Origin of the sequence: Pseudomonas sp. LAM2023, assembly GCF_016620375.1 — a bacterium.
GTDB lineage: Bacteria > Pseudomonadota > Gammaproteobacteria > Pseudomonadales > Pseudomonadaceae > Aquipseudomonas > Aquipseudomonas anuradhapurensis.
In genome coordinates, this window is the sequence record NZ_JAENHV010000037.1 from 1 (window position 1) to 109,454 (window position 109,454).

The following is a 109,454-nucleotide window of genomic DNA, read 5'->3' on the forward strand; positions in this document are numbered from 1 at the left end:
CCGGTTGCTGGGTTGTCTAAAGTAGAAAGGAGGCTGTAATGATTAATGATTATCCGGTTTGGGATATTGATGTATTAGTGGCTTCGTATGAAAGTGCTCCGGATTGGCAGGAGAGTATTAAAATTGCAATGGAAAACCTATTTGTCTTCCTTGAGAGTAATGAGCTTATAAAGTGTCGTGTTACTGACGGAAATGGACATGTAGTGAAGCGCGTCATAATGAAAAGTGAGCTTGCCGAAGAAGGAAATAAGCTTGTCGAAGGGCCTAAGAGTGCAGTGCATAGATGGGCTAGGTCAAAAAAAATTATTAATGATCCTACCAATCTCAGTTTGCTAGAAAAAGGATTAGCTGAGATAAGAAAAGTGTAATGATTGAGAGTGGCGCGCAGCTAGGTACGACACCCGTCTTGGTCACTTGGCTTATCGGTTCGGCCCGGTTGGCCGCTTGCTGCAAGCCACCAGTCGCCTCGCGTCGAGACCTTTGCCTTCGACCCGGCCGGCAACCTGCTGGACGACAAGGCCCAGGAGCTGAATCGCCCGCTGGAAAGCGACCCGCGGCGCAACAAGCTGATGGACAACCTGCTGCGTGAACACGCCGGGACCCACTACCAGTACGACGAACCCGGCAACCTGATCCATCGCCTATTCCGCCGGATATGAAAATTTTCGAGAAGGCATTGGTAGAAATCAGCGCCTGAGTGCCCTCACGCTCTGCTACCGACGCAGCCCTCGCGCCTGAGCAATTCGAGGTCCTTCGGCTTTACTGACGCCTGGTTCAGTTCATCGCCGCTGAACCAGCGGCATTCCACGATCTCGTGCGAGGGATGCGGCGTCATCCCGGGCGACACCGTCATTCGATAAAGCCAGTGTTCTTCGGCCTCGAATACGTGGTGGCCGAGGAACTGCGCATCGAGCATTTCCAGGCTCGTTTCTTGGTGCAATTCCCGCCGCGCTGCGTCGAGCTGGGTTTCCCCGGGATCGATCTTGCCCCCAGGCAATGACCATTCACCGGTCGCCTTGCGCACCAGCAGGACCTTGCCGGCTTGCAAGCAAATGAGGGTCGAGTGTCGTTCCTTGCTGGTCATCTGCAGTACCTCCTGCAGAGAAGGCCGCAAACGGGCAGGCAAAGTTCCGACGCAACGCCAGAAGGGCACGGCAGCGCAGTGGCCGCGCGCTGCCAACCGCTACAGCGCCCGTACCATCTCCCAGAACGATGCGCCTACCCCGGTGATGCTTTCCCCGGCAATCAGCCCGGCTGCGGCGGTGATCGCAAACCGCTCGGTAACGCTCGGCCACCGGCAACCGACCAGCCAGGTGAGCAGCGCGCCGAGCCCCATCATCATGCTGATCGACGCCGGCAGTATGAACGCCAGCCCCAGCGCGGCGGTACTCGGCAGCCAGCGCGCTGCCCGATGCGGCAGCAGGCTGTCGAGGGCACCCAGCAGCACGCCTGCCGCGCTACCGGCCAGGATTGCCCAACGCAGCGCCGGCGACAGCGCCCCCAGCCCCTGCGTCAAGGTCTGGGCCACGGCCTTCCAGGTTGCCACGGCGGGTGCAGGCCATTGCTCGCTGAGCAGTTGTGCCTGCGGATCGGGAATCAGCATTCGATACACCAGCACGGCCACCACGCTGCCGATGACGATGCCGAGACACTGCGCAATGAGTTGCCGATGCGGTGTTGCGCCGATCGCCTGGCCAACCTTGAAGTCGTTCATCAGGTCGGTGGATTGCCCGGCCGCGCCGCCGGCCGTATTGGCGCTCATCAGGTTGATCGCCACCTGGCCCGGGGCGACCAGGCCGAAGCCGAGCTGCGACAGCTTGCCGATGGCACCGATCGGCGCAATGCCAGTGGCACCCACCACGCGCGCGGCGACCACGGCAAGGCACACTGCCAGGGGGATGCTCAGCAACGCCATCCACCAGTCGATGCCAAACAGCAACGCTTGTAGCGCTACCACCAGGACAATGGACAACAGCAGCCCGGCAGCCGGCGTCAGGGAAAACCCCGTTTGCGTGCGCGATGCCCGGGCCGGCCGGTCGGCGGGCCTGTGCCGGGGCATTTGCAACAGGCGAACCGCCAGCGATGTCAGGGTCGCGCACACCATCAGGCTGACCCCCGGCCACAGCAGCCATTCCACCAGCGCCGCGAACTGCGGGCCGCTGGCGTTCGGCGCCAGCACCACCCGCGCATGCTCGATCAGCCACGGTGCCAGCCCGCCCCAGGCCAGTGCGGCACCGAGCAGCAACGTCAGGCCCACGCGGATGCCGATGATGCCACCGAAACCGACCAGCATCAGCGAAGGGTCGAGGGTGAAGGTCAGGCGCTCGAGCACTGGCGTGGGGGCCCAGCGCGGTATCGTCCAGACGAAGCCGTCGATCCACTTCACCAGCCCCGACAGCAACGCGGCACTGCAGAGTACCTTGATCCGCAGCATGGCTTCGTGGCCTTGCTGGTAGATCTGTTGCAGGGTCTCCAGCGTCGCCATGCCCTCCGGGAATTTCAGGCCATGGTCAGCGAGCAAGGTGGGGCGCAGGTACCAGGCGATCCAGATGCCGAGGAAACTTACCGAGAACACCCAGGCCATCATCGGCAGCGGGTCCAACTGGTGACCGGTGAGCAGGGTATAGGCAGGGATCGGCGCCACCAGCCCGCCGGAAACGATGGACGCGGCGGCCGAGGCCACGGTCTGGTTGATGTTGCTTTCGTGCAGCGTCCACGCCGGCCGGCCCTTGCCGCGCCCTGGCAGGCTCTGCCACACGGCGAAGCCGACCAGCAAGGCGATGATCGACATGTTGAATGACCAGCCGATCCTGAGGCCCGCGTACACATTCGAGGGCGTGAGCAGGATGCCCAGCGCGATGCCGGTGAGTACCGCGCGCAGGCTCAGTTCACGCTCGACGCGCGCCAGGGGCAGGGCAGTGGAGGGGGCATGTCCCATGGCAATCCTTTGTCGGTGAGGCGAGCGCGCTTTGCACAACTGAGCCCCGCTTGCCGCAAAGGTTCACTGGCGCTTGCGGTTGCGCCAGCGCCAGCCTTCGCTCACCACTCGATGCGCTGGCCATCCCAGCCCCAGAAGCTGCCACTCTCGGCCGGCCCAAGCCGCCCCACCAGCTCGATCAGGCACTGTGCGGCAAACGCCGGGCTAAACAGTTTGCCCGCCGGCACGTTGCCTTGAAACGGCCGCGACAGCCGGGTATCGGTGGTGCCCGGATGCACGGCCAGTACGGTAGCGTCCGGGTTCAGGCGTTTCAGCTCGATGCTGGCCGTGTGCAGCAACTGGTTCAATGCTGCCTTGCTGGCGCGGTAGCTGTACCAGCCACCCAGCCGGTTGTCGCTGATCGAGCCGACCCGCGCCGACAGTGCCGCGAACGTGGCGGGCTGCCGGCGCAGCAGCGGCAGCAGGTGCTTGAGCAACAGCACCGGCGCGAACGCGTTGGTGGCGAAGCTGGCCTGCAGGCCGGCCAGGTCCAGTTGCGCCAGTGACTTTTCTGCCTTGCTGCCTTCCTGATGGAGAATGCCCAGGGTACTGATCACCAGGTGCAGGTGCTCGCAGCCGTGGCCCACCTGGCGTGCCAGGGCCGCAAGCGCCTGCTCGTCGCGGGCATCGCAATCCACCAGCGCCACTCGCCCAGCGTGCTGCCTGGCCAGGGCCAGCAGCGCATCATTGCTGCTGGCCTGACGCGACACGGCCCAGACCTGGCGCACATCGTCGCGCGCCAGCAACGCCGTGCACAGGGCCAGGCCGATGCCTTGGCTGGCGCCGCACAGCAGTACATTGGCCTGGCCCGCCAGCCCGGGGATGAGCTTCATGCAACACCTTCCGGCGGCGCGACTGGCGCGGAAAGTACCTTGTTCGCCACGCCGAACGGCACATGCACCATCGGCAGATTGCCTGCCGACGACTGCAGGTGGCTGCGCTGGTCATCGAAGAACACATGCGGCTTGAGGATCGACAACACCCGGGGTTTCTCCATTCCGCCGAGGAAGAAACATTCATCCGGCGATACGCCCCAATTCTTCAAGGTGGTCACCACCCGCTCATGCGAAGGTGCGTTGCGTGCCGTGACGATGGCAATGCGCAAGATCCGTTTGTAGCTTGGGTCTTCGGCCAGTTTCCGGTCTTCCAGCATACGTATCAGCGAAAGCTTGCGGTACAGGTCGGCCAGCGGCCCCGGCGCGTGCGGGGTGGCCATGTGCAGGCGCTCATGCTGCTGGAAGTCGTCCAGGCTGTTGTCACGCTTGTACACGCTCTCCGCTTCATCGTCGGCGATCACCCCGTCGAAGTCGAAGGCCACCCGCAACTCGGTGTCGATCTCGTCATCGTAGATGCGCGTCGGCAGCACCCGCCCGGCGGGGTAGTTGGCATCGATCGCCTTCTGCACGTCTTCCTCGTTGGCGCTGAGAAACAGTGAGGCATTGAACGCCGGAATGTATTCGTAAGGCGAGCGGCCAGACATGAACGCCGCGCGGGTGATGTCCAACTGGTAGTGGTCGATCGAGCGAAACACCCGCAGGCCGGTTTCCGGCGAATTGCGCGACAGCAGCACCACTTCCACCGGCAACTGCTCGGGGAACGCCTGGTTGATGCTGAGGAAGCGCCGGATGAACGGGAACGCCACGCCCTTGGGCAAGGGTTCGTCCAGGTTCTGCTGCTGGTGCTGGCGGTAGGCCTCGACGCCCTGGGCCTGGTAGATGTCGTCCGAGACGCTGAGGTCGAACAGCGCACTCGAAGCCACGCCGATGACCAGCTTCTGTTCGATGGGGTAGGGCATGAAGCGACTCCTGAGCCTGTGCTGAAGGCAAGTGTACCCTGTGGGCGCGGATTCACCCGCCAAGGATCCTTTTGCGAGGTGCGCGCGAGGCTGCTAGCCAAGCCTGGCGATGTCGGCAGGCCCAGTGTTGTGAAGCTGTTCGACCAGAAAGTCGACGAACACCCGCACCCGCGCCGGCATTGCCGGGCCACCGACGAATACGGCATGGATCGGCTCGCGGTCACCCGGATTGTAGGCTTCCAGCAACGGTACCAGGCGCCCGCTGGCGAGGTCGTCGGCGACGGTGAAGGTACCGATGCGGGCAATCCCGGCGCCGAGCGTGGCCAATTGCGCCAGGGCTTCGCCACTGCTGCATTCGAGGTTGCCGCTGACCTTCAGCGCAAAGACCTGGCCGTCACGCTGGAACGGCCAGTCCGGCGCGGCACGGCGGAAGTTGAAACGCAGGCAGTTGTGCCGGGCCAGGTCCTCCGGCACCAGGGGCGTGCCACAGCGTTGCAGGTAGTCAGGGGAGGCCACGATGACCTGGCCGGTTTCGCCGATGGCACGGGCGCTCAACGAGCTGTCCGGCAGCGGGCCGAAGCGTAGCGCCACGTCGGCTTGGCCGCCGGTGATGTCGGCTATTTCGTCGCTGAGGGTAAGGTCGACCAGCACCTGCGGGTAGCGCGCGCTGAACGCTGCCAGCAGCGGGACCACGGTCAGCCGGCCATGCCCTAGCGCAGCGCTGACCCGCAAGCGCCCGCGTGGCACGCCCTGGTCGGTAATGGCTTGTTCCACTTCGTCCAGGTCGGCCAGCACCCGCCGTGCGCCGCGCAGGTACGCCTCGCCTTCAGGGGTGAGGGTGATCGCCCGGGTGGTGCGCAGCAGCAGGCGGGTGCCCAGGCGCTGTTCGGTACGGGCCAGGATGCGGCTGACCGCCGAAGGCGTCAGGCCCAGCGCCCGCGCGGCGGCGGACAGGCTGCCCGCATGCGCCACCTTGGCGAATATTTCCATCTCTCCGGATCGTCCGCTGAAATCCATTTGTGCCTCATCAGCAAAGGTGGTTCGCAAAAATGCAGTCTAGTGCAGCGTGATGGTGGATCGTAGCATTTGCGGCACAGATAAGGAGTTTGCCATGCGTATCAATCCACCTCTTGTCGCGCTCGCCATCGGTGCCTTCGGCATTGGCGTCACCGAGTTCGCGCCCATGGGCATGTTGCCCAGTATCGCCACCGACCTTGGCGTCTCGATCCCGGCTGCGGGGCTGCTGGTCAGTGCCTATGCCATCGGTGTGCTGATCGGCGCACCGCTGATGACCCTGGCCACGGTGAAAGTCCCGCGGCGTTACCTGCTGATCGGGCTGATGGCGATCTTCACCCTCGGCAACCTGCTGTCAGCCCTGGCCGACGACTACGCCAGCCTGCTGGTCGCGCGGGTGGTTACCTCGCTCAACCACGGCGCCTTCTTTGGCATCGGCTCGATCGTTGCAGCCAGCGTGGTGCCGCCCGACAAGCGCGCTGGGGCGGTGGCGGCAATGTTCATGGGCCTGACCCTGGCCACCATCGGTGGCGTGCCGCTGGCGACCTGGTTCGGTGAACTGCTCGGTTGGCGTACGGCATTCTGGGGCATCGCCGGGCTCGGCCTGGTGGCCATGACCAGCCTCTGGTACGCGCTGCCCAACGTGCCGTCGCCCAAGGGTGACGGGGCCATGGCCGAGCTTCGCGTGCTCGGGCGCGGGCCGGTGCTGGCGGCGTTGCTGCTGACCGTGGTGGGTTCCAGTGCGATGTTCACGGTGTTCACCTACATCGCGCCGATCCTGCAGCGCGAGGCGGCCGCGTCTACCACGTTCGTGACAGCCATGCTGGTGCTGTTCGGCGTTGGCCTGACCTTGGGCAATGTGTGGGGCGGCAAGGCGGCGGACCGTTCGGTCGATCGCACCTTGATCGTGTCACTGGCCACCCTGATCGCGGTACTGCTGGTGTTTCCGCTGGTGCTGGGCTGGTCGCTGCCGACGGCATTGGCGATCCTGGTCTGGGGCGCAGCCAGCTTCGCCCTGGTGCCACCGCTGCAGATGCGTGTGATGGAAGCGGCCAAGGATGCGCCCAACCTGGCCTCGGCGGTGAACATCGGTGCGTTCAACCTGGGCAATGCGATTGGCGCGGCGCTGGGTGGGGCGGTCATCAATGCCGGGCTGGGCTATCCGGCGATTGCCCTGGCGGGGGCTGCGACGGCAGCGCTCGGGTTGTTGATGGTGCTGATGTTTGCCTGGCGTGGGCGGGTGCAGGCGTTGGCGGGGCAGGCAGCCGCGTAAGGCGTCGGGGCCGCTTTGCGGCCCTTCGCGGGCATCAACCGGTGATTGTCATGGCGTACCGTTGCGGCCATGCAGGTGATAGGCCGGGCGCTCGCTCAGGCGCTCGTAGTAATCGCGCACGGCCGGCAGGTGGGGGTGCTCCAATGGCGTTTCAAACCAGCGGTTCACCGACAGGCCGATGGGGATGTCGGCCAGGGTGAACTGGCTGCCGGCCACATAGGCACCGGTACTGGCCAGCTGGCCGTCGAGGATGCGCATGTAGCGCGCCCAGTCCGCGCAACCGGCGGCCAGGGCCTGCGGGTCCTGGTGGGCCGGCGAGTGTCTGACCAGCGACATGAACGCGTAGCTCCAGGATCGGTTGAGGTCCGAGGCCTGCCAGTCGATCCACTGGTCGATCCTGGCTCGGGCCTGCGCCTCGCTGGGGTAGAACGCCGTAGCGCCGTAGCGGGTGGCCAGGTAGCGGATGATGCTGTTGGATTCCCACAGGGTGAAGTCGCCATCCTGGATCACCGGGACCATGGCGTTGGGGTTCAGCGCGAGGAACTCGGCACTGTCGGTGGGCTGGAAGCCGGTACCCCAGTCTTCGCGCTCGTACGCCACCTCGAACTCGGCGCACGCCCACAGGACTTTTCGTACATTGATCGATGAGGCTCTGCCCAATATCCGCAACATGCTATTCGTCCTTGTGTGGGGAAGTTTGATCGTCCGCCACTGCCGTGGCCTGGTCAAGCGGCAGGCACAGGCAACCGGGTCAGGCTTGCCTGAGGGGCGCGAACTTGGCACCCTTGGCCGGTTTGCATCGTTGGTATCACCACAGAAGGAAGTACGCATTGAGCTGGGACAAGGTGGGGAAACTCCTCGTGGCCGTGCTGATCGGCCTGATGGTCCTGTTGGCCGCTTATGGGTTGCTCCGCGGCAGCCCGCGCCTGGAGGCCTCGCTGACCTACGCCTACCTCACTTATCCCAGCCAGTTCAGCGAGCGCATCAGCAAGGCCAGCGAGCAGCTCAAGTACGAGCAATTGCAAGGCCGTATCAATACCATCAGCGAAGGCGGGCTGAGCCACGACCAGGTCGAGCGGCTGGTCGAGATGGCCCAGGCACCCTATACCCAGCTGTTTGCCAAACCTTTCGAGGCCGGGCTGGTCGACCACCGTACCGGCTTGCTCATCGAGCTGCGCAATAGCGGTGACGCGCCGGTGCGCCAGGTGAAAATTCGTCTGCCGGCCAAGGGCCTGGTGCAGGTGCGCGACGCGGCTGGCAACGACACCATCGTCGAGGCCGCTACTGCCCAGGTGGAAATCCCGGCCATAGAGCCTGCTGGCGCGTGCAAGGTATGGGTGTATTTCGATGCGGACTACACGCAGATCCGCCAGGGCGGGATCAGCATCAGCCATGCCGACGGCGAGGCTGACGTGCAGGTCTACCGTGAAGTCATCGGCTTCCCGGCCTGGGTGGCGCGCTACAGCCGCGAACTGATGGCGCTACTGGGCGTGCTGGCCCTCAGTGTGCTGGGCCTGGGGTATGCCTGCCTGGCGCGTCGTAACCTGCGTCAGGCGCAACCTCTCTAGACACTGGTGGTGGGCTGATGACGGTTGCCTGCCGCTCAACCACCGCTGTCGTGCAGCACCAGGCTTTGCCGCAACTGCTCGAGCATGGCCAGGCGCAGAGCCTGCGGCGCTTGTACGCGGATAGAGCCAGCCTGGGACAACAGCCAGCCCATCAGGGCGCGGCTGTCGTCGACCGTGGCCACCAGTGTGGCGCCGCCATCCGCGTGCGCGGTCAGTTGCATGTCCGTGGCCAGTGGCTGCGCTTGCAGGCGCCGGGCCAGCCCGTCGTCGACCCAGGCGTGCAGTTCGATCTGTTCCGGGGGCGCCAGCACGTCAGGTTGCAGTTGCTGTGCTTCGCCCAGGCTCAGGCCGGGTTGCCAATACCAGCCGTACGGCATGCCTTTGCTGTTGCAGCGCAGCGGGAACAGTGCCGCAAGCTCGACCAGGTCGCGCTCGACGGTGCGTTTGCTGGTGCTATAGCCCACGGTTTTCAAGGCGGCCTGCAACTGGGTGGAGCTCATCCCCGGGTGGCGGCCGGGTAGCAGCTTGAGCAGTTGCCACTGGCGGGCGATGGTGTGGCGGGTCGGGTGGCTGGGCAAAAGGTTCGTCCTTGAAAGCAGGTTTGCAGCTTGCCTGGGTGGTGGCGTTTAGCTATCGCCAGCATACCTTTTCAGAGGATAGGATCCAAGTTTGGCGCGTCAGGCGGTCGGGGATCACCACCTGGGGGCCTTGCATGCGCGCGCCAAGCGGCGGTTGATTTGCGCGTCCGGCTAATCCACCAAGAGCAACGCGTTGGCGTATTTTTCCTGATCCGGTGTAAAGGTGGTCAGCATTCCGGTATGACGACAGGTGAGGGTCAGCTCGGTTCGCGTATCGATGTACAGGTCTTCGCCACGGAGGCCCTGCCATTGCGCCAGGTATTTGAAAGAGCCATATTTCATCGGCTTTTTCAGCACCCGATCATGCCCGCCTTTCCAACCAAGCACCGGCAGCGCGCCATCGATACAGCACCGGGCAATTTCTGGCTGGTTCACAGCCCGCTCACGGCCAATTTCCCAACAGCGGATCAAGCCTTCATCGGGGCCTTTCCAGGCCTGTTCCCAGGTAATCGAAGGGCGGATGGGATGATGTATCGGGCGGTGAATGACGCCGGTGGTGCGATCCATGACCTGAGGTTGTCCGTAATATCCAGTTGGGCTGGATGCTACTAATTGGCCACTATTGTGTCCAGTGTCTCCCAGGCTCCCTACATCCCACCCCGCCGCACGTGCTTCACCAACACCTTCTCCAACAACTCCCACATCGCAGGATCGGTACTGAACGCCACGTTGAAGCGCATCCACCCGGTGGCCTTGGCATCGACCATGAACAGCTGCCCAGGCCCGAGCATGATGCCTTTCTCCAGCGCGTCATCCAGCAACGCCGCACTGTCCGGAATCGCCGGGTGCCGGGTCCAGATGTACATGCCCTCATCCGATTCGATGAACAACTCGAAGCCCAACCGGTGCAGATGCCGGCCAACTTCCTGGTGCGCCTCGGCCAGGCGCTGGCGCAGGCGCTTGAGGTGCTTGCGCCAGCGCCCGTCGATGATGGCGGCGTAGACCACGCGTTCCATCACCTGCGAGGTGGTCAGGCCCGAGCGCATCTTCAGGTGCAGCAGCTTCTGCATCAGTTCGGGGTTGGCCAACAGGTAGCCGACCCGCACGTTCGGCGAAATGCTCTTCGAGTAGCTGCCCACGTAGACCACCTGCTGCAGGTGATCGAGGCTGGCCAGGCAGGGCTGTGGTTCGGCGATCATGTCGGCGTACAGGTTGTTTTCCACAAGGCGGAAGCCGTGCTGGCTGGCCAGTTGCAGCAGGCGGTGCAGTTGCGGCAGCGGGGTACGCGAGCAGGTCGGGCTGTGCAGGTGTGGCTGGGTGAAGAAGGCCGTCGGGCGGTGGTGGGTGAGCAACTGCTCCAGGTGGTTCAGGTCGTAGCCGGCCGGTGTGCGTGGCACGCCGACCAGGGTCGCGCCCTGGGTGCGCAGGATGCTCATCAGGTTGGGGTAGCCAGGGTCGTCCACCAGCACCACGTCACCCGGGCGCACCAGCGTGCGCGCTGCCAGGTCCAGGGCCTGGCTGGCACCATGGGTGAGCATCAGTTGCGCCGGGTTGGCGACGATCGACAGTTCCTGCTGCAGGTTCTGCGCGGTCAACGCGCGCAGTTCCAGCAGGCCCATGGGGTCGCCATAGCCCGACAGCTCCAGCGGGCTGCCGGCCACCTGGCGCAGGCCGCGGCGCAGGCCGTCTTCGTACATCCAGTCGTTGGGCAGCCAGCCGCACCCCGGTTTGTACGGCAACTGGCGGATTTCGAAGATCTGCTGCAGGTACCACTCGGAGTTGAACGTTGGTCGACTTGTGTCAGCCTCGGCGTTATGCGGGTCCAGCAGCTCGCCCGCCGCACGGTTGACAAAAAACCCGGCATTGCCCCGGCTCACCAGCAAACCTTGGGCGACCAGGCGATCGTAGGCTTCGACCACGGTGAAGGTACTAACCGAGTAGGTCGCGGCAAAGGCGCGAATGGACGGGACCTTGGCGCCTGGCTTGAGGGTCTGGTTGTCGATCAACTCGCGCAGCCCGTCGATGATCTGGTTGACCAGCGGCGTGGAGGAGTCTGGATGTAATTGCAGCATTCGGGACCTTCAGGGTGTGAAACGCCAGGCGCTTGCGCGGTGTACTGCATTGGCGGCCTGTACAGTGCAGTGCGAGTTTCATGCCACTGTGCATGGTTCTCTGCGCCGGACATTTTTACATTAGGTGTCAGATATCGCCACATAAAGCATGTTCAGTTCGCCCCAGGCGTCAGCCCTGGGGCGCGTCAGCAGGCCGCCATGGAAGGCCTGCGTGTGTTCGTCGCACACCATCCTGCCCGCATTAGCACTGATGTACAGGTGAAACCGCCAGCCATCGGGGTTTCACAGTTTTCCTTGGATAAAAAGAAGCACGGGGTACACAACTGATGGACGCAACATCTACAACCACCACCGCGAAAAGCGGGCACGAGAGCAAACTCAGTGCCTCGCTCAAGTCGCGCCACCTGACGATGATGTCGATCGCCGGGGTTATCGGCGGCGCCTTGTTCGTCGGCTCCGGCAGCGTGATCCACAGCGCCGGCCCAGCCGCTGTCCTGGCCTACCTGGCAGGCGGCATCCTGGTGGTACTGATCATGCGCATGCTGGGTGAAATGGCGACGTCCTCGCCGGACACCGGTTCGTTCTCCACCTACGCCGACCGCGCCATCGGCCGTTGGGCCGGTTTCACCATCGGCTGGCTGTACTGGTGGTACTGGGTCATCCTCATGGCCTGGGAAGCCTATGTGGCGGGCAAGATCCTGCATGGTTTCTTCCCCGACGTCAGCGTCAACGTGTTCGTGCTGGCCACGACCCTGTTGCTGATCACCGTCAACTTCTTCAACGTCAAGCACTACGGTGAGTTCGAGTTCTGGTTCGCCCTGATCAAGGTGATCGCGATCGTCTGCTTCCTGATCGTGTGTACCGCGGCGGTGCTGAACATCTGGCAGTTTGGTGAAGTGCGCGGCATCAGCCACCTCACTGCCGAAGGCTTCATGCCCAATGGCATCACCACCGTGATTGGTGCCTTGCTCGGGGTGATGTTCGCCTTCCTCGGCGCGGAAATCGTCACCATCGCCGCAGCCGAAGCCAAGGACCCGGCTACGCAGATCGTCAAGGCGACCAACTCGGTGGTCTGGCGGGTGTGCCTGTTCTATGTCGGCTCGATCTTCCTGATCGTCTGCCTGGTACCGTGGAACGACCCGCAGCTGGGCGTTTCCGGTTATGGTGCCTATCGCCGTACCCTGGAACTGCTGGGCGTGCCGTACGCCGAGCTGCTGATGAACTTCGTCGTGCTGACCTCGGTGAGCAGCTGCCTGATCTCGGGCCACTACACCGCTTCGCGCATGCTGTTCTCCCTGGCCCAGCGTGGCGACGCGCCGTCGTTCTTCAAAATTACCCGCGCCGGTACCGGTGTACCGGTGTACGCGATCATGGGTTCGTGCGCGGTGGCCATCGTCTGCGCGCTGATCAACTTCAGCGAGACCCTGCGCCCGAAGGACGTGCTGGAAACCCTGATGAACACCACCGGCATGATCGCCCTTTTGGTGTACCTGGTGATTGCCTTCTCGCAACTGCGCATGCGCCGCAAGCTGATCGCCGAAGGCAAGGAAGTACGCCTGAAGATGTGGTTGTTCCCATGGCTGACCTACCTGGTGATCGCCTTCATCGTCGCCGCCCTGGTGACCATGGCCTTCATGCCTGACTACCAGATCCTGGTCATCTCCACCGGCATCGCTGCGGCGATCGTGGTGGCGATGGGCGTGGTGCACCAGATTCGTTCTGGCAAACAACACTAAGCGTCATTCGTTGCGCGAAACGGCCGGCTCCCTTGGGGACCCGGCCGTTTCGCGTTGTTGGCCATGGTGTTTTTCCGCTGGCATGTGAAAACGCTGGTTCATCCACGGTGAGCCGAGCAGGGCGGCGGTGGCGATCAGGGCCAGGATGGCAAGGGCCAGATAAGTCTTCATGCGCATGCAAGGAATGACCTGCAACCAGGTCAGCCGGTTCCGCTCGCCCGCAGATCGCAATATGCTGCCTCCATTACTCGCCAGAAGGAGTTGCCCATGGCCTGGTCTGCCAACCAGTATTCGCTGTTCGAAGACGAGCGCACCCGCGCCGTGCGCGACCTGCTCGGTGCCGTGCCGCCACGCCCGGTGCGCCACGCTACCGACCTGGGCTGCGGCCCCGGCAATTCCACCGAGGTGCTGCTGCAACGTTACCCGGACGCCCAGGTGACCGCGCTGGACAGCGACCCGGACATGATCGACAAGGCCCGCGAACGCAAGCGGCTGTGTATCCCCAGGGTGCGCACGCTGGTTGCCGACATCGCCGGCTGGTCCGCCGCCGAACCCCAGGACTTGATCCTGGCCAATGCCTCGCTGCAATGGCTCCCAGACCATGCCTCACTGTACCCGCACCTGGTGCGCCAGCTGAGCGAAGGCGCCAGCCTGGCGGTGCAGACCCCGGACAACCTGGACGAACCGGCCCACCGGCAATTGCGCGAGATCGCCAGCCAAGGCCCCTGGGCAGCCAAATTTGCCGATTTCCAGCTGCCGCCGCGGCACAACGCGGCGTTCTACTACGACCTGCTCAGCCCGTTGTGCGCGCGCGTGGATGTGTGGCGCACCACCTATCACCACCCATTGATGGGCGGTGCCGAAGCGGTGGTGGAATGGTTCAAGGGCTCGGCGCTCAGGCCTTATCTGGCCAAGCTCGATGAACAGGAGCAGGCCGACTTCCTGCAGATGTACCTGCAGGCCATGCAGCGCGACTACCCGCCGGCCAGCGATGGCAAGGTGCTGTTGCCGTTCCCGCGCCTGTTCGTGGTTGCTACCCGCTAGGGTGGCGCCAGCGCCAAGCCACGCAAGCGTAGACGCCGAGGTTGAGCAGCAGCGCGACACTGCCCAGCACCAGCTGGGCGGTCGGCGTCAGGCCGGCGGGATAGATCAGCGGCCAGAGGTAATGGTCGATGAAGCCGCCCGGATAACCTGCGTCACCGGCGGCATTGCGCAGCCGGTTTTCCCAGGTGGTCAACGGGCAGCCCAGGTGCAGGTATTCCACCGCCAGGCCCCAGGCCAGGGCCGGCAGGTGCAGCAGCAAAGCGGGGCGCCAGCGCAGCACCAGCAGGCCACCGAACAGCACCAGCAGGATGAAGGCGAGGTGCAGCAGCACCAGGGTGTCGGCGGCGAGGCGCAAGAGCATGGGGTGAGTGCCGAAGGAGGGGGTTATCCCAGCATAGTCGGGTCGCCAGTGCAGCTTACAGCGCTTGTTCAACCATCTGCAGGAAGGTCGCCACCACCCGCCGCGTGCGTTGCTCGCTCAGGCACACCAAGGTCTCGGTCAGGTACCGCTGGCAATCGACGATCGGCAACGCACACACGCGCGCATCCGCGCCAAACTCCGCCGCCGACACCACCCCCACGCCAATCCCCACCACCACCGCTTCACGGGCGGCTTCCCGGCCCTCCACCTGGATCGCCGGGCGAATCCGCAAGCCGGCTCGCTGCATCTCTTCTTCCAGCGTCTGCCGCGTCACCGAGCCGGGTTCGCGCAGTACCAGCGGCATATCGTCCAGGTCCGCCAGCCTGATCGAGCCACGGCTGGCCCACGGGTGCTGGTGCGCGACGAACGCCACCATCGGGTCGCGGCGCAGCGGCAGGCAATGCAGGCGCTCGTCGTCGACGTCCCGGCCCAGCAAGGCCAGGTCGGCCTGGTAACTGAACAGCCGGGCCAGCGATTCATCGGTGTTGCCGGTCTCGATCTTCACCTGGATACCCGGGTAGCGCTGGCAGAAGCGGGCGATCTGCGGCAGCACGTGCACCGGCGCATCCACCGCCAGCACCAGGCTGCCGGTGTGCAGGGCGCGCGAGTCCTGCAGCAGTTCATGCGCCTCGGCCTCGCAGGCGAACAGGCGCTGGCTGATGCCCAGCAGGCGCTCACCCAGGTCGGTGAGTTGCACCGAGCGCTTGTTGCGGTGGAACAGCAGCACGCCAAAGCGTTCCTCCAGCTTGCGCACCTGGTCGGATACTGCCGGCTGGGTAAGAAACAGCTTTTCTGCCGCGCGGGTGAAGCTGCCGTGCATGGCTACGGCGTGGAAAGCCTTGAGTTGCGCGTGGGAAACCGACATGACTACCTCAGTAACAAGCCTGGCTTATGTGTGTAATACGATAAATCGATTTTATTTATCAGTCAGCAGCTGTTTCCATACGTTTCAGCCCGACGCAGGTACCACAAGTGCCGCCAGGGCCATGGCCCCCACACGGCGCCATCTGACCCGATGACAGACTCGTCATCGCTGTGCGCAACACAACAACAAGACAGGCGTTTCTTCACATTCTGCCGGCACACTTGAGCAAGAGGTCAGACTTAAATGAACCAGTCCCTAGCCACGTTGAAACGCTGGCGCATCCAGATCTTCGCCATCACCTGGCTGGCCTACGCCGCCTTCTACTTCACCCGCAAGGCCTTCTCGGTGGCCAAGCTGGGCATCGCCGAAGACCCGAATTTCATGCTCGACAAGGCCGCCATGGCCAACCTCGACGCGATCTACCTGGCCGCCTATGCCGTGGGCCAGTTCACCTGGGGCATGCTTGCCGACCGCTTCGGCCCGCGCGTGGTGGTGCTCGGCGGCCTGCTGATTTCGGCAGGCGCTGCCGTGGTGATGGGCAGTTACGCCACCTTCCCGATCTTTGCCACCTGCATGCTGGTGCAAGGCCTGGCGCAATCCACCGGCTGGGCCGGGTTGTGCAAGAACATCGGCAGTTTCTTCCCCGCCGTGCAGCGCGGACGGGTGCTGGGCTTGTGGAGCTCCTGCTATGCCTTCGGCGGCCTGGTGGCCTCGCCGTTCGCCGGTTGGTGGGCCTACACCTTGGTCGGCACCTGGCACGCGGCGTTCTTCTCCAGCGCCGCCGTGGTTGCGCTGGTGGCGCTGCTGTTCTTCTTGCTGCAGCGCAACAAGCCTGAAGACGTCGGCCTGCTGGCGGTCGAGCCCGAGCCACAGAGCATGGCCCCGGGCGGCAACCTGTGCAGCCTGTGGGCACCGCTGAAGGAAATCCTGCGCAACCGAACGGTGCTGACCCTGGGGCTGGCCTACTTCCTGTTGAAACCGGCGCGCTACGCCATCCTGCTGTGGGGGCCGGTGATCGTCTTCGAGCAGATGCCCTCGGTGGGCAAGGTGGGCGCGGCGATCATCCCCACGGCCTTCGAACTGGCCGGGTTGCTCGGGCCGATCCTGATCGGCCTGGCTTCGGACAAACTGTTCGGCGCCCGGCGCATGCCGGCCTGCGTGATCAGCCTGGTACTGCTGACCGTGACCCTGGCGGCGTTCATGGCGGCCATGCACACCGGCAGCGTGGTGCTGGTGGTGGCCCTGCTGTTCATCATGGGCCTTACCCTGTACGGGCCGGACTCGATGATCAGTGGCGCTGCGGCGATCGACTTCGGTACCGCCAAGGCCGGCGCCACCGCGGCAGGCTTCGTCAACGGCTGTGGCTCGGTGGGGGCGGTGCTGGGCGGGCTGCTACCGGGCTACTTCGACGGCGTCACGGTGTTCATCGTGTTCGCCGGCTGTGCGCTGTTCTCGGCACTGGTATTGCTGCCGCACTGGAACAGCCGCCCGGCCAGCGCCGCGCAGAGCGCCGACCTGGCACCGAACACCAGCATGGCAATCAAGCCATTGCGTACCTGAAAGGAAAGCGAGCGAATGAGACCCTTCTGGCTGCAACAGGCCCTGGATTCGGCGCAAGAGGCGGTGTGCCCGCCATTGCCTGGCGATGCCCGTTGCGATGTGTGCATCGTTGGTGGCGGCTACACCGGGCTGTGGACTGCGCTGATGCTCAAGGAGGCACAGCCGGCCCTGGACATCGTGCTGATCGAAGCCGATATCTGCGGTGCCGGCGCCAGTGGGCGCAACGGTGGTTGCGCGTTGTCCTGGTCGGCCAAGTACTTCACCCTGGAGCGCCTGTTCGGCGTGGCCGAGGCGGTGCGTCTGGTGCGCGAGTCGGAGCGCAGCATCGGTGAAATCGGTGCGTTCTGTGCAGCCAATGGCATCGACTGTGACTACCGCCTGGACGGCACGCTGTACACCGCCACCAACGCGGCCCAGGTGGGTGCTACTGACGCGGTGATCGCCGCGCTGCAGCGCCAGGGCATCAATTCGTTCCGCCGCCTGCCGCTGGACCAGGTGCAGCGCCTGGCAGGCTCGGCGCGGCACCTGGAGGGCTGGTTCTCGCCGGCCGCCGCCACGGTGCAACCGGGCAAGCTGGTGCGCGGCCTGCGCCGGGTGGCCTTGCAGCGCGGCGTGCGCATTCATGAAGGCACGGCCATGACCGGCCTGGAGCATGGCACCCCGGTGCAGGTGCGCACCCCCCATGGCACGCTGCGCGCCGAACGCGTGGTGCTCGGCCTGAATGCCTGGATGGCGCGGGCCTTCCCGCAGTTCGAGCGCAGCGTGGCGATTGTTTCCAGCGACATGGTCATCACCGAACCGTGCCCCGACCTGCTGCACCAAGTCGGTCTGGACAGCGGTATCAGCGTGCTCGACTCGCGCATCTTCGTGCATTACTACCACAACACCTCCGATGGCCGGCTGATGCTTGGCAAGGGCGGCAATACCTTTGCCTATGGCGGGCGCATGTTGCCGGTGTTCGACCAGCCGTCGCCATACCGGCCACTGCTGCGCGAAAGCCTGGGCGGGTTTTTCCCGGCGCTGGCCGAGGTGCCGCTGGCGGCCAGCTGGAACGGGCCGTCGGACCGCTCGGTAACCGGTTTGCCGTTCTTTGGCCGGCTGGACGGGCAGGGCAACGTGTTCTACGGCTTTGGTTATTCGGGCAGCGGGGTCGGCCCGTGCCACATGGGCGGGCAGATCCTCTCGTCGCTGGCCTTGGGGTTGGACAACCCATGGACCCGCTCGCCGCTGGTCAAGGGGCCGCTGGGGTGGTTCCCGCCTGAGCCGATCCGCTACCTCGGCTCGTTGCTGGTGCGCAATGCCATCCGCCGCAAGGAACGCGCCGAAGACCACGGTTTGCGCCCGCGTCGGTTGGACGTACGCCTGGCACGCTTTGCCGCGGCAGCGGGCAAGGCCGATAAAGGCTGACGAGATTTCTTGTCGATCGCATGCCTGAGGGCGTATAAACTGCACCCACTTTTGGCCGGTCGCTTCCTGAACCGGCCGCTGAAACAAGAGAGTCGACATGGGCGCACAGTGGAAAGCCAAACATAAAGAAGCCGCGGCCAACGCCAAAGGCAAGATCATGGGCAAGCTGTCCAAAGAGATCCAGATCGCCGCCAAGTCCGGCGCCGACCCTGACATGAACCCGCGCCTGCGCCTGGCCATCGAGCAGGCCAAGAAGGCCTCGATGACCCGCGAAACCCTGGAACGCGCTATCCGCAAGGGCGCGGGCCTGGACGGCGATGCCGTGCAGTACTCGGCGGTCAGCTACGAAGGCTTCGCCCCGCACCAGGTGCCGCTGATCGTCGAGTGCCTGACCGACAACGTCAACCGCACCGTCGCGCAGATCCGCGTGCTGTTCCGCAAGGGCCAGCTGGGCGCCAGCGGCTCGGTGGCCTGGGACTTCAACCACGTCGGCCTGATCGAAGCCACCGCCAACGGTGACGCCGACCCAGAGATGGCGGCCATCGAGGCCGGTGCCCAGGACTTCGAGGAAGGTGACGAAGAGGGTTCGACCCTGTTCATCACCGACACCACCGACCTGGATGCCGTGCAGAAGGCCTTGCCGGAGCATGGCTTCACCGTGACCTCGGCGAAGATCGGCTACACCCCGAAGAACCCGGTGAGTGCCGCCAGCCTGAGTGCCGAGGCGCTGGCCGAGGTGGAAGCGTTCCTCGAGGCGATCGACGAGAACGATGATGTGCAGAACGTGTACGTCGGCTTGACTGACTGATCCATGTAATCGGGGCCGCTTTGCGGCCCATCGCGACGCAAGGCCGCTCCTACAGGGTTTGGCGCATCACTGAATGGCGGTGATCCCTGCAGCGGCGGCCTTGTGTCGCGAAACGAGGGCAAAGCCCTCGCCCGCGGTCTGGAGCCGAGCCCGATGAACCCCACCTTCGCCTCCCTCAGCCTCGCCCACCTGCGTACCCTCGACCACCTGCTGCAGCTGAAGAACCTCAGCCACGCCGCCGAGCGCCTCGGCGTCAGCCAGTCCGCCCTGAGCCGCCAGCTGGCCCACCTGCGCGAAGCCTTCGACGACCTGCTACTGGTGCGCCAGGGCCGGGGTTATGTGCTCAGCGAGCACGCCGAAGCGCTGGTCGAACCCCTGCGCCAGGTCCTCGAAGAACTGCACGCCCTGCGCCAACCCGCAGTGTTCGACCCGGCACGTTGCGAGCGGCGTTTCTGCCTGGCCGCTTCGGACTACGTGGCCGAGCACATGCTGCCGCTGCTGGTGGCGGCGCTGGAGCGCGAAGCACCTGGAGTATCGCTGGAGTATCGCACCTGGCAGGCCGGCCAGTACGCCTTGCTGGCCAGTGGCGAGATCGACCTGGCCACCACCTTGTTCGACGAGTCGCCGCCCAACCTGCACGGCCGCCTGCTGGGTGAGGACCGCGCGGTGTGCCTGATGCGCCACGACCACCCGCTGGCCACCCACGGTGCGCTCAGCCAGGCCGACTACCTGGCGCACAAGCATGTGCGGATTTCCGGCGGCGGCGACAAGGACAGCTTCATCGACCGCCACCTGCGCGCCCAGGGCCTGCAACGGCGGGTCAGCCTGGAAGTGCCGTTCTTCTCCGCCACCGTGCAGGTAATCGCCAACAGCCAGGCGCTGGCCACCGTGCCCGAGCACATCGCCCGCCAATTGTGCCGCCTGCATCAGCTGGCCTGGCGGCCGCTGGGCTTCATCGACCACCGCCAGCGCTATTGGGTGGTATGGCACCAGCGCCTGCAAGCCTCGGCCGAGCACCGCTGGTTGCGTAACCGGGTGTTCGAGTTGTGGCGCCAGTCGCAGTTCGGTGTACAGGGCGGGCATGCGGGTTTGCCATAGCAGGTATGCGCGAGGCGGGGTTATTCGCAGCAGCGTAGGTGCCTAGACTGGGGGCAGCAGATAACCCACAGGAGCCCCACGTGACCCCCGAACAATTCCGCCAGTACGGCCATCAGCTGATCGACCTGATCGCCGACTACCGCCAGAGCGTCGGCGAACGCCCGGTCATGGCCCAGGTCGAGCCCGGCTACCTCAAGGCCGCCTTGCCCGGCAGCGCCCCGCAGCAGGGCGAACCTTTCGCCGCGATCATCGACGACGTCAACCAGCTGCTCATGCCCGGCCTGTCCCACTGGCAACACCCGGATTTCTACGGCTACTTCCCCTCCAACGGCACCCTGTCATCGGTGCTTGGCGACTTTCTCAGCACCGGCCTCGGCGTACTCGGCCTGTCGTGGCAATCCAGCCCGGCCCTGAGCGAGCTGGAGGAGACCACCCTCGATTGGCTGCGCCAGCTGCTCGGCCTGTCTGACCAGTGGAGCGGGGTGATCCAGGACACCGCGTCGACCAGCACCCTGGTGGCGCTGATCTGTGCCCGTGAACGCGCCAGCGACTACGCCCTGGTGCGCGGTGGCCTGCAAGCCCAGGCCAGGCCGCTGATCGTCTACGTCAGTGCCCATGCCCACAGCTCGGTGGACAAGGCGGCGCTGCTGGCTGGTTTTGGCCGCGACAACATCCGCCTGATTCCGACCGACGAACACTACGCCCTGCGTCCGCAGGCACTGCAGGCGGCCATCGAACAGGACCTGGCTGCCGGCAACCAGCCCTGCGCTGTGGTCGCTACCACCGGCACCACGGCCACCACGGCCCTCGACCCGCTGCGCCCGATCGGCGAGATCGCCCAGGCCCATGGCCTGTGGTTGCACGTGGATTCGGCCATGGCCGGCTCGGCGATGATCCTGCCGGAATGTCGCTGGATGTGGGACGGCATCGAGCTGGCCGACTCGGTAGTGGTCAATGCGCACAAGTGGCTGGGCGTGGCCTTCGACTGCTCGATCTACTACGTGCGCGACCCGCAGCACCTGATTCGGGTGATGAGCACCAACCCCAGCTACCTGCAGTCGGCGGTGGATGGCGAGGTGAAGAACCTGCGTGACTGGGGCATCCCGCTGGGCCGGCGGTTCCGCGCGCTGAAGCTGTGGTTCATGTTGCGTAGCGAGGGCGTCGAGGCCTTGCAGGCGCGCCTGCGGCGTGACCTGGACAATGCCCAGTGGCTGGCCGCGCAGGTCAATGCGGCGGTGGATTGGGAGGTACTGGCACCGGTGCCGTTGCAGACCTTGTGCATTCGCCATCGGCCGGCGGGGCTGGAGGGCGAAGCGCTGGATGCGCATACCAAGGGCTGGGCCGAGCGGCTGAATGCTTCCGGGGATGCCTATGTGACACCGGCAACGCTGGATGGGCTGTGGATGGTGCGGGTGTCGATCGGGGCGTTGCCGACCGAGCGAGGGGATGTCGAGCGGTTGTGGCAGCGGCTGCAGGGTGTGGTCAAAGGTTGAAATGGCCGGGGGCGCAAAGCGCCCCCGGCAAGCCATCAATGGCTCACTGCCTGGAAGCTGCCTTTGCGGCTGGCTTCATAGGCTTCTTTTTCCATCGGCTTGGCCTGCGGGTTACCCAGGTCATCCATCGACAAACGATGGGTTTCCGGGGCGATGTAGGCCGCCAGGGCGCACACGCAAGTGATGAAGAACGCCAGCCCACCGATCACCAGCGGGATGTTGTCCGAGCCGGGCGGGGCGACCAGGGCGAACAGTGCCGGCAGCATGGCGGTCAGCATGGTGCCGATGTTCTGGGCGATGGCCATGGCCGACACGCGGTAGCGGGTCTGGAACAGCTCTGGGTAGAAGCTGGGGAACACCGCGTTGTAACCCTGGTAGACCATGCCCCACATGACGATCGAGGTGGCGAACGCCAGCGGTACGTTGTGCATGCTGATCGCATACAGGTAGACGAAGGCCAGCAGGCCCGAACCCAGGCAGCCTGTGATCATGGTCGGGCGCCGGCCGATCTTGTCGGAGAGGTTGCCGACGAACGGAATCACCAGCACCGCGACGATGTTGCCAACGACCGGGATCCACAAGTACACGCTCTTGTCGAAGCCGATGCCATAGGCCGGTTGTACCGCGTAGGCGGCACCGAAGATGGTGGCCACCACCGGGATCACGTTCATCAGGGCCATGAACATCACCAGCACCATGTGCTTCCAGCTGTGGCGGAAGGCCTCGCGGATCGGTGACTTGGCGACTTTGTCCTGCTTCTCTTCCTTCACGAACGCCGGGGTTTCGTGCACTTCCTTGCGGATGATGAAGCCGGCCACCAGTACGAAGGCGCTCATCAGGAACGGAATGCGCCAGCCCCAGTCGCTGAAGGCTTCGCTCGGCATGAAGTAGGCCAATGGCAGGAATACCGCTGCCGCCAGCACCTGGCCGGCCTGCACCCCTTGCAAGGTGAAGCTGGCGAAGTAGCCCCTGCGGCCGAACGGCGCATGCTCCATGATCATGGAGCTGGCGCCGGAAATTTCGCCGGCCACTGCAAAGCCCTGGATCAGGCGCAGTACCACCAGCAAGGCGGGGGCGAGGTAACCGATGTCGTGGTAGGTAGGCAGCAGGCCCACGGCCATGGTCGACAGGCCCATCAGGAACATGCACAGCAGCAGGACATTCTTGCGCCCGCGGGTGTCACCCCAGTGGCCCAGCACGAAGGCGCCGACCGGGCGCGCCAGGTAGCCCACGCCGTAGGTGGCCAGCGAGGCGATGATGGCCATCTTCGGGTCGGTGTTGGGGAAGAATATCTGCGGGAAAATCAGCGCCGCGGCCTGGGCGTAGATGAAAAAGTCGTAGTACTCGAGTGCCGAGCCTATCCATCCACTGGCGGTCGCTTTCTTGGCTTGCGAGCTGGAGTGAGCCATCGTTGTCTCCGTTGTTATTGTTGTTTGCGCAGGGTCGGCCATCGCTTTCGCAAGGGCAGGGGGCAGCGGTCGGTGGGCCTGCGTTGTGGTTCATGTTGACCACGGGCCAGCGGTCTAGCAATTCGTCAAAACGGGTTTTGTGCGGTAATCGAACGCAAAACTAACCATTCCGTACAAAGATATTGAAGCGTCGACTTTACCTGCGAATAATCGATCGTGCCAGAAACGGTGACCGGGGTTTTCCTGCGCCTGGCACCGTCAGCCTCTAACAACAAGGAACTCCCGCCATGCAGCGTTCGATCGCCACTGTGTCCTTGAGCGGTACCCTGCCGGAAAAGCTTGAAGCCATCGCCGCCGCCGGGTTTGACGGCGTCGAGATCTTCGAGAACGACCTGCTCTATTACGCCGGCAGCCCGCGCCAGGTACGTCAGATGTGTGCCGATGCAGGGCTTGCCATCACCCTGTTCCAGCCGTTTCGTGACTTTGAAGGCTGCCGCCGCGACCGTTTGCAGAAGAACCTCGACCGCGCCGAGCGCAAGTTCGACCTGATGCAGGAACTGGGCACCGACCTGGTGCTGGTGTGCAGCAACGTCCAGGCCGATGCCCTGGGCGAAGAGCAACTGCTGGTCGACGACCTGCGCCTGCTGGCCGAGCACGCCGGCAAACGCGGCCTGCGCATTGGCTACGAAGCCCTGGCCTGGGGCCGCCACGTCAATACCTACCAGCAAGTCTGGAACCTGGTGCGCCAGGCCGACCACCCGGCGCTCGGGGTGATCCTCGACAGTTTCCACACGCTGTCACTGAAAGGCGACCCGCAGGCGATCCGCGAAATTCCCGGCGACAAGATTTTCTTCGTGCAGATGGCCGACGCACCGATCCTGGCCATGGACGTGCTGGAGTGGAGCCGCCACTTCCGCTGTTTCCCGGGGCAGGGCGAAATGGACATGGCCGGGTTCCTGGCGCCGATCCTTGCCACCGGCTACCGTGGCCCGCTGTCGCTGGAAATATTCAACGACGGCTTCCGTGCCGCACCGCCGCGGCAGAATGCCGCCGACGGCCTGCGCTCGTTGCTGTACCTCGAAGAGCAGACGCGCCTGCGCCTGGAGCAGGAGGGTACGCCGATCGAACCCGGCGTGCTGTTCAGCCCACCGGCCGCCAGCACCTATGATGGTGTCGAGTTCCTCGAATTCGCGGTCGACGAAGCCGTTGGCGCACGCCTGGGCGGCTGGCTGAAACGCCTGGGCTTCGCCGAAGCCGGCAAGCACCGCAGCAAAGAGGTGCAACTGCTGCGCCAGGGCGATATCAATATCGTCCTCAATGCCGAACCCTATTCCTTCGGCCACAACTTCTTCGAGGCCCACGGCCCGTCGCTGTGCGCCACTGCGCTGCGGGTCAAGGACCAGCAAGCGGCGCTGAAGCGCGCCACCGCCTTCCGTGGCCAACCGTTCCGTGGCCTGGTCGGCCCCAACGAGTGCGAAGTGCCGGCAGTACGTGCACCGGATGGCAGCCTGCTGTACCTGGTGGAGCAGGGCACGGCCGGCCAGACCCTGTATGACACTGACTTCAGTCTGGACAAAAACGCCACCGCCACCGGTGGCCTGCGCCGCATCGACCACATGGCGCTGGCCCTGCCGGCTGAATCGCTGGACAGCTGGGTGCTGTTCTACAAGACCCTGTTCGACTTCGCCGCCGACGATGAAGTGGTGTTGCCCGACCCTTACGGTCTGGTCAAGAGCCGCGCCCTGCGCAGCCAGTGCGGTACCTTGCGCCTGCCCCTGAATATCTCGGAAAACCGCAACACCGCCATCGCCCATGCGCTGTCCAGCTACCGGGGTTCAGGCGTGCACCACATCGCCTTCGACTGTGACGACATCTTCCGTGAAGTGGCGCGTGCCAAGCTGGCTGGGGTGCCGCTGCTGGAAATTCCGCTGAACTACTACGACGACCTGGCGGCGCGCTTTGATTTCGATGACGAATTCCTCAGCGAACTGGCGTACTACAACGTGCTGTACGACCGTGATGCGCAGGGCGGCGAGTTGTTCCACGTGTACACCGAACCGTTCGAGGAGCGCTTTTTCTTCGAGATCATCCAGCGCAAGGGCGGCTATGCCGGTTACGGTGCGGCCAACGTGGCGGTACGCCTGGCAGCCATGGCCAAGGCCCGTAGTGGCGCAGCGCGCAAGCCAGTGCTCTGAACGCTGTCCGTGCAGGAGCGGCCTTGCGTCGCGATGGGCCGCTCCTACAAGGCCCCATGTTTAGCTCAGGGGCGCTCAGCTACCAGCAACAGTGACTGCGGCACCGCGCTCTGCGGGTGCTGCGGCTCCTGCAGGCTGGCCAGCCGCAACCCCGCCAGGTCCAGCGCATTGAACCAACTGGCGAGGGTGCGGAAGTACCAGGGCATCACCTGCCAATCCCCGTCCAGGCCGGTAAACGATTCCTCCCGCCAACCGTCGTGGTATTGCCCATTGGCCACACTCCACGGGTGCAGGGTCTGGACCACCAGCGCGCCACCGGGCAACAGCAAGCCGCGCATGGCCGCCAGCAACGGAATGATGTCCTGCTGCAACAGGGCGAAGTTGGCGCAGATCAGGTCGTAGCCCTGGCCTACCTGCGCTTGCCCATTGGCCAGCTGGGCAAAGCGGGCCAGGTGCACTTGTGCGCTGCCCGCAGCGAGCGCGGCTTGCACCAGTGCCGGGTCTGCGTCGACCCCCACTGCCTGGATGCCACGCTCGCCCAGTGCGCGCAGCAACCAGCCCTCGCCACAGCCCAGGTCCAGCACGCGTTGCGGCTGACGGCCCAGGATGGCCAACAGGATGGCCTGGTCAGTGACCTGGCGGCGGCTCGCGATAGCGCCGCTGCGCACGGCTGCGATCCAAGCCTGGGCATTGTGCTGCCAGCTGGCGAGCAAGGCCTCTTCCGGGTCGTGCATGGGCGGTCTCCTCGCGGTCAACCGGCCGCTGCGCGCTGACGTTTGATCTGGTACATGTGCCCGTCGGCATGGCGCAGCAGTGTGTCGGCGTCGTTGCCATCCTCCGGGAAACAGGCCACGCCGATGCTGCAGGTGGGGGTGGCGATACCGGCGAATTCGGCGCCGAGCGGCTCGGCCATGGTCGCCAGAATCTGCGTCACCCGCTCGGCGATAAGCTCTGGCGAGGGGCAATTGGGCAGCAGCACGGTGAACTCGTCACCGCCCATCCGCGCTACCGTTTCGCCAGCGCCCACGCAGCTTTCCAGGCGCCGGGCCAGGGCGCACAGCACCCGGTCGCCCATGCTGTGCCCGTGGTTGTCGTTGATCTGCTTGAAATCATTGATATCGAGAAACAGCAGGGCCAGTGGCCGATCCTGGCGGCGGGCTGCGGCAAGGGCGGATTCCAGCTGTTCATTGAACCGGGTGCGGTTGGCCAGCCGGGTCAGCGGGTCATGGTGAGCCAGAAAGCGCAGTTCCTCTTCGGCCAGATGCAGGGCAGTCACATCCCGCGCCACGCCGATGCGCGCATCCGCCTCGTCGGACCAGCATGCCGCCCACAGGATGTGCACCACACCGCCATCCTTGCGGATATAGCGGTTGCGAAAGTCGTAGTGAGGGTGGCCGCTCATGACCCGCACGATCGAGGCGCGGGTCATCGCCAGGTCGTCAGGGTGCATGTAGTCGGTGATCGGGGTGCCGATCAGTTCGCTGGCCTGGTAGCCCAGCAACGCCTCGCAGGCATCGCTGACGAAGACGATCTGGTTGTCGCGATCGACCACGAATACCGTGTCCAGCATCAGGTGGATCAGCCTGGGGTACAACGTTTGCAGGTCTACGGGCATGGGTCAGGACGTCCGCGGCAGGGTGACCGATCATAGCCTGAATCCGGCAACCTGCGGCAAGCGCGGTTGCCGCGGGCGTAGCGCGCGACACTCAATTGCTGACCACCAGTTCTGGCCCGAGGTAGTCGTTGATCTGCTGGATGTCGTCGTCGCCCAGGCTACCGACCGACGAGGCGAGGCGCAGCCGCGACAACAGGTAGTTCAACTTCGCCTCGAACAGGTCGTGGCGGGCGTCATACAGCAGCTCCTCGGCATTGAGCACGTCCGAGTTGGTGCTGGTGCCGCCTTCCTTGAAGCCCTTGCGGGTCGAGAGCAGCGAGCGCTCGTTGGAGGCCACGGCCTTTTCCAGTGCCTGGACCCGCAAGGCGCCACTCTGCACGCCATTGAACTCGCGGGTGGTTTCCGAAATTACCTGCTGGCGGGCGGCGTCCAGCTCATCCAGGGCCTTGGAGCTGTTGGCGCCGGCCTGGCGGGTGAGGGCGCTGGTACCGCCGCCGCTGTACAGCGGAATGTTCAGCTCCAGCCCGACCGAGCTGTAATGGTTGCGCTGGTTCAGTTCGGAAATCGACTGGCTGCTGCTGGCGGTATAGCCGGCGACGAAGTCCAGGGTCGGCCAGTGCCCGGCGCGGGCGCGTTTCACTTCTTCTTCGGCCAGCTCGTAGTTGTGCCGGCGGGCGTGAATCAGCGGGCTGTCGGCCTGCGCCTTGACCAGCCAGTCCTGCAGGTTGCCCGGCAGCAGCGGCGGGGTGTTGAAGCTTGGCTGCAAGGTGGTCAGCGACTCTGGGGTTTCACCGATGAATTCCTCCAGCTTGCGGCGGGCATTGACCAGGTTGTCCCGGGCTTCGATCAGGTCGGCTTCGGCCAGGTCGCGGCGGGCAACCGACTCGTCGATGTCGGTGATGGTGCCGTCACCCAGTTCCATGCGCCGCTTGGCCGACGCCAGTTGCTCTTCGAAGGCGTTAAGCTTGGCCTTGGCCAGGGTGATGGTTTCGCTGGCCAGCAGTACGTCGAAGTAGGCTTCGGCCAGGCTTACCGCAGCGTCCTGGCTCTTGGCGTCGAACACCGCCACGCTGTACTCGGCACGTTGCTGGCCCTGGCGGTACTCGGCCATCTTCTGCTTGTTGAACAATGGCTGGCGCAGGCGCACGCTGGCGCCTTTGGAGTCGTAATCCAGGTCCCGGTCCAGGCCATACTGGCTCTGGCTGCCGTTGATCTTGTTGAAATAGCCCACGGCATTGATCTGCGGCAGCAACCCGGCCTGGCCGATGGCGCGATTCTCGCTGCCGGCTTGTTTTTCGTGCACGGCGGCCTGGTAGATCGGGCCTTGGTACTGCAACAGGTCCCAGGCTTGCTTGAGGTCCATGGCACTGGCCTGCATGGCCACCCCCCACAGGCACAGCATCAGGCACGGGCGGTTCATGTCATTGCTCCTTGAATGCAGCATCCACGCGTTCGAGCATCGGTTTGAGCAGGTAGCTGAGCAGGTTGCGTTCACCGGTCTTGATGGTGACGGTGGCCGGCATGCCGGGGCGGATGTGGTTGCTGCCGAGCAGGCCCATGCCGGCCGGGGTCACTTCCACCTGGGCCAGGTAGAACGGCTGCTTGCTTTCCTCGTCGATCAGGCGGTCGGCGGACACTGTCTTGACCCGCCCCGGGATATTCGGCGTGCGTGCATGGTTGAAGGCCGGGAAGGCAATGTCCACGTCCAGTCCAGGGACCATCTTGTCGATGGCCTGCACCGGGATCATCGCGTCGACCTGCAACGGTTGGTCGAGCGGTACCACCTCCATGATCTTCGCCCCAGGCTGGATAATGCCGCCGACCGTGGCGATGCTCAGGGCCTGGACCATGCCGTCGATCGGCGAGCGGATCACCGTGTGGGTCACCTCATAGTCCAGCGCGCGCAGGCGGTCGGCCAGGGTAGTGTTCTCCTTGGCGGTGTCGGTCAGTTGCGACTCCACTTCCTTCAGGTAGTCGTGCTGGCGCTGGAGGATACGCAGCTTGATCTCGGTGGCCTGGCTGCGGGCCCGGGCGATATTGTTGAGGTTCTCGGCCTGGCCGGCGGACAGGTCGGCGTTGTTGCGTTCCAGCTCCAGCAGGCGGTTGCGCGGCACATAACCTTCGGCCGCCAGCACGCGGGTGCCCTGCAGTTCCTGGTTGAGGAAGCCGATCTGCGAGGCGCGGGCCCCATACACCTGCTGCAGGCCCTTGAGCTGCACCGCCGTGGCGGCCAGGTTTTCCTTGAGGATGCTCAGCTCGCCGGCCAGGCCGGCGCGGCGGGTTTCCAGCAGGCGTTGTTGCAGGTCCATGGCCGCCAGCAGGCGCGGGTCGTTAGCGTAGCGCTTGAGCAGGGCGGGGTCGAAGGTAACGCTGTCACGGCCGTCGCGCTCGGCTTCCAGGCGGTTTTCCACAGTCTTGCCGACGATGTACTGGGCACTGACCGCGCCCTGTTCGGCCACTGCCCGTAGCGCGTCGAGGCGTACCACCTCCTGGTCTTTCTTCACCACATCGCCTTCGCGCACCAGGATCGCCTCGACCGTGCCGCCAGTCAGGTGCTGCACCGCCTTGCGGTTGCTGGTGACCTTGACCGTACCGGTGGCGACCACCCCGGCGTCCAGCGGCGCCAGGCCCGACCACAGCAGGAAGCCGCCAAAGCCGGCGATGACCAGCCACAGCCCCCAGCGTGCCGGTCGGCCGGCGTCCAGGTCGATCAGGTGCTGGGTTTCGGCGGGAATCAACTCGGTGTGGTGGGGCATCGGCATGAGCGGTCACTCCCGTGCTTTCACCGAAGCCAGCGGCGCCGTGCTCGCCGCCGGGATCACGCTGGCCTTGCGCAGCGCCGTGAACACTTCGTCGCGGCTGCCGAGCATTTGCACGACGCCGTCGCGCAGCATCAGCACCTTGTCGACCGCGCACAGCACGTTGGGCCGGTGGGAAATGAGGATCACGGTTGCCCCGCGTGCCTTGAGTTCGGCCAGCGCATCGACCAGAGCCTTTTCGCCAACGTCGTCGAGGTTGGCGTTGGGCTCGTCAAGCACCACCAGGTTGGGCTCGCCATAGAGCGCACGGGCCAAGGCAATGCGTTGTTTCTGGCCACCGGACAGCGGCGAGCCATCGGCTGCCAGGCGGGTGTCATAGCCCTGCGGGAAGCGCAGGATCATGTCGTGCACGCCGCTGCTGCGGGCCGCACGGATCACCGCTTCGCTGTCCACTTCGGCAAAGCGGGCAATGTTCTCGGCGATGGTGCCCTCCAGCAGCTCGACGTCCTGTGGCAGATAGCCAAGCCAGGGCCCCAGTTCGGCCTTGTTCCAGTTGAAGATGTCCGCGCCGTCCAGGCGTACCTTGCCGACCTGAGCCGGCCATACGCCGACCAGCAGGCGGGCGAGGGTGGACTTGCCCGAGGCCGATGGGCCGATGATCCCCAGGCTTTCGCCCGGAGTCAGGCTGAAGCTCACCCCACGCACGATGGGCGTGTTGCTGCCGGGTGCGCTGGCGATCACGTTTTCCACGGCCAGCATGCCCAATGGGCGTTGCAGCGGCATGCCCGCTGGCCGCTGCGGGTAGTCCTGCAGCAGCTCGTTCAACCGGCCCCAGGCCGAACGGCAACCCAGCAACTGCTTCCACGAGGCAATCACCTGTTCTACCGGGGCCAGGGCGCGGCCGGCCAGGATCGAGCAGGCGATCATCATGCCCGGGGTGATCTTGCCTTCGATCGCCAGCAGGGCGCCGGTACCGAGGATGACTGACTGCAAGGTAATGCGCACGAAACGCCCGGTGCTGCTGATCAGCGCGGCACGGTCGGACGCCAGCGTCTGCATCTGCAGGATGCGCAGGTGGCCTTGGTACCAGCGCTTGCCGATCGCCGGCAGCATGCCCATGGCCTCGATCACTTCGGCATTGCGCAGGTTGTTGTTGGCATAGCTGGCTGACGACAGGGCGGCCTGGTTGGCTTCGGCCAAGGGTTTTTGCGTGGCTTTTTCGGTGAGGTAGGCCAGGGCCACCAGGATCAGCGAGCCGATCAGCGTGACCAGCCCCAGCAGCGGATGGATCAGGTAGCTGACCAGCAGGTAGATCGGTGTCCAGGGGGCATCGAAGAAGGCGAACAGGCCGCTACCGGTAACGAACTGCCGCACCTGTGCCAGGTCATGCAGGGCCTGGGCCGGGTTGCCGCCGGCACGGCTCAGGTTGCGCTCGAAGGCGGCGCTGAAGATGCGCCGGTTGAGGTCCATGTCCAGGTAGTTGCCGACCCGGATCAGTACCCGGGTGCGAATCGTCTCCAGTGCCGACATCATCAAGTACAGGCCGATGACCAGCAAGGTGAGCATGCCCAGGGTGGTGAGGTTGCGGCTGACCAGCGCACGGTCGTACACCTGCAGCATGTAGATGGCTGGCGTCAACATCATGGCGTTGATCACGCCGCTGAAGGCACCCAGGGCGAGAAAGCTGCGGCGCAGGCTGAACAACACTTCGGCCAGTTCGGAACGGGTGCGTGGCGGCTTGTGCATCAGTGGCCCCCTTTCTCACAAAACGGGGGTTGCCGTTGCGGCGCCCCGTACAGCGGTAGTCGTGGCTTCTGGTCGGCTCGCAGGCGGGGCGCTTGAAGGGCGAATGGGTCAACGCGCCGCGTTGCTTTCATATGTTGGAGCGTAGGTTGCAGCGAAACGACCGATAATATCGATTTGCTCTAGCGATACTTTGAACCTTTTATAAGTACCGGGAAAACATCTGCTTGCAACGCATTCTCATTATTTTGCAAGGCTTTTTGACGAGATATTGACAGGGCATGCGATGACTTTGACCTGATCACGTTATACTCCGCGCCTTTTGCCAGTGCCGGAAGCCGCCCATGCGCCAGGTTTTGCTCATCGTCGATGTCCAGTCCACCTTCAGCCCGCCAGAGTGGCTGGTCGATGGCCTGCGCCGGTTATCAGCAAACATTCCCACCATTGCCTCGGTCGAACTGCACGACGAACAGGTCACGCCTTTCGAACGCCAGCTTGGCTGGCACCCGGCTGCCGAGGACGAAAACCTGGTCGAGGCCGACCGAGTTTTTGTCAAGCATGGCTATGGGCAGAGCACCGAGGCTATCGCGTACATCCGTGAGCTGGGCGTGGAGCGGGTGCTGGTGTGTGGGCTACAGACCGAGACCTGTGTACTGGCGGCTGGCTTTGCCCTGTTCGATGCCGGGTTGATGCCCACCTTGGTCACCGACATGACAGTCGGCTCCTCGCTGGATCGATCGGGCAAGCTGGGCATCGACCTGTGGAAGCATCACTTCCGCCAGGTCACCACCTCCGTCGAGGTGCTCGGCGAACTGGCCGAGCCAGGCTAGTACAGGATCATCGCTGGCCTGCGCGGGGTACAACATCAACTGTAGGAGCGGATTTATCCGCGAAGCAGGCGACACGGTGGATGACACCGGCCGAAACCGCTCCCCAGGCCGAGGAGCGGTCGCGTCAACCGGTCAGCGGTGGGCGCTTCAGGCCACGTCGACCAGTACGATCTCGCTGTCCTCGATGGCGGTCACCCGCAACACCTCCTCCTGCTCGATCGCCACGCCATCGCGCGCCTTGGCCCGCAGCCCATTGACCTCCACCAGCCCCTTGGCCGGCACCAGGTAGCCGCGACGTGCAGCATCGAAGCGGTACTCGGCGGTTTCACCTGCGCGCAGGGTGGCAGCCACCAGGCGGGCATCGGTACGGATCTGCAGGCTGTCCTCGTCACCTGCACGGCCGCTGGCCAGGGTAACGAAGCCTTCGCCTCGTTCACCTTTGGGGAACGGCCGGGTGCCCCACTGCGGTGCTTCACCGGTGCGCTCCGGCACTATCCAGATCTGGAAAATGCGCGTATCGACGTCTTCCAGGTTGTACTCGCTGTGCACGATGCCGGTACCGGCGCTCATCACCTGCACGTCACCGGCTTCGGTACGGCCCTTGTTACCCAGGCTGTCCTGGTGGCTGATCGCGCCTTCACGCACATAGGTGATGATTTCCATGTCGCGGTGCGGGTGCGGTGGGAAGCCGCTGCCGGCAGCGATCAGGTCGTCGTTCCAGACCCGCAGGTTGCCCCAGTGCATGCGCGCCGGGTCGTAGTACTCGGCGAAGGAAAAATGATGGTGGGCATCCAGCCAGCCGTGGTTGGCGTGGCCGAGGCTTTCGAAGGGTCGCAGTTGCAGCATGGTCGTGCTCCTTGAATCAGTGGAATGGGGCCATGATGCGCCAAATAAAGATCGAAAATAAGCGTAAATATCGACTTAAAACAATCAATAAAATAGATTATTAAATGTGCAGCATTCCATTCGCTTCATCGCCTAATCCACTGATCTGCAAGCATTCGCTGGCGATTTTCTGCCGATGCGGCGAACATGCTCGCTGATTTTGCTTTTCACCGGAGTGACCGTGGCCCCCGAGCAAACCCAGGCCCCAGCCGACCTTACCCCACCTGCCCAGTTACCCTGGTTTCGCCGCCTGGCGGCGCGCCTGCTGGGGCGCGGCCTGACCCGCCTGCGTGCCCAGCACCGCGACTCGTGGTTCCTCGGCCATGTCAGCGGCCAGCGCAGTGGCCATGCCGAGGGCATGCGCGAGGGCTTCGAGCGCGGCCGGGTAGAGGGCTACGAGGCCGGGCGCCAGGTACTGGTGATCCGCGATACCCGCCCCGACGTTGGCGCCGTACCGGGGCAGGACGGCAACCTGTTCGAGGACTGGCGCCTGCCATTGACTGCCGAGTTGAAAAAACGCTTCAAGGCCGATGTCGCCCAGCGCCTGCCTGCCGAGGCCCAGCCCAGTGCCGCGCAGTGGAAGCTGATCTTCAGCGATACGCCCTCCACCTGCGTGGTTGCCGGGGCCGGGGCAGGCAAGTCGACCTCGCTGGTCTTGCGCATCCTGTTGTTGCGCCATTACCTGGGCTACGAGCTGGATGCGATGACCGTGGTCACCTTCACCCGCGAGTCGCGCAAGGACTTCATCAAGCGCCTGATGCAGGTGTTCGCCCTGTGGCAGAGCGACTTGCAGGCGGCACAAGCCCGCGAGCTGGTGCGCACCTTCCATTCGCGCATCCTGCCGCTGGTGCGCAGCCTGCCGGGCTTTGCCCAGGTACGAGCGTTCGAAACGCTGGGCAACGAGATGCCCGCCGGGCGTGAAGCCGACGCCGAGAGCAACCCGTTCGACCTGCGCCTGAACGACGCCCAGCGCCAGCAACTGAACCAGTGCTACAGCGTCTTGTTGGGGACCAGCGCGCGTTTCGCCGAACTGGTTGGCCTGTTGCGCAGCGAAGCCCTGCAACTGAAGCCGCTGGACCCCAACAACCCCGAAGTGCAGAAACGCGCACAGGTGACCCAGCTGGCCGCCCAGCGTGACGAAGAACTGTGTGACGTGATCGAGGACCTGTGGTTCGCCGCCGGCGCCTGGCCGATCAAAGGTATCGAGCCCTGTCGCGAGACGGTCGAGATCCGCGGCAGCCGCTTCCATGTACATGGTCGCCTGGGCGCCGACGGGCCACTGGTCGTGCTGGGCTTCGACCCGGCAGAAAGCGCCCAGTACCAGCGCCCCGGCGCCAAGCTGGCGGTGCGCGCCGAGTGGGCGGTCAAACGTACCCTGTTGCAGGCATTCTGCGACAAGCCGCTGATCTGGCTCGACAACTATGCCATGGCCCGGCGCCTGGCCGCTTCGCTGGCCGGTGATGCGGTGGCCGGCCCCGGCTTCGAATACAAGGTCAAGGGTGAGCTGGCCCCGGCGCCGCTGCTGGACGCCTTTGTCGGCGCCGCCAACTTCATCGAGAACCTCGGCCTGGAGGTCAACCCTGCCGTGGCGGCGATGAGCTTCCCGCCAGGCGACAGCGACGCCTTGTTCTTCGAGGCCCTGGCCCTGTACTGGAAGGCCCTCGAGGCGCACCTGCTGGAGCAGTCGCCACCGGTCATGAGCTACAACCGCATGTTCGCCCTGTTCGGCGAGAACAACCCGGAGAACCTGCGGTTGCTGCCTGACCCATTGCTGCGCCCGCTGGCGCACCTGATGATCGACGAGTTCCAGGACGTGTCGCCACAGATCGTCAGCTGGCTGCGCGCCAGCCTTGCGGAGATCCGCCGGCGCGGCCCGGCCATGCACACTGGGCGCAATGCCCGGTATTCATCGCTGCTGTGCGTGGGCGACGACTGGCAGTCGATCTACGGATGGCGCGGCAGCTCGCCCAAATACTTCATGGAATTCACCAAGGCGTTCCCGTCGCCAGCCAACACACGGGTGATGCTGGTCGACAACTACCGCTGCCAGCAACAGGTGATCGATGCGGCCGAGCACCTGGTCAAGGGCACCCCGGCGATCGCTGGCAAGAAAGCCAGGGCCAGTGGCCCGGCGGCGCAGTTGCCGGGCTCGCCGGTCAAGGTGTTCGACCGTGACGAGGCCGCCTTGGGGCAAACCTTGATCGAGCACTACCAGCGTGGCGAGACGGTCATGATGTTGTACCGCAAGGGCAGCGACAGGGCGCTGATGAACGAGCACCTGCACAGCGTGCTGCAGGTCGAGGCGGCGCTGCCGGCCGAGCAACGCCGGCTGCGCCAGCTGACCTACCACAGCGCCAAGGGCTTGCAGGCCGACGCCGTGTTCATGCTGGGCGACTGTCAGTACCTGACCAGCTCGCCCTACAAGAACCAGGTGTATCGCCAGGCCGGGCTGGGCAAGCCCGGCGATGCGCAACCGTTCGATACCGCGCAGCAGGAAGAGGTGCAGCGCCTGGCCTACGTGGCGGTGACCCGTGCGGTGCAGCATTGTTACTGGCATGTCGAAGCGGCCAACGGTGAAGCCGCAGCGCTGCCGCGGGCATCCAGCCAGGTGGACGGCAGGCAGGCGTACTTCGAGGACCTGCGCGGGCAGTGAGTCGGTGACGGTTAAGTCACGGTCGGTGACGGGCCAGTGGTGGGCATGACGATGCGCCAAGGTGACACGTCGGAGCCCTGCGTGGCCCGACGCAAGGGTTGCCGCTGGCGACAGGACTCGAAGGGGCCAGCGGCATATTCGGCCTGGTGTGGTCGTGCCAGGCTTCAAGTCAGGAAGCGTACCCATGCGTTCTTCATCGACACCCAAGGATCACCTGCTGGACCTCAACGGCATTGAAATTGCCGTACGTTGCTGGGGGCCTGAAGACGGCATCCCGGTGCTGGCCCTGCATGGCTGGCTGGACAACGCCGCCTCGTTCGAGCGCCTGGCACCGATGCTCGATGGTTGCTTCGTGGTGGCCCCCGACCTGGTCGGCCACGGCCGCTCCGATCATCGCCGCCACGACAGTGGTTATTACCTGTGGGAGCATGCCGAGGACATGCTGGCGGTGACCGAAAGCCTGGGCCTTGGGCAGTTTCATGTGCTGGCCCATGGCATGGGCAGCGGCGTGGCATCGCTGCTGGCAGCCATGACCAGCGGCATCGCCAGCATGACCTTCCTCGACGGCATGGGCGCACCGTTCACGGTGGCCGAGGATGACCGCGTCGAGCACCTGGCCCGCGCCTACCGGCTCAAGCGCATGGTCCAGCGTAGCCAGCTGCAGGGCTTCGCCGAGCCCGACCTGTGCCGTTTCGAAGATTTGGACACCGCGCTGGAGCAACGTCGCGAACGCCTGGACACCGAACTGTCGGAAGCGGCGGCGCGGCTGCTGGCGCTGCGCGACCTGCTGCAGTTGGGCGATGGTTATTGCTGGCGCCACGACCCGCGCCTGGTGCTGCCCGAACCCATGCCGCTGACCGAGCGCGAAGCCTGCGAGCTGCTCAGCCAGATCCGCTGCCCGTTGTACCTGCTGTTCGGCCGTCAGGGGGCATTCACCGGTGAGGCCTTCAGCCGGCGCCAGGCGGCCTTGCCCAGCCAGGCAAAGGTGTCGTGGCACCCGGGCGGGCACCACTTCCACCTGGATGCACCAGACCGGGCCCTGGTCGACCAACTGCTGCGTATCCTGGCCCGCCATGAAGGCGGCGTACTGCAACGCCTGGTGAACGAATAGCGGGATATGGTGGTGGCATGCGCCCGTGGGCTATTGTGGTGGGGTTACCCCCCTGGAAACCGACCGCCACAAGGAGCCCGGCATGCGCCCATTCGCCATCAAGCACATCGACCATCTGGTACTGCGGGTCAGCGACCTGCCGCGTAGCATTGCCTTCTACACCGAGCTGCTCGGCTGCACGGTCAGCCGTGTGCGCGAAGACCTGGGCATGGTCCACCTGGCCACCGGCACGGCGATGATCGACCTGGTCACCCTCGACGGCCCGCTGGGCCAGCCTGGCGGTGCGGCACCGGGGGCCGAGGGGCGCAACCTGCACCATTTCTGCCTGCGCATCGAGCCGTTCGACGAACCGGCACTGAGGGCGTACCTGCAAGCCGCGGGGGTGCAGGTGGCGCCGGCCGAAAAACGCTACGGCGCCGAAGGCGAAGGGCCGTCGTTGTACTGCTACGACCCGGATGGCAACCAGGTAGAGCTGAAAGGGCCCGTGCTGTAGCAGCGGCCCACAGTGGATATCCCGTCAAAGCCTATTATGCTTCAGTAACCTTGCTGCGATCCGAGGCGGCCTGCCTCGTCGTGCTTCGCATAACCAAAGCAAGCCCCCAGGGCCTGGGTGCGACGGTGAAACAGCGGATGAGGTGCTCCCGGCCTGCATAACGACAAGACGGAGGCACCCCATGGCGGTTCTCGACAGCACATCCACGGGCAGTAGTGCGCCCCAACGCGGCATCACGCGGGAGGAGCGCAAGGTCATCTTCGCCTCGTCCCTGGGCACGGTGTTCGAATGGTACGACTTCTACCTGTACGGCTCACTGGCGGCGATCATTGCCAAGCATTTCTTCGCCGGCGTCAATGAAACCACCTCGTTCATCTTTGCCCTGTTGGCCTTTGCCGCGGGCTTTGCCGTGCGCCCGTTCGGCGCCATCGTGTTCGGCCGCCTGGGCGACCTGATCGGGCGCAAGTACACCTTCCTCATCACCATCGTGATCATGGGCCTGTCCACCGCGGTGGTCGGCCTGCTACCCGGCTACGCGACCATCGGCGTCGCGGCACCGATCATCCTGATCACCCTGCGCCTGCTGCAGGGGCTGGCGCTTGGCGGCGAGTACGGCGGCGCGGCCACCTATGTGGCCGAGCACGCGCCCAAGGGCCGACGCGGCTTCTTCACCGCCTGGATCCAGACCACTGCCACCCTGGGGCTGTTCCTGTCGCTGCTGGTGATCATGGCCTGTCGTACCGCCATGGGCACCGAGGCGTTCGAGGCCTGGGGCTGGCGCGTGCCGTTCCTGCTGTCGATCCTGCTGTTGGCCATTTCGGTGTACATCCGCATGCAGCTCAACGAGTCGCCGGTGTTCATGAAGATGAAGGCCGAGGGCAAGGCGTCCAAGGCCCCGCTGACCGAATCGTTCGCCCGCTGGGACAACCTGCGGGTGGTGATCATGGCGCTGCTGGGCGGCACTGCCGGACAGGCGGTGGTGTGGTACACCGGGCAGTTCTATGCGTTGTTCTTCCTGTTGCAGATGCTCAAGATAGAGCCACAGACCGCCAACCTGCTGATTGCCGGCTCGCTGCTCATCGGCACGCCATTCTTCATCTTCTTCGGTAGCCTGTCCGACCGCATTGGCCGCAAGAAGATCATCATGGCCGGGTGCATCATCGCCGCGCTGACCTACTTCCCGATCTTCAAGGCCCTGACCCAGTACGGCAACCCGGACGTGTTTGTCGCTCAGGAGCAGAACCCGGTGGTAGTGGTGGCCGACCCTGGGCAGTGCGCGTTCCAGTTCGACCCGGTGGGCAAGGCCAGATTCACCAGCTCGTGCGATATTGCCAAGAGCCTGCTGGCCAAGCGGGCCATCCCCTATACCAACGAAGCGGCCGAGCCTGGCAGCGTGGCGCAGATCCGCATCGGTCAACGGGTACTGCCAAGCTTTGACGGCAGCCGCCTGGCAGCGGCCGACTTCAAGGCGCAGAGCGAGGCCTTTACCGCCACCCTGAGCGGCGCATTGAAGGAAGCGGGCTATCCGGAGAAGGCCGACCCGGCGAAGATCCATTACCCGATGGTGCTGTTGCTGCTGACCCTGCTGGTGATCTACGTGACCATGGTCTACGGGCCGATCGCGGCCTGGCTGGTAGAGCTGTTCCCGGCGCGTATCCGCTACACCTCGATGTCCCTGCCTTACCACATCGGCAACGGCTGGTTCGGCGGTTTCCTGCCGACCGTGGCGTTCGCCATGGTGGCGGCGACCGGTGATATCTACTATGGCTTGTGGTACCCGATCGTGATCGCGTTGATGACGGCGGTGCTGGGCATCTTGTTCCTGCCGGAGACCAAGGACCGGGATATCCATCACGCCTGAAGGTTGAGGCTACCCGTAGCGGCCTCTTCGCGGGCTTGCCCGCTCCCACAGGGATACCACTGTGCCTGAGGGCAGTGAGTTACCTGTGGGGGCGGGCAAGCCCGCGAAGAGGCCGGCATAGCCAACCCATCAGTCGAAATAGCCACGCAACCCAAAGGCATACCCGGTATCCACCCCGGCAGCCTCGCCCCGGCTCCAGCGCTTCTTCAGCACGAACTCGAACGCCGGCTCATAGAGCCCGTCACGCACCAGCGCGCCCGCCAGCACCTCCACGTCATACCAGCCATTGTCCAGTTCGATGATCGGGCGCCCCGGCACCTGGTAACGTGCCAGCAGGTCGCCGAGTGTCTTCGCGGTGAAGTGTTGCAGGATGCGCCAGGTGTACAGCATCAGTACACCGTGTTCGACCCGCAGCACATAGCCGCTGCGGCGGTGCTTGAGGCGGCTGCCGGGTTCACGCAAGGCCGGGGTGTGGTGGCCCAGGGTGAACACAATGCGGTAGGGCAGGTTGTCGACCCCTGCCAGCGGCAGCACAATGCCTTCGCGTACCGCCTGGTCGCCGCTGTCGCCGTGGGTGAAGGCGTGGGCCAGGTCGTCGGGCAGGTCATGTTGCAGCTTGAAGCGCTCGAGCAGCTGGATATCGCCAAGCAGAAAATAGTCGACCAGGTCGTTGAGCACTTCGCTGAATTCGTGGCGCATCTTTCTATTGTTCCTTGTGAGTGCGCTTGCGGACCCTGGCAAATGTAGCACTTCAGATTGGCTTCAGATTCGCCGCCGATACTCCCCCTCGACACCTACTTGAAGGGGGACAGCTATGACCCAGGCAGACAGCCCCAGCCTGTTTCCGCTGGCGATCGGTAGCCACGGCGACCGGCTCGCCCATTTGAGCCTGAAACTCCCGGGTGAGCCAGGGCGCGACGAGCTGGAGCAGTTCATTCACGCCCGCTTTGCCTGCGCCCACCATGCCGATGTGCAGCATTACCTGCCCGAACTGCTCGGCCTGCACGACAGCCACGGGCGCTTGATGGCCGCCGTGGGTATCCGCCTGGCCAGCACCGGCCCGACCTTTATCGAGCGTTACCTGGATGAGCCGCTGGAGGTCGCCGTGACCCGGCTGGCGGCCAACCCGGTGAGCCGTGCGCAGTTGGTCGAAGTGGGGAACCTGGCGGCGCTCAGCGCCGGCAGCGCGCGGATCATGATCATCGCCGTGACCTGGTTGCTGGCCACCCGCGGCCTGCAATGGGTGGCCTTTACCGGCGCCGCGACCCTGGTCAACAGCTTTCATCGCCTGGGCCTGGTGCCTACGGCATTGGCCATGGCCGATCCTGGTCGGCTGAATGGCGACGCCGACAGCTGGGGCAGTTACTACGCGCAGCACCCGCAAGTGTTCGTCGGCAGCATCGGCTATGGTCATGCAGCCCTGGCCCGCGGCGGTGTGTACGAACGACTGGGGTTGCCCAGCAGCGTGCCGGAGGCTGGCCATGCCGCATGAATGCCAGCTGTTCAAGGAAGTGCTGCAACTGCATGCCCGCCACCGGGGGGCGCAACCGGCGCTGCTGGGGGCTGCCGAGCGCTTCACCTATGGCCAGTTGCTGGATGAGGTCGAACAACGCCAGGCCTGGCTGAGCGCGCAGCCGCCGGGCACTTTCGTCCTGGCCCTGGAAAACGGGCCACAAGCGCTGCTCTGGGACTTGGCTGCGCTGTTCGCGGCGCGCCCCATCGTCATCCTGCCGGCGTTCTTCAGCAGTGCCCAGCGCCGCCATTGCCTGGCGCAGAGTGGCGCGGTGCTGGCGCTGGCCGACGAGGCTTTCGCAGACGATCTGCACGCCTGCGGCTTCAGTGCCGGCGAGCGCTTCTGGAGCCGCCCGCCGAGCGCGGGCGTGGACTTGCCAGCGGGCACTGCAAAGATTACCTACACCTCCGGCAGTACCGGGGCACCCAAGGGGGTCTGCCTGAGTGCCGAGGCCATGCTGCGGGTTGCGCGCGAACTCGAGGCCGCCAGCCGACCGACAGCGCCGACCAGGTACCTGGCGGTGTTGCCGCTGGCGGTACTGCTGGAAAACCTCGGCCTGTATGCGGCCCTGCTGGCCGGGGCGAGCATTGTCCTGTACCCGCAGGCGCAGCTGGGTTTGCGTGGCGCCAGCCAGGTCGACTTCAAGCAACTGCTGGGTGCCATTGCCTTGAGCGGCGCCGAGAGCCTGATCATGGTGCCACAACTGCTGCTCGGCCTGGTCACGGCCATCGAGCGTGGCCTGCTGCGGGTAGGCCCGTTGCGCTTCGTGGCGGTAGGCGGGGCACGGGTGGCGCCGAGCCTGCTGGCCCGTGCCGAGGCGGTCGGGCTACCGGTATTCGAAGGCTACGGCTTGTCCGAATGTGCCTCGGTAGTGTGCCTCAACCGCCCCGGCGCCAGGCGCCCGGGCAGTGTCGGCCGGCCGCTGCCGCATGTGCAGGTACGCATTGCCGAGGATGGCGAGGTGCAGGTGGCCGGCTCGGCGTTGCTCGGCTACCTGGGTGAGCCAGCGTTCAACGCACCCTGGTTGTCGACCGGTGATCTCGGGCACTTCGACAACGACGGTTTCCTCTACCTGGCCGGGCGCAAGAAGCACCAGTACAGCACCAGCTTCGGGCGCAACGTCAACCCCGAGTGGGTCGAGGCAGAGCTGACCCAGGGCGGGGTGATTGCCCAGGCCTTCGTCTACGGCGAAGGCCTGGCGCACAACCTGGCGCTGCTCTGGCCGCTGGACCCGCACGCCGATGACCACATGCTCGAGCAAGCCGTGCGCCAGGCCAACGCCGGGCTGCCGGACTACGCCCGGGTGCATGCCTGGCGGCGCCTGCCCGAACCGCTGAGCGCCGCCGGGCAAACCCTGACCGCCAACGGCCGGCCACGCCGCGAACAGATCCTGCGGTGTTACCACAGCTTGTTAACCGACCTTCAATGACCCACGAGGTTTTGCCATGCTTTTTTTCGATAGGCTGCAACAGCAAACCGCCGACGAGCGTACGGCATTGTTCAATGTCCCGGTCATCCGCGACGCGCTGGCCGGCAAGGCCAGCCTCGAGGCCTATGTGGCGTTTCTGACCCAGGCCTACCACCATGTGCGGCATACCGTGCCGCTGATGATGGCCTGCGGAGCGCGTTTGCCGACGCGGCTGGAGTGGCTGCGCGGCGCAGTGTGCGAGTACATCGAGGAGGAGTACGGCCATGAGCGCTGGATTCTTGATGACATCGCCGCCTGTGGTGGCGACCCGCTGCAGGTGGTGAGTAGCCGTCCGGCATTGCCGATCGAACTGATGGTGGCGTTTCTCTACGATCAGATCGCCCGTGGCAACCCGGTCGGGCTGTTCGGCATGGTCAACGTCCTCGAAGGCACCAGCATTGCCCTCGCGACCCAGGCCGCCGGGACCCTGCAGGGAAGCCTCGGCTTGCCGGACCGGGCGTTCAGCTACCTCAGTTCTCACGGCGCGCTGGACCAGGACCATATGGCCACCTACCGTGGCCTGATGAACCGCCTGGAGGACCCTGAGGATCATCAGGCAGTGATCCACGCCGCCAAAGTGGTGTATCGCCTGTACACCGCCATGTTCGAAGGGCTGCCGCATGCTGCGCAGCAGGAGGCCCAGCATGCGCCTGCCTGATTGCGTGGCGGTGCTCACCGGTGCCAGCGGTGGTATCGGCCTGGAACTGGCAGACCAGTTGTGCAGCGCCGGTGCGCGGGTGCTGGCGGTCAGCCGGCAGAAGGGCAAGCTGGCCGAGCTGATGGCACGCTACCCGCAGCAGTTGTACTGGCAGCAAGCCGATCTGCGCAGTGCCGAAGGCCGTCGCGATGTGCTGGAGGCGGCCCGGGCGCTGGGCTACTGCAACCTGCTGATCAACGCTGCCGGAGTCAACCGCTTCGCCTTGCTCGAACAGCTGGACGAAGCCGCCCTGGACGAGCTGTTCGATCTCAACGTCAAGGCCGCCATCCAGCTGACCCGCCTGTTCCTGCCGCTGCTGCGCGAGCAGCCCAGTGCGCTGGTGGTGAACGTGGGGTCGATCTATGGCTCGATCGGTTACCCCGGCTATGCCACCTACTGCGCCAGCAAGTTCGCCTTGCGCGGTTTCTCCGAGGCGCTGCGCCGCGAGCTGGCCGACACCTCGGTCAACGTGCTGTATGCGGCACCGCGCACCACCCGCACGGCGATGAACAGCAGTGCCGCGCAGGCGCTCAACCAGGCCTTGAAGGTCGGCGTCGACGACCCGCAGGACGTTGCCCGCGCGGTGCTCGACGCGGTGCAGGCCGAGCGCAGCGAACTGTATCTGGGCTGGCCGGAAAAACTCTTCGTGCGCCTCAACGGCATGTTGCCGGGCGTGGTCGACCGCGCCCTGCGCAAGCAACTGCCGCTGATTCGCCGCTACAGCACCTGGCACAACAAGGAGTCGAGCAAATGAAACGTCTGTTACTGGCCAGCCTGCTGGCCATCGCCCCATTCACCTGGGCCCTTGACCAGAATGGTACCCAGCAGCTCGCTGCCATTCAGCAGCGCTGGGCGGTGATTCGCTATGAATTGCCCGAAGCCCAGCGTGCCGGGGCGTTCGAGGCCCTGGCGGTACAGTCGGCAGCGCTGGTGCGTCAGCACCCGGGCGCGGCCGAGCCACTGATCTGGGATGGCATCGTCAACAGCAGCTGGGCGGGTGCCACAGGCGGGCTGGGGGCCCTGGGCAAGGTCAAGGCCGCCCGCGCCAGCCTGGAACAGGCCCTGGCCGCGGACCCCAAGGCGTTGCAGGGCTCGGCCTACACCAGCCTGGGCGCGCTGTATGACCAGGTGCCGGGCTGGCCGCTGAGCTTCGGCGACCAGGCCAAGGCCGAGGGCCTGCTGCGCCAGGCACTGGCGATCAACCCCGACGGTATCGACAGCAATTACTTCTGGGCTGACCACCTGTACCGGCTCAAGCGCTATGATGAAGCCCGCGCGGCCCTGCAGAAGGCCCTGCAGGCACCGCCCCGGCCAGGCCGGGAACTGGCTGACCAGGGCCGGCGCGGTGAAATCGATGCTTTACTCAAAGCGATCAAGGACAAACAGGATTGAGCATGCGCCTGCTGCTGGTGGAAGATGACGTTGCATTGGGGGAGGGGATCTGTGACGGCCTGCGCCGCGAGGGCTATACCCTCGACTGGCTGCAGGATGGCGCCAGCGCCTTGCACGCGCTGTGTCACGAGGCGTTCGACCTGGCCATCCTCGACCTGGGTTTGCCACGCCTGGATGGCATCGAGCTGTTGCGGCGCCTGCGCGCCGCCGGCAACAGCCTGCCGGTGCTGGTGTTGACTGCGCGTGATGCCACCGACGACCGTATCGCCGGGTTGGACGCCGGCGCCGATGACTACCTGGTAAAGCCCTTCGACCTCAACGAACTCAAGGCCCGCTTGCGGGCCTTGCTGCGCCGCAGCAGCGGCCGCGCGCGGTTACTCATCGAGCACGCCGGGGTGTGCCTGGACCCGGCCACCCAACAGGTGCACTACCAGGGCCAGCAGGTGGTCCTCACGCCCAAGGAATACCTGCTGTTGCACGAGCTGCTGGCGCAGCCGGGCAAGGTATTCACCCGCGAGCGCCTTACCCAGTTGCTGTATGGCTGGGATGAAGAGCCCGAGAGCAACACCCTGGAAGTGAACATCTACCATTTGCGCAAGAAGCTCTTCAACGGGCTGATCCGTACCGTGCGCGGCATCGGTTACCTGGTGGAAGGCAAGGCATGACCTCGTTGCGCCAACGCACCCTGTGGCGGGTGATGCTGCTATTGCTGCTCGGCAGCGGCCTGCTGGCGTTGTACAACTACCACGACAGCCGCCACGAAATCGCCGAGGTGTACGACGCCCACCTGGCACAGAATGCCCGGCTGCTGCAGGGCATCATGAGCCTGCCGGTGCAGGAGCAGAGCCGTGGCGAGTTGTACCGCGCCTTCGACGAGGCGTTGAGCAAGGCCGGGCGGCACCGGGTCGGGCATCCCTACGAGAGCAAGCTGGCCTTCCAGGTATGGGCCGACGACGGCACCTTGCTGGTACATACGCCCAGTGCCCCGCAGCTGCAGCAACCGCCCCGGGCACCAGGGTTCGCCGATGTGGTAGCGGGTACGCAACGCTGGCGCAGCTTCGTCCTGCCGGTCCCGGAAAAGCGCTGGGTGATCTGGGTGGGCGAACGCAGCGACGTGCGTATCGACCTGGTCGAGCGCATCGTGCGGCATACGCTGCTGCCATTCCTGTTCGGCAGCCTGGCCCTGGCCTTGCTGGTGTGGGCGGCTATCGGCTGGGGGCTGCGGCCGCTGCAGAACATGGCCAGGGTCATCCGCGCCCGCCACGCCGACTCACTCGAACCGCTGCAACTGGTGCCACTGCCCAAGGAACTGGAACCGATGCAGGCCGCAATCAACCGCCTGCTCGGGCAGATCGGCGACCTGCTGAGCCGCGAGCATCGCTTTATTGCCGATGCCGCCCACGAGATGCGCACGCCGTTGGCGGTCCTGCGCCTGCATGCGCAGAACGCCCTCAATGCAGCCAGCAGTGCCGAGCGGGACAAGGCGCTGGGCTTCCTCATGGGCGGTGTCGACCGCCTTGCCCGGGTGGTCAACCAGCTGTTGACCCTGGCCCGCCTGGAGCCGCGACCCGGTCGGCGTGACTGGCCGCAGGTCGACCTGCAGGCGCTGGTTGCCGAGACCCTGGCCGACCTGACCCCGTGGATACTGGAACGTGGGCTCGAGCCGTCGCTGGATATCGCGGCTGGCGACTACCAGCTGCATACCGACGCCGGTGCGCTGGGCATCGCCTTGCAGAACCTGGTGACCAATGCCGTGGATCATTCCCCGCCGGGCGGGCGCATCACCGTGACCCTGCAACGTGAAGGGCAGGCGCTATTGGTCAGCGTCGACGACGAAGGGCCAGGCATCGCCGTGGCCGACCAACAGCGCGTGTTCGAGCGTTTCTACAGCAAGGGCTCGGCCAATGGCGCCGGCCTGGGGCTGTCGATCGTCAGTACCATCATGACGCGTCTGGGCGGCAGCGTGCAGTTGCGCAACCAGCTGCCGCACGGGCTGCGTGCGACCCTGCGGCTGCCGGTAGCGCCTGGCTAGCCGCTAGTGCTTCTGGGCAATCTGGATCAGGTTGCCGCAGGTGTCATCGAACACCGCCACGGTCACCGGCCCCACGGCGGTAGGTGGCTGGGTGAACTGCACACCCGCTGCACACAGCCGGGTGTACTCGGCCTGGATGTCGCGCACGCCGAACGAGGTGGCAGGGATACCGTCCTGCTTGAGCGCCGCCTTGTAGGCCTTGGCAGCCGGGTGCGCGTCGGGTTCCAGCAGCAGTTCGACGCCGTTGGGGTCGTTGGGGGAGGTAAGGGTCAGCCAGCGGTGCCGGCCCATGGGGATGTCGTGCTTGGGTTCGAAGCCGAGTACGTAGTGATAGAAGGCCAAGGCCTTGGCCTGGTCGTCGACAAGAATGCTGGTGACCACGATCTTCATAGACACACACCGTATGCTTGGGGCCGATGAATACCAGTAAAGACGGTTGAGGGTAATTGACCAGTGGCGCCCTTACCAAAAACCTGTTCAAGCCATAGGTAAATCCTTCACCTCCCGGCCCCCACGTGGCGGCTGCCGAGGGTAAAGTGGCAAGCATGATTCCAGCGCCCGGAGCGGCGCCAGCGAGGTGCCCGTGGCTGCCTATACCCTGCGACAACTCAAGTACTTCGTCACCACCGTGGAGGCCGGCAGTGTCGCCGAGGCTTCGCGCCAGCTGTACATTGCCCAGCCGTCCATCTCCACGGCGATCAAGAGCCTGGAGGAGAGCTTCGGCGTGCAGCTGTTCATCCGCCACCACGCCCAGGGCGTGTCGCTGACGCCCAGTGGCAAACGCTTTTACGCCAAGACCAAGTCGCTGCTGCAGATGGCCCACGAGTTCGAGCAGAACGCCCTGGCCGATAACGACACCGTGGCCGGGCAGATTGACATCGGCTGTTTCGAAACCGTGGCCCCGCTGTACCTGCCGCGGCTGATTGCCGGCTTTCGCCAACGCTACCCGGGGGTGGACATCCGCTTGCGCGATGGCGAACAGCAGGACCTGATCCAGGGCCTGACTGCCGGCACCTTCGACCTGGCATTTCTCTACGATCACGACCTGGACGGCACCATCGAAGCCGAACCGCTGATGCCAGCGCAGAAGCCCTATGTGTTGCTGCCCGAGCAGCACCGCTTTGCCGGCCAGGCCCAGGTGTCGCTGCGCGACCTGTGCCCCGAGCCGATGATCCTGCTGGACGTGGCCCCGAGCCGCACCTACTTCGTCAGCCTGTTCAACGAAATGGGCCTGACGCCGAACATCGTCTTCAGCTCGCCATCGATCGAGATGGTGCGCGGCATGGTTGGGCAGGGCTTCGGTTTTTCCTTGCTGGTGACGCGCCCGCATTCGCCGTACACCTACGACGGCCAGCGCCTGGTGATGGTGGATATTGCCGAGCCGGTCGCGTTGTCCGGGCTGGCGGCGGCATGGTTGAAACGGGTGCACCTGACCAAGCCGGCTCAGTTGTTCGTCGAATTCTGCCGGGAACAGCTGGCGACATTCTGACCCGGGCGCGCCATGCCGGCTATTGCCGGGGCAGGGCGTGCCGGCTGCTCAGGGGTTGACCTGATAGCCGCGCCCCTGCAGGCAACCGGCGTAGGCACTGGCATGGGCCTGCGCCTGCGCTTCGTCCTGGCCACGGCGGTCCTGGCGGCGCTCCTGGCGCTGGCGCATGCCGCCGACGGCGGCACCGGCGGCAGCCACCTCGCCGGCACGGTTCTGCCGGTACGCCTGCTTGGCATCGTCACTGGCCCGGTCATACAGCGCGTCATGCTGGTTACCGCGCACCTGTGCGCCCGCCGCACCGGCAACCGCGCCGGCGGCGGCACCACGCACGCGGCCACCGACATGCGGGTCGTTGGACGTCGCGGCGCTGTTCGCGGCATTGGTCGCCACGGTATTGCAGTCGTTGATATCCAGTTGCATCTGCTGGCTGCTCTGGCCCTTGAGCGGCACCACCGACTGCGCCAGGGCGGCCGGGGCCGCGCACAGCAGCACCACCAGGTAACTCCACGTCGACCTACGCATGCTACACCTCCAGCGGGCGGGATCCCGACTCTCAGAATAGTTCGCCCTGGCCGAGCGGATGGCAGTTTTGCCCAGATGGGCTAAACCGGATATCAAGCGTTGTTCGCCGGCGCATCTCGGCCTGAACCGGGCCAATTGTGGAAGCACCATGAGCCAGACCCAGCACCTGATCATCTGCGAATACTGCGACTCGGTGTACTACCGGGCGCCGCTGCTAAAGCATCAGCGTGCCCTGTGCCAGCGCTGTGGCGGCGTGCTGTACCGGTACACCTCGCTGACCGTGCAGCAACGGCTGGCACTGAGCGTGACGGGCGGCATCCTGCTGGTGTTCGCCAATTTCTACCCGGTGATGACCATCGGCATGCAGGGGCTGACCCATTCGGCGACATTGTGGGACTCGGTGCAGATCCTCAGCCACGGCAGCATCACCTTTATCGCCCTGGTCATGGCCTTGTCCATCATCGTCGCGCCGGTGCTGCAGATCGGGCTGTTGTGCTGGTTGCTGGGTTTTGCCCTGGCTGGCCAGCGTGCGCCGGGTTTTGCCGTGTGCATGCGCAGCCTGGAAGGCCTGCGGCCCTGGAGCATGCTGGAGGTCTGCCTGCTGGGGGCGCTGGTGGCGGTGATCAAGCTGGCCGGCTTGCTCGAAGTGATCCCCGGCATCGGCCTGTTGGCCCTGGCTGCGCTGAGCATGCTGATCATTCATGTCGCCGGCAAGGACATCCGCGACCTGTGGGAACAGCCATGAACACCCCGGCCAGCGCCGATGACCTGGGCTTGTGCCTGTGCCATGGCTGTGGCCAGGCCTGCCCGCTGGGCAGTGGCGCCCACACCTGCAGCCGCTGCGGTGCGCCCATTCACCGGCGCAAGACCAACGCCATCAGCCGCGGCTGGGCCTTTCTGCTGGCCGCGCTGATTTTCTATATCCCCGCCAACCTGCTGCCCGTGATGCACACCGAGATGCTCGGCAGCGGCAGCGAAAGCACCATTGGCGGTGGGGTACTGGAGTTCTGGGAGGCCGGGGCCTGGGACATCGCCCTGATCATCTTCATCGCCAGCGTCGGTGTGCCGGCCATCAAGTTCTTCTCGCTCGGCCTGTTGCTGTACACCGCCCAGCGCGGTTCTACCTGGGCCTGCCGGCAACGCTCGCAGCTGTACCGCTTCGTCGAGTTGATCGGTTACTGGTCGATGCTCGATGTGATGGTGGTAGCACTGGTGGCGGCGTTGGTGCAGCTGCGTGGCTTGGGCACCATCGAGCCGCGGGTGGGCATCCTGTTCTTCGGCATGGTGGTGGTGCTTACCATGTTGTCTGCGATGAGCTTCGATCCACGCCTGATCTGGGATCGCCATGCCAACGAGGGGAGGCCGCATTGATGGGGCAGCAGACTGACAACCACGATGGCGCCGGGCAGGTCGAGGTACGCACCCGGCGCTGGAACGTGTCGCTGGTATGGATCGTGCCGATCGTGGCGATCCTGATCGGCGCCTCGCTGGTAGTGCGTAACTGGATGCAGCAGGGGCCGGTGATTGCCATTGCCTTCCACACCGGGGAGGGGCTGGTGGCCCACAAGACCCAGGTCAAGTACCGCAGCGTGGTGATTGGTGAAGTCACCACGGTGGAGTTGGCCGACGACAAGAAGAGCGTGGTCGCCAAGGTGCAGTTGTCCAACGATGCCCGCGCCTTCGCCACCCAGGGGGCGCGCTTCTGGGTGGTGCGGCCACGCATCGGGGTCGGCGGCGTTTCCGGGGTGGATACACTGTTTTCGGGCAGTTTCATCGGCGCGGATGCCGGCGAGTCCAAGGTGCCGGAGAAGTCGTTTGTCGGCCTGGAACTGCCACCGCCAATTACCTATGACGAAAAAGGCAAGCGCTTTGTACTCACCGCCAGCGACCTCGGCTCGCTGGATGTCGGCTCGTCGATCTACTACCGCAAGATCCCGGTGGGCGAGGTGGTGTCGTTTGCCCTGCAGGGCGATGGCAAGGGTGTGGAGATCGGCGTGTTCGTACAGGCCCCCTACGACAGCTTCGTCACCGCCGATACGCGTTTCTGGAATGCCAGTGGGGTCGACATGCAGATCGGTGCCAACGGCCTCAAGGTCGATACCGAGTCACTGTCGTCCATCCTGGTGGGCGGGCTGGCCTTTGGCTCGCCCGACTTCGCCCCGCAAGCCGATCCCGCTGCCGACCAGGCGCGCTTCCAGCTGTTTGCCGACCGGGATACCGCTCTGGCACCGCCCAGTGGCCAGGCGCAGTACCTGCAGTTGCGCTTCGACCAGGCCATGCGCGGCCTGTCGGTGGGCGCGCCGGTGGAGTTCAAGGGCGTGGAATTTGGCCGGGTGACCTCCATCAAGCTCGATTACGATGCTGCCCGGCAGGCGTTTCCGGTAGTGGTCGATGCGGTGATCTACCCGCAGCGGCTGGGGCCGGTGCACCGCAAGATGCTCGCTGCGTTCAAGCATAGCGAGGGTGACATGGACGGCGCCCGGCGCCTGATTGGCACCTTCGTCGAGCATGGGCTGCGGGCCCAGGCCCGCAGTGGCAACCTGATCACCGGGCAGATGTTCATTTCCCTGGACTTCTACCCGGACGCGCCCAAGGTCGCGTTCGACAGGACGGCCGACCCGATCACCATTCCCACGCTGCCCGGCAGCCTGGAACAGTTGCAGGAACAGCTGCAACGGGTGGTCGAGCGCATCAGCAAACTGCCCTTGGAGAGCATCGCCAGCAACCTCGATGGCAGCCTGCGTGAGCTGCGTGCCAGCCTCAAGCAGTTCAATGGCCAGACATTGCCGGAGGTGCAAGTGGCGCTGGACGAGATGCACAAGACCCTGCGCACGGCCAACTCGGCGATTGCCGAAGACTCGCCGCAGCGCGAGCGGATGGGGGAGACCCTGGACGAACTGGAACGCATGTCGCGTTCGCTGCGTGACCTTGCCGATTACCTGGGCCGCCACCCCGAATCGCTGATTCGCGGTCGGCCGAAGGCGGCCGGGGCCGCAGGCCTGGAACCCTGAGGAGAACGCCGATGCAACGACTGCGCAATGTATGTGGGGCCGGGCTGCTGGCACTGCTGTGGGGCTGCAGCACGCCAAACAACTATCACACCTTGGTGCCCAGCGAGCCGCCGCGTGACGGCGGCCAACGCATCCAGGTGGCCAGGGTGGCAGTGCCGCCGCAGGTGGACCGCCCGCAATTGGTGGTACGGCAAGGGCAGAGCGGCCTGGCCATTCTCGAGACGGAGTGGTGGGGGGCCAACCTGGTGGACGAATTCCGCAGTGCCCTGCAAGACCAGCTGGGTGGGCCGGTGGGTAGCAGCAAGACGCTGCTGCGCGTGGACGTGCAGCGCTTCGACATGGTGCCGGGGCGCTACGCCTCGCTGGAAGCCTTGTGGCGTCTGAGCCAGCCGGGGCGGGCCGAACTGACCTGCCGCACCTCGCTGCAAACGCCAGCGGACAACAGCATCGCCAGCCTGGTCAATGCCCACCAGGCCAACCTGCGCAAGCTGGCCGAGGCCGTGCGAAGCAGCGCCCGTCAGGGGCGTTGTAGCCAGCCGGCCTGACTGAAGCGAGGTTGAGCTTGTGCAGGCTTCTGTTTTGCTCAGGATCTAGCGGCTTGCCCGATTGTGTGGGAGCGGGCATGCCCGCGAACACCGGCACAGCCGGTGCCATCTAACGTGCCGCCTGCTTCGCGGATAAATCCGCTCCTACAGGGGCTGCGTTAGCCGGTACAGGCGTGGCCTTGTGTCGCGAAAGGGCGCAATTACCCACCGTCAGTCCGGGCCTGCACCGTTCTGCGCCTGGCTGTTGCTGACCGTCTGCTGCACCCGCTCGGCCTTGTCCTGCGGCAGGCGGTCGAACTCGCGCAGGCCATCCTTGCGGTACGGGTCGCCAATCCAGCGCGGTGCCACCACGAACTGCGGGCTCACCAGGCTCTTCGCCGGCTCGTAGCGGTCGTAGCTCAACCCGGCGAGGTCGGACAGGGTGTGAATCAGGTGCGAGCTGCTGTAAGGGCGGTCGGCCATCGCCTGCAAGTCGCGCGGGTGCTCGGCACGCCAGCTTGGCGAGGTCCACAGCAGGAACGGGATGGTATACATCGGCCGGGTCGGCGCGCCTTCATTACGCCCCAGGCGGTCGTGGTTGCCGGAGCTGTACACGTCCTCGCCATGGTCGGACAGGTACAGCAGGAAGCCATTGGGGGTAGTGGCCGAATAACGCTTGATCAGGCTCGAGACCACGTAGTCGTTGTAGCGCACCGCATTGTCGTAGAAATTGTAGGTTTCCACCTGCTCGGGCGTCAGCACGCCGGGCGCGCCCTGGCGGTCGGTGAAGTGCGCGTAGTCATCCGGGTAGCGGTAGCGATAGTCCATGTGCGTACCCAGCAGGTGCACGATGATGAACTTGTTCGGCGCCGGGTCTTGCAGGGCCTTCTCGAACGGTGCCAGCACCACGTCATCGTACTGGCTGGCATTCTGGTTACGCTGGTTGTTCAGGTAGACCGGCGCGTCCGTCTGCTGCGAGAAGGTGGTCAGCATGGTATTGCGCTTGGTCATGGTCTGCTGGTTGGTGATCCAGAAGGTCTTGTAGCCGGCCTGCTTCAACAGGTTGATCAGCGACGGATCGGTGAGGAAGCGGTCCGGGTTCTGCTCATCGCCGAAGGTGAGGATCTGCTGCATCACTTCGATGGTGTACGGGCGTGGCGACACCACGTTGCGGAACACCGTCAGGCCCTCGTCACTGGCAGCCAGCGCATCGAGGTTGGGCGTGGTGTCACGGTTGTAGCCGTACAGGTGCATGTGCTCGCGGGTGGTCGATTCACCCAGCACCAGCACCAGTGTGCGTGGCGCTGCACCGCTGCTGTCCTGCAGGTTTTGCAGGGGCGGCAGCGCGGCGTTCTGGGCCAGTAACTGCTGCATGTTGTCCAGTTGCTGGCGGTACTGGCGGTAGCCGACCAACAGCTGCCAGGGCACGGCCGGCTCCATGCGCTGCTGGACCTTTTCTGCCGCGTCGGCAAAGCTGCGTTGCTGGGTGACCATCTGTTTGTAGAACGGATACACCAGGTTGGCCAGCAGCAACAGGGCGACCACTGGCAGGCGGCTGCGCAGCGGCAGGCGTACCGGGCGCACGCGCTTCCACAGCAATACGGCGACCAGCGTGTACAGCAGCAGTGCCAGGCCAAGCCAGGCGCTGAAGTACTGGCTGAAGTACTCACCGGCCTCGGCGGTGTTGGACTCGAACATCACGAAGATCACGCTTTGCGAGAACTCCTGGCGATAGATGCCGAAGTAGCTCAAACCTACCAGCGACGCGGCCCACAGAACCAGGCCGATGACCGCGGCCGTGGCGCGGGTGAAGCGCGGCAGCAGCAACACCGGGGCCAGCCACAGGCTGCTGAGGAACAGGGCGTCGCGGAAACCGGCGAAACCGGTGGTGCCGCTGAACAGCAGCAGCGCCTGGGTCACGCCCGAGAAGTACCAGAAGAACAGCAGGAGCCAGCCCAGGCCGGCCCAGTCCACGCGCTTGGGCGAAGAAGGGGATGGAGTGTGTGACACGTTTGCCTCGTCGTACCTTGGCGGCCAGCGGATCTGTGCGGCGCCGGAAAGGGCGTGACGCTAATCTGCCGGGTGTGAAAATAACGTCAACGAGGTGTTGGCCCAGGCAAGGTATGATGCATCCAGCCAAACCGCACTGACAGGTCGAACGAGAATGAACCGTCGCAAGAAGATCAAGCAGCTACTGCAGGCGCATGCCAAGAAGGCCAGCGCGAAACTGGCGCCGCGCAAGCCAAAGTACATTTGCAAGGCGGACCGCCTGAAGATGGAAGCCGAGGCGGCGGCGGATACCGCCAGCTGACCAACCAGCGCAGCCGTCAAGGCCGCGCCAGTTGCCACGTATCAACGGCGGTAGTAACGATAATCGTCATGGTAGCGCTGGTGCATGGCCCGCTCATGGCGGCGCTCCCAGTCACGCCGGCGTTCCCAGTCGCGGCGATATTCCCAGTCGCGCCGGCGCTCCCAGTCACGTCGGGCCTGCTCGCGGCGCCACTGTTCGCGGCGCCAGTCGCTTCTGTGGTCATGCCAGCGGTCGTCACCATGGGCGAGCAGCGTGGCGGGCTGCTCATCGGCCACGCTGGCCAACTTCGCCCAGGGGTTGCCGGCAGGCTGCAGGGGTGATTGCACCGCCGGGGCAGCCGCTACGGACGGTTTCATGGGGGTTGCCGATGCCGTGCCCATCGCCGCCAACGAGAACAGGCCGAGCAGCATCAACCTTGCGACATGTATTTTCATGAGCGAAGCCAACCTCTGAGAACAATTGAGCCATCTGGCCAGCAGGTGGTTGGCGATTCTGTCTCGCGTCCCGCTACCTTTCTGTGCCTCCCACATAGACCGGCAAACGGGAAAAAGTTCGCTGTGGCAACAACTTGTACAACTTTTGAAACAACCCGCTTACGGCTGTCGCATCAGGCAAACTCCGCTCGCAGATGCGCCTGATAGCTGCCGAACGCGGCAATCACGCCAGCGACCACTTCGGCTTCTTCCTGCGCATCCAGCGATAAGCCGTCCAGCCTGGCGACGAACTGGCGCCAGGGCAGCGCCCGGCCCTGTGGAGGCGGCGCCAGGTGGCAGGCGCCCAGGCCGGCGTCCAGCCCCAGGCGCTGGGCCTGCCTGAGCAGAAACGCAGCGCCAAGGTTCGACCCCTCGCTGCTGTACAGCCAGCCCAGGGCCTGGGCCGGGCTGGCACACACCTGCGCGGGGGGGGCAGGCACTGCCAGGCCCAACGCGCCCAGGTCGTGCTCGACCGCGGCAGCGCGCGACAGCTGCGCCAGCCCAGGCAACAGCAGATTGAGTTGTTCATCGCGGTATAACGCCAGCAGGCTGCCATGAAAGCGATGCTGTACCTGCAGGAAGCGAGCGTAGCGTGCGCGGCTCTCGAACGGCCTGGCGGCCATCACCCGTTGGTCGACATCGTCGTGGGCCTGGCTGCTGGCAGCCTTCAAGCGTTTGCAACGGCCGGGTTCGGCGAGCGATAGCGGCACTGAGGCCATCGGCGTATCCATAGCGAGTGGGCAATGCGCCATGATGCTTGTCCCCTTGGCTCTCAGCAAGCGCCACGCAACGGGTTTGAGAAAGCTGCCTGTCCAGCTGGCCAGTCATTTACCATGAAGGCCGCTTTGCCAATCACCGTCAAGGAAACCCGCCATGAGCACTCCGCAGTTCCGCACCCCAACCGCCGCAGACGCCGAGCGTTGCTACGCCATCGAAATTGGCGCCTATGAAGGGGATGAAGCGGCCACACTGGAGAAGATCCGTACCCGTATCGCGCAATACCCGCAAGGATTCCTGGTGCTGGAGCAGGCGGGAGAGATCGTCGGTTTCATCAATAGCGGCTGCGCCTACCAGGTGGAGATGGCCGATGAAGCCTTCAAGGAGCTGGTCGGGCACGACCCGCAAGCGCCGAATGTGGTGATCATGTCGGTGGTGGTCGACCCGGCGCACCAGGGCCAAGGCTACGCCAGGCGCCTGATGGAGGAGTTCGTCAGGCGCATGAAGGCCGCGGGCAAGCAGACCATCCACCTGATGTGCAAGCAGCAGCATGTGCCGCTGTACCAGAAGATGGGTTACCAGTACGTGCAGCCATCGCCGTCGGAGCACGGTGGCATGGCCTGGCATGAGATGGTCATGGCCCTCTGAGCCGCCGCAGCGGGTGCGGCCAGGGCCACGACAGGGCTGCCTGGCAGCCCGTCGCGACACCAGGCCAGCCTTGTTATCCGCCGCTGACCAGTTGCTGGGCCAACTGGTTATGGCGCTCGAGGACCCGTGGCAGGTCGACGGTGAGCAATTGGCCGTCCTGCACCACCACGCGACCATTGATCACGCTGGTATGCACCTGGGTCGGGGTGCAGAACACCAGCGCCGCCAGCGGGTCGTGATGGCCACCGGCATAAGCCACGTGGCCCAGGTCGAAGGCGACGAAGTCGGCGACCATGCCGGGGGCGAGGGCGCCGATGTCGTTGCGGTTCAGCACCTTGGCACCGCCGAGGGTGGCGATTTCCAGCGCTTCGCGCGCGGTCATCGCGTCGGGGCCGAAACCGACCCGTTGCAGCAGCAAGGCCTGGCGCACTTCGCCGATCATGCTGGCGCCGTCGTTGGACGCCGAACCGTCCACCCCCAGGCCTACCGGCACGCCATGGTCGCGCATCTTGCGTACCGGGGCGATGCCCGAGGCCAGGCGCATGTTCGAGCATGGGCAGTGGGCTACACCGGTGCCGGTGCGGGCGAACAGTTCGATGCCGTGCTGGTCCAGTTGCACACAATGGGCATGCCACACATCGTGGCCGACCCAGCCGAGGTCTTCGGCGTATTCGGCCGGGGTCATGCCGAACTTCTCGCGGCTGTAGGCAATGTCGTTGAGGTTTTCGGCCAGGTGCGTGTGCAACGACACGCCGTACTGGCGCGCCAGCACCGCCGCTTCGCGCATCAGGTCGCGGCTGACCGAGAACGGCGAGCACGGCGCCACCACGATGCGGCGCATCGCGCCGTGGCTGGCATCGTGGTAGTCCTCGATCAGGCGCTGGGACTCCTTGAGGATGTCGGCCTCCTTCTCCACCACGGCGTCAGGCGGCAGGCCGCCCTGGCTGCGGCCCACGCTCATGCTGCCGCGGGCCGCGTGGAAGCGCATGCCGATCTCGTCGGCGGCGTGGATGCTGTCGTCGAGCTTGCAGCCGTTGGGGTAGATGTACAGGTGGTCGCTGGAGGTGGTGCAGCCGGACAGGATCAGTTCCGCCATGGCGGTCTGGGTCGACACCGCGATCATCTCGGGAGTCAGGCGCGCCCAGATCGGGTACAGGTTGGTCAGCCAGTTGAACAGTTCGCCGTCCTGGGCCGCCGGCACCACGCGGGTGAGGCTCTGGTACATGTGGTGGTGGGTGTTGACCAGGCCAGGGATGACCACTTTGCCGGCCATGTCCAGCACCATGTCGGCGTGTGCGGGGAGGGTGTCGCTGGGGCCGACCTGGCGGATCAGGTTGTCTTCGATGAATAGGCCGCCGTTGCTGATCTCGCGGCGTTCGCCGTCCATGGTGACCAGCAGGGCGGCGTTTTTTACCAATAGTGTCTTGGGCATAGCATGTGCCTGCGCAATACCCAGCGACGATTGTCGCTGTCGTAGGCGCCGCAACATGTAAGCAGAGTCTTGCGAAATTGTATACACCTCACTGCCCGAGCCCTGCGCGGCCTGTTTGCAAGCGGGTTCAGCGGAAGCAGGCGGCCCCGCCTGACACCGGTGGTGCCGGTGTCGGCGGGTGAACCCGCCCCCACAGGCACCGTGCAAGCGTGTCGTCACTCGGCCATCTGCAGCTCCGGCAGCTTCACCCGGAACGCCCGGGTGAGCCCGAGCAGTACCATCAGGCCTACGCCCATCCAGCACAGGCCGATGGTGAATGACAGGCGGGTCAGGCTGCTCCACAGCCACAACGTGCTGAGAAAGCCCAGGCCAGGTACGACGCCATACAGCAGGTAGTTGCGTGCCCCACGCAGGCGGTGGTCGACCAGGTAGTGCTTGACCACTGCCAGGTTCACCGCGGAGAAGGCGAACAACGCGCCAAAGCTGATCATGTTGGCCACGGTGTCGAGGGTGATCACCAGGGCGACCAGCGACAGCAGGCTGACCAGCACGATGGCCACGGCCGGTACGCGCTTTTTCGTCACCAGCTGGCCGAATGCCCGGGGCAGTGCACCGTCGCGGCCCATGGCGAACAGCACCCGCGACACGCTGGCCTGGGACACCATGGCCGAGGCGAAGCAACCGGCCACGTAGGTGGCGGTAAAGGCAGTCACCAGCAGCTCACCGCCCACCCGCCGCATCACGTCCACCGAGGCCGAATCGGGGTCGGCGAAGCTGCCCCAGTCGGGGAACACCATCTGCGCGCAGTACGACACCACCAGGAACAGCAGGCCACCGATCAGCGACACCGCCAGAATGGCCATGGGAATGCGGTAGGTCGGGTTGCTGGTTTCCTCGGCCATGGTCGACACCGCATCGAAGCCGAGGAACGACAGGCACAGCACGGCGGCGCCGGTCATGATCAGTGGCACGCTGAAACCCTCGTGGTGGAAGGGCGCCAGCAGCGATGACGGTTCGGCCTGGCTGCCGAGGTTGCGTATCGACAGGGCGACGAACACGACGATGAACACCAGTTGCAGTACCACCAGAAGCCAGTTGACCCGGGTGATGGACTCAATGCCGACCAGGTTGAGGAAGGTCACCAGGGCAATCGAGCCCAGCACCCACACCCAGGCGGGAATGGCCGGAAAGTATTCCGCCATGTAGATGCCGATCAGCAGGTAGCTGAGCAACGGCAGGAAGATGTAGTCGAGCAGCAGCGTCCAGCCGGTAATGAAGCCGATGTGGCTGCCGAACGCCTTGCGCGTGTAGGTATACACCGACCCGGAATACGGGTGGGCCTGGACCATGCGCCCATAGCTGTAGGCGGTCAGCAGCATGGCGGCGAGGGTCAGCAGGTAGGCGGTGGGCAGGTGCCCCTTGGTCATCTGGGTCACCAACCCGTAGGTGGTGAACACGGCCAGCGGCACCATGTAGGCCAGGCCGAACAGGATCAGGGCGGTCATGCCCATGGATGTGCGGAAGCGCCCGGTGGGGGCAGGGGACGTGGCATGCGCGGCGGGGGAATGGGCTGTACTTGTTGTTGTATGCATTGCTAGCTCCTGGAAAGGGATGCAGGACACCGCAGCAGGCGAGGGGGCTCGCTGCCGGTGGGCGTTGTGCAAGGAGGTCGAGCGCGGGGCTCGCAGCGTGGGGCGGATTGATGCTCCCACACCCCGCAGGTACCCGGAATCACCCTTTGGGGTGAGCCGGACGAGGCGCGCAGGCGCTCACCCCAAAGGGTGATTCCGATGCCGGCGGCGCCATGGGAGTATCTGGCCAACAACGCACCGCACTGTGGCGGTGCCCTACTCGATATGGCAGGCCTACCGTGACCCATCGATTGCTTGCACAACAGTGGTTCGAGCACCAGGCCAAGGTCACCGAGGCCATCGGCCGCCCGGGCTTTGCTGCCAGCCTGTTCGCCGCACTGGGCGTGATCCATCCGATCCAGGCGACCACGGTGTATCTCTACCCGCACCACGGCATGCCCAGCGCACTGTTCGAGCAGGACGACAACGCGCCCTGGCAGCCTGAAGGCAATGTCAGCCGCTACCTGTCGGGCTTCTACCTGCTCGACCCGTTCTACGGTGCTTGCGTGGAGCAGGTCGAGTCTGGCTGCTATGGCCTGTTCGAAGTGGCGCCGGACCATTTCGAGGTGAGCGAGTACTACCAGTCGTTCTACCGCCATTCGCACCTGCAGGATGAACTGAACTACATCCTGCAGTTGCTGCCCGGGCACAGCCTGGCCGTGTCGCTGGCGTTCACCGACAAGCTCGATGGGCACAGCCGCGCGCTGTTCGGCTGCATCACGCCCTGGGTGCTGGCGGTGCTCGGCAGGCACTTCGCCGGGCTCGACAGCCGTGCCGGGCGCTTCGAGAACGTGCTCGAGCAGCGCATACATGCGGCCCTGAACAATTTCGGCAGCTCATTGCTCACCGAGCGCGAGTGCCGTATCGCGCAGCTGATCCTGCGTGGCCACTCCACCCGGTCGCTGGCCGAGCGCCTGGGCGTGTCGGAAGACACCATCAAGTCGCACCGCAAGAACGTCTACGCCAAGCTCGACATCGGCACCCAGTCCGAGCTGTTCTCCCTGTTCATCGACGCGCTGGCCAATGCCCAGGGCGTGCTGGGCAAGGACCCGCTGGAAAGCTACATGGGCAAGCTGCGCTGAGCGCCGGCAGCCCTGCACCCCCACCGCAAAGGAAAACCAACAATGAATGCGCCTTTCGCCCCGCAACGCCAGACCCGCGACTACCAGGCTTCCGATGCCGCGCACCACATCCATGCCTTCCTCGACCAGAAGGCGCTGAACGCCGAAGGGCCGCGGGTGATCGTCGGCGGTGAACGCCTGCACCTGTGGGACAGCGAGGGCAAGCGCTACCTCGACGGCATGTCCGGCCTGTGGTGCACCCAGCTCGGCTATGGCCGCCGCGACCTGACCGCCGCCGCTGCCACGCAGATGGACCAGCTGGCCTACTACAACATGTTCTTCCACACCACCCACCCGTCGGTGATCGAACTGTCCGAACTGTTGTTCAGCCTGCTGCCGGCGCATTACAGCCACGCGATCTACACCAACTCCGGCTCCGAGGCCAACGAAGTGCTGATCCGCACCGTGCGCCGCTACTGGCAGGTGGTCGGCCAGCCGGCCAAGAAGATCATGATCGGCCGCTGGAACGGCTACCACGGCTCGACGCTGGCCGCCACGGCGTTGGGCGGCATGAAGTTCATGCACGAAATGGGCGGGCTGATCCCGGATGTGGCGCACATCGACGAACCGTACTGGTACGCCGAGGGCGGCGACCTGAGCCCGGCCGAGTTCGGCCGCCGCTGTGCCCTGCAGCTGGAAGAAAAGATCCTCGAACTGGGTGCCGAGAACGTTGCCGGTTTCATCGCCGAACCGTTCCAGGGCGCCGGCGGCATGATTTTCCCGCCGGAAAGCTACTGGCCCGAGATCCAGCGTATCTGTCGCCAGTACGATGTGCTGCTGTGCGCTGATGAAGTGATCGGCGGCTTTGGCCGCACCGGAGAATGGTTTGCCCATGAATATTTTGGCTTCCAGCCCGACACCCTGTCGATCGCCAAGGGCCTGACCAGTGGCTACGTGCCCATGGGTGGCCTGGTGCTGAGCAAGCGCATTGCCGAGGCGTTGGTGGAGCGGGGCGGGGTGTTTGCCCACGGCCTGACCTATTCCGGCCATCCGGTGGCGGCGGCGGTGGCAATCGCCAACCTTAAAGCGCTGCGTGACGAAGGCATCGTGCGCCAGGTCCGGGACGACACCGGGCCGTACCTGCAGCGCATCCTGCGCGAGGTGTTCGCCGACCACCCGTTGATCGGCCAGGTGCAGGGCGCCGGCCTGGTGGCGGCGCTGCAGTTTGCCGAGCACAAGCCGACGCGCAAGCGCTTTGCCAACGAGAACGACCTGGCCTGGCAATGCCGCACCTTCGGTTTCGAGGAGGGGGTGATCATTCGCTCGACCCTGGGCCGGATGATCATGGCCCCGGCCCTGGTCGCCAACCACAGCGAGCTGGATGAGCTGGTAGAAAAGACCCGCATCGCCGTGGACCGCACGGCGCGCCTGGTCGGCAAGTTCTGAACCGCTGGTAAGGGCAGCAGATTTCCCGTGGGAGCGGGCGAGCCCGCGCACACCGGCGAAGCCGGTGCCATTCACCGCAGCGCCTGATTCGCGGGCACGCCCGCTCCCACAGAAATTGCCTAGCCCTTGTGAAAACGCTGCTACAACCGTTACCAGGAGTACAAATGTACACCCTCGAATTCTGGCAACAACGCGCCTCGGGCCTGCATCTCCCGGCCCGGGCACTCATCGACGGCAAGCCCGTCAACGCGCAGGACGGCGCCACCTTCGCCGCCATCAACCCGGCCAGCAACGCCGTGCTGGCACAGGTCGCCGCCTGCGGCCAGGCCGAAGTGGACCTGGCCGTCGCCAGCGCCCGCCGCGCCTTCGAACACGGCCCGTGGCCGCGCATGGCTCCGGTCGAGCGCAAGAAGGTCTTGCTGCGCCTGGCCGAGCTGATCATGGCCCAGCGTGAAGAACTGGCCCTGCTGGACTCGCTGAACATGGGCAAGCCGGTCATGGACGCCTACCACATCGACGTGCCGGGCTCGGCACAAGTGTTCGCCTGGTATGGCGAGGCACTGGACAAGCTGTACGACCAGGTGGCACCCACCGCACCCAATGCGCTGGCGACCATTACCCGTGAGGCGTTGGGCGTTGTCGCTGCGGTCGTGCCATGGAACTTTCCGCTCGACATGGCCGCGTGGAAACTCGCCCCGGCGCTGGCCGCCGGTAACAGCGTGGTGCTCAAGCCCGCCGAGCAATCACCGTTCTCGGCCCTGCGCCTGGGTGAGCTGGCGTTGCAGGCCGGGGTGCCGGAAGGCGTGCTGAACGTGCTGCCGGGCCTGGGCGAGCAGGCCGGGCGGGCGCTGGGCCTGCACCCGGACGTGGATTGCCTGGTGTTCACCGGCTCCACCCAGGTGGGCAAGTACTTCATGCAGTATTCGGCGCAGTCCAACCTCAAGCAGGTATGGCTGGAGTGCGGTGGCAAGAGCCCCAACCTGGTGTTTGAAAACTGCCAGGACCTGGACCTGGCTGCGGAAAAGGCCGCGTTCGGTATCTTCTTCAACCAGGGCGAGGTGTGCTCGGCCAACTCGCGGCTGTATGTGCAGCGTCCCATCCATGACGCATTCATCGAACGCCTGCAGGCCAAGGCCCACCAGTGGCTGCCGGGTAATCCGCTGGACCCGGCGAGCCGGGCCGGTGCGATTGTCGATGCGCAGCAGACTGGCCGGATCGAGGCGGCCATTGCCCGGGCAGGGCAGGAGGGTGCACGGCGGGTGTGTGGTGGCCGGCGCCTGACGATCGAAGGTTCGGACAATTACATCGAGCCGACCATTTTCGCCGGTGTCGAGGGCCACATGAGCCTGGCACGGGAGGAGGTGTTCGGGCCAGTGCTGGCGGTCAGCGTGTTCGACACTGAGGAACAGGCCGTGCGCCTGGCCAACGACAGCATTTACGGCCTGGCGGCGTCGCTGTGGAGCGATGATTTCAACCAGGTGCACCGTGTGGCGCGGGCGCTGAAGGCCGGTACGGTGTCGGTGAACACGGTCGATGCGCTGGACGTGGCAGTGCCGTTCGGCGGTGGCAAGCAGTCCGGGTTTGGTCGCGACCTGTCGCTGCATTCGTTCGACAAGTATTCGCAGCTCAAGACCACCTGGTACCAGCTGCGCGCCTGATGTCAGCAGGCCGCTCGCGGCTGCCTTGCGGCTCTCTCTCGGCATGCCCGCTGCCACAGGTGCTGCGCCGGTTGTAGGAGCGGCTTCAGCCGCGAACACCGGCACAGCCGGTGCCATCCACCGCGTCGCCGGCATCGCGGATAAATCCGCTCCAACATTCAGGCCCTAGCTGGCTTGCTTGGCAATCAATGCCAGGCAGCGCTGCACGATCGGGCTCACGTCGCCCTTGCGCCGGCTGAGGATGATCGGGCTGACGGCGCCGCTGTCGAGCAGGGCGACGTATTCGATATCGGTGCGGTGCTGTTGTTGCACCGAGGCCGGCACCAAGGTCACGCCCACGCCGACGGCCACCAGGCCAATGGCGGTCTGCAGCTCGTTGGCCCACTGGCTGACGCGGATGCTCATGCCGTGCTGGGCGAATAGCGCCAGCACATGGTCGGCATAGCTGGGCCGGGGGTTGGCCGGGTAGAGGATGAACGCCTCGCCCGCCAGTTCGGCAAGGCTCAGCGGCGCGCCCGCCAGCGGGTGGCCCTTGGGCAGCACGGCCACCAGCGGGTCTTCGCACAGCACCTGCTGCTGGATCGCCGGGTCATCGATGCGAATGCGCCCGAAGGCAATATCGATGCGCCCGCTTTTCAGCGCGTCCACCTGCTGCAGCGTGGTCATTTCGTTCAGGCCCAGCTCCAGTTCGCTGTCCTTGCGCAGTTCGCGGATCAGTTCCGGCAACACCGTATACAGGGTCGAGGGGGCGAAACCGATACCCAGCCATTGGCGCTGGCCCAGGCCGATGCGGCGGGTGTTGTCGCTGATGGTCTGCAACTGGTGCAGCACGGTGCAGCTCTGTTCGTAGAAGAAGCGGCCGGCCTCGGTCAGCCGCAGCGGGCGTTCGCGCGCCACCAGCAACGTGCCCAGTTCGTCCTCGAGCTGGCTGATCTGCCGGCTCAGCGGTGGCTGGGCAATGTGCAGCAGCTCGGCGGCACGGGTGAAGTTCAGGGTCTCGGCCAGCACCTTGAAATAACGCAGGTGGCGCAGTTCCATCAGACCTCCAGGGTATGGTGGGAGATTCATTCGATATTGGACGGCCATCAGGGTCTCGCGCAATCCTTGAGCGATCAAGTAAATGCACCATTCGGGCCTGCGGCTGGCAGCCCGATATAACGGGACCTGGCAACAATGACAAGCGCGCTGATTGAACGTATAGAAGCCATTATCGTCGACCTGCCGACCATTCGCCCGCACAAGCTGGCGATGCACACCATGCAGCAGCAGACCCTGGTGGTATTGCGGGTGCGCTGCAGCGATGGTGTCGAAGGCATCGGCGAGGCCACTACCATCGGTGGCCTGGCCTACGGCTACGAAAGCCCCGAAGGCATCAAGGCCAACGTCGATGCGCACCTGGCCCCGGCGCTGGTCGGCCTGCCGGCAGACAACATCAATGCCGCCATGCTCAAGCTGGACAAGCTGGCCAAGGGCAACACGTTTGCCAAGTCGGGCATCGAGAGCGCCCTGCTCGATGCGCAGGGCAAGCGCCTCGGCCTGCCGGTCAGCGAACTGCTCGGCGGCCGCGTGCGCGACAGCCTCGAAGTGGCCTGGACCCTGGCCAGTGGCGATACCGCCCGCGACATCGCCGAAGCCCGGCACATGCTGGAAATCCGCCGGCACCGGGTGTTCAAGCTGAAGATCGGCGCCAACCCGCTGGCGCGGGATCTCAAGCATGTGCTGGCGATCAAGCGCGAACTGGGCGACAGCGCCAGCGTGCGGGTCGATGTCAACCAGTACTGGGACGAGTCCCAGGCCATCCGTGCTTGCCAGGTGCTCGGTGACAACGGCATCGACCTGATCGAGCAACCGATCTCACGTAGCAACCGCAGCGGCCAGGTGCGCCTGAACCAGCGCAGCCCGGCGCCGATCATGGCCGACGAATCGATCGAAAGTGTCGAAGACGCCTTCAGCCTGGCCGCCGACGGCGCGGCCAGCATCTTCGCCCTGAAAATCGCCAAGAACGGCGGCCCGCGCGCCGTGCTGCGCACCGCGCAAATCGCCGAGGCCGCCGGCATTGCCCTGTACGGCGGGACCATGCTCGAAGGTTCGATCGGCACCCTGGCTTCGGCCCATGCCTTCCTTACCCTGCGCCAGCTGACCTGGGGTACCGAACTGTTCGGGCCGCTGCTGCTCACTGAAGAGATCGTCAACGAGCCACTGCAGTACCGCGACTTTCAGTTGCACATTCCACGCACCCCAGGCTTGGGCCTGAGCCTGGACGAACAGCGCCTGGCGCGCTTCGCCCGCCGCTACTGAACGACCCAGTCATACGCAAGGAGACTTCCCCATGCTGTTCCACGTGAAGATGACCGTGAAACTGCCGGTCGACATGGACCCGGCCAAGGCCGCCCGGCTCAAGGCCGATGAAAAGGAACTGGCCCAGCGCCTGCAGCGCGAAGGTACCTGGCGCCACCTGTGGCGCATTGCCGGGCACTACGCCAACTACAGCGTGTTCGATGTGCCCAGCATCGAAGCGCTGCACGACACCCTGATGCAACTGCCACTGTTCCCGTACATGGACATCGAGGTCGACGGCCTGTGCCGGCACCCCTCGTCGATCCGCAGCGACGACCGCTGATTCGCACCTGTGCCCGACAAGAACAAGATGAGGTAAGCACGATGACCGTAAAGATTTCCCACACTGCCGATGTTCAGGCGTTCTTCAGCGAAGTGGCCGGCCTGGACCATGCCGCAGGCAACCCGCGCTTCAAGCAGATCATCCTGCGTGTACTGCAGGACAGCGCCCGGCTGATCGAGGACCTGGGCATCACCGAGGACGAGTTCTGGCATTCCGTGGACTACCTCAACCGCCTGGGCGGGCGTAATGAAGCCGGGCTGCTGGCGGCAGGCCTGGGCCTCGAGCACTTCCTCGACCTGCTGCAGGACGCCAAGGACGCCGCGGCCGGCCTGACCGGCGGCACCCCGCGTACCATCGAGGGCCCGCTGTATGTGGCGGGCGCGCCGCTGGCGCAGGGCGAAGCGCGTATGGACGATGGCACCGACCCGGGCGTGGTGATGTTCCTCCAGGGCCAGGTGTTCGCTGCCGACGGCAAGCCGCTGGCCGGTGCCACCGTTGACCTGTGGCACGCCAACAGCCAGGGCACGTATTCCTACTTCGACTCCAGCCAGTCCGACTACAACCTGCGCCGGCGCATCATCACCGACGCCGAGGGCCGCTACCGCGCACGTTCCATCGTGCCCTCGGGGTATGGCTGCGACCCGCAGGGGCCGACCCAGGAATGCCTGGACCTGCTCGGCCGCCACGGCCAGCGCCCGGCACATGTGCACTTCTTCATCTCGGCGCCCGGGCACCGCCATCTGACCACGCAGATCAACTTTGCCGGTGACCGGTATTTGTGGGATGACTTTGCCTATGCCACCCGCGACGGGCTGGTTGGCGAGCTGCGCTTTGTCGAGGATGCTGCGCAAGCCCGCGACCGCGGTGTGCAGGGCGAGCGCTTTGCCGAGCTGGCCTTCGACTTCCACCTGCAGGCGGCCAAGGCCCCGGCAGCCGAGGCGCGCAGCCATCGCCCGCGGGCATTGCAAGGCAACTGAGCCCTGCAGCGCGCCTGCAGGTACTTTTTGCCTGGGCCTTTCCGTGCGGGGAGGGCCCGGGCTTTTTATTGCCCGGGGCGAGTAAACTGGCATCCGTCCTTTACCCGAGCCCCGCACCATGCTGCCTATCGAACTGCTGGCCACCACCGCTGACCAGGCCCCGCTGATCCGCAACCTCTACCAGTTCTACGCCTACGAGTCCTCCGACTGGGAGCAGGAAGACGTCGAGGTGGATGGCCGCTTCTACATCCACGACGCGCACCTGCAACGCTACTGGCAGGCCGATGGCTGGGGCGCCTACCTGGTGCTGGCAGACGGCTTCATTGCCGGCTTCGTCTTGGTGGAGCGCAGCGAGCTGCCCGGCATCGAAGCATTCGAGCTGGCTGACCTGTTCATTCTGAAAAAGTACCGCCGGCAGGGCATCGGCCGGGCGGTGGCGTTGCAGTTTCTGGGCGGCGAGGGCGATTGGCTGTTGCGCTGTTACGCCCAGGATGCACCTGCGGTGGCCTTCTGCAACGCCGTGCTGGTTGGGTTATCGCGGCCGGCGCAGGCGATCGCCCTGGAGGACGAGCCGGAACTGCTCAATTACCTGGTGACGGGCGTGCGCCATTAGCCGTGTCTGCAAGGTGGCCGCACTCAGCTGTCCCAGTCCGGTGCAAACGCCGGGCTGACCACCCGCTGGTCTTTCGGCAAGCCGGCAATCGCCGCGCGGTCCTGGTCATCCAGCTGCACGTTCAGAGCTGCCAGGTTGGCCAGCTGGTTAGCGCGGCTGCTCGCCTTGGGGATCACTGCCACGCCGTCCTGGTCCAGCAACCATTTCAGCGCCACCTGGCTGGGTAGCACGCCATGCTTGCCGGCGATCGCCTGGATCACCGGGTGTGCCGCTGCCTGGCCGCGGGCCAGCGGGGTGTAGGCGGTGAGCAGTAGATCGTGGCGGCGGGCATAGTCCAGCAGCGCTGGCTGGCCGAGCAGCACGTGGTACTCGACCTGGATCGCCGACAGCGGCGCACCCAGGGTTTCCACCACCTGGCGCAGCAGCCCCAGCGGGAAGTTGGCCACGCCGATGCTGCGCGCCTTGCCCTCGTCACGCAGCGCCACCAGAGTCTCGATACTGCGGGCCAGGTCGCAGTCCTTGCCAGGCCAATGGATGTGAAACAGGTCGACCTGCTCGGTGCCGATGGCGCGCAGGCTGTCTTCCAGCGACTGGCGCATGGCCTTGGGCGCCAGGCGGTCCCACCACACCTTGGTGGTCAGGTGGATCTGCTCGCGTGGCACGTCGCTGTCGCGCAGGGCCTGGCCGACGTCGGCTTCATTGGCGTAGGCGCTGGCGGTGTCGATGTGCCGGTAGCCAAGTTCAAGCGCCTGGCGCACGGCCTGGGTGCACTCGGTGCCGGTCATTGGCCAGGTGCCCAGGCCGATCGCAGGCAGGTTCAGGCCGTTACGGGTAGTGAGCCTTTGCATGTAAATTCCTTGTCAGCTGCGGGGGATTGCAGTCGATGGTCAGCGATCAGCGCGGCACGGGCCATGCTTGCCGGGCGAAAAGTGGTCGATCAGCGAACAGAAACTGCAATCGGCCTGGGCAAGCGGCGCTGGAACTTCCTTATGCTGCGGCATCTCTTCTAGAATTCGAGCTGTTGTATCCGCCGGGCCATGCCTGCGCGGGCCTTCCCCGGGCGCCGCATACAGCCGCGCCGTCATCGAGAGTGCCATGAGTTCCAGCACACCGCTGTCCGGAGTCAACCAACCCCTGCGCGGCATTGCCCTGGTGGTGGTGGCGACGTTCCTGTTCGCCAGCCACGATGCCCTGTCCAAGTTCCTTGGCGGCCTGTACCCGATCATCATGGTGGTGTGGGCGCGGTATGTGGTGCATACCCTGCTGATGGCCGGCATTTTCCTGCCCAAGGCCGGGCTCAACGTGTTGCGTACGCGCCGCCCGCTGCTGCAGACCTTGCGTGCGTTGAGCCTGCTGAGTACCAGCCTGCTGTTCACCAGTGGCCTGCAGTACCTGCCGCTGGCCGAGGCGACGGCGGTCAACTTCCTCGCCCCGGTGCTGGTCACTGCGTTGTCGGCGCCGCTGCTCAAGGAACGGGTCACGGTGGGGCAGTGGGTCGCGGTGGTGATGGGTTTCATCGGCGTGCTGGTGGTGGTGCACCCGGGAGGCGCGATGTTCACCCCGGCCATCCTCTACCCGTTCGGTTCGGCGCTGGGTTTCTGCTTCTATCAATTGCTGACGCGCATCCTGGCCGCGCATGACAGCCCGACCACCAGCAACTTCTATGCGGGGTTGTGCAATACCCTGGCCATGAGCGCGCTGGTGCCGTTCTTTTGGGAGATGCCGCGCTGGGACCACGCCTTGCTGATGCTGGCGCTGGGCGGCTTCGGCATGACCGCGCACCTGCTGCTGACCCAGGCTTTCCGCCATGCCGCGCCGGCTTTGCTGGCGCCGTTCAGCTATTGCCAGATCGTGTTTGCCGGGTTGCTGGGCCTGGTGGTCTACAGCCAGGTGCCGGATACCCTGAGCCTGGTCGGCATTGCGGTGATCTGCCTGAGTGGGCTGGGGGCGGCGTGGATGCAGCGGGGCAAGTAGCAACCCCGCGATTGCGCCGTCAGACCTGTCGCTTCAACAGCACCTGCAGCGAATCGTCAAAGTCGCGCAAGGCATCGGCCTGCACCGCGCGTTCGTCCTCGGCCACCCGCGCCACATCGCCCAGGCGCTTGTGCGACCGCCCTTCGGCGCGGCCGATGTAGGTCAGCTGGTTGTCGAAGAAGCGCGCCACCACCCGGCTTTCGATCTCGGCACTGGCCAGGCGGCTTTCGGTATCGAGCAGCACGATGACATCCGGGTGGTCGCCCAGCAACGTGTCCAGGTCGTCATAGAAGGTCACTTCGGCGAACTGCTGCGCCAGCGAGCGTGCCAGCCAGTCGTACGCCTGGCTCTCGCTGTTCAGGGTCGCTACCGGAACCGGAATGCGCTGGCCCCGGGCCGGCGTGGTGGCCTGGGCTTGATGGCTGCCGAGGTATTCCAGGGTGGCCTCGGCTTCCCGCCCCAGCAGCACCGCCACCCGCTGGCCAGGGGCCAGGGCGACGCCGGAAAGGGCGGTGGCGGCGTAGAAGTGCCCATAGGGTTGTGTGTCGGTGCTGGCTGGGCTGGCACAGCCGCCAAGGGCGGCCAGCAAGGCGAGCAGGGCAGCGATCATGCCGGTTTTCATGGGCGGTCTCATCCATCGGTGAATGTCGCTATCTTCCGCCCGAGCCAGGCGCAGCGGAACTCGATGGCATTCATGGTGGCTATCGATGAGGTCGATGGTTTACCGCGCCGCCATGAACTGCAGGATGCGCTCGCGCAACCAGCGCTCGGCCGGGTCGTTGTCCTGGGCACCGCTCCAGACCATCGACAGCTCGGCCTCGGTGATGTCGAACGGCGCCGGGTCGGCGCGCAGGCTGCCATCGTCGGCCAAGGCGCAGGCGGCATAGTCCGGCACCGTGGCGATCAGCTCGGTGTTGCGCAGCAGGGCGCGCAGGCTGCCGAACTGCGGCACCGCCAGCACCACCTTGCGGCAGCGGCCGATGCGCGCCAGGTCGAGGTCGATGTTGCCACTCATGTCGCCGGAGAACGACACCATTACATGCGGGCGGGCGCAATATTCGTCGAGGCTCAGCGGGCCCGGACGGTCGTCGGCACGCAATACCCGTACGCCGATGTCGCGCAGCTTGCGGCGTTTGGCGGTGGCCGGCAGGTCAGTGGTGTAGCTCACCCCGACCGAGATCTCGCCGCTGGACAGCAGCCCCGGCATCAGCAGGAAGTTGGCCCGCCGCACCACCACGCTGATGTTCGGCGCCTCTTCGCGCAGGGCTTGCAGCAGGGCCGGGAACAGCCCGAACTCGGCATCGTCCGACAACCCCAGGCGGAACACGTTGCAACTGCTGGCCGGGTCGAACTCGCGGGCGCGGCTGATTGCGGCGGAGATCACATCCATGGCCGGCCCCAGCTCGGCGAAGATCTGCATGGCCCTCGGCGTGGGCTCCATGGCCCGGCCGTTGCGGATCAGCAGCGGGTCGTCGAACAGCTCGCGCAGGCGCGCGAGCGCGGCACTGACGGTGGGCTGGGTGATGAACAGCTTTTCGCCGACGCGGGTCAGGTTGCGTTCGATCATCAGGGCTTCGAACAACACCAGCAGGTTCATGTCGACGCGGCGCAGGTCGTTGCGGTTCATGGGGCTTAAGTTCCGGAACAGGGGGGTTGGCGCTGTAGTGAAGCATGGTGCCGGGGGTTGTGCCTTGTAGGGATGTGCGCAGGGCGTTCGGCATACGACCTGGGGCCGCGCTTCATCGCTCACGCCAGCCGGGCAAGCGCTTCTCCATGGGTTGATAGACCATCCCGGCAAACGCATTCACCTCGCCTGCCAGGGTGAAACCGTAGTGTTGGTAGGCAGGTACCGAAGGCAGTGATGCCCTGACGGTCACGACCTCCACCCTGGCGTGTTCCAGCGCTGCGTTCATCAGGCGCGCGCCGATGCCCTGGCGTTGCCAGCGGGGGGCGATGAACAGCATGGCGATATGGCAGCCTTGCTTGAGTTCGACCAGGCCCACCATGGCGCCATCCAGCACCCCGACCAGTATCAGGTTGTCGCCTTGCATGCGTTCGGCAAACGCGTCGGCCGCTGCCACCCTGGCAAACGTTGCCACACCCTGCGCTGGCAGCGTGGGCGCGACGGCCTGGGTGAAAGCATCCATGCACAGGGCACTGGCGTGGGGCAGATCATCGTGGGTCAGTGGGCGTATCTGCATGGCATCATCCTTGTCTGCACGTGCGGTTCTCCAGTTTGCCCAGCAGGACGCCGTTGCCGCAATCGGAACCGGCGCTGTACGGGCGCATCGACTTCCTTGGCCGACAGGGTTAGCCTCGCGCCATGTTCAGCCAATAGAAAAACCATCGCCATGCCTGCAGGTTACCCCGGATTGCCTTCGCTCAATGCGCTACGCGTGTTCGAAGTGGTGGCGCGTCACTTGAACTTCCGCCTGGCGGCCGAAGAGCTTGGCGTGACCCAGGCGGCTGTCGCCCAGCAAGTGCGCGGGCTGGAGGCCAGCCTGCAGGTGCGCCTGTTCGAGCGCCTGCCGCGCGGCCTTGGCCTGACCGACGCCGGGCATGCCTACAGCACCAGCGTGCGCAGCGCCCTGGCAATGATCGAGGAAGCCACGCGCTTGTTGCGCCCGGTGCCGTCCCACCTCACCGTCAGCGTGACGCCAACCTTTGCCTCGAAATGGCTGATCCCCAGGCTCGGGCACTTTACCGAGCGCCACCCCGAGATTGACCTGCGGGTACTGGCGACCGACCGGCTATCCCACTTTCATACCGACGGTGTAGACCTGGCCGTGCGTTATGGCCAGCCGCCATTTGCGCCGGGGCTGAACGCTGAATTGCTGATGGCCCCCACAGTGGTCGCGGTGGCCAGCCCCGGGTTGCTGGCCGAAATGGGGCGACCCGGCGATTTCGCCGCCTTGCAGCGTTATGTGGCGTTGCACGATGCGCACAACTTCTGGCCGCAGTTCCACGCCGCAGTGTTCCCCGACCATCCGCCCGCTAGCGCCCGCAACGTGCGCTTCAACCAGACTTCGCTGGCCATCGAAGCCGCGATTGGCGGGCAGGGCATTACCCTGGCCAGCCAGGCCTTTGTCAGCGACGACATTGCCGCCGGCCGCCTGGTGCAAGTGTTCCCGCAGCGATTGCAGCTGGACAAGGCGTTCTATCTGGTATGGCCACGCAAAAGGCAGCCGTCTGCAACCCTGCAGACCGTCAGGGCGTGGCTACAGGCGCAGGCGCACGATAGAAAATCTATCGTCTAGGCGAAGCCGGGCTGCCTCCCTCCCTGCCAGCGTGGCTGCTAGTGTGAACGCACTTGCAAACACAATGCTGGGTTAACAAGGGAGGCAACATGTCTGTAGCAAAAGTAGCCATCATCACCGCCGGTGGCAGCGGCATGGGTGCCGCAGCGGCACGCCGCCTGGCCGCCGACGGTTTCAAGGTCGGCATCCTGTCGTCCTCGGGCAAGGGCGAAGCGCTGGCCAGGGAACTGGGCGGTATTGGTATTACCGGCAGCAACCAGTCGGTTGCCGACCTGCAGCGCCTGGTCGATGCCGTGGTCGGGCAGTGGGGGCGCGTCGATGTGCTGGTGAACAGCGCCGGCCACGGGCCACGCGCGCCGATCCTGGAGATCAGCGACGAGGACTGGCACAAGGGCATGGATACCTACTTGCTCAATGTCATTCGCCCGACCCGCCTGGTGACGCCGGTCATGCAGCGGCAGAAGGGCGGGACCATCATCAACATCTCCACCGCCTGGGCGTTCGAACCCAACGAGATGTTCCCCACCTCGGCGGTGTTTCGTTCGGGGCTGGCTGCGTTCAGCAAGATCTTCGCCGACACCTACGCCGCCGACAACGTGCGCATCAACAATGTCCTGCCTGGCTGGATCGACAGCTTGCCAGCCACCGAGCAGCGCCGCGACAGCGTACCGCTCAAGCGCTATGGCTCCAGCGAGGAAATTGCCGCGACCATCGCCTTCCTGGCCAGCGAAGGGGCCGCCTATATCACCGGGCAGAACATCAGGGTCGATGGTGGCCTGACGCGTAGTGTCTAGGCCGCCGTCAATGCGCAGCGGTCGGCAGCATGCCTGAGCGCCGGGCGTTGTGCGCGGCCTCTATCAGTTGCAGGTTGCGATTGCGTAACGCATGGTTGGCGCCGACACGCAGGTTGGAGCGCAGCGCCAGGGTTTCGGCCTGTTCGTATTGCCCTTGCTGAAGGCGCAGAACGCCGAGGTAGTGCAAGGTTGCCGGGTTGTTCGGTTGAATGTGCAGCGCGCGTTCCAGGGTGGCAGCCGCCTGGTCCAGCTGGCCTTCGGCATACTGCTGCGAAGCCGTCTCGATCAGCACGGTCGAGGCATTGTTGCTACGTGCCGGTGCGGAGCGCTCGCCGGCCAGTGCAGCGGGTGCCGTGATGGCGCTTAACAATAACAGCAAGGCCGACAGAGCAAGTGTATTGGGCATCAGTGGTGGTCTCGACCCGGCCCTGGCGGTTGTGCGAGCCGTGCAGCGAGCGAAATGTTGTCGGGGGGAGGAGAGAATGGCGTTGGTCGGGCGGCTCAGGGCTTGAGATTCATCTGCACGCTTCAGCAGCTGGTTGCTGCGGAAGCGTGCAGGCTTTCAGCCGTGCCCGACGAAGTCGCTGCTATGGATCAGCGATCGTTCTTCGAAGAGTTTCGGGTCGCGCCGCTCAGCCCTTTGGTGTTGTGGTCACCCGGGGTAGTGGCGGAGATCGCCGTCGATTTCGCCAGGCCGCGGGTGTCCTTGGATTGGGCAACACCGGAGGTGGTAGTGCCGTGGCCGTTGTCGCTGTTGCGCGAGCTGCCGTAGTGGTTGCCGCTCAAGCCATGGTCGCGCGTGGCCTTGCCGGCGTGATCATCGCTGAGGCCCATGCCATTGCCCGTGTGGCTACCTTTGCCAGCGCCCTGACCACCGCCCAGCCCGCCGCCGTGGCCGGCACCGCCGCCATGGCCGCCGCCACCACCGTGGCCACCGCCACCGCCGCCGCCTTTGGCATACGCCGAGGCAATCGGTGAAACATCGGCTGGCAACAAGGCAGTTGCGCCGAACGCAAAGGCACAAGTAAAGAGGGCTACCAGGGTTTTTCTCATGTTTGTTCGCCTCCAGAAGGCGCAGGGGTGCTTGGTAGCCAATACGACATTGGGTTCGGTTTCGAGTTCCGCTAACCCGACAGAATACGCATGGATCCAATCCCTTAGCATCACCTGTCCAGGAGCCCTTTTCGGCCACGCTCCGACCCGGCAACCACCACTGTCGTGATGGCCATCAATATCGTTCTGCTGGCTTTTGTCTGGTACGTCCGGGTCAAGATCTTCCCGGATTTCGCCTTCGTCGGGCCCAGGAGAGTCAACGGCAAGTATCTGTTCACGGGCTGAGAATCACCGCTGGCGCGCTGGTGATTAGCGCCACTGATCCGGCCGGTCACACACAGGCTGAACACCGAGGGCAAAGCCATTACCCCAACAAGGTAGGGCGCCTTTCGTGCCCCTGACATTCGGGAGTTCAGTATGAAAGCTATCGTCTATAACGGCCCGCGTGACGTCGCCGTCAAGGATGTACCGGACGCAAGAATCGAAAAACCCACTGACGTGCTGGTACGCATCACCACCAGCAATATCTGCGGCTCCGACCTGCACATGTATGAGGGCCGTACCTCGTTCGAAGCCGGGCGTGTGTTCGGCCATGAGAACCTTGGCGAAGTGATCGAGGTGGGCGCCGGGGTCGACCGGGTCAAGGTCGGTGACCGTGTCTGCCTGCCCTTCAATATCGGCTGCGGGTTCTGCGAGAACTGCGAAAAAGGCCTGACCGGATTCTGCCTCACGGCCAACCCGGGGGCTGCCGGTGCTGCCTATGGCTTTGCCGACATGGGCCCCTATCAAGGTGGCCAGGCAGAGTTGTTGCGTGTGCCTTACGCTGATTTTAACTGCCTGGTGCTGCCGGAGGACGCCCAGGAGCGCGAAGACGACTACGTCATGCTCGCGGATATCTTCCCCACTGGCTGGCATGCAACGGAGCTGGCCGGGCTGCAGCCGGGCGAAAGTATCGCGATCTATGGCGCCGGCCCAGTGGGGCTGATGGCGGCCTACTCGGCAATCATCAAGGGCGCCTCGCAGGTGTTCGTGGTAGACAACCAGCCAGATCGGCTGCAGCTTGCCGCGCGGCTTGGGGCAACGCCGATCAACGCCGTCGAGCACAAGGCCGTGGAAGAAATCATGAACCTGACCCACGGCAAAGGCACCGACCGGGGCTGCGAATGCGTGGGCTATCAGTGCTGCAACAGGCATGGCCATGAAGTGAACTACCTGACCATGAACAACCTGGTTGCCTCGACCAAGGCTACCGGTGGCATAGGCGTAGTGGGGGTGTTCGTGCCAGAAGACCCGGGGGCGAAGAACGACCTGGCAAAAGAGGGTAAGATGGCCTTCGATTTCGGCGCGTTCTGGTTCAAGGGCCAACATATCCGCACCGGCCAGGCGAACGTCAAGGCCTATAACCGGCGCCTTGCAGCGCTCATCCATCATGGGCGTGCCAAGCCTTCGCAGATCATCTCCCATCGCCTGACGCTTGCCGAAGGCCCCGATGCCTACAAGCATTTCGATGCGCGGGATGATGGCTGGACCAAGGTGGTGCTCAAGCCTGCTGCCTGAGCCATCATGCCCTGCCTCCACGGACGGATGCAGGGTCAGCGCTGCTGACTGCCTGCGCTCTGGAACAACGCCCGGATCACCTCCCGCATCCAGCGATTGCCACTGTCCTGCTGGTACCGTGCGTGCCAATGCTGCTTGACGGTGAAACCTTCTACCGCAAACGGGCAATCGTGCACCTGCAAACCATGCATGGCGGCCAGGGTCTGGCCGATGTGCCGTGGCAGCGTGGCCACCAGGTCGGTCGACCCGACAATCATGCCCAGGCCGAGAAACCCCGGCAGCTCCAGCATGATCCTGCGTTCGATGCCGGCCCGCGCCAGGCCGGCCTCGAGCAACTTCTGCCCGGTCCCGGCACTGACCTGCACATGCCCTTCGGCCTGATACTGCGCCACGCCTATGCCTTGGCCCAGGCGCGGGTGGTGCGGGTTGCTCAGGCAGACCCAGTCCTGTTCGAACAACACTTGCTGGTACATGCCCGCGCCGAGCCACGGTACGAAGCCGATGGCCAGGTCCGCTTCGCCCGATTCCAGGGCGCTTTCGGTATTGCCATCGATGCGTGCCGCCTCCAGGCGAATGCCTGGCGCATGGCTGCGCAGGTGGTTGAGGATGCTGGGCAGCAAGGTGATGTGGCTGGCATCGCTGACGCACAGGCGAAAGCGCCGCTGCGCCGTGGCCGGATCGAATTGCGGTGCCCAGGTGGTCAGGCGCCGCAGCGATTCCAGTACTTCGCGGCAGGGCCCGATCAACTGGTCCGCCCGCGGGGTAGGGGCCATGCCGCCTGGGGTGCGCACGAACAGCGGGTCGTTCAGTTCTTCGCGCAAGCGGCCCAGCCAGATACTCACGGTCGGTTGACTCTGGCCCAGTTGTTCTGCCGTGCGGGTCACGCTGCGGCACTGGTACAGCACATCGAACAGCTGCAGCAGCTTGGGATCGGGCAGGGTGTCGAGTATGCCCATTATTGTAAAACTCAATATATGTATTGGTTGCATTGTATAGCGCAAATAAGCCCCGCTGCATAAGGTAGTCGCAAACCACAGGAGGTCTGCGACGTGAAAATCTGCATTCTGGGCGCCGGCGCGCTGGGTTGCGCCATCGGTGCAGCCTTGAGCGAGGCGGGGCATGAAACCTGGTTGTTGAACCGTGGCCGCGCACATGTCGAGGCCATGCAGCGGCACGGGCTGCAGGTGCAGGACGAGCGCGGCGTGCGCCAGGTACAGGTGAATGCGGCCTGCGCCGCCGAAGATGTCGGTGTGGCCGACCTGGTGGTGGTGCTGGTCAAGTCGTTCCACACCCGCGAGGCGATCGCAGGGGCAGCCGCGCTGATCGGGCCGCAGACGCTGGTGCTGTCGCTGCAGAACGGTCTCGGCCACGAAGACCTGCTGGCCGAGGCCGTAGGCCCGCAGCGGGTATTGGCAGGCAAGACCTACGTCGGCGGCGTGCTGCTGGGGCCGGGCTCGATCCGTGCCGGAGTGGCCGGCAAGCAGACGTTCATCGGTGAGCTTGATGGCAGGCGCACCCCACGGGTGCAGGCCATCGCCGAAGTATTCAACGGCGCCGGGCTCGCCACCACGGTCAGCGACAACATTCTCGGCACCATGTGGGACAAGCTGCTGGTCAACGTCGCCACTGGCGCGCTCAGCGGCATTACCCGGCTCAGCTATGGCCAGTTGTACAGCGAGCCGCTGCTGGAAAGCACCGCCAAGGCCGCGGTGGCCGAAGCCATCGCCGTCGCCGAACGCGCCGGTATCCGCCTGAGCCTTGCCGACCCGGACGCCGCGTGGCGGCTGGCCGCCGAAGGCCTGCCGGCGAGCTTCCGCACTTCGATGCTGCAGAGCCTGGAAAAGGGCTCGGTCAGCGAAATCGATTTCATCAACGGCTCCGTCGTGCGCTGGGGCCAGCGCCACGGCGTGGCTACGCCGGTCAACGCGACCCTGGTGGCTTGTATCAAGGGTATCGAGCGCGCCATGGCCGATCAGCACAAGGGGAGTCATTCATGAGCCAGCCGAAAGCCTACCTCGAACACGTTGCGTTCTGGGTGCGCGACATCCACTGGCACATCCGCTTTTTCAGCGAGGTGGGCGGCATGACCATGCGCGAGGTCCAGGGCGACGTCGAGCAGCCTGCGCAGTATTGGACCCTCGGTGGCCTGCAGTTCATCCACCAGCCGGATTTTGCCGGCCCGGAAGGGCGCCTGGCGCACCTGGGCATCATGTGCGAGGACCTCGAGGCTGTGTTAGCGGCCGCCCAACGTTTCGGTGTCAGTGAAATGCCCCAGGGCCGCAACTGGCTGCGCCTGCCCGACGGCCTGGCCGTCGAATTCATCCAGGCAAGGCCGGCGCAGTGCGTCGCCCAGGCCCTGGCCATCGACCCGCGTGCGGAGGTGCAGGCATGAGCGTGGTGGAAAAATACTGGGACGATGCCCGCGAAGGCGATGAATGCATCAGCCCCAGCTACACCGTGACCCGCGAACGCATCCTGGCCTACGCCGACCTCACCGGTGACCACACCCCGGTGCATGTCGACGAGGCGTATGCCAACGCAAGCCACTTCGGCTGCCTGGTTGCCCATGGCCTGTTCGGCTTGTCGATCGCCGACGGCCTGAAGACCCAGTGCGCGTACCGCTTCGTACCGGGCATGTCGCTGGGCTGGAGCTGGGACTTTGTACTGCCGATCAAGGTCGACGATGTGCTGCACGTGCGCATGCGCGTGGGGGCGATGCGCCCGAGCAACAGCCGCCCGGGCTGGGGCATCGTGGTCTTGCCATCGGAGCTGATCAACCAGCACGGCGAGGTCGTGCAGCGTGGCGAGCACCGGCTGATGGTGCCGCGGAGGGCGCAGGCATGAGCCAGGCACTGCCATTGGCGGGTATCCGCGTCATCGACTACAGCCACTTCCTCGCCGGGCCCTACGTGGGCCGCTGCCTGGCCGCGCTGGGGGCCGAGGTGATCAAGGTCGAACGGCCCGGCAGCGGCGATGCTGGCCGCCAGCACGCGTTCATCCTGGATGATCAGCAGAGCGGTTACTTCCTGCAGCTGAACATGGGCAAGCAGGGCGTCAGCGTGAACATGAAGGACCCACGCGGCAAGGCGTTCATGCAGCGCCTGACCGACTCGGCCGACGTGTTCATCGAAAACTACCGCCCCGGCGCCCTGGACAAACTGGGCCTGGGCTATGCCGAGCTGGCAGCGCGCAACCCGCGCCTGGTGTACTGCTCGATCTCCGCCTACGGCCACACCGGGCCGGATGCCCACCGCGCCGGCTTCGGCCTGATCGCCGAGGCCAAGAGCGGGATCATGCAGATGGTCGGCGTGCCGGGCGAAGCGCCGCCGTTGCTGCGCATTTCCCTGGGCGACATGTACACCGGCATCCATGCCGTGGCGGCGATCAATGCGGCGCTGCTGGGCCGGGCCAACAGTGGCCGCGGCCAGCATATCGACATGGCCCTGTACGACACGCTGGTGTCGATGCATGAATACGCGGTGCAGTGCTACACGTTGTCCGACGGCAGCGTGCTGCCCGAACAGACTGGCCATGACATGCCGACCTCCACCTTGTACGGTGTATTCCGCGCCGCCGATGGCGACCTGGTGATCGCCGCCCAGGTCGACGATGCCTGGAAGCGTTTTGCCGCGATGCTCGAAGCCAACGGTGGCCCGCCCGGGTTCGGTAGCGATAGCCGTTACCACAGCCTGAACGGTCGCAACAGCCACCGCCAGGCGATCCTTGCCGTAGTTCGTGACTGGGTCGGCGCACGTCGGGTCGCGGATATCCTGCAGCTGCTCGATGCGGTCGACATCCCCAGCGCCAAGGTGCAGCGCATCGACGAAGTGGTGGCCGACCCGCAGATCCAGGCGCGTGGCATGCTGCTCGAGCAGCAACACCCGCGCTACGGTACCTTGCGCTTGCCGAACCTGCCATTCCGCTTTTCCGACTGCGATACCACGATCCGCCAGGTGGCCCCGGACCTGGGCCAGCACAATGCCGAAGTGGCCGCCGGGCTTGGTTTCAGCCCTGAAGAAATCACCGCCATGCAGGCAGACGGTGTGCTGTTCACCCACGGAGATGCACCATGAACGACCGCTATGCAGTGATCGGCCGGCCGATCAACCACACCAAGTCCCCCTTGATCCACGGCCTGTTCGCCCAGGCTACCAGCCAATCCCTGGTATACGACGCCATCGAGGGCGAACTCGCAGGTTTCGAGGCTCAGGTGCTGCAGTTTTGCAGTAAGGGCGGCCTGGGCATGAACATCACCGCGCCGTTCAAGCTGCGCGCGTTCGAGCTGGCCGACCAGCGCAGCGAACGCGCACAGCTGGCGCGGGCGGCCAATGCGTTGAAGTTCGAGGATGGCCGGATCTTCGCCGAAAACTTCGATGGCATTGGCTTGCTGCGCGATATCGAAGAAAACCTGGGGGAGCCGTTGGCCAATCGCCGGGTGCTGCTGCTCGGCGCCGGTGGCGCGGTGCGCGGGGCGTTGCTGCCGTTCCTGCAGGCCGGGCCGCGCGAGCTGGTGCTGGCCAACCGCGACATGGCCAAGGCACTGACCTTGCGCAACGAACTGGACCACCCGCGCCTGCGCATAAGCCGCTATGAGGAGCTGCAGGGGCAAGCGTTCGACATCGTGGTCAACGCCACTTCCGCGAGCCTCACTGGTGAACTGCCACCGCTACCGGACGATGTGCTCGGCCAGACACGGCTGGCGTACGAACTGGCATACGGCAAAGGCCTGACGCCGTTCCTGCGCATGGCCCAGGTGCAAGGTGTGGCGCGCCTGGCCGACGGTGTCGGCATGCTGGTGGAGCAGGCGGCGGAGGCTTTTGCCTGGTGGCGCGGGGTACGCCCGGAAACCCGGACGATGATCGATCGCCTGACCATCCCTCTGGCATAGGTCCTGAACGGGCATGCCCGCGAAGGGCTGCCAGGCAGCCCCCCGGTAGACAACGCCAGCCCATTCAGCCATAGGGTGGCGCTGGCAGTTCGGCCAACAGCCGTTTCAAGCCGTCGCTCCACTGCCTGCGGATCTGCTGGTAATAGGCATCGTCGCTGGTAATCCGTTGCCGTTCCGGCGCTTCCAGGCTGTCCTTGTGATACACCAGCAGGTCCAGCGGCATGCCCACCGAAAGGTTGCTGCGAATAGTCGAGTCGAACGAGATCAGGCCGCAGCGCAAGGCTTCATCGAGCGGTGTGTGGTAGCCCAGGTTGCGGTCCAGAATCGGCCGGCCGTACTTGCTTTCGCCCAGTTGCAGGAACGGCGTGTCCGCCGTGGCCTGGAAGAAATTGCCCTGCGCGTAGACGTTGTAGATGGCCATCTGATCGCCGGCAATCTGGCCACCGACGATGAACGAACTGCTCAGGTCGATCCCGGCCGACAACTTGCTGCGATCGCGGCTGACCACTTCGCGCAGGGTGTCGGCTACCAGCACCGTTGCATCGTACAGCGTGGCCACGTTCAGCAAGTGGGGGCCGGGCCCGCGGGTGCGCTGCCGCAGCAGGTTCACCACCGACTGCGAGGTTGCCAGGTTGCCGGCGGTCTGCAGGACGATCAGGCGTTCGCCCGGCACACCGAACACGAACAGCTTGGCAAAGCTGGCGATCTGGTCGATGCCTGCATTGGTACGTGAATCGCTGATGAAGACGAGCCCGTCCGCCAGGTGCATGGCGACACAGTAGGTCATGCTGTTTCCCTTGTGGTTTCCATGATGGGGCAGCGCCTGTCACTGGCGATGCACATGAACGCTGGCCTGCAGCGATTCGGCGCCGCCGCCACGGCGCACGCCCCTGACCGGGCAGGCGTCGAGGTAGTCCAGGCCCACGGCCAGTTTCAGGTGACGCTCCGGCCGGGTCAGGCGGTTGGTGATGTCGAAGCTGTACCAGGCGCCGTCGACCCAGGCTTCGGCCCAGGCATGGCTGGCCAGGTGCTGCTCGTCCTCGGTGCACAGGTAACCGGAGACGTAGCGTGCCGGTATCCCCAGGCTGCGTGCGCAGGCGAGGAAGGCGTGGGTGTGGTCCTGGCAGACCCCGGCAGCGCCGCTGAACGCTTCGATGGCGGTGGTGCCCACCGACGTCGTACCCGGGCTGTAGGGCATGTGCTCGGCCAGCCCTTGCATCAGCCCGGTCAGCGCCGCGCGGTCGCGGTGCTCGCCGCAGTGGCGGCTGGCGAAGGCCTTGAGCGCGTCATCGGCCTGGGTCAGGTGGCTGCCGCGCAGGAACGGCAATGGCGACTGCTCGCCGGCCTCCTGCTCGCGTTCCGGGTCGATTTCCACCTGGCCGCTGGCAGTCAGGGCCAGGTGGCCGTGGGGCTTGTCGAGGGTCAACACGTGCAGGATGTTGCCATACGGGTCGATCTGGCCTTTGACTTCGCAGGGCAGGTCCAGTTGCCAGGCGTCGATGCGCTGGCGCTCGCTGCTGCGCGGCGTCAGGCGCAGGAATTGAATGCTGTTGCACACGTCGCTGGCATAGCTGTAGGTGGTGTCGTGGCGAATGGACAGTTTCATACGACCTCCAGATAGGAGTGGTGGACCGCCTGGCCCAATTGGTTGATGCGCCCGATGAAGTCGCTCAGCCACGGGTGCAAGCCGGCTTCGAGAATTTCGTCGATGGCGGTGTAGCGCAGGCGCGCATTCAGCTCGGCGGCCATGCGCTGGGCGGCGCGGCGGTTGCTGCCGGGCAGGCTGGCCAGGATCTGGTCCAGTTCCTCGATGCAGGCGTGCAGCGAGCGGGGCACGTCCACCCGCAGCAACAGCAGTTCGGACACCGGCCGGGCGCTGGGCGCGGCCCGGTACAACTCGTTGAAGGCTTCATAGGAAGTCAGTGCGCGCAGCAAGGCGCTCCACTGGTAATAGCCGCGGGCCGAGTCGTCGCTGACCTCTTCGGAGGCCTCGCCAAACATTTCGTAGCGGGCATCGAGCAGGCGCAGGGTGTTGTCTGCCCGCTCCAGGAAGGTGCCCAGGCGGATGAAGCTGTAGGCATCGTTGCGCATGATGGTGCCTGAGGTTGCCCCGCGGAACAGGTGCGAGCGTTCCTTGACCCAGTCGCAGAACTGGCTGATGCCATAACGGCCAAGGCCATTGCCGGCAATGTTGCGCATCTCGATCCAGGTTGCGTTGATGTTCTCCCACATGTCGGCGGTGATCCGGCCACGTACCGCGTGGGCGTTGGTCCTGGCCGCCTGCAGGCAGCAATAGATGCTGCTGGGGTTGGTCGCGTCGAGGGCGAAGAAGTGCAGCATGCGCTCGCTGTCGAGCTCGCCGTGGCGGCGGCGGTAGTCGTCCAGCGTCCCCGATGCCAGCAGCGACATGGCCAGTTCGGCATGGCCGTCACTGCGCCCGGCCTGGGGCATCAGTGACAGCGAGTAACTGACCTCGAGCATGCGCGCCAGGTTTTCCGCGCGCTCCAGGTAGCGTGACATCCAGTACAGGTCGGAAGCGGTTCTCGAAAGCATGGTTCAGTCCTCCACCACCCAGGTGTCCTTGGTCCCGCCGCCCTGCGACGAGTTGACCACCAGCGAGCCTTCCTGCAACGCCACGCGGGTCAGGCCGCCTGGCACCAGGCGGGTTTCACTGCCGGACAGCACGAACGGGCGCAGGTCGATATGGCGCGGCGCGATGCCGCTGTCGACGAAGGTCGGGCAGGTGGACAGGCACAGCGTGGGCTGGGCGATATAAGCGTGCGGGCGGGCCTTGATGCGGGCACGGAAGTCTTCGATCTGGGCGCTGGTCGATGCCGGCCCGACCAGCATGCCGTAGCCACCGGAGCCCTGGGTTTCCTTGACCACCAGTTCGGGCAGGTGGGCCAGGACATGCGACAGGTCGGCCGGTCTGCGGCATTGCCAGGTGGGGACATTGTTCAGTATCGGCTCTTCGCTCAGGTAGAAGCGGATCATGTCGTCGACATAGGGGTAGATCGACTTGTCGTCGGCGACCCCGGTGCCCACGGCGTTGGCCAGCACCACGTTGCCGGCGCGGTACACCGAGATCAGCCCCGGCACGCCCAGCATCGAGTCAGGGTTGAACGACAGTGGGTCGAGGTAATCGTCGTCCAGGCGCCGGTAGATCACGTCGACCTGCTGTGGGCCGGCGGTGGTACGCATGTAGACATGTTCGTCGCGGATGAACAGGTCGGCGCCCTCGACCAGCTCGATGCCCATTTCCCGGGCCAGGAAGGCATGTTCGAAATAGGCGCTGTTGAAGCGCCCGGGGGTAAGCAGCACGGCAGTCGGGTTGTCCAGCGGGCTGGCGCTCTTGAGCGTGTCCAGCAGCAGGTTGGGGTAGTGGTCGATCGGGGCGATACGCTGGGCGGCGAACAGCTCGGGGAACAGCCGCATCATCATCTTGCGGTCTTCGAGCATGTAGCTGACCCCGCTGGGGGTGCGCAGGTTGTCTTCCAGCACGAAGTAGCTGCCATCGCCATCGCGGACCAGGTCGACGCCAGCGATATGGGCATACAGGCCACGGTGCAGCCCCAGGCCCTGCATGGCGATCTGGTAGCCCTCGTTAGCCAGCACTTGCTCGGGCGGGATGATGCCGGCCTTGAGGATGCGCTGGTCGTGGTAGATATCCTCCAGGAACAGGTTCAGGGCCTGCACGCGCTGGATACAGCCGCGCTCGACCATGCGCCATTCGCTGGCGCGAATGCTGCGCGGGATGATGTCGAAGGGGATCAGGCGCTCGGTGTCCTGTTCGTCACCGTACAAGGTGAAGGTGATACCAGCGCGGTGGAACAGCAGGTCGGCTTCGCGTCTGCGCTGCTCCAGCAACTCCTGCGGGGTGTTGGCCAACCAGCGGGCGAACTCCTGGTAATGCGGGCGGCAACTGCCGTTCGTTTCGTACATTTCATTGAAAAATGCCCGGGACATACCCACTCCTTGCCGCCGTTGCCGGCAGCTTCATTGCGGTCATCTACAAATTTTTCGGTGCAGCCTTGCGGGGGTAGGTGGGTCCTGTGTCTGTGGTGAGCCTCTGGTTAGTTCTAGCAAGTGCGGCTTGCCTGCAACAAGCCTTTGCAATCAAGGTGCCGAAAGCCCGGCACAGCGCCTGAGAGCTGTTGAATAAGCGGCAACCCTTTGAATCAGAGGGGTTTTCTGTGCTGGTTACAGTTGCGCAGCGCACGCCCGAGACCGGGCTGTGTGCAGGGCTGCCAGCGCGCATGCATCAAAAAGGCGCGTTCTGCACCTGGCGGCAGCTTTTGACCCGAGTTGGTGCTTTGTCGGCGCCGATGATGACCATTGGGCAGAAAAATGGCCTGGGTGCCTGCCGCTTTCTGAAATAGGATGGCGTACAGCCATTGGATGGCGGCGCCGCCGCAGGAGTATTGATGAAAGCACAAGCAGAGCGGTCGGCCCCCTCCGATTGGGTCATCCGCAGCGCCATGCCAGGCGGCGTGGAGCGCATCGAAGCGTGGTTCGGCGGCCATGGCTACGACCCGCATCGTCACGATACCTACTCGATCGGCCGTACCCTGGCCGGTGTGCAGAGCTTTCACTACAAAGGGGCGCTGCGCCACGGTGTGCCTGGCAACACGCTGGTGTTGCACCCTGACGAAGTGCATGACGGCATGGCGGGCACCGAAATGGGCTTTCGCTACCGCATGGCCTACATCGACCCGGCGTTGATCCAGAACGTGCTGGGCGGCGAGCCGTTGCCTTTCATCGCTGGCGGATTGTCCTGTGACCCGCGCCTGTACAGCGCCAGCGAGGCCTTCGTGCAGGCGTTGGATCATCCTCTGGAAACACTGGAAGCGCAGGACGCCCTGTACGACCTGGCAATGGCGCTGCGTGCGGTCGGCGGCAAGCCACGCGGTCGCAAACGCCTGGACTACCGCGCGGCCGAGCGCGCCAGGGCGTTCATCATGGAGCACCTGCACCTGGGCATCACGCTGGAGATGCTCGAACAGGCCAGCGGGCGTGAGCGGTGGAGCTTGTCACGGGATTTCCGTGCCCTTTACGGCACCAGCCCTTACCGTTTTGTCACGCTACGCCGGCTAGACTGTTTTCGCAGGCTGATCCTCGACGGCTTTACCCTGGTCGACGCCGCTCTCGCTGCCGGTTTTCACGATCAGAGCCACATGACCCGGTACTTCACCCGCACCTACGGCGTACCACCGCTGCGTTGGCTGGAGCGCTTGCGGCCTGCCCGCTGAGTTGCAGGATCGTACAAGAGCAGCGTGCTTTGCGTTCGCTAGCCTGAGCGTTCCAACCAGAGAGGATCTGTCATGTCCGAAGCCCATCAACAACGCCTGTCACAACCTGTCAACCTGGCCCACAAGGCCGGGTTGATCGAACAACAATGGAGCCCACGGGTGGTCGCGGAAATGAACGACTACCAGTTCAAGGTGGTGCGCATCGAAGGTGAGTTCATCTGGCACTCGCACCCGGAAACCGATGAGGCGTTCCTGGTGCTCGAAGGCGTCTTGCGCATCGATCTCCCGCATGGCTGCGTTCATGTGAATGCCGGCGAACTGTATGTGGTGCCGCGCGGCGTCAAGCACAGGACAGCGGCGCTGGCGGAAGCGAAACTGATGATGATCGAACCGCGCGGTGTGTTGAATACCGGTCATGAAGGAGGGGAGCGAACGGCGGTGAATGACGTCTGGATCTGAATCGACGTGGCCAAGGGCGAAGTGTTTCAGGGGCGAGAGCGGTAGGGTGAGTGACTGCTTTCGACCCAAAGCGGCCCTTTAACCACCGACCCCCAAACGACGGTGCGAACCGTTTAAGACCATGTCCACCTCTGCTTTCCTTTTGATACCATCACGCCATCAGCAAGGGGGACATATGGCCAAGCGGAGCGGGTTCGAAAAGGTGATCCGAGCAATTGCTCGGGAGACAGCCAAGCAGCGGAGGTTGAACGAGTCTGAACGCCGCGCGGCACTGCGTGCCTCTGAACGTGCTGAACGCCAGCGGCTTAGGGCACATGCTATACGCGAGCGTGACCAGGCGCGATATGATCGCCAGTCGGAACGAGCCGCTAAGCAAAACTACATAGCGTTTCGTGAACAAGAAGTTCGTGACGCAAACGCGACCATTCGGTCCTGGGTAGACGGATTGCAAGCCATTTTGTCATCAACGCTGATGGTTGATGACACCATCACATTCGACTCGCTTCGCATCACTGAGAATCCACCCCAATTTGCACCAGCCAAGTCTTTGACAACAGTCATTGAAGGACCAGCACTGGAATTTTTCACCTCGAAGGTCCCCCCATTACCTTGGTATCTTTCGTTCATACCAAGGTTTAAAGCTAGACATGCTGAGCACTTGAAAGCCGCTAAAGAAAATTTTCAACTAAGTCAGGACGAGCATAAAGCTCGGAATATTAAACGTCTTGAAACTCTCAAAAGCGCGCGAGAGGCCTATGAACGTGGCGTGTCTGAATTCCTCGAAAAAAAGGCTCTCCGCGACTCCGAAGTAGATGCGTTCCGCTATTCCTACTATGATGGAGATCCCGAGTCAATTGTTGCCTATTGCAGTATGGTTCTGGAGAAGTCCGATTATCCAGAAGGGTTCCCCCAAAATTTTTCTTTGGTGTTCCTGCCTGAATCGAAACAGCTAGTTATTGAATATGAGCTACCTACCTCGGACATCATTCCGGAAGTGGCCGAGTATCGTTATATAAAATCGAAAGATGAGGTCTCCACTAAGCAGCGCAAGCCAGCTGAGATCAAATCTCTCTATGCGGATCTCATCGCAAGTCTCACACTGAGGTGCCTCCATGAGCTTTTCGAGGCAGACCAAGGCGAGTTCATAGAGGTCTGCTGCTTCAATGGTTATGTGGATACCATTGATCCCGCAACGGGCCGCGGAGTGCAACCACATCTCGTTTCTGTCCGCACTACACGTGAAACATTCATGGAGATTGATCTTGCCCGTGTCGATCGTGCCGTGTGTCTGCGGAATCTCGGAGCGCATGTTTCCCGGTCTCCAAGTGAAGCGCATCCGGTTAGACCGATCATTGAATTCAATATGGTCGATAAGCGTTTTGTAGATCAGCAGGATCTCGCTTCGCATCTTACTTCTGCAACGAATCTCATGGATCTAAACCCCTACGAGTTTGAAGCATTGGTGGCCAACTTATTCGAAAAAATAGGTTTAGAATCAAAATTAACGAGATCATCGCGCGACGGAGGAGTCGATTGCATTGCTTATGATCCTCGCCCTGTATTAGGCGGCAAGGTAGTTATTCAAGCAAAGCGATACAAACATACAGTTGGTGTTTCAGCCGTTAGGGACCTTTATGGCACTATGATGAATGAAGGTGCCAATAAGGGGATTTTGGTTACAACAAGCGGGTACGGTCCAGACGCGTTTGAGTTCGCTAAGGACAAGCCCATCGAACTCATCGAAGGCGGAGGACTGCTTTTCCTCCTCCAAGAGATTGGAGTTGAAGCGCGAATTCTAATGCCCGTGGATTAGCCTCAAGACTTTGCCCCGGATAGGAGCATCCGGTTCAAATTCCTTAAGGCCAACTCAATGAGTCGTAGCTAAGTATGCTTCAAGCTGAAAACCGCCTAGTTGCGCAAGCAAATTCGAACGGCTGCTTTGGGTCGATAGCGGTCAGTGGCCACTGGCGGCTTTCGACCCATAACCTCCGCTCAGCAGGGCTGAGTTGCTGGTTGTATATTTTAGATTCTTACAATACCTGAGCCAGGTTTTTCTAAAGCCTTAAGCCACTCCTTGAGACCTGTGTTGTCTACTTCATTGATAGCGTACCCGCGAGCAATAATAGTTTCTTTTGCTCCAGGGCTTAGCTCCGATGTTGTAACAATTAAGCCGTACTCGGCATTAAAGTGCTGCATGTCGGCATGCAAACCTTTTACGATAACTTTTTCAACTTTGGCCTTTTGTCGCTTGCATTGAATTATCATGTGGGGTGGGTCGTTTTCCTCATCCTGGTTACTTTTCCATACTCGGACATCGACTCCATCATCGTTTGAGCCTGGGCCAAGCTCTACAGAAAAGCCCTGCTGATGAAAATATTCAGCAGTTAACTCTTCAAATTTCCTCCAATGCATATCAGAAAGTCTGTCGTGATTTGTGATTAGATAATTTACAAATCGTTGATCTATAAACTTATCAGCTTCAACCTTTCCCGAGCCGCCCTTAAAAAGAGCCTCCAAGGCTTCGACGCTTTTCCATTCAGTGTATCGCAGCCCTGAATTAGGATTCAATCGCATCCCTTCATCTATAACTTGTATTCTCTCTAGAGCCAGTTCTGCGCCTTTCATGCCATATTTTTTATGAGCCGTGCGAATGAAAAGAGTTGGATCAAGTGTTTTAGTACCACTTGCAATCGCAGCCTCTATGAGCTTTGGCCAGATTTCAATGAAAATTTCTTGCACGCCTGTATGGATGCGCTCAAGATCAGTGCCACGGTACTTATGAAAAAGACCAATACCTGTGATATCTCCGTTAAACTCTTCTTTCGTATATCCAATTTTATGAAGCAACTTGTAAAACAATTCGTCATAATTTTCAGATCGAAGTCTTACTACTTGTGTTTCAGAAGCCCTTAGAAGGTCTGAATAACCAGAGCCCACCAAATGGTCACACATTTCTTCGATAGACAAAGCTAGGCCGGACTTGTATCCAGCGGTTTCGGACAAACTATCGCCCAGCACCTCTGGGTCGAACCAGATTGACCCCATACTGTTTCTCCTAATTTCCGGATTGTCGATGCGCCTAATGATAATTAAGTTTCAGAGGTATAGTAGTGCTTTTTTTCATACCCGGAGGATAGTACACCTTGTCCTTCCGCAGCTCCGTGGATACGCAAAGCTCAATCGGGGAATGCGAAATCAGTACATCTTGGCGCGTCGCGCCATACCCCGCGTGCTAACTGGATTACTTTTTCTGTAATCCTGCTGCTGCCTCGTGCGACTTGGACTCGAGCTAACCGAAAGTGCCGTTCACGACTGACCGCTTCTGGTCGTTAGCTGTCCTTCGTGGAGGACAGCAATCGGCCAAAAGCGGACTGATTACCGGCAAGTTGAGCAAACATCACTAAATATGTAGAGGTTCACAGAGCACCGAACCTATTCACCTTTCTTGCAAACGTGCAGGATCAGATCTCTCAGCCATCGATGAGCGGGATCTGCACTGAATCGTGGATGCCAAAGCAATGAAACGGTGAACTCCGGCATATGGAATGGAAGCGGGAAGCTATACATACCGTCGCGCAAACTCGCGGTATGGCGCTCTGGCACGGTTGCGATGAGGTCTGAGCCCCGAGCCAATCCTAACGCGGTCGAAAAGCCACCGACTATCGTTACTACTCTTCGTTGCAGCCCGAGCAACAGCAGCGCGTCATCCAAGGGACCTTTTTCCAACCCTTCTCGTGATACGGAGATATGCATGCCAGCCGCATACTTTTCCGAAGTGATTGTGCCGCGGCTCAGTGGATGCGTGTCGCGTACCACGCCAATGTAATTGTCCCTGAACAAAGCCTGGCCTCTGAGCTCGGGGGCAGAGGCCAGATCTATGACGCCGGTTTCTAGATCCACGATTCCATCGCGTAATGGTTTACTGTCTTTGTCCGGCTTCTGCATAAAGAACAGTCTTACTCCAGGTGCCTTTTGCGCAACATGTGCGATAAGTGCCGGACCAAAATTCTCAGCAAACCCCTCACTGGTCCTGACTGCGAAGGTCCGCTCCAGTGTTTCGAGGTCAAGGAGCTCCGCTGGCCGCAAAGCTTCCTGTGCATCACGCACAAGCTGAGCGACATGCTCACGCAGCTCGATCGCCCTGGGAGTTGGCACGAGCTCTCGTCCCGCCCTGACTAAAAGCGGATCTCCAGTGGTTTCTCTAAGCCGCGCAAGTGCCCGGCTCATGGCTGAGGGACTGAGGCGTAGGCGTTTGGCTGCACGCGTGACACTGCCTTCAGCAAGAACTGCGTCGAGGGTAATGAGCAGATTGAGGTCTGGATTTGACATAGCCTCATCTTAGCCCAATCCGCTGACATATAGCGTCCGGCGCAACTATAAAGTGCAATTATTGCGCCTTCCGCCATACGTATACGCTGAATACAGTTCTCTCCATCGGCACAACCGTACCGAACTGAATGAGGAGAGAATCTATGAGCTCGTTGAACAGATTTGTTGAGCGTGTCCAGTCAATCTGGGCACCGCTAAGTTCTGCAGTGGTCGCCGGCTGCCAGCAGCAGTTGGATGAGCTCCTGAAGACACCTGCCACCGAGCCCTGGCTGGCTGAACTGCACCAGCAAGCACCGGCTCAACAAGAGATGCACCGAGATCCGGACAACGGATTTGTACTGTTGGCACATACCGAGCCTGAAGGGCTCTACCGGCCGCCTCATGATCACGGTCGGAGCTGGGTCATTTACGCAGTGCAGCAGGGTGAAATAGAAATGGGCACCTATGCCAAGGTTCAGGACTCGGATGGCAAGGTGAAACTGGTGAAGCGCGGATCCACAACGGTGAGCGCCGGTCAAACTCTGGTCTTCTTGCCTGGCGATATCCACGATACGCAGTGCATCAGCGGACCCGCGTTGCTCTTTCGCTTCACCGAGCGAGACTTGAAGAAGGAAGACCAAGAGGCCGGCAAGCTAACAAGGTACGTCAAGCAGGATGGTGATTGGGTCCCGGCTATCCAGTGTACCCCCGGATGGCTGAAGTCATGAAACGCGATCCTGCTCCCGAAACCGGCGTCCGCGCCCCACAACCTGAGCATGCTGCCGCAACGGAGCATGCTTTGGATGCGCGCCTACTGCGACCCGCACCGCGGCACCTCGCTGCCATCGCCTCAGTGCTGGCAGCTCTGGCACTCGTGGTACTCAACACCGCAATAACTAATACGGCTCTGCCAACGATTGCCCAATCGCTGCAAGTGCCTCCAGCGTTATCAATCTGGATCATCACCACTAACCAGGCGGCCCTTTTGACCACGTTGCTGCCCTGTGCGGCACTGGGAGAAAGTCTTGGTTACCGCAAGGTATTTCGCTGGGGCATTGCGATTTTTCTGGCTGGTACGCTGATGTGCGCTCTGGCCCCGACGCTCTCCTGGCTGATTGCTGCGCGGTTGCTCCAGGGGCTGGGAGGTGCGGCAATTATGGCTCTCGCCATTGCACTGTTGCGCCAAGTTGTACCGAGCCATCAGTTAGGCGCGGCGATAGGCTGGAATGCACTTGTTGTTGCTTTGTCATCAGCAGCAGGGCCTGCCTTGGGAGCAGCGATTCTCGGCGTGGTCGCCTGGCCATGGCTGTTTGCTGTTCTGCTCCCTTTCGGGCTCTGGGTAATGCTAGCGGCTGGCGCATTACCGGTAGTGGACGGTACCGCGCGTAAAGCCGATCTGTTGAGCATGGCATTGAATGCCGGAACATTTGCATCACTGGTCATAGCCGCTGGCGTCATCACGGAACACCCTGTGCTGGCTGTAGCATTACTGACTATTTCTGCTATTCAGCTGGGGCTATTGGTAAAGCGTGAACGGCAGAAGGAAGCACCACTGATTCCGCTAGATCTACTCAGTTCCAATTCATTCCGTATTTCGGTTATTGCATCCGTGCTTTCCTTTGCCGGGCTAACTGCAGGCTTGGTAGCGCTGCCCTTCTACCTGCAGCACGGCCTCGGACAAGGGGTGCTGGAGACAGGCCTCTATATGATTCCCTGGCCTTTAACAGTCGCCCTGTTCGCTCCGCTAGCGAGCCGCCTAGCAAACCGATGTTCGACTGCCTGGCTCTGCTCCGTGGGTGGAGTTTGTCTTGCCACAGGATTAACAGGGGCTGCACTTTGGCCTCTGCGGGAAAATCTCATCATCCTTGCGCCACTGACCATGCTCTGCGGTCTCGGGTTCAGCCTCTTCAATGTGGCCAACAACCGCAACATGTTCCTCGCGGCGCCAAAGAGTCGGAGTGGTGCGGCTGGGGGCATGCAGGGTACCGCTCGCCTACTCGGGCAAACGGCTGGTGCTGTCATCATGACATTGCTCTTTAACCTGCTTCCCGCCGACTCTGCGCCTCAATTTGCCCTTTGCGCGGGAGCCTCATTGAACTTACTCGCTGCCCTTATAAGCACACTGCAAGGCATGCCTAAAGCATCAGTTTCTAACTAATGCACTGAATCCCAAGACATCGATTTTTATCATTAGCGTGTCATGGATGAAGTTCGACCCGAGACAACCTCATTGCCCATGAGATCGAGTGCGCCCGCGTGGCCCCGATCTCATAGGCGCTACATACCCCAAGGCGAACACATCCGAATCCACGCAAGCCCCAAGGCAAGAGAGTCCGTCACGGGTACGAATTTCTAGCCCTGGCCGCTGGATGTCACGCACTGCAACGGCCTTAAAGCAGCCTGGCCAGTTGACTCTCCCGTTAGGGTCAGGCTTTACCCTGCACGCTTCATGTTCTGGATGAAGTGATGATGAGCAAACGAGTACTAGTGGTGCTGGGGCACCCGTCAGGCGAGAGTTTCTGCGCAGCGCTGACCGAGAGTTATGTCGAAGCGGCCAGAAGTGCCGGCCATGATGTAAGGGTGTTACGGCTTGATGCCTTGAGCTTCGACCCGGTGCTGCGCAGCGGCTACCGGCAAGCGCAGCCACTGGAACCCGACCTGCTCAGGGCCCAGGCTGACATCACCTGGGCCGAGCACCTGGCCTTTATCTACCCCATTTGGTGGGGCGGCATCCCTGCATTGATGAAAGGCTTTTTCGACCGCGTGTTCCTGCCCGGTTTCGCGTTTCAGTACAGGGCGGGCAAGGCCTTCCCCGAACAATTGCTCAAGGGGCGAACAGCGCATCTGCTGGTGACGATGGATACACCGCCGTGGTACTACCGCTGGGTGTATCGCATGCCTGGCCTTCACCAAGTGCGCAAGACCACGTTGCAGTTCTGCGGTATCAGAACGCTGCGTACCCTGATGTTCGGGCCGCTGCTCGGCTCCAGCGCGCGGCGGCGTGGAACCTGGCTCGAACTGGCACGAAGCATCGCCAGCTGACCTGCGGCTATGTGGTTCCCGAACCGCTGGCGCCATGCAATGATGCCCCGCTCCCTTATGAAAAGGACATTCATGTATATCGGCAAAGCCGCCCAACTGTCGGGCACCACGGTCAAGACCATCCGCCACTATGAAGCGATCGGCCTGCTGCCGCCACCCGAGCGCCAGGGGCAGTACCGCGTTTACACTCAGCAGAGTGTCGAGCTGCTGACATTCATCAAATGCGCGCAGCAGTTGGGTTTCAAACTGAAAGAACTGCAGGCGATTCTGCTGACGCATCAGGGTGCTGATTTGCCGTGGGAGTTGGCGGGCAAGGCCATTGCCGACAAGAAACGCGAAGTGCTGGGGCAAATCACTGGGCTGCAACAGATATACGCAGGGCTCGAGGCGTTTGAAGCAAGCCTTGCAGGTGCCAGGTATCAGTGCGGGCTTGAGCGTCTGCCATAAGCAACGAAGCGAGCTGCTGGCTCCGACCTGAATGCGATCGCCGCAGGAGCGGGTTCGACCAAGGATGGGTGGTGCAAACTTGTAAATGACATGGGTTTATTCCCGATTGTGCTGAGGTAGCCACTACCTCCGGCAACTGCACGATCGCTTCCCCAGGCCTCAGCCATTGGACAGCCACGTGCCTTTGAGCATGGGGCAACGTCGCACGCCGTGCTGACGGTGTTCGCCCAGAGCATGATGGGCGCCGTTCAACCCGCCTACGCTGCCACCCTGTCAAAGGCGCAATCCTTGAAAACCAATCACCCGATCCCATGGGAGCACCGTACATGCCTGTCGACTTCAGACCCGCTCAAGCCTCGGACGCGCACGATATAGCGCGCTTCTTTCAACTGACATCGGAAGGCATGGCCGATTACATATGGAGCAAGCTTGCCGCACCTGGAGAAGCATTGCTGAGTGTCGGTGCGTCTCGCTATGCCAGGGAGCAGGGCGACTTTTCTTACAAGAACTGCCTGATGGCCACTTTCGAAGACCGGGTCATCGGCATGATGCACAGCTATGCCTTGCGCGAGACCCCTGACAGGCCGGTCGAGACTGACCCGGTCCTTGCGCCTTATTCCGACATGGAAATACCTGACACCTTGTACATATCCAGCCTGGCCCTGGATGAGGCCTGGCGCAGCCAGGGGCTGGGCGCCCAGCTTCTTCGCCACGCCCAGCAGCGCGCTGATGACGCTGGCCTGGATGGGCTGTGCCTGATCGACTATGCAGAAAACCACGGTGCACGCCGCTTCTACGAACGTCACGGTTTTCAAATCGTCAAAACCTGCCAGATCGTTCCGCACCCGATGCTGGGCGTAACCGGTGAAGCCTATTTGATGTATCGCCCTAACCACAACGTGCTCGAGAAAAAACCATGACCCAGAAACTGACCGTGTTCCGCGAACTCGATATCCAACCGGTGCGCGATCTTCCCTTTTTTGAAGAGATTGTGGAAGGCACCCCTCATACGCTGACGTCCAAGTACTATCACGATGAACAGCAAGGGCGCATTTCCGGAGAGTGGCAAGCCAGCACCGGCGCGTGGCGCATCGACTACAAAGTGTGGGAGTTCTGCCATGTCCTGAGTGGACGCTGCGTCATCGAGCTTGAGGGTTGCGAGCCCATCACACTGGCCGCTGGCGACACGTTCATTATCGAACCGGGCGCCAAGGGCAAATGGACCGTGCTGGAAGACATGAAAAAGAACTTCGTCATCCTGTTGCCCACGAACTAGGCACGGGGTCGCGTTTCAGCGTCTGCCTGAAAACTGCCGGGGCTGCTGCGCAGCCCCTTCGCAACAAGGCCGCACTCACAATCCGCGTATTCCCAAGGGTGGGAAACGCGACGGCGCGCCATTGGTCGTATAGCCGAAGCGCTGGGAATAGTCAGTAGCATCCGAAAAGTAGCAGGCATCCATTTGTCATTGCAGGCATTGTTGCACTATCCATTTGCATGGAAAGAGCGGTCGTTTAATTAGAAAAGATAAATGGCTTTTAGCTGTTTTTCACTAATCGCCAATGATTCTAATCGTGCGATAGCCTTTTTTTACCAGGTGGCTAAGCTCGTTATCGCGCAACGGATATTAAGGATGTACGCGCGCCAATCACGACGGATCTATTAAAGGACTATCCAAATGGAAAGCTTCGCTATCGCCGCATCACAAATCAACTGGAATGGTGGCCAACGCATCACTTTGAATCCAGGGGATACCGCCACCTGCACCACGTTACGCCCGGGCCAGATATACGGGATTTTCCTCTATAACTCGGCGGGGAGCGACAACAATGCCACCGTCAGTGTGGTATGGAGCAATAGCCAGCCTCCGGCACGCATTACCGTGCCAGGCACCACGGCTAATGCAGGGTTGGCCTCGATGGGCTTCGTTTCGGGTACCGACACCCAGACCATTTCGGTCTCCTTACCCAGCAACAGTGGCATGGCCCAGGTCGAACTGTGGTTGGGCAGTACCAGCATGCCGACCAACACCAGCGGTCTTAACAATAACCCCTTGCAGGCCAACGGCGAGCAATATCCGTTCAACAAATACAGTCGCTATTATGCGGTGCCGCCGTCAAAATGGATGAACCTGACCATCGTCAGCAAGATCACCCAGTTTATCTCGTGCCAGTTCCGCGAAGCGGCTGCGACAGTGTTTGTTGTGAATGAAACGTCCAACGGCTTGCTGGCAGGGCAAGTCACCAATATCGGGCCTACCGCTTCGCAACCCGGTGCGGTCAATATTGTGGCAACGCAGATTCAAAGTATCAGTAACAACTTGCAAGGTGACGGTACTCAGTGGGTCTGGATGGACGCTGACAGTCCGCAAGACTCGACCAATGCCAGTATTTCTCTGCAATCACTTTAAACACGCAGTCCGCTGAAATAAAAGAGTCACGCCGAGCGTGACTCTTTTATTTTGCTACAGTCACTTTCCTGATCCGCTGTCGACTCCCGGCGCCAGACCGTTGGTAAATCAGGCGAGGGCACCGCTGTCGTGTTGGAACCGGGAGAACATCCAGTCGATGAACACCTGGGTTTCGGCCACCGCATCCTGCGACACGCCATAGTAATAGCGAGTCAAAGGCAGGCGTAGATGGGGCAGGGGGTTGTACAGGCGGCCGGTAGCCAGGTCCTTGCCCAGCAGCGAGGCCGGGCACAGTGCCACGCCAAGGCCGTCGACGGCCGCTTGCAGCACCAGGTGCATGTGATCGAACTGCAGTGCCGGCTGCTGCCTTGCCTGGCTGACTCCGGCCAGCTTGCACCAGGCCTGCCAATCACCACTGCGTGTCCTGCCCGAGAGCAGGGTATGGCGCAGCACATCCGCTGGCGCCTGAACCGGTATCGCCTGCAGCAGGGAAGGGGCCGCCACCAGCAGCAGGTCATCCTCGAGCAGCACGTTCGGTTCCAGCTCGGCCGCCCAGCCCGAGCTGCCACGGCGCACCACCACATCGAAGGCTTCACGCGATGGATCCGGGGCCAGGGTGCTGGTCACCACCTCCGGTTTGATCTCCGGAAATTGCGCCATGAAATCGGGCAACCGTGGGATCAGCCAGCGCACGGCAAAGGACGGGCGCACATTGATGATCACCTTGCGCGCTGCGCTACTGCCGGTCAGGGCCTGGGTGGCGTTGGCGATTTGCGCCAGGCCCAGGCTGATCTGCTGGTAGTAGGCCTGGCCGGTCGGGGTAAGTACCGACTGCCGATTCCGCCGTTCGAACAGCAGTACGCCCAGGTGCTCTTCAAGCAAGCGGATATGGCGGCTGACGGCGCTGTGGGTGACATGCAGCTCTTCGGCAGCACGGCTGAAGCTTTGATGGCGCGCGGCAGAGGCAAAGGCCCGGACCGCGTTCATGGGGGGGAGGTCGCTGATCATGTGTCTAATTTACTGACATCAGACGCACAATTAAAGCGTTTGTCAGCGGCGCTGCTTCGCGCCACTCTGAACGCCGCTCTACTTGTCTTCTGGTCGTCGTCCATGGGTACCACCACCATCTGCTCAGCTGATCGGGCTTCGCTGCGCGCAGCGTTGATCCTGAGCTTGTGCCTGCCCGGCGACGTCCTGCTCTACCTGTTGCTGCCGATGCAGTACCAGGCGTTCGGCATTACCTTGGGTGAAGCCGGGATCTTGCTGGCGGCCAACCGGCTGGTGCGAATCTTCGGCTACCACTACGTGATGAAAGGCTATGCCCGCTGGGGGGATCGCCCCAGTTCGATGGTGGCGGCCGGCTGCGCCGCCCTGTGTGCATTGGGCTATGCGACGCTCTCCGGGTTCTGGGCGTTGCTGCTGCTACGTCTGCTCTGGGGGCTGGCCTATGCTGCGCTGAACCTGTCGACCCAGGTCATGGCGACTGCACAGGCTGCTGGCGCCGCGCGGCGCAGCGGGCGATCGCGCGCGCTGGTTGCCGTTGGCCCGATGCTGGCGTTGCCGCTGGGGGCACTGCTGAGCCTGGAGCACGGACCCCGGCTGATCTTCCTGGCGATGGTGGCCAGTTCGCTGCTTGGGGCATGGCTGGCCAGGGGACTGCCCGCTGCGGCGCATCCATTGCCTGAGGCGCAGCCCCGCTTCCGGCGGCCGGACAGCGTGGCGATGTGGTCATTCACCGAGGGGGTGACCCTGGATGGCCTGTTCATCATCGGCCTCTCGCTGTTGACGCAGCAGCTGCTGGGGGCGGACGCGGTGCTGGTCGCAGGCGGGTTGCTGGCGGTTCGCTACCTGTCGGAGCTGCTGCTCAGCCCGCTGGGCGGCCTGCTCGCGCAGCGCTGGGGAGCGACGCGCATGCTGGTCGGGTTAGCGCTACTCACCGCCGCAGCGCTGGTGGCATTCGGTTGCCACTGGCTGGTCGCGGGGGGTGGCCTGGTGTTGGTGCTGCGTGCGTTGCAATTGCCACTGGTGGGGCCAGTAGTCGCCGAGCGTAATCCCGGTCAGCAGCGTGTCCGGGCGTTGGCGGCGAATGCAGTGTGGCGCGATATCGGGGCCGGCATCGGCCCCATGTTGGCGGCGGTGGTGCTGCCCTTGATGGCGCCGGTGTGGGTGTACGCGTTGGCTGCGCTGGTCTTGGCGATCAGTGCCTTGGCCTGCGCCCAGCGGCCCGCCGTGCGCCTGCCAATGGTCCAGCCGCCAGCGGCGGATCAACAAGTTGCCGGAGGGGAAGTGCGTTAATTCATATTCGAGGCGTGTGGGCCTGAACAATAACGGGAAAACCTAATGAACATTGGGCCTGGCCGATGGAATCGGTATCTTCGCCTGCACAATAATAAGTAAACGAATCGTGCGTGGGGTGGCGCATAGTTTGTTTCCACTGATTCATCGCTTGTTAATAAGGCTGTAATAATTTGTTGCTTTTGCCCTGTGGCTATGCTTTTTTAAGGTGGCCGCCAGCTGTGCCTGGTGGACATCGCAGTTGACGAACAGGACTTCCCGACTTGTCGGGGGTGTCATCTGTTGCACGATAACAATAGAGGTCAATACATAGGGGCACCGAATGTTTATGTTCGGTGTAATGGCCAACTTTTGCCGGGGGAAAATAATGAGCACTCAAGCAGCCTTCAAGTTTATTTCTGCAGATCGCCGCGCAGCATCACTTAGGAACTTACTGAGCGATAAGCGTTGCCTGCGTTTTCTCGAGGCCCATAACCCGATATCCGCGATTCTTGCCGAACATGCCTCGCAAACGGTCGACGGCCAACTGCGGGTCTATGACGGTTTCTGGTCCAGCTCGTTGACCGACTCTACCGCGCGTGGCAAGCCGGATATCGAAGTGCTGGCGATCAAGGACCGGCTGGCCAACGTCAATGATATCTTCGAAGTTACCAGCAAGCCGCTGATCATGGATGGCGACACCGGTGGCAAGCCCGAGCACTTTGCGTTTGACGTCCGTTCGCTCGAGCGCCTCGGGGTGTCGGCGGTCATCATCGAAGACAAGACCGGCCTGAAGAAGAACTCATTGTTTGGCAATGAAGTCTTCCAGCAACAGGAAACTATCGAAGACTTCTGCAACAAGATTCGCATGGGCAAGCGTGCGCAAATTTCCAGTGACTTCATGATCATTGCGCGCATAGAAAGCCTTATCCTCGATGCCGGTCTTGACGATGCACTGACCCGGGCCGATGCCTATGTCGCAGCGGGTGCCGATGGGGTAATGATTCATAGCCGCCAGGAAACGCCTGACGAAATCTTCGCCTTTGCCCGGACGTTCCGCGAGCGTCATCCAACTGTACCGCTGGTGTGTGTGCCGACCAGTTATTCGAGTATTCCGTTCGAGGCGCTCGAGGCAGAAGGGTTCAATATCGTCATTTATGCCAACCATATGTTGCGCTCCGCCTATATGGCAATGAAACAGGTGGCCGACAATATTCTGTTGTCCGGGCGTACGCTCGAAGTCGAGCCTCGCTGCCTGTCGATCAAGGAAATCCTCGAACTCATTCCGGGTACCAAATAATGACCAGCCCAACTCTGGCCTTGCGCAATGACCTGGTCGTTGCGCCGAGCACTTCGCGCATGCGCGGCATCGCCAACGAACTCAAGGAACGCGGCGAGTCGGTGATCAACTTTGCCGCTGGCGAACTAGACTTCGACACCCTCGACAGCCTCAAACAGGCGGCCATCGAGGCGATCAAAGGTAAATGCAACACCTACACGCCCGCCCTCGGCGAGAAGAAGATCCGCCAACAGCTGGCCGCGCATGTCAGCGAGCAACTGGGCGTGGCCTACGCCTGGAACGAGGTCGGGATGACCGCAGGCGCCAAGCAGGCGCTCTACAATGCGGCGATGGTGCTGATCAACCCGGGCGACGAGGTGATCATTCCGATCCCTTACTGGGTAACCTTCCCGACCCAGATCGAACTGGCGGGTGGCAAGCCGGTGCTGGTCGACACTCGGCCCGAGGGCTACCAGCTGACTGCCGAGCGTGTCGCTGCCGCCATCACCCCGCAGACCCGGGCGATTCTGATCAATACGCCGAACAATCCGACTGGCGCGGTCTACGACAGCGAAGCCCTGCGACGTATCGGTGAACTGGCCATCCGGCACGACTTGTGGATCATCTTCGACGAATGCTATTCACGGCTGATCCGCAACGGCGGCGAGCATCACAGCATCGTCACGCTGATGCCCGAGCTGAAGGAGCGCACGGTCATCGTCAATTCGTTCTCCAAGAGCATGGCGCTGACCGGCTGGCGGCTGGGCTACGTCAGTGCACCGGAGCAGGTGATCAAGGCCATGGAAAACCTGCAGGGCCACACCACCTCGAACCCCAACGTGGTGGCACAGGTGGCGGTGTCCCGGGCACTCGACGACTCGGCAGACTTCATCGCCACCGCCAATGCGATTCTTGACGCGCGCCTGCAGGTCATCCACGAGGCCCTGGCCGGTATCGAGCACCTGCGTGTAGCGCCGGCGATGGGGGCGTTCTATGTGTTCGCCGATATCCAGTGGTTCATCGGCCGGAGTTATGGCGACAAACAGGTGCGCAGCACCGACGAACTGGTCGAGCTGATCCTCGCCGAGGCCAAGGTGGCCGTGGTGTCTGGCGCCGGCTTCGGCGACCCGAGCGGTATCCGTATTTCCTACGCCGTGAGCGACGCTGATGTGGCCACGGGTATGCAACGTCTACGTGAATTCTTCGCCCGGTTCAATTGAGGAGCATCGGCAAATGAGTAAGGAAACCCCTGTTTCGGTGATCATCCTGGCGGCTGGCCTTGGCTCGCGCCTGGAAGACCAGACCCTGGCGAAGAACAAGTGCCTGGTCGAGGTGGCCGGCAAGACCATCATCAGCCGCCTGCTGGAGCAGTTGCAGGCGCACCAGGTCAGCAACGTCATCGTCGGTGTCGGCTACCTCAGCGATGTGCTCGAGAGCTACATCCGCAGCAACCACCCACAGCTCAACAGCACCTTCGTGACCAACCCGATCTATGCCCGTTCAGGTTCGGTGCACTCGTTGAGCCTGTGCCTCGAGGCGGTGCCGGAGGGCCACGATGTGGTGGTGTTCGAGGGCGATGTGGTGGTGGAGGATGCGCTGGTCACCCGTGCCCTGGCTTCGCTGCAAGGGCTCGGCGAGGAAGCCTTCGCCACCGTGCTGGCGCCGTGGTCGAGCGAGCTGAGCGGTACTTTCGCGCTGGTCGAGGGTGGCCGGGTGAGTGCCTGGAAGCATGAGTCCGTGCGCGATGCCGGGTTCCCCCTGCAGGCCTCGTACAAGACCGTGAACATCACCGCGATGACCCACGCCGGGGCTGGGCTGCTGCAGCGCCACATCCGCCAGACGGTAGCCGAAAAGGGCGTCAAGGCGCCCCTGGAGTACGCCATGGACAGCCTGATCGACAGTGGTTACCGCATCGACGCGCTGCTGGTCGGCCAGGAAAAGTGGTTCGAAGTCGACACCGCCGAAGACCTGGATATCGCCAACGATCTGTTCAGCGCCGCGGCGCTGGCCCACGCCTGAGGTGATGCATGTTCGCTGTTCTGCATGACTGGCTGATCCTGCCGATCGCCCACTGTTTCCAGTGGGTGCTGGAGACCAGCTATCAGCGCACCCACGACTTCGGCCTGGCGATCCTGATGCTGAGCCTGGTGTTCAACCTGGTGCTGCTGCCGGCCTACCACTTCGCCGAGAAGGTGCAGGGCCGCGAACGTGCGGCACGGGCGGCGATGCAGGCCAAGCTGGAGGAGTTCAAGCGCTGCTTCACAGGCCAGGAGCGGCACATGATGATTGCCGCCCTGTACCGCCTGCACCACTACCACCCGGTGTTCGCCTTGCGCGGTCTGGTACCGCTGCTGATCCAGGTGCCGGTGTTCATCGCAGCCTATGGCCTGCTCAGTGACTACCCGCCGCTGCAGTACGAGCACTTCATGGGTATCGCCAACCTCGGCGCAGCCGATGGCCTGCTTGGCGGGGTCAACCTGCTGCCCATCGTCATGACCGTGATCAACCTGATGGCGGCCCATGTCTACAGCCGTGACCTGTCTTCCCAGGAACGTCTGCAGACCTGGATCGTGGCGATGCTGTTCTTCGTGCTGCTGTATCCGTCGCCCGCCGGGCTGGTCCTGTACTGGACCTGCAACAACCTTTTTTCCCTGATCAAGAACCTGGTGTATCGAGTGGCCCGTTCCAGCTCGACCCTTCGAAGGACTTCCAATGCCTAATTCGACCAGCCCCGCGCTTGCCCTGCCGGCCAGCGCGGCGGCCAAGGCGGACAAACCGCTCAAATTGTTCGTGCTGTCGTACCTCGCCCTGTACCTGTTGCTGGTACTGGCAGTGCCGCTGGCGCTGACCAGCTTCGAGGACGACGCCACCGGCCTCGAAGGCTACCTGCGCCTGTACGCGACCACCCATGCGCTGATCCTGAGCGCCTATCTGGCGTTGTTGGCGCTGCTCGGCAAGTTGGCCCCGCGCGCGCTGCTCGAGCTGCTGTGCGTGCTCGGCCTGTGGCTGTTGATCGTGGCCGGCGTCTACAGCTTCCTGTTGCCGCTGGACGCCGGGATGATCGACAACTTCAGGTTCTCCGAGCCCCGTGCCATGGCGTTTTCCAGCCAGCGGCTGCTGCTCGACGTGGTAGTGGCCGGCGCGGCGCTGTGGGCCGCCTGGCTGCTGGTGCGCCGGTTTGCCGAGCAGGTCGGCAAGGCGCTGACCCTGTTCGTGCTGATCTGCGGTGCCTACGCACTGTTCAGCGGTGTGACCCTGGCGTCGAAGATCGCGGCGATTCCATTGCCGGCCAACGATGGCAAGCAGACCATCTCGTACTCCAAGACCGAGAAGAACATCGTCGTGCTGATGATCGACGGTTCCATGGCCGGTTACATTCCTCGTCTGCTGGCGCATGACGCGGCGGCGGCAGAGCGCCTGAGCGGTTTCACCTGGTATTCCAACGTGGTGTCCACCGGCAACCGTACTTTCAATGCCCTGCCGGCGGTGTTCGGTGGTTTCGACTACACCGCCGCCAACATCAACAAACACCCGGGAAACAGGCTGGAAGAGAAGGTCGACCAGGCCTACATGCTCTATCCGGACAACTTCGCCGCCAAGGGCTACGGGGTGCGTTACGTCGATCCATTCTGGTACGGCTTCGCCCGCCGTGGCGACTGCAACAAGTTCGTTGCCCGCGGCGCCGGTGACTGCATCCACGTCATCGACACGGTCGGCCGTCAGCAGACCAACGCGCACATGTCGACCAAGCACACCGAATACCTTTGGGGCGTGCTCAAGCAGTACCTTGCGATTTCGCTGTACAAGGCGGCGCCCAACAGCCTCAAGGGGCAGGTGTACGACGGTGGCGACTGGCAGGGCGCCTCGCTGTCCTGGTGGAAGCGCGAGGACAAGTTCCTCGAGAACTATTTCTCGCTGCTGGCGCTGCCGGGCCTTTCGGACACCAACGCACCGGGGCCGACCTTCACCTTCATGGCCAACAACATCACCCGTGCAGTGCTCAAGCTCGACGAGAGCTGCGTGCCGAACAAGCAGTTGGGCACCTCGGCCCAGGAACTGGAGCAGTTGCACAGCCAGGACACGGTGGAAATCTATGACACCTTCTACTGCGCGATGAATGGCGTGACCCGTTACCTGGACTGGTTCAAGCAGCAGGGCATCTACGACAACACCATGTTCGTGCTGGTGTCCGACCATGGCTGGCCATCGCGCAACCCATTGCTCAAGGACGTTGGCGACGCCGAGCGGCAGGAGTTGTACTCGCAGTTCCAGAACCTGCTGATGATCAAGCCGTTCGCGGCCACCGGGGCGCCAAGGGAGAGTCGCGAATTCATCTCCAATGCCAACGTGCCCGGTATCGTTTGCGAGGTGATCGGCGGCTGCGTGGACCGTGCCACCGGCAAGCACATCAGCAACCAGCCGCTCACCGAGCCGGTGCAGCTGTATGAGACCCCGTGGCAGCCCCAGGGGCAGAACGCCGACTCCTACAAGATCCTCAGTACCTATCAGGTCAAGGACGACGTCTCGGTGCCGGGTAACTGGAGCAAGGTGCAATGACCGGGCTGCTGGACCATGCGGTCACTGTTCCCTATATCGGCCTGTACCTCGACCCGGGCACCGGCAGCCTGCTGTTCTCGCTCATAGCCGGCGTGGTCACCACCGCGTTCTATTCGGTCAAGGGCCTTTACTACCGCTTCGGCGGTGGCGGCAAGGGGGTTGCCGCCACCGCCGAGCGTAGCGTGCAGGAAGCCTGGCCGGTGGTCATCTATTCCGAAGGCCGGCAGTACTACGGCACCTTCCGGCCGCTGCTGGCAGCCCTGGCCAAGGCCAGGATCAGGACCTTGTACCTGAGTTCCGACAGCGAAGACCCTGGGCTGCAGGCGTGGAGCGAGGTAACCGGCTGCTATATCGGCAGTGGGCACAAGGCCTGGGCATTGCTGGCGCGCTTGCGCGCCGACCTGTGCATCTCCACCACCCCGGGGCTGGACGTCATGCAGTTCAAGCGCTCGAAACGGGTGCGCCACTACATGCATCTGGTCCACGCACCGACCGACAAGGCGTTCAACCGGCCTTACTCGTTCGACTACTTCGACTCGGTGGTGATCAACGGCCCGCACCAGGAGCGCACGCTGCGCTACCTGGAGCAATTGCGTGGGTTACCGGCCAAGGACCTGATCATGGGTGGCTGCCTGTACTACGACGATCTGCTCGAGCAGTTGCGCAACCAGACCCCCGAACTGGTCAGCCCCGGCCGGACCGTGCTGCTGGCGCCGACCTGGGGGCGCAACGGCCTGCTGCGTCTGCACGGTAGCAAGTTGCTGAGCGCGCTGACCGCCCAGGACATCAACCTGATCATCCGCCCGCATCCGCAGAGCATGGTGTCCGAGCCCGAGCTGATCCAGGGGTTGCAGGCGTTGTTCCCCAATGGCCCGCGGCTGCAATGGGACTTCTCCTCGACACCGTTCAGCGCCATGGCGCGTAGCGACGTGATGGTCTCGGACATTTCGGGGGTGATCTTCGACTACGCCTTCCTGTTCGAACGCCCGGTGATCACCGTCGGCATCGAGCCGGTGCGTGAAGGCACCGAGGCCAGCGACCTGCCGTACGATCCGTGGGAACTGACCGTGCTCGATGACATCGGCCTGCGCCTGAGCGAGGAGCAGATTCCACGCCTGACCGATTACCTGCCACAGGTGCTCGAGGACAGCCGCTACCCGCGCAACATCCGCCACTTGCGTGAGCAGTACGTGGTTAACTTCGGCCATGCCGTCGGCCCCATCCTGAAGGCTATCGAGCCACTGATCGGGCAGGGCGTCAGCGAGCCGTCGGCTGCTGCGCTGTCGCGGCAGGCGGAGTGAGCATGGCCGGGGTGATCGAAAGCCTGGCCATGCTGTGGCCGGCGCTGGTGCTGGCGGTGACTGCGCACGAAGCGGCCCATGCGCTGGTGGCGACGTTGTTCGGTGACCACCTGGCGCGGGACAACGGACGGCTATCGATCAATCCGCTGCGGCATTGCTCGTGGCTGGGTACGGCACTGGTGCCCTGCGCGGCATTTACCCTGAGTACGCTGGCGCACCTGCCGGGTGCATTGGTTGGCTGGGGCAGGGCGGTACCGTTTGGCTCGCCATTGGCCAGCAGCCGCCTGGGCCTGCTATGCACCGCGTTGGCCGGGCCGCTGGCCAACCTGCTGCTGGCCTCGGCCTGCCTGGCGCTACGCCCGCTTGCCGGGCCTGGCGCCTGGCTGGCGTTTCTCGACACCAGCGCCTCGCTCAACGTGCTCCTGGTCGTGGTCAACCTGCTGCCGGTACGTCCGTTGGATGGGGCTACCTGCATCCAGGCGTTGTGCGCGCAACGCTGGCGGTTGCGCCATGAAAGCCTGCAACCGTACCTGCAGGTGCTGGTGGCTGGCTTGTTGTTTACCGGGCTGCTCGGGCAGTACCTGCTGTGGGCGGCCCGCACGCTGTTGAGTTTACTGCCAGGAAACATTTTGCATGGCTAGTTATGAATGTGAACCAGGAGGCTGCATGGCCAGGAAGGCACTCGAATTTCTTTTGTCGGACGAAGACCGAGCGCAACTGCAGAAGATCGCTCGCTCAGGGTTGATGCCTTATCGGAGCGTCACCCGGGCCTCGATCCTGCTGCTGCTGGACAGCGGCATGACGCCGAAGGAGGTCAGCTTGCGCATGAACGTCACCGCGCCGGTGGTGTTCAAGTGGCGCAGTCGCTACTTGGCCAAGGGCGTGGTTGGCCTGGAAGACTTGCCGCGTGGCGGGGTGCCCAGGGCGCTGGCGCTGGCGGGTTGATTCGAGCAATGCCGGGGCCGCTTCGCGGCCAATTGCCGACAAGCGCGGTTCCCACAGCTACAGCGCAGTCCTGAAGGCGGGGGCTATTGCTGTGGGAGCAACTGTGTTGCCAAACATCTGAAGGCTTGGACGATCCCTGAGGGAACAGGCATGCCCTTGACGCGTGCCTGTAGGAGCGGCTTCAGCCGCGATCACCGGCAAAGCCGGTGCCATCCACCGTGTCGCCTGCTTCGCGGATAAATCCGCTCCTACAGTGACCGCCGTACCTGTAGGAGCTGGCTTGGGCAGGTGTCCGTCGGCAATCGCCTAGAACAGCCCGCCGAGGGAAATCGTCGCACCAGCACCAGCCTGTACCCCGACGTTGAGGCCGGCAGACATGATCACGCCCTTGGCCGAGCGCAGCAGGCGCACGGCACTGTCGTGCGGCAGAAGCAGATTGCCAATCGGCGTCAGCGTAGCAGCCGTCATCGCCAACAGCTTGGCGTCCAGGCCGAACAACATTGCCGAGCCGCTGGCGCCACCCAGCAATCCGACCCCGCCTTCAATGAACACGCAAGGGCCTTCGAAATCCTCGCGAACCAGGCCACGGGCAGCGATCGAGTCGGCCACCAGCACCCGGCCGACGGCGGGGAAGTCCTCGCTGGCGCCCGCCGCTCCGACGCTCTTGCCACGCACATGCAAATTGACCTTGCCAAAGCGCGGCAAGCGCGCGCCAAGGCCGACACCGACACCCAGCGACCCGTAGCGAAACTGTTGGTCGACCCCCTGCGGGTCAGTCAGTGTCAGCGCGCCGCCAGCAGCAGCGGCGAAGACAACGGTCAAGCCGCCTCCGCTGGCGGTCTTGTAGCGCCAGTCGCTGACGCTGACGGGTAGAGGAATGTGCATCTGAACATCCTTATACAGGCCGCGCCGTTCGGCGTCGGCGAATCCACGCGGCCAAGTGGTAGCCGCCTCCAGAGGTGAAAACGAGAGCGAACAGGCCGGCCAGCAGGCTCGCCCCCCATAGCGCACCCCGGTCATCGATGATTGCGCTGGCGGCGGGCGCTTCCGGGCGGTACAGCACGCCCACCTGGTCGCCTACCGCGTAGCCGAAGATCAAACCGCTTTCGGGGTAGCTGGTTACCTTGCCGGTGGCGTCGGTGAAGTCGATTTGGGGATGGCTGCCGCCCGCGTTCAGCGCGCTGACAGTGCCTTGGGCGCGTTGCGCCTGAGCCAGAAAGCCCAGCCGGTCGTCAACCAGCCAAAGTGTGAGATAGAGCAGGCACAGGCCCAGGGGAAGGAAAACCAGGGCGCGGAGCAAGTCGCCCCGGGGTGAGTATGGCGTCTTGGCCATGACAGGTTCCTTGCATCGTCCTTGAAACGGCGGCTATTGCAATTAAATTGCGGCGCGCTGTCAAGTGCAGAGCCAGAGGGCATGGCGACCGGCGGGTATCGACGTGTGACGCCGTTCTGGGCTCCTTTAGTGGCAGGGCGGCCCCGTGATGCTGGGCGCGAGACGGACTACCACTCTAACTAGCTACTTCATATTTGCTCATCGTACGAGCCGATTACTTCAGTCGGGAGAGACGATTCTGCATGTGCCAAGCATCCTGATTGGGCAATCAAGCTCACTGTCCGAAGTGAGATGCTGGAGAGCCTTTCCAGCACTGCTTACCTGCTTTAGAGACGCCAATCGAGAATGTGCCTTGGTTTTGTTGGTTTAGATCTTGGAAAACTTTGCTGGGATGCGTCGGTGAGGAGTTCGCAGATTCCCTGCGACCAGCCTGGGGCTTGGCCACCGCCGTCCGTTTGACTCATAAGTCAACTGCGCAAGAAGTTGCGCAGTTGAATGTGGATAAGTATGTGGATAGTTCCTCGCAGGCCTTAGTAGCCGCCGTTTACAGCCAACTGCGCAACTTTTTGCCAGCACTGCGCAAAAAGTTGCGCAACTTTTGGATAGCAGGTAGCTGAAAAACTATCCAAATGAGTGTTCAGCATTTTTAAACTATTGATTTAAAAGGATAAAAAATATCTGGCACGGGGCTTGTATAAGGAGATGTCCCCCGCCTGGCAATTTCCTGCCACCGGGCGACTTTCTCAAGCATGGAGAGCATCACTCATGGCAACTCCCGCCTACATGGCCGTCACCGGCGAAAAACAAGGCCTGATCACCGCTGGCGCGTTCA

General features: G+C 63.6%; 110 protein-coding genes and 2 pseudogenes. 67 read left to right on the forward strand and 45 right to left on the reverse strand.

Going from position 1 to position 109,454, the window contains the following annotated elements:
• The first annotated feature begins 38 nt into the window (after positions 1–38).
• Together JKP78_RS24305 and JKP78_RS25210 are read left to right on the forward strand one after the other, a co-directional pair.
• Entirely contained in the window at positions 39–368 is a 330-nt protein-coding gene (locus tag JKP78_RS24305; RefSeq protein ID WP_200627945.1) for a hypothetical protein, read from the forward strand.
• Positions 369–393: 25 nt separating this feature from the next.
• A pseudogene (locus tag JKP78_RS25210) lies at positions 394–644 on the forward strand (hypothetical protein); the annotation flags it as partial.
• A 59-nt stretch (positions 645–703) separates the two neighbouring features.
• Here the strand turns inward: JKP78_RS25210 and JKP78_RS24315 are convergent.
• The 5 genes from JKP78_RS24315 to JKP78_RS24335 form a co-directional block, all read right to left on the reverse strand.
• Entirely contained in the window at positions 704–1,084 is a 381-nt protein-coding gene (locus tag JKP78_RS24315; protein ID WP_200627946.1) for an NUDIX domain-containing protein, read from the reverse strand.
• A 99-nt stretch (positions 1,085–1,183) separates the two neighbouring features.
• Entirely contained in the window at positions 1,184–2,938 is a 1,755-nt protein-coding gene (locus JKP78_RS24320; protein WP_200627947.1) for an OPT family oligopeptide transporter, read from the reverse strand.
• A 101-nt stretch (positions 2,939–3,039) separates the two neighbouring features.
• Complete coding sequence (locus JKP78_RS24325; RefSeq protein WP_200627948.1) at positions 3,040–3,810, reverse strand: SDR family NAD(P)-dependent oxidoreductase; 771 nt, start codon at positions 3,808–3,810, stop codon at positions 3,040–3,042.
• Positions 3,807–4,772, reverse strand: coding sequence for a 5'-nucleotidase (locus JKP78_RS24330; RefSeq protein WP_200627949.1), 966 nt, complete (start codon positions 4,770–4,772; stop codon positions 3,807–3,809). Before JKP78_RS24330 ends, JKP78_RS24325 begins: the two co-directional genes overlap by 4 nt.
• Before the next feature lie 93 nt (positions 4,773–4,865).
• Entirely contained in the window at positions 4,866–5,789 is a 924-nt protein-coding gene (locus JKP78_RS24335; RefSeq protein WP_200627950.1) for a LysR family transcriptional regulator, read from the reverse strand.
• Between the two features lie 94 nt (positions 5,790–5,883).
• On the opposite strand from JKP78_RS24335, the gene JKP78_RS24340 reads away from it, so the two are divergent.
• Positions 5,884–7,059, forward strand: coding sequence for an MFS transporter (locus JKP78_RS24340; RefSeq protein WP_186689870.1), 1,176 nt, complete (start codon positions 5,884–5,886; stop codon positions 7,057–7,059).
• 48 nt (positions 7,060–7,107) lie between these two features.
• Here JKP78_RS24340 and JKP78_RS24345 read toward each other — a convergent pair whose 3' ends face one another.
• The gene (locus JKP78_RS24345; protein WP_186689872.1) at positions 7,108–7,731 is read right to left on the reverse strand and encodes a glutathione S-transferase family protein; all 624 of its coding nucleotides are present in this window, start codon (positions 7,729–7,731) and stop codon (positions 7,108–7,110) included.
• 158 nt (positions 7,732–7,889) lie between these two features.
• Here JKP78_RS24345 and JKP78_RS24350 point away from each other — a divergent pair, with 158 nt between their 5' ends.
• A complete protein-coding gene (locus JKP78_RS24350) occupies positions 7,890–8,627 on the forward strand; it encodes a hypothetical protein (protein WP_186689874.1) in 738 nt (245 codons plus the stop codon).
• Positions 8,628–8,662: 35 nt separating this feature from the next.
• On the opposite strand, the gene JKP78_RS24355 is transcribed toward JKP78_RS24350, so the two are convergent.
• The 3 genes from JKP78_RS24355 to JKP78_RS24365 form a co-directional block, all read right to left on the reverse strand.
• Entirely contained in the window at positions 8,663–9,205 is a 543-nt protein-coding gene (locus tag JKP78_RS24355) for a WYL domain-containing protein (protein WP_186689876.1), read from the reverse strand.
• A gap of 171 nt (positions 9,206–9,376) precedes the next feature.
• On the reverse strand, positions 9,377–9,772 hold the full coding sequence (locus tag JKP78_RS24360; protein WP_186689878.1) for a hypothetical protein: 396 nt from the start codon (positions 9,770–9,772) through the stop codon (positions 9,377–9,379).
• Positions 9,773–9,852: 80 nt separating this feature from the next.
• The gene (locus JKP78_RS24365; protein WP_186689880.1) at positions 9,853–11,277 is read right to left on the reverse strand and encodes an aminotransferase-like domain-containing protein; all 1,425 of its coding nucleotides are present in this window, start codon (positions 11,275–11,277) and stop codon (positions 9,853–9,855) included.
• A gap of 326 nt (positions 11,278–11,603) precedes the next feature.
• On the opposite strand from JKP78_RS24365, the gene JKP78_RS24370 reads away from it, so the two are divergent.
• Positions 11,604–13,013, forward strand: a complete 1,410-nt coding sequence (locus JKP78_RS24370) for an amino acid permease (protein ID WP_200627951.1) — start codon at positions 11,604–11,606, stop codon at positions 13,011–13,013.
• A 3-nt stretch (positions 13,014–13,016) separates the two neighbouring features.
• Here the strand turns inward: JKP78_RS24370 and JKP78_RS24375 are convergent, their stop codons facing one another.
• Entirely contained in the window at positions 13,017–13,190 is a 174-nt protein-coding gene (locus tag JKP78_RS24375) for a hypothetical protein (protein WP_186689884.1), read from the reverse strand.
• A 90-nt stretch (positions 13,191–13,280) separates the two neighbouring features.
• Here JKP78_RS24375 and tam point away from each other — a divergent pair, with 90 nt between their 5' ends.
• Positions 13,281–14,057 (forward strand): trans-aconitate 2-methyltransferase, encoded by a 777-nt coding sequence (gene tam / locus JKP78_RS24380; RefSeq protein WP_170029428.1) that lies wholly within the window; start codon positions 13,281–13,283, stop codon positions 14,055–14,057.
• Here tam and JKP78_RS24385 read toward each other — a convergent pair.
• Positions 14,047–14,418: a DUF2784 domain-containing protein gene (locus JKP78_RS24385; RefSeq protein ID WP_186689888.1), complete on the reverse strand. Its 372-nt coding sequence runs from the start codon at positions 14,416–14,418 to the stop codon at positions 14,047–14,049. The two genes, tam and JKP78_RS24385, sit on opposite strands and share 11 nt — an antisense overlap.
• 55 nt (positions 14,419–14,473) lie before the next feature.
• On the reverse strand, positions 14,474–15,343 hold the full coding sequence (locus JKP78_RS24390) for a LysR substrate-binding domain-containing protein (RefSeq protein ID WP_186689890.1): 870 nt from the start codon (positions 15,341–15,343) through the stop codon (positions 14,474–14,476).
• 243 nt (positions 15,344–15,586) lie between these two features.
• Here JKP78_RS24390 and JKP78_RS24395 point away from each other — a divergent pair, with 243 nt between their 5' ends.
• From JKP78_RS24395 to JKP78_RS24415, 5 genes are all read left to right on the forward strand, one after another.
• Positions 15,587–16,903, forward strand: coding sequence for an MFS transporter (locus JKP78_RS24395; protein ID WP_200627952.1), 1,317 nt, complete (start codon positions 15,587–15,589; stop codon positions 16,901–16,903).
• Between the two features lie 15 nt (positions 16,904–16,918).
• Positions 16,919–18,310 (forward strand): FAD-dependent oxidoreductase, encoded by a 1,392-nt coding sequence (locus JKP78_RS24400; RefSeq protein ID WP_186689894.1) that lies wholly within the window; start codon positions 16,919–16,921, stop codon positions 18,308–18,310.
• Positions 18,311–18,407: 97 nt separating this feature from the next.
• Positions 18,408–19,118 carry a YebC/PmpR family DNA-binding transcriptional regulator gene (locus JKP78_RS24405; RefSeq protein WP_170029433.1) on the forward strand — a complete coding sequence of 237 codons (711 nt, stop codon included), beginning with the start codon at positions 18,408–18,410 and terminating at the stop codon, positions 19,116–19,118.
• Between the two features lie 153 nt (positions 19,119–19,271).
• Complete coding sequence (locus JKP78_RS24410) at positions 19,272–20,216, forward strand: LysR family transcriptional regulator (RefSeq protein ID WP_186689896.1); 945 nt, start codon at positions 19,272–19,274, stop codon at positions 20,214–20,216.
• Between the two features lie 80 nt (positions 20,217–20,296).
• Complete coding sequence (locus tag JKP78_RS24415) at positions 20,297–21,709, forward strand: DOPA decarboxylase (RefSeq protein WP_200627953.1); 1,413 nt, start codon at positions 20,297–20,299, stop codon at positions 21,707–21,709.
• Between the two features lie 35 nt (positions 21,710–21,744).
• On the opposite strand, the gene JKP78_RS24420 is transcribed toward JKP78_RS24415, so the two are convergent.
• Positions 21,745–23,118 carry an MFS transporter gene (locus JKP78_RS24420; RefSeq protein ID WP_200627955.1) on the reverse strand — a complete coding sequence of 458 codons (1,374 nt, stop codon included), beginning with the start codon at positions 23,116–23,118 and terminating at the stop codon, positions 21,745–21,747.
• Positions 23,119–23,405: 287 nt separating this feature from the next.
• On the opposite strand from JKP78_RS24420, the gene quiC reads away from it, so the two are divergent.
• On the forward strand, positions 23,406–25,313 hold the full coding sequence (gene quiC / locus JKP78_RS24425; protein ID WP_200627957.1) for a 3-dehydroshikimate dehydratase QuiC: 1,908 nt from the start codon (positions 23,406–23,408) through the stop codon (positions 25,311–25,313).
• Between the two features lie 65 nt (positions 25,314–25,378).
• On the opposite strand, the gene JKP78_RS24430 is transcribed toward quiC, so the two are convergent.
• The 5 genes from JKP78_RS24430 to JKP78_RS24450 all read right to left on the reverse strand — a co-directional run bounded on the left by JKP78_RS24430 (position 25,379) and on the right by JKP78_RS24450 (position 31,433).
• Positions 25,379–26,047, reverse strand: a complete 669-nt coding sequence (locus JKP78_RS24430) for a class I SAM-dependent methyltransferase (protein WP_200627959.1) — start codon at positions 26,045–26,047, stop codon at positions 25,379–25,381.
• A 17-nt stretch (positions 26,048–26,064) separates the two neighbouring features.
• Positions 26,065–26,928 carry a diguanylate cyclase gene (locus JKP78_RS24435; RefSeq protein ID WP_186689906.1) on the reverse strand — a complete coding sequence of 288 codons (864 nt, stop codon included), beginning with the start codon at positions 26,926–26,928 and terminating at the stop codon, positions 26,065–26,067.
• 91 nt (positions 26,929–27,019) lie between these two features.
• Positions 27,020–28,348, reverse strand: coding sequence for a TolC family outer membrane protein (locus JKP78_RS24440; protein WP_186689908.1), 1,329 nt, complete (start codon positions 28,346–28,348; stop codon positions 27,020–27,022).
• A gap of 1 nt (position 28,349) precedes the next feature.
• A complete protein-coding gene (locus tag JKP78_RS24445; protein ID WP_186689910.1) occupies positions 28,350–29,690 on the reverse strand; it encodes an HlyD family type I secretion periplasmic adaptor subunit in 1,341 nt (446 codons plus the stop codon).
• Positions 29,691–29,696: 6 nt separating this feature from the next.
• Positions 29,697–31,433, reverse strand: coding sequence for a type I secretion system permease/ATPase (locus JKP78_RS24450; protein WP_186689912.1), 1,737 nt, complete (start codon positions 31,431–31,433; stop codon positions 29,697–29,699).
• A 341-nt stretch (positions 31,434–31,774) separates the two neighbouring features.
• On the opposite strand from JKP78_RS24450, the gene JKP78_RS24455 reads away from it, so the two are divergent.
• Positions 31,775–32,260 carry an isochorismatase family cysteine hydrolase gene (locus JKP78_RS24455; RefSeq protein ID WP_170029444.1) on the forward strand — a complete coding sequence of 162 codons (486 nt, stop codon included), beginning with the start codon at positions 31,775–31,777 and terminating at the stop codon, positions 32,258–32,260.
• Positions 32,261–32,407: 147 nt separating this feature from the next.
• Here the strand turns inward: JKP78_RS24455 and JKP78_RS24460 are convergent, their stop codons facing one another.
• Entirely contained in the window at positions 32,408–33,106 is a 699-nt protein-coding gene (locus JKP78_RS24460; protein ID WP_063913719.1) for a pirin family protein, read from the reverse strand.
• Positions 33,107–33,281: 175 nt separating this feature from the next.
• Between JKP78_RS24460 and JKP78_RS24465 the strand changes: the two genes are divergently transcribed.
• The 4 genes from JKP78_RS24465 to JKP78_RS24480 all read left to right on the forward strand — a co-directional run bounded on the left by JKP78_RS24465 (position 33,282) and on the right by JKP78_RS24480 (position 39,263).
• A complete protein-coding gene (locus JKP78_RS24465) occupies positions 33,282–35,798 on the forward strand; it encodes a UvrD-helicase domain-containing protein (RefSeq protein ID WP_186689914.1) in 2,517 nt (838 codons plus the stop codon).
• 184 nt (positions 35,799–35,982) lie between these two features.
• Positions 35,983–36,909, forward strand: coding sequence for an alpha/beta fold hydrolase (locus JKP78_RS24470; protein WP_200627961.1), 927 nt, complete (start codon positions 35,983–35,985; stop codon positions 36,907–36,909).
• 82 nt (positions 36,910–36,991) lie between these two features.
• Complete coding sequence (locus JKP78_RS24475) at positions 36,992–37,402, forward strand: VOC family protein (protein ID WP_170029447.1); 411 nt, start codon at positions 36,992–36,994, stop codon at positions 37,400–37,402.
• A 181-nt stretch (positions 37,403–37,583) separates the two neighbouring features.
• Complete coding sequence (locus JKP78_RS24480; protein WP_186689917.1) at positions 37,584–39,263, forward strand: MFS transporter; 1,680 nt, start codon at positions 37,584–37,586, stop codon at positions 39,261–39,263.
• Positions 39,264–39,392: 129 nt separating this feature from the next.
• Here JKP78_RS24480 and JKP78_RS24485 read toward each other — a convergent pair whose 3' ends face one another.
• Positions 39,393–39,962 carry a hypothetical protein gene (locus tag JKP78_RS24485; RefSeq protein ID WP_200627963.1) on the reverse strand — a complete coding sequence of 190 codons (570 nt, stop codon included), beginning with the start codon at positions 39,960–39,962 and terminating at the stop codon, positions 39,393–39,395.
• A 115-nt stretch (positions 39,963–40,077) separates the two neighbouring features.
• Here JKP78_RS24485 and JKP78_RS24490 point away from each other — a divergent pair, with 115 nt between their 5' ends.
• From JKP78_RS24490 to JKP78_RS24520, 7 genes are read left to right on the forward strand one after another with little or no spacing between them, the layout of a single operon-like run.
• Positions 40,078–40,755 (forward strand): thermostable hemolysin, encoded by a 678-nt coding sequence (locus tag JKP78_RS24490; protein ID WP_186689921.1) that lies wholly within the window; start codon positions 40,078–40,080, stop codon positions 40,753–40,755.
• Positions 40,745–42,205, forward strand: a complete 1,461-nt coding sequence (locus JKP78_RS24495; protein ID WP_186689923.1) for an AMP-binding protein — start codon at positions 40,745–40,747, stop codon at positions 42,203–42,205. The genes JKP78_RS24490 and JKP78_RS24495 overlap by 11 nt, the downstream gene beginning before the upstream one ends.
• 16 nt (positions 42,206–42,221) lie before the next feature.
• Entirely contained in the window at positions 42,222–42,902 is a 681-nt protein-coding gene (locus JKP78_RS24500) for a TenA family transcriptional regulator (protein WP_200627965.1), read from the forward strand.
• A complete protein-coding gene (locus JKP78_RS24505; protein ID WP_170029453.1) occupies positions 42,889–43,695 on the forward strand; it encodes an SDR family oxidoreductase in 807 nt (268 codons plus the stop codon). The genes JKP78_RS24500 and JKP78_RS24505 overlap by 14 nt, the downstream gene beginning before the upstream one ends.
• Positions 43,692–44,333 carry a tetratricopeptide repeat protein gene (locus JKP78_RS24510; RefSeq protein ID WP_170029454.1) on the forward strand — a complete coding sequence of 214 codons (642 nt, stop codon included), beginning with the start codon at positions 43,692–43,694 and terminating at the stop codon, positions 44,331–44,333. Before JKP78_RS24505 ends, JKP78_RS24510 begins: the two co-directional genes overlap by 4 nt.
• A gap of 2 nt (positions 44,334–44,335) precedes the next feature.
• Positions 44,336–44,998 (forward strand): response regulator, encoded by a 663-nt coding sequence (locus tag JKP78_RS24515; protein WP_170029455.1) that lies wholly within the window; start codon positions 44,336–44,338, stop codon positions 44,996–44,998.
• The gene (locus JKP78_RS24520) at positions 44,995–46,365 is read left to right on the forward strand and encodes a sensor histidine kinase (protein WP_186689927.1); all 1,371 of its coding nucleotides are present in this window, start codon (positions 44,995–44,997) and stop codon (positions 46,363–46,365) included. The genes JKP78_RS24515 and JKP78_RS24520 overlap by 4 nt, the downstream gene beginning before the upstream one ends.
• A 3-nt stretch (positions 46,366–46,368) precedes the next feature.
• Here the strand turns inward: JKP78_RS24520 and JKP78_RS24525 are convergent, their stop codons facing one another.
• Positions 46,369–46,755: a VOC family protein gene (locus JKP78_RS24525; protein ID WP_186689929.1), complete on the reverse strand. Its 387-nt coding sequence runs from the start codon at positions 46,753–46,755 to the stop codon at positions 46,369–46,371.
• A gap of 193 nt (positions 46,756–46,948) precedes the next feature.
• On the opposite strand from JKP78_RS24525, the gene JKP78_RS24530 reads away from it, so the two are divergent.
• Positions 46,949–47,854: a LysR family transcriptional regulator gene (locus JKP78_RS24530; RefSeq protein WP_186689931.1), complete on the forward strand. Its 906-nt coding sequence runs from the start codon at positions 46,949–46,951 to the stop codon at positions 47,852–47,854.
• 48 nt (positions 47,855–47,902) lie between these two features.
• On the opposite strand, the gene JKP78_RS24535 is transcribed toward JKP78_RS24530, so the two are convergent.
• Positions 47,903–48,376 (reverse strand): YMGG-like glycine zipper-containing protein, encoded by a 474-nt coding sequence (locus JKP78_RS24535; protein WP_186689933.1) that lies wholly within the window; start codon positions 48,374–48,376, stop codon positions 47,903–47,905.
• A gap of 148 nt (positions 48,377–48,524) precedes the next feature.
• On the opposite strand from JKP78_RS24535, the gene JKP78_RS24540 reads away from it, so the two are divergent.
• From JKP78_RS24540 to JKP78_RS24555, 4 genes are read left to right on the forward strand one after another with little or no spacing between them, the layout of a single operon-like run.
• A complete protein-coding gene (locus JKP78_RS24540; RefSeq protein ID WP_186689935.1) occupies positions 48,525–49,121 on the forward strand; it encodes a paraquat-inducible protein A in 597 nt (198 codons plus the stop codon).
• Positions 49,118–49,747, forward strand: coding sequence for a paraquat-inducible protein A (locus JKP78_RS24545; protein WP_186689937.1), 630 nt, complete (start codon positions 49,118–49,120; stop codon positions 49,745–49,747). The genes JKP78_RS24540 and JKP78_RS24545 overlap by 4 nt, the downstream gene beginning before the upstream one ends.
• Complete coding sequence (locus JKP78_RS24550) at positions 49,747–51,387, forward strand: PqiB family protein (RefSeq protein WP_200627967.1); 1,641 nt, start codon at positions 49,747–49,749, stop codon at positions 51,385–51,387. The genes JKP78_RS24545 and JKP78_RS24550 overlap by 1 nt, the downstream gene beginning before the upstream one ends.
• An 11-nt stretch (positions 51,388–51,398) precedes the next feature.
• Positions 51,399–51,932, forward strand: coding sequence for a PqiC family protein (locus JKP78_RS24555; protein ID WP_186689941.1), 534 nt, complete (start codon positions 51,399–51,401; stop codon positions 51,930–51,932).
• 210 nt (positions 51,933–52,142) lie between these two features.
• On the opposite strand, the gene JKP78_RS24560 is transcribed toward JKP78_RS24555, so the two are convergent.
• Complete coding sequence (locus JKP78_RS24560) at positions 52,143–53,921, reverse strand: phosphoethanolamine transferase CptA (protein WP_170029464.1); 1,779 nt, start codon at positions 53,919–53,921, stop codon at positions 52,143–52,145.
• Positions 53,922–54,075: 154 nt separating this feature from the next.
• Between JKP78_RS24560 and JKP78_RS24565 the strand changes: the two genes are divergently transcribed.
• Complete coding sequence (locus JKP78_RS24565; RefSeq protein WP_170029465.1) at positions 54,076–54,222, forward strand: DUF2986 domain-containing protein; 147 nt, start codon at positions 54,076–54,078, stop codon at positions 54,220–54,222.
• Positions 54,223–54,263: 41 nt separating this feature from the next.
• Here JKP78_RS24565 and JKP78_RS24570 read toward each other — a convergent pair whose 3' ends face one another.
• Positions 54,264–54,632 carry a hypothetical protein gene (locus JKP78_RS24570; RefSeq protein ID WP_170034138.1) on the reverse strand — a complete coding sequence of 123 codons (369 nt, stop codon included), beginning with the start codon at positions 54,630–54,632 and terminating at the stop codon, positions 54,264–54,266.
• A gap of 197 nt (positions 54,633–54,829) precedes the next feature.
• A complete protein-coding gene (locus JKP78_RS24575; RefSeq protein WP_200627970.1) occupies positions 54,830–55,414 on the reverse strand; it encodes a biliverdin-producing heme oxygenase in 585 nt (194 codons plus the stop codon).
• A 154-nt stretch (positions 55,415–55,568) separates the two neighbouring features.
• On the opposite strand from JKP78_RS24575, the gene JKP78_RS24580 reads away from it, so the two are divergent.
• Complete coding sequence (locus JKP78_RS24580; protein ID WP_200627972.1) at positions 55,569–56,060, forward strand: GNAT family N-acetyltransferase; 492 nt, start codon at positions 55,569–55,571, stop codon at positions 56,058–56,060.
• 73 nt (positions 56,061–56,133) lie between these two features.
• Here JKP78_RS24580 and JKP78_RS24585 read toward each other — a convergent pair whose 3' ends face one another.
• Positions 56,134–57,492: an 8-oxoguanine deaminase gene (locus JKP78_RS24585; RefSeq protein ID WP_200627974.1), complete on the reverse strand. Its 1,359-nt coding sequence runs from the start codon at positions 57,490–57,492 to the stop codon at positions 56,134–56,136.
• 215 nt (positions 57,493–57,707) lie between these two features.
• Positions 57,708–59,084: an APC family permease gene (locus JKP78_RS24590; protein ID WP_186689950.1), complete on the reverse strand. Its 1,377-nt coding sequence runs from the start codon at positions 59,082–59,084 to the stop codon at positions 57,708–57,710.
• A gap of 278 nt (positions 59,085–59,362) precedes the next feature.
• Here JKP78_RS24590 and JKP78_RS24595 point away from each other — a divergent pair, with 278 nt between their 5' ends.
• The 3 genes from JKP78_RS24595 to JKP78_RS24605 all read left to right on the forward strand — a co-directional run bounded on the left by JKP78_RS24595 (position 59,363) and on the right by JKP78_RS24605 (position 63,288).
• The gene (locus JKP78_RS24595; protein ID WP_200627976.1) at positions 59,363–60,205 is read left to right on the forward strand and encodes a helix-turn-helix transcriptional regulator; all 843 of its coding nucleotides are present in this window, start codon (positions 59,363–59,365) and stop codon (positions 60,203–60,205) included.
• A gap of 42 nt (positions 60,206–60,247) precedes the next feature.
• Positions 60,248–61,630 (forward strand): aspartate aminotransferase family protein, encoded by a 1,383-nt coding sequence (locus JKP78_RS24600; protein WP_200627978.1) that lies wholly within the window; start codon positions 60,248–60,250, stop codon positions 61,628–61,630.
• Between the two features lie 164 nt (positions 61,631–61,794).
• The gene (locus JKP78_RS24605) at positions 61,795–63,288 is read left to right on the forward strand and encodes an aldehyde dehydrogenase (protein WP_200627980.1); all 1,494 of its coding nucleotides are present in this window, start codon (positions 61,795–61,797) and stop codon (positions 63,286–63,288) included.
• Positions 63,289–63,453: 165 nt separating this feature from the next.
• Here JKP78_RS24605 and JKP78_RS24610 read toward each other — a convergent pair whose 3' ends face one another.
• A complete protein-coding gene (locus tag JKP78_RS24610) occupies positions 63,454–64,326 on the reverse strand; it encodes a LysR family transcriptional regulator (protein WP_186689958.1) in 873 nt (290 codons plus the stop codon).
• Positions 64,327–64,461: 135 nt separating this feature from the next.
• Here JKP78_RS24610 and JKP78_RS24615 point away from each other — a divergent pair, with 135 nt between their 5' ends.
• From JKP78_RS24615 to JKP78_RS24630, 4 genes are all read left to right on the forward strand, one after another.
• Positions 64,462–65,586, forward strand: a complete 1,125-nt coding sequence (locus tag JKP78_RS24615) for a muconate cycloisomerase family protein (protein WP_200627982.1) — start codon at positions 64,462–64,464, stop codon at positions 65,584–65,586.
• 31 nt (positions 65,587–65,617) lie between these two features.
• On the forward strand, positions 65,618–65,908 hold the full coding sequence (catC, locus tag JKP78_RS24620) for a muconolactone Delta-isomerase (RefSeq protein WP_200627984.1): 291 nt from the start codon (positions 65,618–65,620) through the stop codon (positions 65,906–65,908).
• A 41-nt stretch (positions 65,909–65,949) separates the two neighbouring features.
• On the forward strand, positions 65,950–66,885 hold the full coding sequence (catA, locus tag JKP78_RS24625; protein ID WP_200627986.1) for a catechol 1,2-dioxygenase: 936 nt from the start codon (positions 65,950–65,952) through the stop codon (positions 66,883–66,885).
• A gap of 118 nt (positions 66,886–67,003) precedes the next feature.
• Entirely contained in the window at positions 67,004–67,498 is a 495-nt protein-coding gene (locus JKP78_RS24630; protein WP_200627988.1) for a GNAT family N-acetyltransferase, read from the forward strand.
• A gap of 23 nt (positions 67,499–67,521) precedes the next feature.
• On the opposite strand, the gene JKP78_RS24635 is transcribed toward JKP78_RS24630, so the two are convergent.
• Together JKP78_RS24635 and JKP78_RS24640 are read right to left on the reverse strand one after the other, a co-directional pair.
• Entirely contained in the window at positions 67,522–68,346 is an 825-nt protein-coding gene (locus JKP78_RS24635; protein ID WP_186689968.1) for an aldo/keto reductase, read from the reverse strand.
• A gap of 39 nt (positions 68,347–68,385) precedes the next feature.
• Positions 68,386–68,607 carry a hypothetical protein gene (locus tag JKP78_RS24640; protein WP_200627990.1) on the reverse strand — a complete coding sequence of 74 codons (222 nt, stop codon included), beginning with the start codon at positions 68,605–68,607 and terminating at the stop codon, positions 68,386–68,388.
• Here JKP78_RS24640 and JKP78_RS24645 point away from each other — a divergent pair.
• Entirely contained in the window at positions 68,594–69,472 is an 879-nt protein-coding gene (locus JKP78_RS24645) for a DMT family transporter (protein WP_186689970.1), read from the forward strand. The genes JKP78_RS24640 and JKP78_RS24645 overlap by 14 nt on opposite strands.
• Before the next feature lie 19 nt (positions 69,473–69,491).
• Here the strand turns inward: JKP78_RS24645 and JKP78_RS24650 are convergent, their stop codons facing one another.
• From JKP78_RS24650 to JKP78_RS24660, 3 genes are all read right to left on the reverse strand, one after another.
• Positions 69,492–70,094: a hypothetical protein gene (locus JKP78_RS24650; RefSeq protein WP_200627992.1), complete on the reverse strand. Its 603-nt coding sequence runs from the start codon at positions 70,092–70,094 to the stop codon at positions 69,492–69,494.
• Positions 70,095–70,193: 99 nt separating this feature from the next.
• Positions 70,194–71,099: a LysR family transcriptional regulator gene (locus JKP78_RS24655; RefSeq protein WP_186689974.1), complete on the reverse strand. Its 906-nt coding sequence runs from the start codon at positions 71,097–71,099 to the stop codon at positions 70,194–70,196.
• Between the two features lie 112 nt (positions 71,100–71,211).
• Entirely contained in the window at positions 71,212–71,673 is a 462-nt protein-coding gene (locus JKP78_RS24660) for a GNAT family N-acetyltransferase (protein ID WP_200627994.1), read from the reverse strand.
• Between the two features lie 150 nt (positions 71,674–71,823).
• Between JKP78_RS24660 and JKP78_RS24665 the strand changes: the two genes are divergently transcribed.
• Together JKP78_RS24665 and JKP78_RS24670 are read left to right on the forward strand one after the other, a co-directional pair.
• Positions 71,824–72,729 (forward strand): LysR substrate-binding domain-containing protein, encoded by a 906-nt coding sequence (locus JKP78_RS24665; RefSeq protein WP_200627996.1) that lies wholly within the window; start codon positions 71,824–71,826, stop codon positions 72,727–72,729.
• Positions 72,730–72,818: 89 nt separating this feature from the next.
• Positions 72,819–73,523: an SDR family oxidoreductase gene (locus JKP78_RS24670; RefSeq protein ID WP_200627997.1), complete on the forward strand. Its 705-nt coding sequence runs from the start codon at positions 72,819–72,821 to the stop codon at positions 73,521–73,523.
• A 7-nt stretch (positions 73,524–73,530) separates the two neighbouring features.
• Here the strand turns inward: JKP78_RS24670 and JKP78_RS24675 are convergent, their stop codons facing one another.
• Positions 73,531–73,929: a tetratricopeptide repeat protein gene (locus JKP78_RS24675; RefSeq protein ID WP_186689982.1), complete on the reverse strand. Its 399-nt coding sequence runs from the start codon at positions 73,927–73,929 to the stop codon at positions 73,531–73,533.
• Positions 73,930–74,117: 188 nt separating this feature from the next.
• Entirely contained in the window at positions 74,118–74,576 is a 459-nt protein-coding gene (locus tag JKP78_RS24680; RefSeq protein ID WP_186689984.1) for a hypothetical protein, read from the reverse strand.
• Positions 74,577–74,993: 417 nt separating this feature from the next.
• Here JKP78_RS24680 and JKP78_RS24685 point away from each other — a divergent pair, with 417 nt between their 5' ends.
• Positions 74,994–76,133, forward strand: a complete 1,140-nt coding sequence (locus JKP78_RS24685) for a glutathione-independent formaldehyde dehydrogenase (protein WP_186677063.1) — start codon at positions 74,994–74,996, stop codon at positions 76,131–76,133.
• 35 nt (positions 76,134–76,168) lie between these two features.
• Here JKP78_RS24685 and JKP78_RS24690 read toward each other — a convergent pair whose 3' ends face one another.
• Positions 76,169–77,089, reverse strand: coding sequence for a LysR family transcriptional regulator (locus JKP78_RS24690; RefSeq protein ID WP_200627999.1), 921 nt, complete (start codon positions 77,087–77,089; stop codon positions 76,169–76,171).
• A 93-nt stretch (positions 77,090–77,182) separates the two neighbouring features.
• Here JKP78_RS24690 and JKP78_RS24695 point away from each other — a divergent pair, with 93 nt between their 5' ends.
• The 5 genes from JKP78_RS24695 to aroE are packed head-to-tail and all read left to right on the forward strand — an operon-like array spanning position 77,183 to position 81,021.
• The gene (locus tag JKP78_RS24695) at positions 77,183–78,130 is read left to right on the forward strand and encodes a ketopantoate reductase family protein (protein ID WP_200628002.1); all 948 of its coding nucleotides are present in this window, start codon (positions 77,183–77,185) and stop codon (positions 78,128–78,130) included.
• Complete coding sequence (locus JKP78_RS24700) at positions 78,127–78,525, forward strand: VOC family protein (RefSeq protein WP_200628004.1); 399 nt, start codon at positions 78,127–78,129, stop codon at positions 78,523–78,525. Before JKP78_RS24695 ends, JKP78_RS24700 begins: the two co-directional genes overlap by 4 nt.
• The gene (locus JKP78_RS24705) at positions 78,522–78,977 is read left to right on the forward strand and encodes a MaoC family dehydratase (protein ID WP_186689992.1); all 456 of its coding nucleotides are present in this window, start codon (positions 78,522–78,524) and stop codon (positions 78,975–78,977) included. The genes JKP78_RS24700 and JKP78_RS24705 overlap by 4 nt, the downstream gene beginning before the upstream one ends.
• A complete protein-coding gene (locus tag JKP78_RS24710) occupies positions 78,974–80,206 on the forward strand; it encodes a CaiB/BaiF CoA transferase family protein (RefSeq protein ID WP_186689994.1) in 1,233 nt (410 codons plus the stop codon). The genes JKP78_RS24705 and JKP78_RS24710 overlap by 4 nt, the downstream gene beginning before the upstream one ends.
• The gene (aroE, locus tag JKP78_RS24715; RefSeq protein ID WP_200628005.1) at positions 80,203–81,021 is read left to right on the forward strand and encodes a shikimate dehydrogenase; all 819 of its coding nucleotides are present in this window, start codon (positions 80,203–80,205) and stop codon (positions 81,019–81,021) included. Before JKP78_RS24710 ends, aroE begins: the two co-directional genes overlap by 4 nt.
• Before the next feature lie 64 nt (positions 81,022–81,085).
• Here the strand turns inward: aroE and JKP78_RS24720 are convergent, their stop codons facing one another.
• From JKP78_RS24720 to JKP78_RS24735, 4 genes are read right to left on the reverse strand one after another with little or no spacing between them, the layout of a single operon-like run.
• The gene (locus JKP78_RS24720; protein WP_186689998.1) at positions 81,086–81,808 is read right to left on the reverse strand and encodes a proteasome-type protease; all 723 of its coding nucleotides are present in this window, start codon (positions 81,806–81,808) and stop codon (positions 81,086–81,088) included.
• A gap of 39 nt (positions 81,809–81,847) precedes the next feature.
• Entirely contained in the window at positions 81,848–82,627 is a 780-nt protein-coding gene (locus JKP78_RS24725; protein WP_186690000.1) for a transglutaminase family protein, read from the reverse strand.
• Positions 82,624–83,574, reverse strand: coding sequence for an alpha-E domain-containing protein (locus tag JKP78_RS24730; protein WP_170029496.1), 951 nt, complete (start codon positions 83,572–83,574; stop codon positions 82,624–82,626). Before JKP78_RS24730 ends, JKP78_RS24725 begins: the two co-directional genes overlap by 4 nt.
• Positions 83,575–83,577: 3 nt before the next feature.
• Complete coding sequence (locus JKP78_RS24735; protein WP_200628006.1) at positions 83,578–84,987, reverse strand: circularly permuted type 2 ATP-grasp protein; 1,410 nt, start codon at positions 84,985–84,987, stop codon at positions 83,578–83,580.
• 458 nt (positions 84,988–85,445) lie between these two features.
• Here JKP78_RS24735 and JKP78_RS24740 point away from each other — a divergent pair, with 458 nt between their 5' ends.
• The 3 genes from JKP78_RS24740 (at position 85,446) to JKP78_RS24750 (ending at position 88,542) form a co-directional block, all read left to right on the forward strand.
• Positions 85,446–86,270: an AraC family transcriptional regulator gene (locus JKP78_RS24740; protein ID WP_200628007.1), complete on the forward strand. Its 825-nt coding sequence runs from the start codon at positions 85,446–85,448 to the stop codon at positions 86,268–86,270.
• A gap of 72 nt (positions 86,271–86,342) precedes the next feature.
• Positions 86,343–86,729 (forward strand): cupin domain-containing protein, encoded by a 387-nt coding sequence (locus JKP78_RS24745; RefSeq protein WP_200628008.1) that lies wholly within the window; start codon positions 86,343–86,345, stop codon positions 86,727–86,729.
• Between the two features lie 175 nt (positions 86,730–86,904).
• Entirely contained in the window at positions 86,905–88,542 is a 1,638-nt protein-coding gene (locus JKP78_RS24750) for a restriction endonuclease (RefSeq protein ID WP_200628009.1), read from the forward strand.
• A 209-nt stretch (positions 88,543–88,751) separates the two neighbouring features.
• Here JKP78_RS24750 and JKP78_RS24755 read toward each other — a convergent pair whose 3' ends face one another.
• Complete coding sequence (locus tag JKP78_RS24755; protein ID WP_200628010.1) at positions 88,752–89,774, reverse strand: restriction endonuclease; 1,023 nt, start codon at positions 89,772–89,774, stop codon at positions 88,752–88,754.
• A gap of 387 nt (positions 89,775–90,161) precedes the next feature.
• Positions 90,162–91,058: a LysR family transcriptional regulator gene (locus JKP78_RS24760; protein WP_186690695.1), complete on the reverse strand. Its 897-nt coding sequence runs from the start codon at positions 91,056–91,058 to the stop codon at positions 90,162–90,164.
• A 143-nt stretch (positions 91,059–91,201) separates the two neighbouring features.
• On the opposite strand from JKP78_RS24760, the gene JKP78_RS24765 reads away from it, so the two are divergent.
• The 7 genes from JKP78_RS24765 (at position 91,202) to JKP78_RS24795 (ending at position 96,933) form a co-directional block, all read left to right on the forward strand.
• A complete protein-coding gene (locus JKP78_RS24765) occupies positions 91,202–91,765 on the forward strand; it encodes a hypothetical protein (protein WP_186677038.1) in 564 nt (187 codons plus the stop codon).
• Entirely contained in the window at positions 91,762–93,195 is a 1,434-nt protein-coding gene (locus JKP78_RS24770) for an MFS transporter (protein ID WP_200628011.1), read from the forward strand. Before JKP78_RS24765 ends, JKP78_RS24770 begins: the two co-directional genes overlap by 4 nt.
• Before the next feature lie 308 nt (positions 93,196–93,503).
• On the forward strand, positions 93,504–94,079 hold the full coding sequence (locus JKP78_RS24775) for an NAD(P)H-dependent oxidoreductase (protein ID WP_186690689.1): 576 nt from the start codon (positions 93,504–93,506) through the stop codon (positions 94,077–94,079).
• A 72-nt stretch (positions 94,080–94,151) separates the two neighbouring features.
• Complete coding sequence (locus JKP78_RS24780) at positions 94,152–94,526, forward strand: MerR family transcriptional regulator (protein WP_200628012.1); 375 nt, start codon at positions 94,152–94,154, stop codon at positions 94,524–94,526.
• A 326-nt stretch (positions 94,527–94,852) separates the two neighbouring features.
• A complete protein-coding gene (locus JKP78_RS24785; protein WP_234454722.1) occupies positions 94,853–95,446 on the forward strand; it encodes a GNAT family N-acetyltransferase in 594 nt (197 codons plus the stop codon).
• Positions 95,443–95,802, forward strand: coding sequence for a cupin domain-containing protein (locus tag JKP78_RS24790; protein WP_200628015.1), 360 nt, complete (start codon positions 95,443–95,445; stop codon positions 95,800–95,802). Before JKP78_RS24785 ends, JKP78_RS24790 begins: the two co-directional genes overlap by 4 nt.
• Positions 95,803–96,201: 399 nt before the next feature.
• On the forward strand, positions 96,202–96,933 hold the full coding sequence (locus JKP78_RS24795) for a hypothetical protein (protein ID WP_186690685.1): 732 nt from the start codon (positions 96,202–96,204) through the stop codon (positions 96,931–96,933).
• Between the two features lie 108 nt (positions 96,934–97,041).
• Here JKP78_RS24795 and JKP78_RS24800 read toward each other — a convergent pair whose 3' ends face one another.
• Complete coding sequence (locus JKP78_RS24800) at positions 97,042–97,941, reverse strand: LysR substrate-binding domain-containing protein (RefSeq protein WP_186690683.1); 900 nt, start codon at positions 97,939–97,941, stop codon at positions 97,042–97,044.
• 102 nt (positions 97,942–98,043) lie between these two features.
• Between JKP78_RS24800 and JKP78_RS24805 the strand changes: the two genes are divergently transcribed.
• The 9 genes from JKP78_RS24805 (at position 98,044) to JKP78_RS25555 (ending at position 107,289) form a co-directional block, all read left to right on the forward strand.
• Positions 98,044–99,228: an MFS transporter gene (locus tag JKP78_RS24805; protein ID WP_200628016.1), complete on the forward strand. Its 1,185-nt coding sequence runs from the start codon at positions 98,044–98,046 to the stop codon at positions 99,226–99,228.
• Positions 99,229–99,595: 367 nt separating this feature from the next.
• Positions 99,596–100,507, forward strand: coding sequence for a phosphoenolpyruvate mutase (gene aepX / locus JKP78_RS24810; protein ID WP_200628017.1), 912 nt, complete (start codon positions 99,596–99,598; stop codon positions 100,505–100,507).
• Complete coding sequence (locus JKP78_RS24815; RefSeq protein WP_200628018.1) at positions 100,507–101,706, forward strand: pyridoxal phosphate-dependent aminotransferase; 1,200 nt, start codon at positions 100,507–100,509, stop codon at positions 101,704–101,706. The genes aepX and JKP78_RS24815 overlap by 1 nt, the downstream gene beginning before the upstream one ends.
• Before the next feature lie 13 nt (positions 101,707–101,719).
• A complete protein-coding gene (locus JKP78_RS24820) occupies positions 101,720–102,505 on the forward strand; it encodes a phosphocholine cytidylyltransferase family protein (protein ID WP_200628019.1) in 786 nt (261 codons plus the stop codon).
• Positions 102,506–102,513: 8 nt separating this feature from the next.
• Positions 102,514–103,206, forward strand: coding sequence for a YidC/Oxa1 family membrane protein insertase (locus JKP78_RS24825; RefSeq protein ID WP_170029506.1), 693 nt, complete (start codon positions 102,514–102,516; stop codon positions 103,204–103,206).
• Positions 103,199–105,043, forward strand: a complete 1,845-nt coding sequence (locus JKP78_RS24830) for a sulfatase-like hydrolase/transferase (protein ID WP_200628020.1) — start codon at positions 103,199–103,201, stop codon at positions 105,041–105,043. The genes JKP78_RS24825 and JKP78_RS24830 overlap by 8 nt, the downstream gene beginning before the upstream one ends.
• Positions 105,040–106,344, forward strand: coding sequence for a CDP-glycerol glycerophosphotransferase family protein (locus JKP78_RS24835; RefSeq protein WP_170029508.1), 1,305 nt, complete (start codon positions 105,040–105,042; stop codon positions 106,342–106,344). The genes JKP78_RS24830 and JKP78_RS24835 overlap by 4 nt, the downstream gene beginning before the upstream one ends.
• Before the next feature lie 2 nt (positions 106,345–106,346).
• Entirely contained in the window at positions 106,347–106,985 is a 639-nt protein-coding gene (locus JKP78_RS24840) for a site-2 protease family protein (RefSeq protein WP_170029509.1), read from the forward strand.
• A gap of 25 nt (positions 106,986–107,010) precedes the next feature.
• Positions 107,011–107,289 (forward strand): helix-turn-helix domain-containing protein, encoded by a 279-nt coding sequence (locus JKP78_RS25555; protein ID WP_186690663.1) that lies wholly within the window; start codon positions 107,011–107,013, stop codon positions 107,287–107,289.
• A 306-nt stretch (positions 107,290–107,595) separates the two neighbouring features.
• Here the strand turns inward: JKP78_RS25555 and JKP78_RS24850 are convergent, their stop codons facing one another.
• Both JKP78_RS24850 and JKP78_RS24855 read right to left on the reverse strand, forming a co-directional pair.
• Complete coding sequence (locus JKP78_RS24850) at positions 107,596–108,174, reverse strand: hypothetical protein (protein WP_200628023.1); 579 nt, start codon at positions 108,172–108,174, stop codon at positions 107,596–107,598.
• Positions 108,175–108,184: 10 nt separating this feature from the next.
• Complete coding sequence (locus JKP78_RS24855) at positions 108,185–108,622, reverse strand: DUF3592 domain-containing protein (RefSeq protein WP_170029512.1); 438 nt, start codon at positions 108,620–108,622, stop codon at positions 108,185–108,187.
• Positions 108,623–109,387: 765 nt separating this feature from the next.
• Here JKP78_RS24855 and JKP78_RS24860 point away from each other — a divergent pair.
• Positions 109,388–109,454: pseudogene (locus JKP78_RS24860) on the forward strand (Hcp family type VI secretion system effector); the annotation flags it as partial.

Bases quoted from the DNA above. Each gene is read 5' to 3' on its own strand.
- JKP78_RS24815 (WP_200628018.1), top strand. From the start codon at position 100,507: ATGACCAGCCCAACTCTGGCCTTGCGCAATGACCTGGTCGTTGCGCCG.
- JKP78_RS24395 (WP_200627952.1), top strand. From the start codon at position 15,587: ATGAACCAGTCCCTAGCCACGTTGAAACGCTGGCGCATCCAGATCTTC.
- JKP78_RS24820 (WP_200628019.1), top strand. From the start codon at position 101,720: ATGAGTAAGGAAACCCCTGTTTCGGTGATCATCCTGGCGGCTGGCCTT.
- JKP78_RS24550 (WP_200627967.1), top strand. From the start codon at position 49,747: ATGGGGCAGCAGACTGACAACCACGATGGCGCCGGGCAGGTCGAGGTA.
- JKP78_RS24430 (WP_200627959.1), bottom strand. From the start codon at position 26,047: ATGCACGACCCGGAAGAGGCCTTGCTCGCCAGCTGGCAGCACAATGCC.
- JKP78_RS24440 (WP_186689908.1), bottom strand. From the start codon at position 28,348: ATGAACCGCCCGTGCCTGATGCTGTGCCTGTGGGGGGTGGCCATGCAG.
- JKP78_RS24760 (WP_186690695.1), bottom strand. From the start codon at position 91,058: ATGTCAAATCCAGACCTCAATCTGCTCATTACCCTCGACGCAGTTCTT.
- JKP78_RS24400 (WP_186689894.1), top strand. From the start codon at position 16,919: ATGAGACCCTTCTGGCTGCAACAGGCCCTGGATTCGGCGCAAGAGGCG.
- JKP78_RS24385 (WP_186689888.1), bottom strand. From the start codon at position 14,418: ATGCTCTTGCGCCTCGCCGCCGACACCCTGGTGCTGCTGCACCTCGCC.
- JKP78_RS24535 (WP_186689933.1), bottom strand. From the start codon at position 48,376: ATGCGTAGGTCGACGTGGAGTTACCTGGTGGTGCTGCTGTGCGCGGCC.
- JKP78_RS24605 (WP_200627980.1), top strand. From the start codon at position 61,795: ATGTACACCCTCGAATTCTGGCAACAACGCGCCTCGGGCCTGCATCTC.
- JKP78_RS24750 (WP_200628009.1), top strand. From the start codon at position 86,905: ATGGCCAAGCGGAGCGGGTTCGAAAAGGTGATCCGAGCAATTGCTCGG.
- JKP78_RS24455 (WP_170029444.1), top strand. From the start codon at position 31,775: ATGCGCCAGGTTTTGCTCATCGTCGATGTCCAGTCCACCTTCAGCCCG.
- tam (WP_170029428.1), top strand. From the start codon at position 13,281: ATGGCCTGGTCTGCCAACCAGTATTCGCTGTTCGAAGACGAGCGCACC.
- JKP78_RS24720 (WP_186689998.1), bottom strand. From the start codon at position 81,808: ATGACCTACTGTGTCGCCATGCACCTGGCGGACGGGCTCGTCTTCATC.
- JKP78_RS24450 (WP_186689912.1), bottom strand. From the start codon at position 31,433: ATGCACAAGCCGCCACGCACCCGTTCCGAACTGGCCGAAGTGTTGTTC.
- JKP78_RS24410 (WP_186689896.1), top strand. From the start codon at position 19,272: ATGAACCCCACCTTCGCCTCCCTCAGCCTCGCCCACCTGCGTACCCTC.
- JKP78_RS24460 (WP_063913719.1), bottom strand. From the start codon at position 33,106: ATGCTGCAACTGCGACCCTTCGAAAGCCTCGGCCACGCCAACCACGGC.
- JKP78_RS24630 (WP_200627988.1), top strand. From the start codon at position 67,004: ATGCTGCCTATCGAACTGCTGGCCACCACCGCTGACCAGGCCCCGCTG.
- JKP78_RS24585 (WP_200627974.1), bottom strand. From the start codon at position 57,492: ATGCCCAAGACACTATTGGTAAAAAACGCCGCCCTGCTGGTCACCATG.
- JKP78_RS24735 (WP_200628006.1), bottom strand. From the start codon at position 84,987: ATGTCCCGGGCATTTTTCAATGAAATGTACGAAACGAACGGCAGTTGC.
- JKP78_RS24610 (WP_186689958.1), bottom strand. From the start codon at position 64,326: ATGGAACTGCGCCACCTGCGTTATTTCAAGGTGCTGGCCGAGACCCTG.
- JKP78_RS24615 (WP_200627982.1), top strand. From the start codon at position 64,462: ATGACAAGCGCGCTGATTGAACGTATAGAAGCCATTATCGTCGACCTG.
- JKP78_RS24755 (WP_200628010.1), bottom strand. From the start codon at position 89,774: ATGGGGTCAATCTGGTTCGACCCAGAGGTGCTGGGCGATAGTTTGTCC.
- JKP78_RS24465 (WP_186689914.1), top strand. From the start codon at position 33,282: ATGCGGCGAACATGCTCGCTGATTTTGCTTTTCACCGGAGTGACCGTG.
- JKP78_RS24770 (WP_200628011.1), top strand. From the start codon at position 91,762: ATGAAACGCGATCCTGCTCCCGAAACCGGCGTCCGCGCCCCACAACCT.
- JKP78_RS24375 (WP_186689884.1), bottom strand. From the start codon at position 13,190: ATGCGCATGAAGACTTATCTGGCCCTTGCCATCCTGGCCCTGATCGCC.
- JKP78_RS24510 (WP_170029454.1), top strand. From the start codon at position 43,692: ATGAAACGTCTGTTACTGGCCAGCCTGCTGGCCATCGCCCCATTCACC.
- JKP78_RS24850 (WP_200628023.1), bottom strand. From the start codon at position 108,174: ATGCACATTCCTCTACCCGTCAGCGTCAGCGACTGGCGCTACAAGACC.
- JKP78_RS24825 (WP_170029506.1), top strand. From the start codon at position 102,514: ATGTTCGCTGTTCTGCATGACTGGCTGATCCTGCCGATCGCCCACTGT.
- JKP78_RS24345 (WP_186689872.1), bottom strand. From the start codon at position 7,731: ATGTTGCGGATATTGGGCAGAGCCTCATCGATCAATGTACGAAAAGTC.
- JKP78_RS24485 (WP_200627963.1), bottom strand. From the start codon at position 39,962: ATGCGCCACGAATTCAGCGAAGTGCTCAACGACCTGGTCGACTATTTT.
- JKP78_RS24330 (WP_200627949.1), bottom strand. From the start codon at position 4,772: ATGCCCTACCCCATCGAACAGAAGCTGGTCATCGGCGTGGCTTCGAGT.
- JKP78_RS24840 (WP_170029509.1), top strand. From the start codon at position 106,347: ATGGCCGGGGTGATCGAAAGCCTGGCCATGCTGTGGCCGGCGCTGGTG.
- JKP78_RS24730 (WP_170029496.1), bottom strand. From the start codon at position 83,574: ATGCTTTCGAGAACCGCTTCCGACCTGTACTGGATGTCACGCTACCTG.
- JKP78_RS24655 (WP_186689974.1), bottom strand. From the start codon at position 71,099: ATGAACCGCAACGACCTGCGCCGCGTCGACATGAACCTGCTGGTGTTG.
- JKP78_RS24495 (WP_186689923.1), top strand. From the start codon at position 40,745: ATGCCGCATGAATGCCAGCTGTTCAAGGAAGTGCTGCAACTGCATGCC.
- JKP78_RS24500 (WP_200627965.1), top strand. From the start codon at position 42,222: ATGCTTTTTTTCGATAGGCTGCAACAGCAAACCGCCGACGAGCGTACG.
- JKP78_RS24360 (WP_186689878.1), bottom strand. From the start codon at position 9,772: ATGGATCGCACCACCGGCGTCATTCACCGCCCGATACATCATCCCATC.
- JKP78_RS24565 (WP_170029465.1), top strand. From the start codon at position 54,076: ATGAACCGTCGCAAGAAGATCAAGCAGCTACTGCAGGCGCATGCCAAG.
- JKP78_RS24545 (WP_186689937.1), top strand. From the start codon at position 49,118: ATGAACACCCCGGCCAGCGCCGATGACCTGGGCTTGTGCCTGTGCCAT.
- JKP78_RS24795 (WP_186690685.1), top strand. From the start codon at position 96,202: ATGGAAAGCTTCGCTATCGCCGCATCACAAATCAACTGGAATGGTGGC.
- JKP78_RS24775 (WP_186690689.1), top strand. From the start codon at position 93,504: ATGATGAGCAAACGAGTACTAGTGGTGCTGGGGCACCCGTCAGGCGAG.
- JKP78_RS24780 (WP_200628012.1), top strand. From the start codon at position 94,152: ATGTATATCGGCAAAGCCGCCCAACTGTCGGGCACCACGGTCAAGACC.
- JKP78_RS24645 (WP_186689970.1), top strand. From the start codon at position 68,594: ATGAGTTCCAGCACACCGCTGTCCGGAGTCAACCAACCCCTGCGCGGC.
- JKP78_RS24540 (WP_186689935.1), top strand. From the start codon at position 48,525: ATGAGCCAGACCCAGCACCTGATCATCTGCGAATACTGCGACTCGGTG.
- JKP78_RS24405 (WP_170029433.1), top strand. From the start codon at position 18,408: ATGGGCGCACAGTGGAAAGCCAAACATAAAGAAGCCGCGGCCAACGCC.
- JKP78_RS24315 (WP_200627946.1), bottom strand. From the start codon at position 1,084: ATGACCAGCAAGGAACGACACTCGACCCTCATTTGCTTGCAAGCCGGC.
- JKP78_RS24525 (WP_186689929.1), bottom strand. From the start codon at position 46,755: ATGAAGATCGTGGTCACCAGCATTCTTGTCGACGACCAGGCCAAGGCC.
- JKP78_RS24665 (WP_200627996.1), top strand. From the start codon at position 71,824: ATGCCTGCAGGTTACCCCGGATTGCCTTCGCTCAATGCGCTACGCGTG.
- JKP78_RS24660 (WP_200627994.1), bottom strand. From the start codon at position 71,673: ATGCAGATACGCCCACTGACCCACGATGATCTGCCCCACGCCAGTGCC.
- JKP78_RS24790 (WP_200628015.1), top strand. From the start codon at position 95,443: ATGACCCAGAAACTGACCGTGTTCCGCGAACTCGATATCCAACCGGTG.
- JKP78_RS24505 (WP_170029453.1), top strand. From the start codon at position 42,889: ATGCGCCTGCCTGATTGCGTGGCGGTGCTCACCGGTGCCAGCGGTGGT.
- JKP78_RS24710 (WP_186689994.1), top strand. From the start codon at position 78,974: ATGAGCCAGGCACTGCCATTGGCGGGTATCCGCGTCATCGACTACAGC.
- JKP78_RS24305 (WP_200627945.1), top strand. From the start codon at position 39: ATGATTAATGATTATCCGGTTTGGGATATTGATGTATTAGTGGCTTCG.
- JKP78_RS24445 (WP_186689910.1), bottom strand. From the start codon at position 29,690: ATGCCGATGCCCCACCACACCGAGTTGATTCCCGCCGAAACCCAGCAC.
- JKP78_RS24725 (WP_186690000.1), bottom strand. From the start codon at position 82,627: ATGAAACTGTCCATTCGCCACGACACCACCTACAGCTATGCCAGCGAC.
- JKP78_RS24700 (WP_200628004.1), top strand. From the start codon at position 78,127: ATGAGCCAGCCGAAAGCCTACCTCGAACACGTTGCGTTCTGGGTGCGC.
- JKP78_RS24575 (WP_200627970.1), bottom strand. From the start codon at position 55,414: ATGGCCTCAGTGCCGCTATCGCTCGCCGAACCCGGCCGTTGCAAACGC.
- JKP78_RS24365 (WP_186689880.1), bottom strand. From the start codon at position 11,277: ATGCTGCAATTACATCCAGACTCCTCCACGCCGCTGGTCAACCAGATC.
- JKP78_RS24420 (WP_200627955.1), bottom strand. From the start codon at position 23,118: ATGGCTCACTCCAGCTCGCAAGCCAAGAAAGCGACCGCCAGTGGATGG.
- JKP78_RS24515 (WP_170029455.1), top strand. From the start codon at position 44,336: ATGCGCCTGCTGCTGGTGGAAGATGACGTTGCATTGGGGGAGGGGATC.
- JKP78_RS24340 (WP_186689870.1), top strand. From the start codon at position 5,884: ATGCGTATCAATCCACCTCTTGTCGCGCTCGCCATCGGTGCCTTCGGC.
- JKP78_RS24335 (WP_200627950.1), bottom strand. From the start codon at position 5,789: ATGGATTTCAGCGGACGATCCGGAGAGATGGAAATATTCGCCAAGGTG.
- catA (WP_200627986.1), top strand. From the start codon at position 65,950: ATGACCGTAAAGATTTCCCACACTGCCGATGTTCAGGCGTTCTTCAGC.
- JKP78_RS24435 (WP_186689906.1), bottom strand. From the start codon at position 26,928: ATGCCCGTAGACCTGCAAACGTTGTACCCCAGGCTGATCCACCTGATG.
- JKP78_RS24370 (WP_200627951.1), top strand. From the start codon at position 11,604: ATGGACGCAACATCTACAACCACCACCGCGAAAAGCGGGCACGAGAGC.
- JKP78_RS24855 (WP_170029512.1), bottom strand. From the start codon at position 108,622: ATGGCCAAGACGCCATACTCACCCCGGGGCGACTTGCTCCGCGCCCTG.
- JKP78_RS24580 (WP_200627972.1), top strand. From the start codon at position 55,569: ATGAGCACTCCGCAGTTCCGCACCCCAACCGCCGCAGACGCCGAGCGT.
- JKP78_RS24490 (WP_186689921.1), top strand. From the start codon at position 40,078: ATGACCCAGGCAGACAGCCCCAGCCTGTTTCCGCTGGCGATCGGTAGC.
- JKP78_RS24570 (WP_170034138.1), bottom strand. From the start codon at position 54,632: ATGCTGCTCGGCCTGTTCTCGTTGGCGGCGATGGGCACGGCATCGGCA.
- JKP78_RS24745 (WP_200628008.1), top strand. From the start codon at position 86,343: ATGTCCGAAGCCCATCAACAACGCCTGTCACAACCTGTCAACCTGGCC.
- catC (WP_200627984.1), top strand. From the start codon at position 65,618: ATGCTGTTCCACGTGAAGATGACCGTGAAACTGCCGGTCGACATGGAC.
- aepX (WP_200628017.1), top strand. From the start codon at position 99,596: ATGAGCACTCAAGCAGCCTTCAAGTTTATTTCTGCAGATCGCCGCGCA.
- JKP78_RS24390 (WP_186689890.1), bottom strand. From the start codon at position 15,343: ATGTCGGTTTCCCACGCGCAACTCAAGGCTTTCCACGCCGTAGCCATG.
- JKP78_RS24800 (WP_186690683.1), bottom strand. From the start codon at position 97,941: ATGATCAGCGACCTCCCCCCCATGAACGCGGTCCGGGCCTTTGCCTCT.
- JKP78_RS24765 (WP_186677038.1), top strand. From the start codon at position 91,202: ATGAGCTCGTTGAACAGATTTGTTGAGCGTGTCCAGTCAATCTGGGCA.
- JKP78_RS24635 (WP_186689968.1), bottom strand. From the start codon at position 68,346: ATGCAAAGGCTCACTACCCGTAACGGCCTGAACCTGCCTGCGATCGGC.
- JKP78_RS24480 (WP_186689917.1), top strand. From the start codon at position 37,584: ATGGCGGTTCTCGACAGCACATCCACGGGCAGTAGTGCGCCCCAACGC.
- JKP78_RS24690 (WP_200627999.1), bottom strand. From the start codon at position 77,089: ATGGGCATACTCGACACCCTGCCCGATCCCAAGCTGCTGCAGCTGTTC.
- JKP78_RS24805 (WP_200628016.1), top strand. From the start codon at position 98,044: ATGGGTACCACCACCATCTGCTCAGCTGATCGGGCTTCGCTGCGCGCA.
- JKP78_RS24650 (WP_200627992.1), bottom strand. From the start codon at position 70,094: ATGAAAACCGGCATGATCGCTGCCCTGCTCGCCTTGCTGGCCGCCCTT.
- quiC (WP_200627957.1), top strand. From the start codon at position 23,406: ATGCAGCGTTCGATCGCCACTGTGTCCTTGAGCGGTACCCTGCCGGAA.
- JKP78_RS24705 (WP_186689992.1), top strand. From the start codon at position 78,522: ATGAGCGTGGTGGAAAAATACTGGGACGATGCCCGCGAAGGCGATGAA.
- JKP78_RS25555 (WP_186690663.1), top strand. From the start codon at position 107,011: ATGGCCAGGAAGGCACTCGAATTTCTTTTGTCGGACGAAGACCGAGCG.
- JKP78_RS24470 (WP_200627961.1), top strand. From the start codon at position 35,983: ATGCGTTCTTCATCGACACCCAAGGATCACCTGCTGGACCTCAACGGC.
- JKP78_RS24475 (WP_170029447.1), top strand. From the start codon at position 36,992: ATGCGCCCATTCGCCATCAAGCACATCGACCATCTGGTACTGCGGGTC.
- JKP78_RS24680 (WP_186689984.1), bottom strand. From the start codon at position 74,576: ATGAGAAAAACCCTGGTAGCCCTCTTTACTTGTGCCTTTGCGTTCGGC.
- aroE (WP_200628005.1), top strand. From the start codon at position 80,203: ATGAACGACCGCTATGCAGTGATCGGCCGGCCGATCAACCACACCAAG.
- JKP78_RS24555 (WP_186689941.1), top strand. From the start codon at position 51,399: ATGCAACGACTGCGCAATGTATGTGGGGCCGGGCTGCTGGCACTGCTG.
- JKP78_RS24675 (WP_186689982.1), bottom strand. From the start codon at position 73,929: ATGCCCAATACACTTGCTCTGTCGGCCTTGCTGTTATTGTTAAGCGCC.
- JKP78_RS24740 (WP_200628007.1), top strand. From the start codon at position 85,446: ATGAAAGCACAAGCAGAGCGGTCGGCCCCCTCCGATTGGGTCATCCGC.
- JKP78_RS24600 (WP_200627978.1), top strand. From the start codon at position 60,248: ATGAATGCGCCTTTCGCCCCGCAACGCCAGACCCGCGACTACCAGGCT.
- JKP78_RS24835 (WP_170029508.1), top strand. From the start codon at position 105,040: ATGACCGGGCTGCTGGACCATGCGGTCACTGTTCCCTATATCGGCCTG.
- JKP78_RS24670 (WP_200627997.1), top strand. From the start codon at position 72,819: ATGTCTGTAGCAAAAGTAGCCATCATCACCGCCGGTGGCAGCGGCATG.
- JKP78_RS24685 (WP_186677063.1), top strand. From the start codon at position 74,994: ATGAAAGCTATCGTCTATAACGGCCCGCGTGACGTCGCCGTCAAGGAT.
- JKP78_RS24520 (WP_186689927.1), top strand. From the start codon at position 44,995: ATGACCTCGTTGCGCCAACGCACCCTGTGGCGGGTGATGCTGCTATTG.
- JKP78_RS24830 (WP_200628020.1), top strand. From the start codon at position 103,199: ATGCCTAATTCGACCAGCCCCGCGCTTGCCCTGCCGGCCAGCGCGGCG.
- JKP78_RS24325 (WP_200627948.1), bottom strand. From the start codon at position 3,810: ATGAAGCTCATCCCCGGGCTGGCGGGCCAGGCCAATGTACTGCTGTGC.
- JKP78_RS24785 (WP_234454722.1), top strand. From the start codon at position 94,853: ATGCCTGTCGACTTCAGACCCGCTCAAGCCTCGGACGCGCACGATATA.
- JKP78_RS24590 (WP_186689950.1), bottom strand. From the start codon at position 59,084: ATGCATACAACAACAAGTACAGCCCATTCCCCCGCCGCGCATGCCACG.
- JKP78_RS24320 (WP_200627947.1), bottom strand. From the start codon at position 2,938: ATGGGACATGCCCCCTCCACTGCCCTGCCCCTGGCGCGCGTCGAGCGT.